The organism is Gracilibacillus sp. D59, assembly GCF_052246695.1.
Lineage (GTDB): Bacteria > Bacillota > Bacilli > Bacillales > Amphibacillaceae > Gracilibacillus.
In genome coordinates this window covers 1-115,343 of sequence record NZ_JBQQCK010000008.1, presented here as the reverse complement: position 1 = coordinate 115,343, position 115,343 = coordinate 1, and the positions used below count along the sequence as shown (strand labels likewise).

General features: G+C 35.7%; 96 protein-coding genes, 2 pseudogenes and 2 riboswitches (1 of these 100 running past the window's edge). Of the genes and pseudogenes, 73 read left to right on the top strand and 25 right to left on the bottom strand.

What is annotated here, in order from left to right; translation table 11 throughout:
- The 16 genes from ACTWP4_RS14530 to ACTWP4_RS14455 form a co-directional block, all read left to right on the top strand.
- Positions 1–2,125, top strand: partial view of a DUF6259 domain-containing protein gene (locus ACTWP4_RS14530; protein WP_443129501.1) — the 3' portion only. Its footprint begins 113 nt before the window's first position; the window shows 2,125 of its 2,238 coding nt (coding positions 114–2,238); its start codon lies off the left edge, out of view; the stop codon is at positions 2,123–2,125.
- A 36-nt stretch (positions 2,126–2,161) separates the two neighbouring features.
- Entirely contained in the window at positions 2,162–3,679 is a 1,518-nt protein-coding gene (locus ACTWP4_RS14525) for a sulfatase-like hydrolase/transferase (RefSeq protein WP_443129500.1), read from the top strand.
- 138 nt (positions 3,680–3,817) lie between these two features.
- On the top strand, positions 3,818–4,840 hold the full coding sequence (locus ACTWP4_RS14520; protein WP_443129499.1) for a LacI family DNA-binding transcriptional regulator: 1,023 nt from the start codon (positions 3,818–3,820) through the stop codon (positions 4,838–4,840).
- Positions 4,841–4,870: 30 nt separating this feature from the next.
- On the top strand, positions 4,871–5,461 hold the full coding sequence (locus ACTWP4_RS14515; protein WP_443129498.1) for a KpsF/GutQ family sugar-phosphate isomerase: 591 nt from the start codon (positions 4,871–4,873) through the stop codon (positions 5,459–5,461).
- 23 nt (positions 5,462–5,484) lie between these two features.
- Positions 5,485–6,582, top strand: a complete 1,098-nt coding sequence (locus tag ACTWP4_RS14510) for a glycoside hydrolase family 172 protein (RefSeq protein ID WP_443129497.1) — start codon at positions 5,485–5,487, stop codon at positions 6,580–6,582.
- Between the two features lie 177 nt (positions 6,583–6,759).
- Entirely contained in the window at positions 6,760–7,071 is a 312-nt protein-coding gene (locus ACTWP4_RS14505; protein ID WP_443129496.1) for a cupin domain-containing protein, read from the top strand.
- Between the two features lie 218 nt (positions 7,072–7,289).
- Entirely contained in the window at positions 7,290–8,306 is a 1,017-nt protein-coding gene (locus tag ACTWP4_RS14500; protein ID WP_443129495.1) for a Gfo/Idh/MocA family protein, read from the top strand.
- 10 nt (positions 8,307–8,316) lie between these two features.
- Positions 8,317–9,162 (top strand): cyclase family protein, encoded by an 846-nt coding sequence (locus tag ACTWP4_RS14495; RefSeq protein ID WP_443129494.1) that lies wholly within the window; start codon positions 8,317–8,319, stop codon positions 9,160–9,162.
- A 48-nt stretch (positions 9,163–9,210) separates the two neighbouring features.
- Positions 9,211–11,370, top strand: coding sequence for a DUF4185 domain-containing protein (locus tag ACTWP4_RS14490; RefSeq protein WP_443129493.1), 2,160 nt, complete (start codon positions 9,211–9,213; stop codon positions 11,368–11,370).
- Between the two features lie 28 nt (positions 11,371–11,398).
- Complete coding sequence (locus ACTWP4_RS14485; protein ID WP_443129492.1) at positions 11,399–13,357, top strand: hypothetical protein; 1,959 nt, start codon at positions 11,399–11,401, stop codon at positions 13,355–13,357.
- 41 nt (positions 13,358–13,398) lie between these two features.
- A complete protein-coding gene (locus tag ACTWP4_RS14480) occupies positions 13,399–14,481 on the top strand; it encodes a glycoside hydrolase family 172 protein (RefSeq protein WP_443129491.1) in 1,083 nt (360 codons plus the stop codon).
- A gap of 72 nt (positions 14,482–14,553) precedes the next feature.
- A complete protein-coding gene (locus ACTWP4_RS14475; protein ID WP_443129490.1) occupies positions 14,554–15,333 on the top strand; it encodes an SDR family NAD(P)-dependent oxidoreductase in 780 nt (259 codons plus the stop codon).
- Positions 15,334–15,363: 30 nt separating this feature from the next.
- Positions 15,364–16,530: a family 43 glycosylhydrolase gene (locus ACTWP4_RS14470; RefSeq protein WP_443129489.1), complete on the top strand. Its 1,167-nt coding sequence runs from the start codon at positions 15,364–15,366 to the stop codon at positions 16,528–16,530.
- Between the two features lie 75 nt (positions 16,531–16,605).
- Positions 16,606–17,682: a Gfo/Idh/MocA family protein gene (locus tag ACTWP4_RS14465; RefSeq protein WP_443129488.1), complete on the top strand. Its 1,077-nt coding sequence runs from the start codon at positions 16,606–16,608 to the stop codon at positions 17,680–17,682.
- A gap of 12 nt (positions 17,683–17,694) precedes the next feature.
- The gene (locus tag ACTWP4_RS14460; RefSeq protein ID WP_443129487.1) at positions 17,695–18,054 is read left to right on the top strand and encodes a cupin domain-containing protein; all 360 of its coding nucleotides are present in this window, start codon (positions 17,695–17,697) and stop codon (positions 18,052–18,054) included.
- A 38-nt stretch (positions 18,055–18,092) separates the two neighbouring features.
- A complete protein-coding gene (locus tag ACTWP4_RS14455; RefSeq protein ID WP_443129486.1) occupies positions 18,093–20,057 on the top strand; it encodes a beta-galactosidase in 1,965 nt (654 codons plus the stop codon).
- Positions 20,058–20,418: 361 nt separating this feature from the next.
- On the opposite strand, the gene ACTWP4_RS14450 is transcribed toward ACTWP4_RS14455, so the two are convergent.
- Entirely contained in the window at positions 20,419–21,276 is an 858-nt protein-coding gene (locus ACTWP4_RS14450; protein ID WP_443129485.1) for an AraC family transcriptional regulator, read from the bottom strand.
- 251 nt (positions 21,277–21,527) lie between these two features.
- Between ACTWP4_RS14450 and ACTWP4_RS14445 the strand changes: the two genes are divergently transcribed.
- From ACTWP4_RS14445 to ACTWP4_RS14430, 4 genes and pseudogenes are all read left to right on the top strand, one after another.
- Entirely contained in the window at positions 21,528–22,970 is a 1,443-nt protein-coding gene (locus tag ACTWP4_RS14445) for a sulfatase (RefSeq protein ID WP_443129484.1), read from the top strand.
- A gap of 24 nt (positions 22,971–22,994) precedes the next feature.
- The gene (locus tag ACTWP4_RS14440) at positions 22,995–24,338 is read left to right on the top strand and encodes a sulfatase family protein (protein ID WP_443129483.1); all 1,344 of its coding nucleotides are present in this window, start codon (positions 22,995–22,997) and stop codon (positions 24,336–24,338) included.
- 86 nt (positions 24,339–24,424) lie between these two features.
- A complete protein-coding gene (locus ACTWP4_RS14435) occupies positions 24,425–25,861 on the top strand; it encodes a sulfatase family protein (RefSeq protein ID WP_443129482.1) in 1,437 nt (478 codons plus the stop codon).
- 19 nt (positions 25,862–25,880) lie between these two features.
- A pseudogene (locus ACTWP4_RS14430) lies at positions 25,881–27,443 on the top strand (sulfatase family protein).
- A 223-nt stretch (positions 27,444–27,666) separates the two neighbouring features.
- Here the strand turns inward: ACTWP4_RS14430 and ACTWP4_RS14425 are convergent.
- Both ACTWP4_RS14425 and ACTWP4_RS14420 read right to left on the bottom strand, forming a co-directional pair.
- Positions 27,667–28,875 carry an ROK family transcriptional regulator gene (locus ACTWP4_RS14425; RefSeq protein WP_443129481.1) on the bottom strand — a complete coding sequence of 403 codons (1,209 nt, stop codon included), beginning with the start codon at positions 28,873–28,875 and terminating at the stop codon, positions 27,667–27,669.
- A gap of 252 nt (positions 28,876–29,127) precedes the next feature.
- Complete coding sequence (locus ACTWP4_RS14420) at positions 29,128–30,900, bottom strand: glycoside hydrolase family 2 protein (RefSeq protein ID WP_443129480.1); 1,773 nt, start codon at positions 30,898–30,900, stop codon at positions 29,128–29,130.
- Between the two features lie 475 nt (positions 30,901–31,375).
- On the opposite strand from ACTWP4_RS14420, the gene ACTWP4_RS14415 reads away from it, so the two are divergent.
- The 14 genes from ACTWP4_RS14415 (at position 31,376) to ACTWP4_RS14350 (ending at position 50,312) form a co-directional block, all read left to right on the top strand.
- Positions 31,376–32,785, top strand: coding sequence for an ABC transporter substrate-binding protein (locus ACTWP4_RS14415; protein WP_443129479.1), 1,410 nt, complete (start codon positions 31,376–31,378; stop codon positions 32,783–32,785).
- Between the two features lie 75 nt (positions 32,786–32,860).
- Positions 32,861–35,830 carry an extracellular solute-binding protein gene (locus ACTWP4_RS14410; RefSeq protein ID WP_443129478.1) on the top strand — a complete coding sequence of 990 codons (2,970 nt, stop codon included), beginning with the start codon at positions 32,861–32,863 and terminating at the stop codon, positions 35,828–35,830.
- A 2-nt stretch (positions 35,831–35,832) separates the two neighbouring features.
- Positions 35,833–36,798: a carbohydrate ABC transporter permease gene (locus ACTWP4_RS14405; protein ID WP_443129477.1), complete on the top strand. Its 966-nt coding sequence runs from the start codon at positions 35,833–35,835 to the stop codon at positions 36,796–36,798.
- Positions 36,799–36,801: 3 nt separating this feature from the next.
- Positions 36,802–37,665 carry a carbohydrate ABC transporter permease gene (locus ACTWP4_RS14400; protein ID WP_443129476.1) on the top strand — a complete coding sequence of 288 codons (864 nt, stop codon included), beginning with the start codon at positions 36,802–36,804 and terminating at the stop codon, positions 37,663–37,665.
- 12 nt (positions 37,666–37,677) lie between these two features.
- Positions 37,678–39,147 (top strand): hypothetical protein, encoded by a 1,470-nt coding sequence (locus ACTWP4_RS14395; protein ID WP_443129475.1) that lies wholly within the window; start codon positions 37,678–37,680, stop codon positions 39,145–39,147.
- Position 39,148: 1 nt separating this feature from the next.
- Complete coding sequence (locus ACTWP4_RS14390; protein ID WP_443129474.1) at positions 39,149–39,763, top strand: Yip1 family protein; 615 nt, start codon at positions 39,149–39,151, stop codon at positions 39,761–39,763.
- A gap of 15 nt (positions 39,764–39,778) precedes the next feature.
- Complete coding sequence (locus ACTWP4_RS14385) at positions 39,779–42,100, top strand: DUF5696 domain-containing protein (RefSeq protein ID WP_443129473.1); 2,322 nt, start codon at positions 39,779–39,781, stop codon at positions 42,098–42,100.
- A 2-nt stretch (positions 42,101–42,102) separates the two neighbouring features.
- The gene (locus ACTWP4_RS14380; protein ID WP_443129472.1) at positions 42,103–42,957 is read left to right on the top strand and encodes a carbohydrate ABC transporter permease; all 855 of its coding nucleotides are present in this window, start codon (positions 42,103–42,105) and stop codon (positions 42,955–42,957) included.
- An 18-nt stretch (positions 42,958–42,975) separates the two neighbouring features.
- Entirely contained in the window at positions 42,976–43,959 is a 984-nt protein-coding gene (locus ACTWP4_RS14375) for a carbohydrate ABC transporter permease (RefSeq protein WP_443129471.1), read from the top strand.
- A gap of 175 nt (positions 43,960–44,134) precedes the next feature.
- Positions 44,135–44,830 (top strand): ABC transporter ATP-binding protein, encoded by a 696-nt coding sequence (locus tag ACTWP4_RS14370; protein WP_443129470.1) that lies wholly within the window; start codon positions 44,135–44,137, stop codon positions 44,828–44,830.
- On the top strand, positions 44,799–45,845 hold the full coding sequence (locus ACTWP4_RS14365; RefSeq protein ID WP_443129469.1) for an efflux RND transporter periplasmic adaptor subunit: 1,047 nt from the start codon (positions 44,799–44,801) through the stop codon (positions 45,843–45,845). The genes ACTWP4_RS14370 and ACTWP4_RS14365 overlap by 32 nt, the downstream gene beginning before the upstream one ends.
- A 9-nt stretch (positions 45,846–45,854) precedes the next feature.
- Positions 45,855–48,716, top strand: a complete 2,862-nt coding sequence (locus ACTWP4_RS14360; protein ID WP_443129468.1) for an FtsX-like permease family protein — start codon at positions 45,855–45,857, stop codon at positions 48,714–48,716.
- The gene (locus tag ACTWP4_RS14355; RefSeq protein WP_443129467.1) at positions 48,716–49,594 is read left to right on the top strand and encodes an ABC transporter ATP-binding protein; all 879 of its coding nucleotides are present in this window, start codon (positions 48,716–48,718) and stop codon (positions 49,592–49,594) included. Before ACTWP4_RS14360 ends, ACTWP4_RS14355 begins: the two co-directional genes overlap by 1 nt.
- 82 nt (positions 49,595–49,676) lie before the next feature.
- Positions 49,677–50,312 (top strand): YesL family protein, encoded by a 636-nt coding sequence (locus ACTWP4_RS14350; RefSeq protein WP_443129466.1) that lies wholly within the window; start codon positions 49,677–49,679, stop codon positions 50,310–50,312.
- A 224-nt stretch (positions 50,313–50,536) separates the two neighbouring features.
- On the opposite strand, the gene ACTWP4_RS14345 is transcribed toward ACTWP4_RS14350, so the two are convergent.
- Positions 50,537–51,586 carry an LCP family protein gene (locus ACTWP4_RS14345; protein WP_443129465.1) on the bottom strand — a complete coding sequence of 350 codons (1,050 nt, stop codon included), beginning with the start codon at positions 51,584–51,586 and terminating at the stop codon, positions 50,537–50,539.
- Positions 51,587–52,306: 720 nt separating this feature from the next.
- Here ACTWP4_RS14345 and ACTWP4_RS14340 point away from each other — a divergent pair.
- The gene (locus ACTWP4_RS14340) at positions 52,307–52,546 is read left to right on the top strand and encodes a Parvovirus coat protein VP1-like protein (protein ID WP_443129464.1); all 240 of its coding nucleotides are present in this window, start codon (positions 52,307–52,309) and stop codon (positions 52,544–52,546) included.
- 55 nt (positions 52,547–52,601) lie between these two features.
- Here the strand turns inward: ACTWP4_RS14340 and ACTWP4_RS14335 are convergent, their stop codons facing one another.
- Positions 52,602–53,102, bottom strand: a complete 501-nt coding sequence (locus tag ACTWP4_RS14335; RefSeq protein ID WP_443129463.1) for a hypothetical protein — start codon at positions 53,100–53,102, stop codon at positions 52,602–52,604.
- Positions 53,103–53,365: 263 nt separating this feature from the next.
- On the opposite strand from ACTWP4_RS14335, the gene ACTWP4_RS14330 reads away from it, so the two are divergent.
- The 7 genes from ACTWP4_RS14330 (at position 53,366) to ACTWP4_RS14300 (ending at position 57,804) form a co-directional block, all read left to right on the top strand.
- The gene (locus ACTWP4_RS14330; RefSeq protein ID WP_443129462.1) at positions 53,366–53,869 is read left to right on the top strand and encodes a MerR family transcriptional regulator; all 504 of its coding nucleotides are present in this window, start codon (positions 53,366–53,368) and stop codon (positions 53,867–53,869) included.
- On the top strand, positions 53,866–54,312 hold the full coding sequence (locus ACTWP4_RS14325; protein ID WP_443129461.1) for an SRPBCC family protein: 447 nt from the start codon (positions 53,866–53,868) through the stop codon (positions 54,310–54,312). The genes ACTWP4_RS14330 and ACTWP4_RS14325 overlap by 4 nt, the downstream gene beginning before the upstream one ends.
- Positions 54,313–54,333: 21 nt before the next feature.
- A complete protein-coding gene (locus ACTWP4_RS14320) occupies positions 54,334–54,795 on the top strand; it encodes an SRPBCC domain-containing protein (protein WP_443129460.1) in 462 nt (153 codons plus the stop codon).
- Between the two features lie 198 nt (positions 54,796–54,993).
- Positions 54,994–55,497 (top strand): DinB family protein, encoded by a 504-nt coding sequence (locus tag ACTWP4_RS14315; protein ID WP_443129459.1) that lies wholly within the window; start codon positions 54,994–54,996, stop codon positions 55,495–55,497.
- A gap of 154 nt (positions 55,498–55,651) precedes the next feature.
- A complete protein-coding gene (locus ACTWP4_RS14310) occupies positions 55,652–56,389 on the top strand; it encodes a YqcI/YcgG family protein (RefSeq protein WP_443129458.1) in 738 nt (245 codons plus the stop codon).
- Positions 56,390–56,485: 96 nt separating this feature from the next.
- Positions 56,486–57,016 carry a DinB family protein gene (locus ACTWP4_RS14305; RefSeq protein ID WP_443129457.1) on the top strand — a complete coding sequence of 177 codons (531 nt, stop codon included), beginning with the start codon at positions 56,486–56,488 and terminating at the stop codon, positions 57,014–57,016.
- A gap of 299 nt (positions 57,017–57,315) precedes the next feature.
- Positions 57,316–57,804: a spore coat protein gene (locus tag ACTWP4_RS14300; protein WP_443129456.1), complete on the top strand. Its 489-nt coding sequence runs from the start codon at positions 57,316–57,318 to the stop codon at positions 57,802–57,804.
- 52 nt (positions 57,805–57,856) lie between these two features.
- Here ACTWP4_RS14300 and ACTWP4_RS14295 read toward each other — a convergent pair whose 3' ends face one another.
- Positions 57,857–58,039, bottom strand: a complete 183-nt coding sequence (locus ACTWP4_RS14295; RefSeq protein WP_443129455.1) for a hypothetical protein — start codon at positions 58,037–58,039, stop codon at positions 57,857–57,859.
- A gap of 29 nt (positions 58,040–58,068) precedes the next feature.
- Entirely contained in the window at positions 58,069–58,767 is a 699-nt protein-coding gene (locus ACTWP4_RS14290) for an NAD(P)H-dependent oxidoreductase (protein ID WP_443129454.1), read from the bottom strand.
- Positions 58,768–59,028: 261 nt separating this feature from the next.
- On the opposite strand from ACTWP4_RS14290, the gene ACTWP4_RS14285 reads away from it, so the two are divergent.
- Both ACTWP4_RS14285 and ACTWP4_RS14280 read left to right on the top strand, forming a co-directional pair.
- Entirely contained in the window at positions 59,029–59,886 is an 858-nt protein-coding gene (locus ACTWP4_RS14285) for a methyl-accepting chemotaxis protein (RefSeq protein WP_443129453.1), read from the top strand.
- Positions 59,887–59,897: 11 nt separating this feature from the next.
- On the top strand, positions 59,898–61,358 hold the full coding sequence (locus ACTWP4_RS14280) for an aldehyde dehydrogenase family protein (RefSeq protein ID WP_443129452.1): 1,461 nt from the start codon (positions 59,898–59,900) through the stop codon (positions 61,356–61,358).
- Positions 61,359–61,433: 75 nt separating this feature from the next.
- Here ACTWP4_RS14280 and ACTWP4_RS14275 read toward each other — a convergent pair whose 3' ends face one another.
- Complete coding sequence (locus tag ACTWP4_RS14275) at positions 61,434–61,727, bottom strand: hypothetical protein (RefSeq protein WP_443129451.1); 294 nt, start codon at positions 61,725–61,727, stop codon at positions 61,434–61,436.
- A 238-nt stretch (positions 61,728–61,965) separates the two neighbouring features.
- Here ACTWP4_RS14275 and thpD point away from each other — a divergent pair, with 238 nt between their 5' ends.
- Positions 61,966–62,898 (top strand): ectoine hydroxylase, encoded by a 933-nt coding sequence (gene thpD, locus ACTWP4_RS14270; protein ID WP_443129450.1) that lies wholly within the window; start codon positions 61,966–61,968, stop codon positions 62,896–62,898.
- Between the two features lie 164 nt (positions 62,899–63,062).
- Here the strand turns inward: thpD and ACTWP4_RS14265 are convergent, their stop codons facing one another.
- Together ACTWP4_RS14265 and ACTWP4_RS14260 are read right to left on the bottom strand one after the other, a co-directional pair.
- Complete coding sequence (locus ACTWP4_RS14265; RefSeq protein ID WP_443129449.1) at positions 63,063–65,099, bottom strand: ABC transporter ATP-binding protein; 2,037 nt, start codon at positions 65,097–65,099, stop codon at positions 63,063–63,065.
- The gene (locus tag ACTWP4_RS14260) at positions 65,099–66,841 is read right to left on the bottom strand and encodes an ABC transporter ATP-binding protein (protein ID WP_443129448.1); all 1,743 of its coding nucleotides are present in this window, start codon (positions 66,839–66,841) and stop codon (positions 65,099–65,101) included. Before ACTWP4_RS14260 ends, ACTWP4_RS14265 begins: the two co-directional genes overlap by 1 nt.
- 1,079 nt (positions 66,842–67,920) lie before the next feature.
- Between ACTWP4_RS14260 and ACTWP4_RS14255 the strand changes: the two genes are divergently transcribed.
- The 3 genes from ACTWP4_RS14255 (at position 67,921) to ACTWP4_RS14245 (ending at position 71,097) form a co-directional block, all read left to right on the top strand.
- Complete coding sequence (locus ACTWP4_RS14255; RefSeq protein ID WP_443129447.1) at positions 67,921–68,688, top strand: hypothetical protein; 768 nt, start codon at positions 67,921–67,923, stop codon at positions 68,686–68,688.
- A 308-nt stretch (positions 68,689–68,996) separates the two neighbouring features.
- Positions 68,997–69,098: riboswitch (purine riboswitch) on the top strand.
- Positions 69,099–69,208: 110 nt separating this feature from the next.
- Positions 69,209–69,799: a xanthine phosphoribosyltransferase gene (locus ACTWP4_RS14250; RefSeq protein ID WP_443129446.1), complete on the top strand. Its 591-nt coding sequence runs from the start codon at positions 69,209–69,211 to the stop codon at positions 69,797–69,799.
- Positions 69,796–71,097, top strand: coding sequence for a nucleobase:cation symporter-2 family protein (locus tag ACTWP4_RS14245; RefSeq protein WP_443129445.1), 1,302 nt, complete (start codon positions 69,796–69,798; stop codon positions 71,095–71,097). The genes ACTWP4_RS14250 and ACTWP4_RS14245 overlap by 4 nt, the downstream gene beginning before the upstream one ends.
- A gap of 139 nt (positions 71,098–71,236) precedes the next feature.
- Here the strand turns inward: ACTWP4_RS14245 and ACTWP4_RS14240 are convergent, their stop codons facing one another.
- Positions 71,237–72,049: an ATP-grasp domain-containing protein gene (locus tag ACTWP4_RS14240; RefSeq protein WP_443129444.1), complete on the bottom strand. Its 813-nt coding sequence runs from the start codon at positions 72,047–72,049 to the stop codon at positions 71,237–71,239.
- Between the two features lie 304 nt (positions 72,050–72,353).
- Here ACTWP4_RS14240 and ACTWP4_RS14235 point away from each other — a divergent pair, with 304 nt between their 5' ends.
- Positions 72,354–73,469 (top strand): PQQ-dependent sugar dehydrogenase, encoded by a 1,116-nt coding sequence (locus ACTWP4_RS14235; RefSeq protein WP_443129443.1) that lies wholly within the window; start codon positions 72,354–72,356, stop codon positions 73,467–73,469.
- 89 nt (positions 73,470–73,558) lie between these two features.
- On the opposite strand, the gene ACTWP4_RS14230 is transcribed toward ACTWP4_RS14235, so the two are convergent.
- The 3 genes from ACTWP4_RS14230 to ACTWP4_RS14220 form a co-directional block, all read right to left on the bottom strand.
- Positions 73,559–73,966: a VOC family protein gene (locus tag ACTWP4_RS14230; RefSeq protein ID WP_443129442.1), complete on the bottom strand. Its 408-nt coding sequence runs from the start codon at positions 73,964–73,966 to the stop codon at positions 73,559–73,561.
- A 132-nt stretch (positions 73,967–74,098) separates the two neighbouring features.
- Positions 74,099–76,633 (bottom strand): LamG-like jellyroll fold domain-containing protein, encoded by a 2,535-nt coding sequence (locus ACTWP4_RS14225; protein ID WP_443129441.1) that lies wholly within the window; start codon positions 76,631–76,633, stop codon positions 74,099–74,101.
- Between the two features lie 341 nt (positions 76,634–76,974).
- Positions 76,975–78,471: an alpha-L-arabinofuranosidase C-terminal domain-containing protein gene (locus tag ACTWP4_RS14220; RefSeq protein WP_443129440.1), complete on the bottom strand. Its 1,497-nt coding sequence runs from the start codon at positions 78,469–78,471 to the stop codon at positions 76,975–76,977.
- A gap of 183 nt (positions 78,472–78,654) precedes the next feature.
- Here ACTWP4_RS14220 and ACTWP4_RS14215 point away from each other — a divergent pair, with 183 nt between their 5' ends.
- The 3 genes from ACTWP4_RS14215 to ACTWP4_RS14205 all read left to right on the top strand — a co-directional run bounded on the left by ACTWP4_RS14215 (position 78,655) and on the right by ACTWP4_RS14205 (position 85,996).
- Complete coding sequence (locus tag ACTWP4_RS14215; protein WP_443129439.1) at positions 78,655–78,900, top strand: DUF3949 domain-containing protein; 246 nt, start codon at positions 78,655–78,657, stop codon at positions 78,898–78,900.
- A gap of 378 nt (positions 78,901–79,278) precedes the next feature.
- Positions 79,279–82,380: a rhamnogalacturonan lyase family protein gene (locus tag ACTWP4_RS14210; RefSeq protein WP_443129438.1), complete on the top strand. Its 3,102-nt coding sequence runs from the start codon at positions 79,279–79,281 to the stop codon at positions 82,378–82,380.
- Positions 82,381–82,894: 514 nt separating this feature from the next.
- On the top strand, positions 82,895–85,996 hold the full coding sequence (locus ACTWP4_RS14205) for a rhamnogalacturonan lyase family protein (protein ID WP_443129437.1): 3,102 nt from the start codon (positions 82,895–82,897) through the stop codon (positions 85,994–85,996).
- Positions 85,997–86,051: 55 nt separating this feature from the next.
- On the opposite strand, the gene ACTWP4_RS14200 is transcribed toward ACTWP4_RS14205, so the two are convergent.
- Positions 86,052–86,609, bottom strand: coding sequence for a TetR/AcrR family transcriptional regulator (locus tag ACTWP4_RS14200; protein ID WP_443129436.1), 558 nt, complete (start codon positions 86,607–86,609; stop codon positions 86,052–86,054).
- Positions 86,610–86,884: 275 nt separating this feature from the next.
- Here ACTWP4_RS14200 and ACTWP4_RS14195 point away from each other — a divergent pair, with 275 nt between their 5' ends.
- From ACTWP4_RS14195 to ACTWP4_RS14185, 3 genes are all read left to right on the top strand, one after another.
- On the top strand, positions 86,885–88,831 hold the full coding sequence (locus ACTWP4_RS14195) for an efflux RND transporter permease subunit (protein ID WP_443129435.1): 1,947 nt from the start codon (positions 86,885–86,887) through the stop codon (positions 88,829–88,831).
- A gap of 2 nt (positions 88,832–88,833) precedes the next feature.
- Positions 88,834–90,606 carry a YhgE/Pip domain-containing protein gene (locus tag ACTWP4_RS14190; RefSeq protein WP_443129434.1) on the top strand — a complete coding sequence of 591 codons (1,773 nt, stop codon included), beginning with the start codon at positions 88,834–88,836 and terminating at the stop codon, positions 90,604–90,606.
- A gap of 259 nt (positions 90,607–90,865) precedes the next feature.
- A complete protein-coding gene (locus ACTWP4_RS14185) occupies positions 90,866–91,861 on the top strand; it encodes an LLM class flavin-dependent oxidoreductase (RefSeq protein WP_443129433.1) in 996 nt (331 codons plus the stop codon).
- 171 nt (positions 91,862–92,032) lie between these two features.
- Here ACTWP4_RS14185 and ACTWP4_RS14180 read toward each other — a convergent pair whose 3' ends face one another.
- A complete protein-coding gene (locus ACTWP4_RS14180) occupies positions 92,033–92,554 on the bottom strand; it encodes a hypothetical protein (protein WP_443129585.1) in 522 nt (173 codons plus the stop codon).
- Positions 92,555–92,673: 119 nt separating this feature from the next.
- Between ACTWP4_RS14180 and ACTWP4_RS14175 the strand changes: the two genes are divergently transcribed.
- A complete protein-coding gene (locus ACTWP4_RS14175) occupies positions 92,674–93,591 on the top strand; it encodes a phosphatidate cytidylyltransferase (protein ID WP_443129432.1) in 918 nt (305 codons plus the stop codon).
- Between the two features lie 68 nt (positions 93,592–93,659).
- Here the strand turns inward: ACTWP4_RS14175 and ACTWP4_RS14170 are convergent, their stop codons facing one another.
- Entirely contained in the window at positions 93,660–93,941 is a 282-nt protein-coding gene (locus tag ACTWP4_RS14170) for a hypothetical protein (RefSeq protein ID WP_443129431.1), read from the bottom strand.
- A 174-nt stretch (positions 93,942–94,115) separates the two neighbouring features.
- On the opposite strand from ACTWP4_RS14170, the gene ACTWP4_RS14165 reads away from it, so the two are divergent.
- Positions 94,116–95,321 carry a Bcr/CflA family efflux MFS transporter gene (locus tag ACTWP4_RS14165; protein WP_443129584.1) on the top strand — a complete coding sequence of 402 codons (1,206 nt, stop codon included), beginning with the start codon at positions 94,116–94,118 and terminating at the stop codon, positions 95,319–95,321.
- A gap of 20 nt (positions 95,322–95,341) precedes the next feature.
- On the opposite strand, the gene ACTWP4_RS14160 is transcribed toward ACTWP4_RS14165, so the two are convergent.
- Positions 95,342–95,809, bottom strand: a complete 468-nt coding sequence (locus tag ACTWP4_RS14160; protein WP_443129430.1) for a nucleoside deaminase — start codon at positions 95,807–95,809, stop codon at positions 95,342–95,344.
- 278 nt (positions 95,810–96,087) lie between these two features.
- Here ACTWP4_RS14160 and ACTWP4_RS14155 point away from each other — a divergent pair, with 278 nt between their 5' ends.
- The gene (locus ACTWP4_RS14155) at positions 96,088–97,254 is read left to right on the top strand and encodes an HD-GYP domain-containing protein (protein WP_443129429.1); all 1,167 of its coding nucleotides are present in this window, start codon (positions 96,088–96,090) and stop codon (positions 97,252–97,254) included.
- A gap of 144 nt (positions 97,255–97,398) precedes the next feature.
- Positions 97,399–98,589 carry a PqqD family protein gene (locus tag ACTWP4_RS14150; RefSeq protein ID WP_443129428.1) on the top strand — a complete coding sequence of 397 codons (1,191 nt, stop codon included), beginning with the start codon at positions 97,399–97,401 and terminating at the stop codon, positions 98,587–98,589.
- A gap of 35 nt (positions 98,590–98,624) precedes the next feature.
- Here the strand turns inward: ACTWP4_RS14150 and ACTWP4_RS14145 are convergent, their stop codons facing one another.
- A complete protein-coding gene (locus ACTWP4_RS14145) occupies positions 98,625–99,431 on the bottom strand; it encodes a VLRF1 family aeRF1-type release factor (protein ID WP_443129427.1) in 807 nt (268 codons plus the stop codon).
- A 228-nt stretch (positions 99,432–99,659) separates the two neighbouring features.
- Here ACTWP4_RS14145 and ACTWP4_RS14140 point away from each other — a divergent pair, with 228 nt between their 5' ends.
- From ACTWP4_RS14140 to copZ, 4 genes are all read left to right on the top strand, one after another.
- Positions 99,660–100,316 carry an SOS response-associated peptidase gene (locus ACTWP4_RS14140; protein WP_443129426.1) on the top strand — a complete coding sequence of 219 codons (657 nt, stop codon included), beginning with the start codon at positions 99,660–99,662 and terminating at the stop codon, positions 100,314–100,316.
- 151 nt (positions 100,317–100,467) lie between these two features.
- On the top strand, positions 100,468–100,770 hold the full coding sequence (locus ACTWP4_RS14135; RefSeq protein ID WP_443129425.1) for a metal-sensing transcriptional repressor: 303 nt from the start codon (positions 100,468–100,470) through the stop codon (positions 100,768–100,770).
- A 16-nt stretch (positions 100,771–100,786) separates the two neighbouring features.
- Positions 100,787–103,156 (top strand): heavy metal translocating P-type ATPase, encoded by a 2,370-nt coding sequence (locus ACTWP4_RS14130; RefSeq protein ID WP_443129424.1) that lies wholly within the window; start codon positions 100,787–100,789, stop codon positions 103,154–103,156.
- A gap of 30 nt (positions 103,157–103,186) precedes the next feature.
- Complete coding sequence (copZ, locus tag ACTWP4_RS14125) at positions 103,187–103,393, top strand: copper chaperone CopZ (RefSeq protein WP_443129423.1); 207 nt, start codon at positions 103,187–103,189, stop codon at positions 103,391–103,393.
- Positions 103,394–103,508: 115 nt separating this feature from the next.
- On the opposite strand, the gene ACTWP4_RS14120 is transcribed toward copZ, so the two are convergent.
- Positions 103,509–104,057: a PilZ domain-containing protein gene (locus tag ACTWP4_RS14120; protein ID WP_443129422.1), complete on the bottom strand. Its 549-nt coding sequence runs from the start codon at positions 104,055–104,057 to the stop codon at positions 103,509–103,511.
- A 234-nt stretch (positions 104,058–104,291) separates the two neighbouring features.
- On the opposite strand from ACTWP4_RS14120, the gene ACTWP4_RS14115 reads away from it, so the two are divergent.
- Genes ACTWP4_RS14115 through ACTWP4_RS14105 form a run of 3 tightly spaced genes read left to right on the top strand, consistent with a single transcriptional unit; the run spans position 104,292 to position 106,537 of the window.
- A complete protein-coding gene (locus ACTWP4_RS14115; RefSeq protein WP_443129421.1) occupies positions 104,292–104,867 on the top strand; it encodes a TetR/AcrR family transcriptional regulator in 576 nt (191 codons plus the stop codon).
- A gap of 46 nt (positions 104,868–104,913) precedes the next feature.
- Positions 104,914–105,846 carry an SDR family NAD(P)-dependent oxidoreductase gene (locus ACTWP4_RS14110; protein WP_443129420.1) on the top strand — a complete coding sequence of 311 codons (933 nt, stop codon included), beginning with the start codon at positions 104,914–104,916 and terminating at the stop codon, positions 105,844–105,846.
- 13 nt (positions 105,847–105,859) lie between these two features.
- Positions 105,860–106,537 carry a DUF2306 domain-containing protein gene (locus ACTWP4_RS14105; RefSeq protein ID WP_443129419.1) on the top strand — a complete coding sequence of 226 codons (678 nt, stop codon included), beginning with the start codon at positions 105,860–105,862 and terminating at the stop codon, positions 106,535–106,537.
- 115 nt (positions 106,538–106,652) lie between these two features.
- Here ACTWP4_RS14105 and guaC read toward each other — a convergent pair whose 3' ends face one another.
- Positions 106,653–107,627 carry a GMP reductase gene (gene guaC / locus ACTWP4_RS14100; protein ID WP_443129418.1) on the bottom strand — a complete coding sequence of 325 codons (975 nt, stop codon included), beginning with the start codon at positions 107,625–107,627 and terminating at the stop codon, positions 106,653–106,655.
- Between the two features lie 223 nt (positions 107,628–107,850).
- Here guaC and ACTWP4_RS14095 point away from each other — a divergent pair, with 223 nt between their 5' ends.
- Entirely contained in the window at positions 107,851–108,660 is an 810-nt protein-coding gene (locus ACTWP4_RS14095) for a helix-turn-helix transcriptional regulator (protein WP_443129417.1), read from the top strand.
- A gap of 263 nt (positions 108,661–108,923) precedes the next feature.
- Here the strand turns inward: ACTWP4_RS14095 and ACTWP4_RS14090 are convergent, their stop codons facing one another.
- Together ACTWP4_RS14090 and ACTWP4_RS14085 are read right to left on the bottom strand one after the other, a co-directional pair.
- Entirely contained in the window at positions 108,924–109,505 is a 582-nt protein-coding gene (locus ACTWP4_RS14090; RefSeq protein ID WP_443129583.1) for a pectate lyase, read from the bottom strand.
- A gap of 24 nt (positions 109,506–109,529) precedes the next feature.
- Positions 109,530–110,033, bottom strand: a pseudogene (locus ACTWP4_RS14085) (RICIN domain-containing protein); the annotation flags it as partial.
- 227 nt (positions 110,034–110,260) lie between these two features.
- Positions 110,261–110,305, top strand: a riboswitch (PreQ1 riboswitch).
- Between the two features lie 78 nt (positions 110,306–110,383).
- On the opposite strand from ACTWP4_RS14085, the gene queC reads away from it, so the two are divergent.
- The 4 genes from queC to ACTWP4_RS14065 all read left to right on the top strand — a co-directional run bounded on the left by queC (position 110,384) and on the right by ACTWP4_RS14065 (position 112,907).
- Positions 110,384–111,052 carry a 7-cyano-7-deazaguanine synthase QueC gene (gene queC, locus ACTWP4_RS14080; protein WP_443129416.1) on the top strand — a complete coding sequence of 223 codons (669 nt, stop codon included), beginning with the start codon at positions 110,384–110,386 and terminating at the stop codon, positions 111,050–111,052.
- Positions 111,052–111,519 (top strand): 6-carboxytetrahydropterin synthase QueD, encoded by a 468-nt coding sequence (gene queD / locus ACTWP4_RS14075; RefSeq protein ID WP_443129415.1) that lies wholly within the window; start codon positions 111,052–111,054, stop codon positions 111,517–111,519. The genes queC and queD overlap by 1 nt, the downstream gene beginning before the upstream one ends.
- Entirely contained in the window at positions 111,512–112,240 is a 729-nt protein-coding gene (gene queE / locus ACTWP4_RS14070) for a 7-carboxy-7-deazaguanine synthase QueE (protein ID WP_443129414.1), read from the top strand. Before queD ends, queE begins: the two co-directional genes overlap by 8 nt.
- A 193-nt stretch (positions 112,241–112,433) precedes the next feature.
- Positions 112,434–112,907: a GNAT family N-acetyltransferase gene (locus ACTWP4_RS14065; protein ID WP_443129413.1), complete on the top strand. Its 474-nt coding sequence runs from the start codon at positions 112,434–112,436 to the stop codon at positions 112,905–112,907.
- Positions 112,908–113,034: 127 nt separating this feature from the next.
- Here the strand turns inward: ACTWP4_RS14065 and ACTWP4_RS14060 are convergent, their stop codons facing one another.
- Complete coding sequence (locus ACTWP4_RS14060) at positions 113,035–113,484, bottom strand: GNAT family N-acetyltransferase (protein ID WP_443129412.1); 450 nt, start codon at positions 113,482–113,484, stop codon at positions 113,035–113,037.
- Between the two features lie 238 nt (positions 113,485–113,722).
- Between ACTWP4_RS14060 and ACTWP4_RS14055 the strand changes: the two genes are divergently transcribed.
- Complete coding sequence (locus ACTWP4_RS14055) at positions 113,723–114,232, top strand: GNAT family N-acetyltransferase (protein WP_443129411.1); 510 nt, start codon at positions 113,723–113,725, stop codon at positions 114,230–114,232.
- Between the two features lie 106 nt (positions 114,233–114,338).
- Positions 114,339–115,127, top strand: a complete 789-nt coding sequence (locus ACTWP4_RS14050) for an alpha/beta hydrolase (protein ID WP_443129410.1) — start codon at positions 114,339–114,341, stop codon at positions 115,125–115,127.
- Between the two features lie 33 nt (positions 115,128–115,160).
- Here the strand turns inward: ACTWP4_RS14050 and ACTWP4_RS14045 are convergent.
- On the bottom strand, positions 115,161–115,343 hold a 183-nt coding region (locus tag ACTWP4_RS14045), incomplete at its 5' end, for a hypothetical protein (protein ID WP_443129409.1).

The window sequence follows — 115,343 nt, the reverse complement described above, 5'->3', positions numbered from 1 at the left end:
AGGATATCCATTCCGTGTTGAATATGAAAATGCCAATGTGTCAAGTGAATTCGAAAGTTTTGATTATGAATTAATAGAAGAAGAAGAGTTGATTGGCTATAAGTTTAACTGGACATTATCACCAAAAAATAAGGTGAATGCAACAGTTCATTTAATGAAAGGCTCAAATGATATCTACTTTTTCAGTAAATTTATTAATGAATTGGAACAACCCGTTATAAGTTTAGAATACCCGATTATTCCAAACTTGCTTCCGATAACAGAAAACGGAACAGAAGATTATCTTGTGCATAGTTTTGCTACTGGAGTAAAAATTCAAAATCCGCTGGAGCATTTTGGAGAGGATTCAAATGGTTTTAGGTATATGCCATATCCAGAAGGTTTCTCTGGATCAACAATGCAGTTTTTCAGTTACTATGGACGGGGCAAAGGCGGTTTATATTTTGCTACGTATGATAGTGAATCTTATTCAAAGTGGCACAGTATATACAAGAATGAAAATGATTTATTAGAGGCATCTTTTATTCATTCTTGTGAAGACATTGGTGAAAAAAAGGGGATAGAAGTGCCTTATCCAGCAGTAGTAAAGCTGTTAAATGGTTTGGATTGGTATGAGTCTGCAGATATTTATAAAGAATGGGCAACAAATCAATATTGGTGTCAGAAAGGGCCTATTGCAGAACTAAGTGATAAAGATAAGTCTAAATGGCTTATGGAGGATGTTGGTGTTTCAACCTTTGGAATTAATGCAGGACATGATAGATCGGCTTGGATCAAAGCTTTTCATGAGCAGATAAATACTCAGATGTTTCATATTTTGGGTCCTGATTGGCCACAGACAACACAGGATTTTGGCAATCATATTCCTGGCGGTTTCCAAGACTGGTTTCCAACAAAATTTAATAAAGAAACATTATCTGCAATACAAAAGTATGACGATAAATATGCACCTTTTGAATTCGATTATTTGTTCAATATAAATGGAGCAGAAGGAGACATCGGTAAAAAAGCGTTACAAGCAATTCCAAAGGATTCAATAAAAAGTATAGATAAATACAATTTTCCACTTTTATGTCCAGTTTGTGATTTTACGCAAAAACTTCATGTCCAGCGTGATAGACAATTACAGAAAGAGATGAATGTGGATGCAATCTACTATGATATATCTGCAAATAATATTATGAAGATTTGTATGGATGATTCACATGGCCATCCAAAGGGTGCAGGTAGGGCAATTACGATGGCCTATAGAGAAAATTATCAAAAAACAAAGCAGGCGATGCAGGAACAAACTTCGATGGATTATATTCCAATGGGGACAGAGATGATGAATGAAGTCTTTCTCGATACTTTGGATTATTATCAAGCACGTGCAGGGGGACAGCCTGCAGCACCACTTGAAGGATGGAATATTAAAGATCTATTAAAAACAGGAAAAGCAGAGTTAATTCCATTATTCACTTATGTGTATCATGAATTTGGTGAAGTTAGATTAGATGGTTGGGGCAAATTAGTGGAAGAAATAGGAGATCTATTCTTTTTTACTGTTGCTCGCAGTTATCTTTGGGGAGGTTTATACGAACTAAACTATGAATACAGTCCAATGGAAATGTTAAACGATGAGGAAAATACTCCTGAGGAACACTACTATCAGTTTGAGCCTAGAGGATACCAATTTTCCACTGACCGTGCACAATATATTTCTAAGTTTGCAAACTTAAGAACTGGTATTGGAAATAAATATCTATCATATGGCAAGATGTTAAAACCTATCGTTTTTGCGTGTGAGAGTGTATCACTAAATTGGTTTCATTATAATTGTGATGTTAATTTCGCGGAATACAATGATTCAGGAATACTTGATGTTTCGTCAATTGTCCATTCGGCATGGCAATATCGCCATCAAAGCATTGGTTTATTCTTTGCCAATGTCAGTGACAGAGAGCAAACCATTCACTTTAACTTGGACTTAACTCACTTTGGTATCTTTAAAGAAAAAAATAGCCAATGTAAAGTTTATTTAGATGGTGAGGCTAGTGATTATTTTGAAATGAATTCTGATGAAAATAAACAAGTCAAACTTTCTATTCCAAGCCATAGTGTAGTAATGATGGAAGTCATGTAATATAGCAAACCAATCTATTGAAAAGGAATGATAGATTTGAGTAAACCTAATACTCTAGTCATTTGTAGCGATCAACATCATCCATTAATGACTGGTTATCGTGGACATCCATCAGTGAAAACACCTAATCTAGACCAATTAGCTGATGACGGAACGTATTTTAGTCGGGCCTATTGTAATTCACCAGTTTGTACACCAAGTCGAATGAGTTTTATAACTGGAAAATATGTCTCTCAGATTGACAACTGGTTTATCGGTTGTCCATTAGACCCCAATGAAATGACATGGGCGAGAAGGTTAGATCGAGCTGATATTCCTTCCACCATGTTAGGGAAAATGGATTTTTGTGGTGATTATCAGGATGGAGGCTTCACGGAACACAAAATCTTAGAGAGAAGACCAGCCTTTGATCCATATCCTCGAAATACGCCGATGGATTCCAGGTTGAAGGGATATATTCGACCAGATAAACGAAAGCATATTGAAAATGCAGGTATTCGATCTGATGTTAAAACAGATGGAACGAATGGGCACGATGATCGTTACGGCTTCTATGACCATGACTGTATCGTAACAGATTGGGCAGTGGATTATATTAAAAATAAAGGAAACGAACAAAAAAGTGATCCATGGGCAATTTATGTAGGTTTACTTTATCCACATTGGCCGTTTACTGTTCCGAAAAAATATTTTGATATGTACTATAATGATCCGTCCCTGATCCAATATCCACATGATGCAAATTTTCCAAATGATGATCTGCATCCTGCATTAAAAAGGTTTCAGTCCTCATTAAATCTAGGGGAAATTACGGAATACCAGTTAAAGAAAGTGATTGCTTCTTACTATGGAATGATTACCGCACTAGACGAAATGATTGGGACGATTATTCAGGAATTAAAAGAGCAAGGGCTTTATGACAATACTTATATTGTTTACATGTCAGATCATGGCGAGTCGTTAGGAGAACATGGTTTATTTTACAAGCAATGCTCCTACGAAGGATCGGTTGGTGTTCCATTAATAGTTAAAGGTCCTGCACTACCAAAAGGGCAACAAGTTGATAATCCGGTAACATTGGTAGATTTATACCCTACTATTATGGATATGGCTGGTCTTGAAACAGAACCAGATCGTCCAGGAACTAGCTTAATTCCACTTATACAAAATAAGACGGATAAACATACTGAATACGCATTTTCTGAGTATCATGGCAACTTTTTTCAACAAGATTGGTATATGTTGGTTAAAGGGGAGTATAAATATACGTATTATATGAAGGAGAGACCTTCCTTATTTAATATTAAAGATGATCCGAAGGAAATGAACGATTTGGCTAGAGATCCTGTATATAATTCCGTTTTAAAAGAATTCGAAGTTTTACTAAGATCCATTGTAAATCCAGAAGAAGTATCTTATAGGTCAAAAAAAGATCTTGGTTTAATTGGTCCAGATGGTGAGGATTATACCGAAACACTTACAACAAAAGAATTAGAAGATAAAATAAAAAAAGGTATGTTTCCAGATGAACCGGGTTTTCCGGTTTGGCAATAGTAATATAGATAATCAAGTGTAGTTAAGTTGATGTAATTTTTGGAAAAATATAAAAATTTGATTGCTTATATAGTTGATAATTTACTTACGGTGTATTACAATATCTGTAATCGATTACAGATTAGGAGCCGTGATGACATGAAAAATAATGTAACAATCAAAGATATAGCAAGAGAATCGGGTGTTTCTACCGCAACAGTTTCCAGAGTATTAAGTAACAGGGGCTATGCAAGTGAAGAAATTAGAGAGAATGTTTTAGCTGTAGCTGAACGATTGAATTATCGACCTAATGGAATTGCTAAAAGTTTGAAAATGCATAAAACCAATACGATAGGTGTAATAATTCCTGACATTTCTAACCCTTATTTCATGAGAATAGCAAAGGGAATTGAGGATGTTGTTCAAGAAAGAAAATACAATTTGTTGTTTATGAGTGGGGATGAAAACCCTGATAAAGAAAAGAAGTTGTTACAAGTGTTAGTCGAAAATAGAGTAGACGCTATAATATTAGCAACTTCAGGTGGTAACGACGAATTGATTAAAACCATCCGTGAAAGTAAAACACCTGTTATTTTAATCGATAGAAAGTTAAAAAATGATAATGAAAAAATGGATTTAGTAGTGGAAAATAACTTCGATGGTGCCTACCAATTAACTAGCCATTTAGTCCAAACAGGCCATAAAAGGATTGGAATAGTAAATGGTTCCTTGGATGTTAGTACAGGTGAAGAGCGTTTCTTAGGTTTTAAGAAAGCAATGCTAGATAACTTTTTAAATCAAGAAGATGATTTGATATTTAATGGTCATTTTACAGTAGAAGATGGAAGGCGAGCAGTGGAGTATTTTCTGTCGTTAGAGAACAAACCTACTGCGATTTTATCCTTTAATAACACCATGACTGTTGGGGTAATTCTTCAATTAACAGAAATGGGGAAAAAAATTCCTGAGGATGTTTTCGTTGCTTCATATGGTGAAACCGAACTTTCACAATTAATAAATCCATCAGGAACAATATGTATCAAACAATCACCTTATAATATGGGGATTCGTGTAGGTCAAATTGCAATGGATCGATTAATTTTTAATTTAGATGGTCCAACTCAAGAAGTCTTTAATCCAATTATCGAAACACTAGAGTCGGGTGATTTGCAACAAGAGTGATTATAAATTTTATATGTAGGAGGAAGAAAAATGTCTGTTATACATTTTGTAAGGAAAGCGATGGAGATAGAAGCATCTGCTATTAATTTACTGTTAGAACAAGTAGGAGATAGTTATGTAGAAGCAATTGAATTAATTAGAAATTCTACAGGAAAAGTAATAATTACTGGTGTAGGAAAATCGGGTCATGTAGGTAAAAAAATTGCAGCCTCATTAGCAAGTACTGGTACTCCAGCATTTTTTGTCCATAGTACGGAAGGGGTACATGGTGATTTAGGTATGATCGAAGCTAACGATGTAGTCATTATGATTTCTAACAGTGGAGAGACTGCAGAAGTGTTGAATCTCTTACCATCTTTGGAACAAATAGGTGCAAAAAAAATAGCTATTACATCTAAAGAAACTTCAACTTTAGCAAAAGCGTGTGATGTTGCACTAACCTATCAATATGAAAAAGAAGCAGATCATTTAGGATTAGCTCCTACAACAAGTTCAACGATAGTGCTTGTGATTGGTGATGCATTAGCAGTAGCGCTTTGCGAACTGGATAACTTCACCAACCAAGACTTTCATATATATCATCCTGGTGGCAGTTTAGGAAAACAATTATCAAATAAATAACTTTTTTAACGGAGGCAGAAACTATGACTTTTTTAGGAACATCTATGCGTGATTTATATCGTCAAAGGGACGCTAAAAGAAAACGAGCTTCAAGCTATGATACTACTGGAGGTAATAGAGACTTTTTGAAAATATATCCTGGTGAAAAAGTGGATATTTGTGAACTAAATGGTTCTGGATGTATTTCGCACATTTGGATGACAATGGCACCATTGAATGATGATATAGAGGAATATCTCCATCGAAAAGTGGTTATTAGAATGTACTGGGATGGTGAGGAAAACCCTAGCGTGCAAGCTCCAATCGGTGATTTTTTTGGAATGGGACACGGAATTACTAAAAATTATTCATCTGCACCTTTACAAATGAGTCCTGAAGATGGGCGGGCGTTAAACTGCTTTTTCCCAATGCCGTTTGGTAAAAAGGCAAGAATTGAAATTGAAAGCAATGCGAATGAAGCTATTAAATTTTATTTCTATGTGGACTATGAACTTTACAATAAGGATATTGATAGTCCGTTAAGATTTCATGCCGTATGGAACAGAGAGTTAACTACAGGAATTGAAGATAATATTTCTAATGCTTTATATTGCTTTGGGGGTAAGAATACTACCGGAGATGGAAATTATGTACTACTAGATGCCGTTGGGAAAGGTCACTATGTAGGATGTAATCTAAATATTCATAATTTAAGATTTACACAAGAATGGAATTGGTATGGTGAAGGGGATGACATGATCTTTATTGATGGAGAACCTTGGCCACCATCTTTACATGGGACAGGTATGGAAGACTACTTTAATACAGCATGGTGTCCGCAACAAGAACAAAATACACCTTATCATGGAATCATCTTAGGTGGAGGACCGAATTGGTCTGGCAAAATTTCAGCATATCGTTACCATATTCAAGATCCTATTACATTTGATAAGTCTATCAAAGTAACGATTGAACATGGTCACAATAATCATCGAAGTGACGATTATTCAAGTACAGCCTATTGGTATCAGACAGAACCACACCAGACAATACACCCTATATTACCTGTGAAACATAGATTACCGTTACCAGATACATTGCCATTTAATGGTGAAGATTTAAAAAAATGCTTTGATTATTAAAAATATTATTACAGGTATATATTCCCCATTATAACGCTATTAACCTATGTAATGGGGGATCCGTTTTACTTTCCTTATAACAAATCTAGTTTGCCAATTTAGTTATCTGATGTTCGAACAAAAATTTTTGTTTGTGTAGTAATTTAAGGCAAAGTGGAGAAAGGAGAATTTAACACAATGCCAGTAATTCATTTAAAGGATCAAACTGACTTTCCACAATGGAGTGAAATCAACCATTATGGAATAAACAGACTTAAGAAAGGACAAGAGATAGAACTGCATTTTCATGACAGTAATGAGTATTGGATTATTATCAGTGGTAAGGGAATCTGTACGACTGAAGGAAATTCTTATGAAATTGGTGAAGGAGACTTAGTCTTAACTAAAAAAGGGGATGAACATTCCTTAATAGTAACACAAGATATGGTCGCTGTTTATATTTATGGGGTTCTGCCAAAAGGTGGTAGTGTTGGGTACTTGTATAAATAACTAATATAAGATCTTCACGATTAGCTAACAGTCAAACCTTTCTAATGCAAACGTTTACAGATAGGGAGGGTAGGCTGAATTAATACAAATAACATAATACATTCAATAAAACTATTAATTAATCACATTTATACTACTTCTCTAGTTCTATCACCAAATCACAAGACCAGATTTTAGGATATTCATAGTGTTACTAAAAATGAATAAAGGAGATTAAAATGACTCTAAAACTGATTCAAGTGGGATTAGGTAATATGGGACAGAATGTAGGAGTGAATTTTGTCCAACCTTCAAGAGATTTTCAATATGCTGGTTTAGTTGAGATTAATAATGAAAGGCTTGTGGATGCTTCAGAAAAACTCAATGTTCCTAAAGAGTCTTGTTATACGAATTACTTAAAAGCATTTCAAGAATTGTCTGCAGATGCTGTTTTAGTTTCGGCTATTTCACCTGTACACTATGAAATATGTAAGTCTGCGTTAGAACATAATTTACATGTATTAGTAGAAAAACCATTTGTGCTGAGTATGGAGGAAGCATTGGAATTAGTAAAATTAGCAGCAAAAAAGAATCTTAAATTGATGGTTAATCAAAACTATAGATTTTTCCGTACAGTCTTAACCTTGAAAAGAGAAATTCAAAAGGAACATTTAGGGAAACCACTTTTTGTACAATCTCAGTTTTTTTATTATCACCTTGGTAGGGCTTATCAACGTAAAATGAACGATTATATTCTATTAGAAATGTCTGTTCATCATATCGATATGATGAGATTTTTAACAGATAGCAATGTCAACTCAGTTCGGGGAGAAACCTGGAACCTAGAAAATACTGAATATACAGGAGATCCTAATGTTCAAGCTAAGTATAAGATGGAATCTGGTATTCCCATATTTTATCTAGGGAGTTTGGTTTCCAAAGGAATTACCACACCATGGGAAGGCGTCTGGAGAATTCAATGTGAAGAAGGCTCCATTCATCTGGAAGATTTAGGTGAAGGATACGGAGTATATCTAGTAGATTCAAATCAAGTAAAAACAAAAATAGCTTATGATCCCCCAACTCTTGAAGGAATTCATGGCATACTAGCCAATTTGGCTGCTGCGATTCGAGATAATAAAGAACCGGCAGTGTCAGGAGAAGATAATTTGCATACTTTAGCAGCTATATTTGCTACAAGTGAATCTTCAAAAACAGAAAAGCTTGTTAATGTTAGAGATTTTATTCATAGGTAAGGAAGAGGTGGTGAGTCGAATTAATAATTATGGAAAACTAACTTATCCAGTATTTTCTCCGGAACTGATAACTCTGATCAAAAAGGGGAAAATATACAGTCTGCAACACAGTTTAGAAGCTGGAATTCCGGTTATACCAGGTCACTCCCCCTTTTCTATTAGTTCTTACTTCCGACATCATGATACCGATAACACGTTTGACGGGCCTGCTGGAGCTGCAGCTGAAATGGTAATTATGGGCCAGCATACAGGTACTCATATCGATGCACTCTGTCACTTTAGTAAGAAAATCGGTGACCAGCGGTATTTCCATGGAAATAAACCTGTAGCAGGAGCTGAAAATGAAAATGGGATTCAGACATGGAGTGTTGATCAAATGCCGCCTCTTGTGAAAAGGGGTGTGTTGCTTGATATAGCAGGTTTCTTGGGAGTAGAAGTATTAGAAGACAGTTATGTGATTACGAAAAAAGATATTTATTCCTGTCTAAAGAATCAGAATATACAGCTGAAATCTGGTGACTGTGTATTACTACGGACTGGTTGTTCGATGTATTGGAAAAAAGATAACGAACGTTTTTTGACCAAACATGCTGGTGTTAATTTAGAATCTGCAAGGTATTTAGTGGAACAAGGTGCAACTGTTGTTGGGGGAGATACTCCTACTTTTGAAGTGCTACCTTCTCCAAAGCATGATGTGCATGTCTATTTACTAGTAGAACAAGGAGTACCAATTATTGAAAATGTCTGTTTGGATGAATTGGCCCAAGATAGAATTTATGAATTTGTGTTGATTGCTACACCGCTTAAGCTGAAGGGGGCTACTGCTTCTATCATTCACCCAATTGCAATTTGTTAAATATCTATCAGATTCACTAATAAAAAATTTAATTGGAGGATAGAACCTATGAAAAAATTGAAAAAAATAGCTGTTGGAATTCTAACCGTTTCTATTGTGGCATTAAGTACTCTAATGTATGTACAAAAGGATTCAGTTGTTAATGGTGAGGAAGGAACTAATGGAATTATTGCAACAAAAGCAAAAAAAGTAGCTAGAGTTACTGGTCCAACATTAGAGGGTGAAGCGATACCTAACCCAAATCAAACAGATGTCAATTATGGTTTACGAGCAACTGATTTAGGTGTTATCTGGGATGCTACAACTAACCCGGAGGATAAAAAAGTGATGGTTGCTTTTGGTGATTCATATGATGACGGCTGGGGTGGTTTCGGTGGTGGTGGAGATCGTGAAGGCTGGAGAAGCAATCTACTCGCTCTCTCAAAGGATACCGACCTCTCAGATGGACTAGAATTTTCTTCTATGATAACAGAGGAAGACAATCCGAATTATGCGAAGGAGATTATTTATTCGGAGAAAGATACATCAGGTACTGGAGATTTTACTGCTATACCAACAGCTGGTGTGACAATAGGAGATCGACACTTTATACATTATATGCAAATTAAAAATTGGGGTGCAGCCGGTAGATGGAATACCAATTTCTCTGAAATAGCTTATTCAGATGATGAAGGGCAAAATTGGACAAAATCAGGTGTGAAATGGGGAGCAGATAGTAACTTTGCTCAAGCAGCCTATGTTAAACATGATGGAAAAATATATATGTTTGGAACTCCTTCAGGAAGAATGGACAGTGCATATTTGGCTAGAGTTGAGGAGTCAACGTTTTTAAAAAAAGAAGAATATGAATACTGGAACGGAACTGAATGGATAAAGAATGACGAAGAAGCAGCTGTACCTGTTATTGAACAACCTGTCAGTGAATTGTCTGTTGTATACAATTCTTATTATGATAAATGGATTATGGTGTATTTAAATGAAAATCGTTATGCGATGGTAATGAGGAGCTCATCTAATTTAACTGATGGTTGGTCTGCAGAAACAGAGATTGCAACAGGTAAGGAATTCCCAGGTTTGTATGGTGGCTATATCCATCCATGGACAAATGATGGTAAAGACTTATACTTCCTAATGTCAGAATGGGGACCATACAATGTCGTCCTAATGAAGTCTGAGCTAAAAGAAGGAACACCGAAGCCTAATCGTATTGCTGATCCGTCCTTTGAAGGGCAAACCACATCAACTATTACAGAACCATGGGTTTTAGAAAATGGAGAAGGCGGAATTGATATTGATAGTGGCTTGTCGAGAAGTAGTAATAATAATGCCTATTTAAAAAATGATGTTGGTTGGAATGCTATTACCCAAAAAGTAACAGTAAAACCAAATACTAAATATAAGCTACAAGGATTTGTTCGAACCTCTACAAATAATAATGCAGGCTATTTTGGGGTAAGAGGTGTTGACGGCAATATTATAAAGGAGCAGAAATACGAAAGTAAAAATGCCTATTCTAAAATTAGCGTAGAATTTAATTCTGGTAATAATGATTTTGTCACCGTATTCACTGGAATGCATGCAAATGGAGAAACATGGGTACAAATCGATGATTACCTATTAGTAGAAGTAGACACAACTCCTCCTGAAATTACAGTGAATGGTGGAAGTACACTTGAAGTTCCATTAGGTGAAGATTTTACTGATCCTGGTGCTACGGCAGTTGATAATTTAGATGGTGATATCACAGAAAAAATCGAAGTATCAGGTGAGGTGAACACAGAGATTACTGGAACTTACACACTTACGTATAATGTGACTGATTCAGATGGAAACAAAGCGGAAACTGTGGAACGAATAGTGAAAGTAACTGGAGAAGATTACACGATGTCTAATGTAGGCTTTCAAGATCGAGAAGGTAATCAATTAACGAAGCTTCCGCAAAAAGGATTCATTTTAGGAACAGCAGATTTTAGAAATAACACCGCTGAAAAGATGAACGTCACATTTGTGGTCGCTTTGTACAACAAAAAAGATGAAATGGTAAATATGTCAAACGTGAGTAAAGAATTGAAGTCAGGTGAAACGGAAAGCTTTACCGGAGGGTTTATGTTACCTGGTGATCGTTCAGGTTATTATGCCAAAATTTTCTTGGCTGATACAACAACAAATCTAAATCCTATTTCAGAGTTAGTAGATATCAAACAATAAGGAATCATTAAGGAGAGGGAGTATTTTAATGAGTGATGAATTTCCCAACTGGCTATCACAATGGTTGACCTTCAATGATAGCTCATCATCTTTACATGTTACGATCAAGGAAGTACAAGACGATAAAGCAAAACATGTTGCTGTAGTAGAGGCAGAATGGCAAGGAAGTCCGGAAGAACTGACAGCAGTACAACTCAATATGCAACTTAATAATAAAAACGGGAAATGTAATTGGAAACCGCATCTTAGTCCACAAGAAAATATGGTGGTAGGTGACTTGGTTTTTCGGTCACCGGCTATTATCTTTGAAGACGATAAAGAGATGTTTGCTTTGGTTCCAGATATTGATTTTATTGACAAACAGAGAATTGCTCCACATGTGATGGATTATGTTGAACAAAACAACCAACTCTATTATGGATTAGCTCACTATGAAAAGGTGAGACATGTCTATTTTCAGCGAACCAATCAATCATTTTTCGTACCAAATAAGCAAAAATTATTTCGTTTTTATCTAGTTTCTTGGGATAAAGAACAAATGGAGAGAGATTTTTCTCCTGTTACAACCTTTATTTGGGAGCGATTTGCAAAGAAACGTATGGTTTCTGACTTGGAGTCTCAAACAGATTTTATTCATTCTATAAAAGATCTGAATACTTATGTCGAACGAACTTATGATTGGGCTTTCAATAAATGGTCGTCAATTGTATGGCAAGAATTTTCATTAAATCAACGACCAGTAGGTGGCTGTGTTTTAGTTGTTAAAGCTGCACAATCACCTAACAAAGGAAAGATGAATAATTGGAGAGAAAAGAAAAGTATATGGAATCAAGCATGGTTCTCAAGTCTTAGAAGTGCTTATGGTTATCGTATATGGGGACAGCAATGGAATGACCGAGAGATGATACAACGGTCAGAGTTAGCAAAGAATTTGGCATTATCTGCACCACAAACAAATGGCCTCTTTCCTTCTGTTTATAGTGCTGATGAACAACAAAAATGGGAAAATGGGACATGGGGACATTCAGATAGAAGACCTGAAAAACATGAAGAGTTTGGTCATCTTTTAGATATGTCTTGGACAGCTATCTGGATGCTAAAATGGTATGAAGATATTGAGCAGGATCAAAGATTGTTAGATTATGTAAAGACTTATACTGAGCGTTTACTTGAAACACAATCAACAAAAGGAAGTTTTCCTGCTTGGGTGCATATGCAAACAGGAGAGATCTCAACTTACCTAGACAATAGTCCTGAAACATCGATGCATGTCTGGTTTTTAACCAAAATGTATCAAATGACAAAAGAAAAACGTTTGTTAGAAGCAGCTAAACTGGGAATGGAATATGTTATGAACGAGATTGTCCCGAATGGTCGTTGGGAGGATTTCGAAACCTATTGGTCTTGTTCAAGGCAGTGGGAAGGAAAAAGATATGGAGAAAAAGATGTTCGAAGTGATTTACATTACCAATGTAATTTCTCCATTTATTGGACGGTAGAAGCACTGAAAGCACTTTATTCGGTAACCCAAAAACCATTGTATTTACAAAAAGGTGAACAGCTTTTAGCCGAGCTTTCGTTGTATCAAGCTGTGTGGGAACCCGATTATTTATCGATTCCAGTCTTAGGTGGTTTTGGCGTGATGAATTCAGATGATGAGTGGAACGATGCAAGGCAAAGTCTATTTGCTTCCACCTACTATGATTATTATCAAATTACTGGAAAAGAAGAATACAAATATAGAGGAATATGGGCGATGCGATCTTCTTTTTATATGATGTATTGTCCAGAGAATCCAAAAGTAAAACAGGTTTATGAAAAAACTTATCCTTATTTTAATGAGATAGATTATGGATTTGAAATGGAAAATGCTCATCACGGTGAAAACGGTTCATATAATGACATTTCACCAGGCGAGTTTACTATATTTGATTGGGGGAATGGAGCAGCTGCCTCGGCATTAGGAGAACTATTATTTAGGAAATAAAAGGAGAAGTCTATTACGAAAAGATAGAAAGGATGTTTAACATGAGTGAATTTAATGGATTAGGAATGGGATTAGGAAATTTATCAAGATTATCTAAAGCAAAAACTAGATCAATTAGTGCTGAAAATTTTGATGGTGCAAAAGGAAAAGGTGGTATGGCGACAGAAGGTACAGGAGCAGAACCTGGTCGTGACTTAGGGAAAGGGTGGAAAATTTCACCATCCATTATGATAGAAGCAAATAAATCATATACAATCGCCGAAATTGAAGGTCCTGGAGTTATCCAACACATTTGGATGACATGTTTTCCGGCTCATTGGCGAACGCTTATTATAAGAATGTATTGGGATGGGGAAGAAAATCCTTCAGTAGAAGTACCATTTGGTGACTTTTTCTGTAATGGTTGGAATGAAAGGTGTAACGTGAATTCATTACCAATTGCCGTGAATCCTGCTGGTGGTATGAACTCTTATTGGGAGATGCCATTTAGAAAATCGGCAAAAATTACAGTGGAAAATATTAGTGAAGATGAATTTCCATTATATTATCAAGTTGACTATAGCTTAACGGAAATTCCAAGTGATGTCGCTTATTTTCATGCACAATGGAGAAGAAGTAATCCATTAGATTATAAAGATGTGCATACTATTGTTGATGGCATTAAAGGCCATGGTCATTATGTAGGAACTTATATGGCGTGGCAAGTTAACAATAATGGATGGTGGGGAGAAGGAGAAATTAAGTTTTATATGGATGGTGATGAAGAATTCCCGACAATCTGTGGTACAGGAACAGAGGATTACTTTGGAGGAGCTTGGAATTTTGAACAACCGAAAGGGGAGTATGGGACTTTTTCGACTGCCTATTTAGGAATGCCACAAGTTATTAAACCAGATGGCCTATATCATGCGAATCAGCGTTTCGGTATGTACAGATGGCATATTATGGATCCTATTCGTTTTGAAGAGGATTTACGAGTTACCATTCAGGCATTAGGTTGGCGATCTGGAAGAAGGTATCTACCTTTACAGGATGACATAGCTTCTGTTGCTTATTGGTACCAAGCAGAACCTCATCAACCATTTCCTAAATTAGCTAGTAAAGATGATTTAGAAATAATTTAAACGATATCACGTGCTTCTTTTCAAGGAGTGCGTGATTATAGTTCTTCTAATAATTATTCTAGGAGGTATAACATGCATATTTTTGATAAATTTCAATTAAAGGATAAGGTATCGATTGTTACGGGTGCTGCAATGGGTTTAGGTAAAGCAATGGCAACTGCATTAGCACAAGCAGGATCCCATATTGTAATCGCAGATATTAATTACCAAGAAGCTGAAAAAACGGCAAAAGAATTATCTGAACAAGAAAGTGTTGATGCTATTGCTATCGAAATGGATGTAACAAACGAGGACCAAGTAAATGAGATGGTTAAAAAAGTAATGAATCATTTTGGAAAGATTGATGTTCTTTTTAATAATGCTGGAATTGTTATGAATGAAAAAGCAGAGAATACCTCGTTAGCTGATTGGAAAAAAGTAATCGATATTAACTTGACTGGGGTTTTTATAACATCTCAAGCAGTTGGGAAAGTAATGATAGAACAAAAAAGAGGCTCAATCGTTAATATTTCATCCATGTCAGGCATTATCGCTAATACACCGCAATGTCAAGCTTCATACAATGCTTCAAAATCAGGAGTTATTATGTTAACGAAAAGCCTTGCAATGGAATGGGCGCAGCATAATATTAGAGTAAATTCTATTGCACCAGGATATATGAAGACGGAATTAACAAAACCGTTTTTTGAAAATGGTGGAAATATGACAGATACATGGATGAATATGACACCAATGGGTAGACCTGGGCAACCAGAAGAATTAGGAGGAATTGCTCTGTTTCTTGCTTCTGAAGCTTCCTCTTTCGTAACAGGCTCTGTCTATACCGTTGACGGAGGCTATACAGCGCTTTAACGCAGTAAATATTATTGTGAGGAGAGAAGAATGCAGAAAAAATTATTGTTGATCGGTTTTGTTACATTATTACTCATATTTGTAACATGGATTGCTGTAATCTATCCAAACAAATCTGCAACAAATGATACAGAAAGTGAAAAAGAAGAGAATTCTGTCAATGTAATTAATTCAAAACCAGAAGGAGAATCATCTGGTGATCAATCTGAAAGAGAAGAAACAGATGAAATTCCAGAAGGGAAATATCAAAATCCGGTTTTTACTCCAGTTTTTGCTGATCCATCCATTTTAAGAGGAGATGATGGATACTTTTACGCATATGCAACCGAGGATGATTGGGGAGATGGCAGTGGAGGGAAGGTTGCTCCGGTGATTCGTTCAACCGACCTTGTAAATTGGGAATATCTTGGATCAGCTTTTGAAAGTAAACCAAGTTGGAAAGATGGATGGGTTTGGGCACCTGACGTTAGTGAATATAATGGCAAATACTATATGTACTATACTAAATCAATTTGGGGAGATCAAAATCCGGGCATCGGGGTAGCAATTGCGGATCAACCTGATGGTCCTTTTGAAGATCATGGAAAAATCATAGATTCAAAAGAGATGGGTGTATATGCAATTGACCCAATGCTATTTGTAGATGAAGGTACTCCATATCTGTTTTTTGGTGGAATAACGTCTGGCATCTTTGCTATTGAATTAGCACCAGATGGTTTGTCAGCAGTTGGAGAAAGAAAAGATGTAATTGGAACTGGCTACGAGGCTCCATATATTATTAAACGTGATGGATATTATTATTTCTTTGGATCAAATGGTTCATGTTGTAATGGTGCTGAAAGTTCGTATAATGTTGGAATCGGAAGGTCTGAGTCACTTTTTGGGCCATATTTAAATAAAAATGGTGACAATCTATTATATCACCGTGGAGATGTTTTATTATTTGGTAATACGCCAGTAGAAAAGGGAAAAGGACATATAGTCGGGCCTGGACATAATGCGATTGTTACGGATGATGCAGGAGTGGACTGGCTTATCTATCACGGAATCCCAGCAGATGATCCTGTATTAAGCAGTGGAGCAACCAGAAGACCATTATTCATTGATAAAATTGAATGGGTGGACGGGTGGCCAAAGCTTGAAAATTTAAATCCAAGTACAACTCCTAAGAAAAAACCAGTGATAAAAAATAATTAATTTTGCAGAAATAAGGATTTTTAAGCTTTCTTTCATTCATGTTGAGGAACTTGGAATTCTGAGGAGGATTATCGATTGATAAATTACAATTTTGAATATAAGAAGAAGGTAAAGGCTTGTTTTATAGGTGCTGGTGGACACTCGTTTCGTAATATCTATCCAGTATTTCAATATACTCCAATAGAATTAGTGGCAATTTGTGATAAAGATGTAAATCGAGCAAGGGATTATGCTAAACAATTTGGTGCTAATGCCTACTATGAAGATCACTTGGAAATGTTGGAGAAAGAACAGCCAGATGCAGTGTTTATCGTTACAGCATATACATCTGATGGTCATGTTCAAGCGACAAAACTTGCACTTGATGTTATAGAAGCAGGTGCTCATGTTTGGATGGAAAAACCAACTGCAGCTTCAGTTGACGAGATAATGGCTTTAATGGAAAAGAGTAAGGACAAAAATGTACAAGTGATGACAGGAATTAAAAAAGTATTTTTTCCAGCTGTTGAAAAAGCGAAAGAAATTATTGAAACAGAAGAGTTTGGAAAACCATCTTCAGTGTATATTCGATATCCACAGTCCATACCAGCATTAGATAACCGTATGGATTTGACGAAAATGACAGGGTTTTTAGACCACATTTTTCATCCGGCGTCAGTCTTAAATTATTTAATGGGACCGATAAAAGACATTGCATATTTTCGCGAGGATAATAATGGTGGATCGGTAACCAATATTCGTTTTCAATCAGGAGCCATAGGTACAATGCATCTAACAGCTGGTATGTCTAGTAGCAGCCCGTTAGAAAGAATAGAAGTAATTGGAGAAGGGGCGAATGTAGTCGTTGATAACGGAGTAAAAATGACTTACTACAGAAAATCAAAACCATCACATTATGGTCGAACTCCTACTTATTTCACTAATGAAACAGAAGCTCCGCTTTATTGGGAACCAGAATTTTCATTAGGTCAATTGTATAATAAAAATATTTTTTACCTTGGTTATGTACCAGAAATTCTTCACTTCTGTGAGTCTATATTGGAAAACAAGTCTCTCCAAAAAGGAACACTCGAAGATGCTTTAGAAATTGTCAAATTATTTGAAGCTTATTGTACGACAGAAGAAGGTACAGTTAAAACGATAAATGAGTAAAGGAGTTTGCGTGTGAAAACTACAATTACAAGTTTACAAGAGGAAAAGCACATTCTAGATATGGATTGGGGAAAAATTCAGTGGCTATGTGATCAAACTATCGATCCTGACGCAGAAATGACATTTGGTATGGTATATGTCAAGGCTGGAGAATCCAATACAAAACATTTCCATCCAAATTGTGAGGAATTAATTTTCGTCCTGTCAGGAGAGTGTGATCATTCACTGGGTGATGAAATGCATCATTTAAAACCAGGAATGATGTTAAGAATTCCAGCAAATGTAGTACATCAAGCTACGACAACTACTTGGGAGCCTTGCCGAATGATAATCGTATATTCTTCGTCAGATCGGCAAACGATTACAGTTTAATAGAGCGTCTAAAATGAATAATAGGGAAGGGGATAAAGATGGATCAGACAATAACAATCGGTACAAGCTATTATCCAGATCATTGGCCGAAAGAACGCTGGCAAACAGATATTCAGATGATGGTTGAAGCAGGAATAAAAACGATACGGGTTGCAGAACTTTCTTGGTCTAAGCTTGAACCGAAAGAAGGTCAATTTGACTTTAGTTGGTTAGATGACTTTATCGAATTGGCAGAGAAAGAAGGACTACAATTTATTCTCGGAACTCCTATCGAGGCATCTCCTGTATGGTTAAGAGACAAACATCCAGAGGTGGTAAGGCACGACAAATTTGGACATATCCACGCAGATAGAGGAATGCATTGTCATAACAATGAAACATTTCGCTTTTATGTGAAACGTATCGTTACAAAAATGGTAGAGCATTACAGTGATCATCCAGCTATTATCGGTTGGCAAATTGATAATGAATTAAGAAATGTTGATTGTTATTGCGATGAATGTGCTGAGAAATTTAGAGAATGGTTAAAGGATCGATACGGAACGCTTGAGAAGTTAAATGAAACATGGGGTACGCACTTTTGGAGTCAAATTTATAATGATTGGGAAGAGGTTAGGCTCCCTTCTGCTGATCAATTAACGATTTCAGTTAGTCAAAAGCTAGATTTTACTCGTTTTGGATCAGATTCTACGGTAAATCATTTAAGCGAACAAGTGGATATTATCAAGAAACAAGCAGCAGACCAATTCGTAACACATAATATGTTAGGTTGGTATCATAAGTTGAATGCTTATGATATCGGAAAGAAGTTAGACTTTATTAGTTGGGACAGTTACCCTAGTGTCGATGGTGATAATGATATTGAATGTTTCCTTCATGATCATTATCGATCGGTTAAAGAGAATAGTCACTGGGTTATGGAGCAAAAAAATGGTTACTTTAATTACAGTGATTATAACTTAGCCATTGAACCGGGATTGGTACGATTATGGACGTACCAGGATATCGCTAGAGGTGCTAATGGAGTTATGTATTATCGTTGGCGTTCAAATAGATATAGTGGAGAACAAAATCCGAATGGCTTATTAAGACACGATGGAACACCAAGACGGGCATATTTCGAGGCAAAGCAAGTAACTAACGAACTAACAGATTATAGTGAAGAAATTGCTAATACAAAAGTAGATGCACCTATTGCGATTATTTATTCCTTTGATCAAATGTGGGGATTTGATTCACATGTACAATATAAAAATTTTGATCATCGGGGCCATCTATTAACCTATTATAAGGCATTAAATCGGATGGGTTTAACAGCAGATTTAGTTGAACCAATGGCAGACTTATCTGGCTATAAGCTTGTTATTGCTCCTTCTATGGCAATGATGAATGAAGAAATATTTCAAAATTTTAAACAGTATGCCGAGAAGGGTGGTCAACTCATTATTGGTGCTAGAAGTGGCATGAAAACATGGGCCAATACAACAATAGATACACCTTGGCCAGGCCTTCTTGGTGAGCTTACAGGAATTGAAATTGATGAATTTGAAGTTTTACCTGATCGTTACAGTAATACCATTTCTTATAAAGAAAGAGAATATGATGTAAAAGTTTGGCTAGATATGCTTAAACTAAAAACTGCTGAATCACTTGCTGTTTATAAGAAGAAATTCTATGCAGGAAGAACTGCAATTTCGAAAAACAGATACAGTAAAGGAAATGTTTACTATGTTGGTGTAATGGGGAATGAACAACTTATTAGTAATCTACTGTATGATATTGTACAGGAATGTAATCTTTCCCCTACACAGTTGCCTGATGGAATATATGTTTCGAGTAGAGTAAGTGAGAATACTAGATATACCTTTTATATAAATAGAAATGACACTGCAACTTATATGAATTTACCTGAAAAAGGCTTCGATATCATAAATGGAAAGAATATATCTGGTGAAGTACAAATCAACGGATTAGACGTGCTAATTGTAAGAACAGCATTATAAAAAACTAACAAAAAGACTGCTTCTTAATAATAAAAAGAGCAGTCTTTTTAGAAAGTAAAGAATATATATTTGTGCAGATAAAACTCCGGCAGAATACTGCGCTTTTACCCAAAGGGCATAAGTCAACATCTGCTCAAGCAAGCTTTCGCAGTGTATCCTATACCGTGGGTACGGGCTTTTCGCTAACTTGGTATAGAAAAAGGTAGCTGAAGGGCAAACCCCATGGAAAGGGAAGTGGGCAGCCGGAGTGGTGGTCAAACGTCGATATATTTCATAATGGCTACTCATAGCAATCGCCACAGACCTACATACCATATAGTTATAAGGTTATGCGGTTTGCCCAGTTTTTCTTATAGCCTAACTAATGGGGGGGATTTTGTTTTTTTATGTAGTTCTTTGGAGAGATACCGTAATAATTTTTGAATGCTCTTGAAAAAGCATATAGGTCAGGATACCCGATCGAATAAGCAACTTCTGTAATGCTAATGGTTGGATCTGACATTAGTTCAGTAGACAGCTTCATTTTTAAAGATACAAGGTATTGTACAGGACTTGAACCAACTTCTTTTGAAAAGGCAGTTGTAAAATGAGAGCGATGAAATCCAACATAGTCAGCAACATCTTTTACAGTAAGACCTTCTGTAAAATGCGTCTGCATATATTGTTTACTTTTCTCAATCCAATCACTAGAAATATTGGGAGTAAGATTACTCTCTGAAGCTTGTTCGATAAGAAAGTGAAACAATTTATAAATCAGACTTAAGCGAATCAACCCTTCGTCTGCATAGTGGTGTTGAAAATAATGAAGCACTTCTTTAACAATAGTCATAATCTGAGGTGTGATAAAACTATCAATTTTAAAATCTTGCTCTTTCAATCCCAGCCGATTCAGTAAAGCTAGCGCTTGCTTGCCATTAAAAGCAAGCCAAAACAATTCCAATCTATTAGTAGGATCTGTTTGATATTGGTGAATGTGATGAGGAAATAGACAAAATATGTCTCCTTCTTTTAATTCGATAATAGAGTCATTTTGTTTAATCTGTCCTTTTCCTTTAAGTACAAAGTGAAGGCTATAAAAATCAATTTTACGAGGACCAACTTGAAAATTTGGTTTAGCTTGATTAAAACCAGAGCGGATTGGCCAAAGTCCCCCGGAACGTTCTATAGCTGAAGGGGAAAAAAAACAATGGTAGGCATATTCATGAGCATATTCTTTCATTTTATGTTCCTCCATTTCAATACATCATATCAAACAAAATGAATAGCTTGTTTTACCATTGAATATTTTTATTATACTTGTTATTACTTATTTTTAAAACATTTAATGTATGAATCTTTTATTGGGAAATAATTGAAATACAACAAATTGATAAAAGTAAGCAAACAAAATGATATTTTAATAGCAACTTGCCAATCTTATAATGAGGACATATGAATTGAGGTGAAAAAAATGAAGACGATTTAGTATTATTGGATTCAGTAAATCGAAACATGTTACAGACGTATAATCACCAAACTTGGGTCAAAACACCAAACATAGATAGACTAGCGAAAAAAAGTATGATATTTGATAATCATTGGGCAGGCTCTTTACCATGTATGCCTGCGAGAAGAGATATTCAAACAGGCAGATTGAATTTTTTAGAGCGAAAATGGGGAGGTATAGAGCCGTTTGATGTAACACTTCCTCAAATACTAAGAGACAATAATATTTTTACACACATAACAACTGACCACTATCATTATTTTTCCACAGGTGGAGAAAATTACTGTCAGCAGTTTGATACTTGGGATTTTTATCGTGGCCAGGAATCAGATCCATGGGTATCCAATGTCAATCAGCCGTCTTTACCAGATCATTATTACGGACAAGTTAGGAAACAATACGAGTTGAATCGTACAAACTTTGTCAGCGAAGAGGATTTCTCAGGTCCTAAAACAATGCAATCGGCTTGTAAGTGGTTAGATGCGAACCATCATGCTGAACAATTTTTCTTAACAGTGGAAGCGTTTGATCCACATGAACCATTTGATTGCCCGGAATACTATGTCGATCAGTATAAAGATAACTATGAAGGGCCTAGATATGAATGGCCGAAGTATGGTCCGGCGGAAGAACCTTTAGAGGCAACAGAGCATATTCAAAAGAAATATGCTGGCACATTAACGATGATTGATCATTGGTTTGGTAAGTTTCTCGACAAATTAGATCAATATGATTTGTGGGAAGATACATTGGTTATCTTTACAACCGACCACGGATTCTTGTTAGGTGAACACGAACTTTTAGGTAAAAATGTGATGAATGTTTACAATGAACTAGCTCATCTTCCACTACTGATACATCTTCCTGGCAGTAAACGAGCAGGTGAAAGAATCGACGCCATAACACAAAATATCGATTTAATGCCTACTATTCTAGATTTTTATGATATTGGCATCCCAGACAGAATAAAAGGACATTCATTAAAAGAAATGTTAGACAAAGAAAATAACAAGGTTAGAGATGTAGCTTTATATGGATACTATGGAGTTGAAGTTAATATAACAGATGGCTATTATACGTATTTTCGATCACCTAAGGATGATAATCAGCCGTTATTTTTGTATACAGCAATGCCAACAACTCATAGAGAATTTATAACCTGTGAAAATGAAAAAGAAATTGAATGCGGTAGATTTTTACCTTATACAGATTTTCCTGTATTTAAAATCCCGCAAAAAATTGGGAAAGTCAGGATTTACAAAAACCAACCATTAAGACAAACAAGGCTTTATCATATTAAGCAGGATTATTTACAACATCATCCAATTATTGATGAAACAATCGAAAAATCATTGGCCAAAAAAATGAAACAAGCAATGAAGGAAGCAGGAGCACCAGAAGAACAATTTACTAGGTTGGGATTATAAAAAAGTTTAATTAGGAGGTATTTCATGAAAGACAACATGAATGTAATTTTTATTATGACAGATCAGCAACGGGCAGATTCTATTGGTCCAAATCGCACAGCAAATGTTTATTTTCCTAATATGGAAAATTTACGTCAGGAATCTGTATCGTTTGATAATTTTTATACAGCAGCTTCACCATGTGTACCATCTCGTCACTCATATTTAACAGGAAGACAGCCATGGAAAAATGGGGTACATGGAAACCTTAAATTTGGTGAAGAAGGAGATCCTACATGGATGCAGTTACTTCGTGACCGTGGATATAAATGCGTTTCTGTAGGAAAAACACACATGGTCCATGCAGGTAGTTTTCATATTCAAGTTCCAGTAGGCAAGACATTTGGTGATAGTGGTGACTGGAATCATTTTGAGCCTGCTGCATCACCAGAAGAAGACGACTTATACTATGACATCCATGCAACTAGACGTGCGTGTGATGCATTAGATAGATTAGATGACGGCGAGGATCCATTTGCTATGTTCATAGGTTTCCATGCTCCACACGAACCATATGTTATGCCGGAAAAATATTTAGATTATTGTAAACCAGAAGATGTAACCTTACCTAAAAATCGATCTGAAGAAGAATATGAAACCAAATCAGAATCCTATCGAAGACGTGTTAATTTGTTCAAAGATAAGTTTGGAAATATTACGGATGATATGATGCGAAAAGGAATTGCTGGCCATTATTGTTTATTGAAAATGGTTGATGATTGTTTAGGAATGATTATGAATAAACTCAAGGAAAGCAAGTTACTAGAGAACACCTTGATTATTTTTGCCTCTGATCATGGAGAAATGCTGGGGGAACATGGCATTTTCAATAAAGCAGCAACATCATATGAAGCCGAAATTCGTGTTCCATTCATGGTGCGTTTCCCTGATGGATATAAAGCAGGAGAAACAGTAGAAAGTCTCGGTTCTAGCATTGATTTTGTGCCTACTCTATTTGATATGATGAACTTAACACCTGATATATCCTTACCTGGACGTTCACTAGTACCTACCTTCCAAGAAGGAAAGTCTGTTAGAGACTATGTAACCTTAGCCGATGGAAACGGAATGATGGGGATACGAACAAAGAATTATAAGCTTTGGTATAGTCCTCATTTCAAAGATGGAGAAATGTATGATCTTATGCAAGATCCACAAGAGCTAAATAATTTATATCATAATCCAGCATACCAATCATTACGCGGAGAACTTTTTGAACTAATGCTTCATGCACGAGCGATAGATGATGAGCGAGATAATGCGCCGACGAAACGTGACAAATTACGTCATAAGGAAGTAAAAGCTTCCTATGAACCAGAAGTGGTATGATGTCACCTGTTTGGTTTCAAGCCATAGAAATCTTGAAGAATAGATAGAGAGAGAAAATAACAATAAATAGAAGGAGATAACTGATTTTGAGAATAATATACATTGACATTGACTCGATGAGACCGAAACATTTTGGTATTCATGGCTACCATCGAAACACAACACCAAATATGGATAAAATTGCAAAGCAAGGTGTACGCTTTAATCGGGCATACTGCGCGACATCTCCCTGTGTGCCATCACGTGCCTCTTTTTCTAGTGGTCTATTTGGTATTCATTCAGGAGTAGTTACCCACTGGGGACCAGGTTGTGACTATCGCTATACAAATGATAAAGATCGCCCAATGTTTACACGGCTATTAAGGGAAAATGATTATAAACTAGCGACTTTTTCATCTTTTGCAGATCGTCATGATGCATTTTGGTATATGGCTGGGTGGAATGAGGTGCACACGCATACTTTAAAAGCAGGTAATGAGAATGCCGATGAGGTAATCGATGCTGTATTACCTTGGCTAAAACAAAATGGCAAGGATGATAATTACTTTCTACATTTACAATTGTGGGACCCACATCGGAATTACACGATACCGAATAAATATCAAACATTATTTCAAGATGATCCAGCACCAGCTTGGCCAGATCAGTACACGATTGAGCAGCATCAAAATAATTATGCACCATTTAGTGCGAGAATGACTTTTCCATACAGTGACAAAAGCCCGTTAGAAACTATGCCAGATCGCATTGGCAATACTACTGATTTCAAGAAATTTGTAGATAGTTATGACGGTGCTATTCGTTATATGGATGAACAACTTGGTAGACTTTTTGATACGCTCGAAGAACTTGGTGTAATGGATGACACAGCCATTATAATCAGTGGTGACCATGGTGAGGCAATGGGCGAACATGGGATTTATGGTGATCATGTATGTGCAGATGAAGCTGTTCACAATATTCCTATGATCATTAAGTGGCCAGGATTAGAACGAACAAATGTCCAATTCAATGAACTTGTTTATAACGTTGACTTACAAGCAACGATTTGTGAAATGCTCGGTATCAAGGTTCCAAGAAAATGGGACGGCAAGTCTTTTGCTAATTTATTGCGTAGGACGTCGTATACCCCGAGAGATTACCTTGTTTGGGATCACGGCTTATATAGCGTAGGTAGATCTGTTAGAACAGATGACTGGCTACTGATGCGGACATACCATCCAGGGGTGGTTCCGCTAGAACCAATAGAATTGTATCAAATGAAAGAGGACCCATTTATGATAAACAATTTAGCAGAAGAGCACCCGGAGATTGTAGAAAAGCTGGATCATTATTTACAGGAGTGGTACCAGGAGCAAGTAGGGCAACCGTTTGAAAAACCAGACCCCCTACCATTAGTTGTAGAAACGGGTCCATTCAAATATATTACCAAGGATAAATGGGCAGAACATTTAAGCAATACTGGAAGAGAAGATTTAAGAGAGCAATATTTGCGAAGGATTGGTGAAATAGACAGTATTTGATTCATAAAGAATGTGAAAAATGGACTTTATTCAAAATTATATAAGGAAGATTAATATGACAAAACAAAGACCAAATATATTATTGGTACAAACCGACCAACAATCTGCAGAAACGTTAGGATTATATGGCAACCCGATTGTTAGAACACCACATATTGAAAAATTAGCAAAAAATGGCGTGGTATTCGAGAATACCTTTTGTAATTATCCAGCTTGTTCACCATCACGCTCTTCTATGATGACGGGAAGATACGCAACCACTATTCGTAATCATGCGAATCATATGCTGATTAATCCAGAAGAAGTAACGTTGCCGCAAGTGCTGAAGGAATATGGCTACCAAACGGCACTGATTGGTAAAAATCATGCATTTATGAATGGAGATCAAAATAATTACTATGCCAAAAGTGAAGATCGAAAGGACCACCTTCACGAAGTATTTGATTTTGTTCGATTAGCTGAGCACGGTCATATTGTAGATGGATACCATGAGGATCCTGAGGTCAAAAATGCACATGCATGGGCACAAAACAATTGCTGGGAAAGTCCATTAGGTCATGGAACAAATCCTACCTCATACGAAAAATGCGGCTCCTATTTACTTGGTAGTACTGCCAATGAATACTTAAGAGAAATGCATAAATCTGATGAACCATTTTTCTTGTGGCTATCTTTTCCAGATCCACACACCCCTTACCAGGTACCAGAGCCATATGCTAGCATTTATCAACCAGAGGATGTACCGTTGGCGCCAAAGGATGAATTATCAAATAAACCAGAACGTCAAAAGGTTGCCCATGTCATGGATGCAATGGACAAAGTCGATGATGGGACGCTTCAACAGGTAAAGGCCATTCATTATGGAATGATAAATTTTATTGATGATAATATTGGGTGAATAATGAAGCAATTAGAAGATTTGGGAATGGAAGAAGATACAATCGTTATTTTCACTTCCGATCATGGTGATTCAATGGGGGCACATGGCTTAATTCAAAAACATAATGCGTTTTATGATTCGTTTACCAATGTCCCTCTTATTGTTTCGTGGAAAGGAAAGTTAGAGGCAAGTCGATGTGAACATCTTATTGAACTGATAGATATCATGCCAACCATTTTGGAATTAACCAATACTCCGATTCCCCTTGGTGTTCAAGGGAAAAGCTTTGCACAGCACTTATTTGATAAGCCGTATACACCAAGAGAATATGTTGTAATTGAAAGCGGAGAAGCTGGGGAACCTATGTCTTTTTCTGAAATAACTGTTCGACCAGCGGGTCCATTTGATGATCGTTATTTTGTCTGGTGTGCTTATCGTGAAGCATTTATGGGTAAAGGAAAAAGCATCCGGACGCATGAATGGAAATTGAATATTTATACGAATGGAGACGGTGAACTATATAATCTAGAAAAGGACCCACACGAATTGCACAATCTGTATGATCAATCGGATTATGCTTCCGTTATCTCAGCATTAGAGCACCGATTACTTTACTGGTGTATAGAAAAAGAAGATGTAACACCTGAGAACAGAACTGTAAATGTTAATTATAGAGCTAAATGTGGAAAGAAATATGAATGATTAAACTGCCTTAAATCCCAATATTTATGATCACGGCTAGATGAGGCTTTAAGATGGATTGATTATTGTAATGGCACAGAAGAAACAGAAGTTGATAGATAATACAAATATACGCTGAAGAACTAATGGTCAATTGCTTAACTGGCGTAAACTTAAGTTCTTCAGCTGTACACTATCCTTTTGGAATTCGGAAATACTACTGTGGAAAGATAATTTTCGAGAATTAATGCTGTTCAAATAATTCACGTAAAACGAGTGTGACAGCACCGACTGCCATTCCTTTTTTACCTAATTTGGATAGAACTATTTCGTTATGGTTAGTCTTTTTTAAAGAACTATTTTTCACCATGTCTTTTAATGGATTCAGAACTACATCTCCAGCGGAAAAAACCCTTCCTTCTAAAATTACTTTAGAAGGAGTAAGTAAATTATTTAGATTCGCAATGGCAATCCCGAGGTATCTTCCTGCTTCTTCCAAAGCTTCTTTTGTGATGGAGTCATCTTCTTCAGCTGCTTTTAGTACCATTTCAAATGTTAATTCATCTTCTTCATGTAACCAATCGTTTATTACAGTTGATTTTCCCAATCGAATACTTTTCTTTACTTTATTCAGGATGGCAGCTTCTGAAGCAAAAGTTTCTAAACAACCAAAGTTTCCACAACGACACTTTGATCCGTTTAGGTCAACAATAGTATGACCTATTTCTCCTGCGCCGTGAAAAAGACCACTATATATTTGATTATTGATGAATATTCCTGAACCTATTCCTAGACCGATGCTTATACACGTAAAATCAGAAACATCTTTTCCTTCTCCATACCAGCTTTCTGCAAGTGTCAGCGTTCTTACATCATTTTCAATAAAAACAGATACTGGATACACCTTTTCGATTTCTTCTTTTAAGGAAATATTCTCAAGATTAAGATGCGGAGAAAAAATAACTTTACCATTATCTGCATCAACTAGCCCGTGCATTGCTACACCGATTCCGGAGATTGCTTGTTTATCTACACTTGATTTGGCTACTACTTTTTCGATAGATTCAAGTATGATCGTAATATACTCATTTTTTGAACGAATATTTTGAATAGTTTTCATGTAAGAAGTCACTATATTTCCATCTAGAGTAGTGATAATAGCTTCGACTACTTCAGCAGCTGCATAAATACCTATCACATAGGCGGCATTAACATTAATAGAAAGCATTAAAGGCTTTCTCCCACCTTGAGTTTTGGCTTCTCCAACTTTTTCAATTACCATATGCTCTTCTATCAGTTCACTCACTATGGAACTGACAGTAGGAGGAGCTAATTCTGTTTTTTTAGCTATATCGGCTCTGGAGATAGGCCCTTCCAAACGAATCATATTTAGAATCGTTGACTTATTTATTAATTTCATTCCTTCAAAACTGCCTGTTTTTAAATTGCTCATTACATTATCCCCAATTCTAAGTAACCATTGATTGTAATTAGTATATAATAAAACGAAAAATATACAAATAAATTAGGATACACTATCTGTTCTGATAAAATTGTGCCACTGTTAAATACATTGTATATTTTAATTAAGCTTAGGCTATTTTAGTAGCAGTGTGATATAGATAGTAAACACCTTTTTTTGAAACTGCTGGGAGTCCATAGTCGGTGTTGTCCATGGAGATAACAGAATTTTATAAAATAAAGTTTATTCCACCTCACTTGAAAAGCGTTTGCTTCTAGATCCTTCGTTAATCTTTCTGATTTTTTCTAATGGAATTTTTGGTTTTCGATCATACGTAAGTAACCCGTTGATTTCTTGTTCAACATCTGTTAGTTGTGTATAGCAAAAGCCTTGTACTAATGGAGACTCTAATAGAGCTGATACAACTTGATAATATTTTTCTTCAAATTCTTCATCCGTTTTTGCCCCTGAATAACCCCATCCATTCCAATTGCTTTTCTTGTAAGCAATACCGCCAAATTCTGTCACTTGTACAGGTTCGTTGTTATATTTGTAACCAGGGATATAAATCAACCTGCTGCCTGGAGTAGAATGAAGAATATTGTCAATCGTATTGTAACGGTTTTTCAGTACGGATTTTGAATCTTCATAATCATGTATGGTGCATAAGTCTGATTCGGTATGCTCCCATCCATCGTTCGAAATGACTAGTCTAGTGTTATCTAGTGATTTTGTTAAATAGTACATAGCTAATGTATGGTACTGCTGTTTAGTTTCAGAAAGTAAATTTGGAACCCCCCAGCTTTCATTTATTGGAACCCAAGCTACAATCGAAGGATGATTATAGTCTCTTTCAATCGCTGCCTGCCATTCTTTCGTCATACGTCTGACAGCATCTTCACTATAATCGTGACAATTTGCCATTTCCCCCCAGACTAATAACCCAAGTTTATCTGCCCAATAATAGTATCTGGGATCTTCAATTTTTTGATGTTTTCGTGCTCCGTTAAAGCCCATTTGTTTGGTGAATTTAATATCATTTTTGATTGCTTCATCTGAGGGAGGTGTTAAAATTCCATCAGGATAATAACCTTGGTCTAATACAAGTTTCATATAATAAGGCTTGTTGTTTAGCATTACTTTTCCATTTTCGACGGAAATTTTCCTCATACCAAAATAACTATCCACTTGGTCAATGATTTGGCTTTCTTCTATTAATTGGAAAGTTACATCATATAATTGTGGATGTTCAGGACTCCACAATCTTCCCGTTCCATGTACATGAAAATCATTAATTCGAATTTTTCGAATATCTTCATGGTTAGTTAGCTGGAAAGTATCCTTTGCGACTAAATTACCTTCAAATGTGATAGTTATTTGAAGAGAATGAATGGGTAACCAGTTCTGAATCGTGTATTTCACGACTAACTCATCTTTATCAAGGTCAGGCGTCAGTCTTACTTTTTCTAGAAAAGAATGTTCGACTGCTTCTAACCAAACTGTTTGCCAAATCCCTGTAGTTCTGGTGTAAAAGATATTCTCCGATTCTTCTTTCCAATACTGCTTGCCGCGAGGTTGATCTAATTGATGTGAATTATCCATGGCTCTGACAACTATTTCGGCACGATTATCCAATAACTGATCAGTAATTTCTACAGAAAAAGGCACATGGCCGCCTTCATGATCCAATACATGCTGTCCATTAATCCAAATAGAAGCATAGTAGTCTATGGCACCAAAATGCAAAATAACTCTTTTATTGTTCCACTTATTCGGAATTTCCACTTCTTTTTTATACCAGACAAGATCATGGAATTCAGAAATTCCAATACCGCTTAACTCGCTTTGATAACTGAAGGGAACGGTAATTTGTTGAGAAAAATCTGGTTTGTCAAACCATTTTTTCCCTAAGCCTTCGTTGATATCATCAAACTCAAAATCCCATTGTCCATTTAGATTCAGCCACTCATTTCTGTAAAACTGAGGTCTTGGGTACTCTTTTCGTTGAACTGTCACTATTTTACGCCTTCCTTTCAATCTGATATGTTTTTATGGTTAGTAAGTTATATTAATTAACAAACTTAATATATTATAACAAACGCTCTTAACCTTTGCTACCATTAATCAAATAAAAGGTATATCACTTCTAGGTACTATGAATAGAGGTTTTTCGTCAAAAACTGATAAAATATTACTTTGGCAGAGGTAACCGTAAAAAATCTCTTGTCATTAATTTGGATTCATGTTAATATACAATAAATTAATTAATCTAACTAACCGACTTTATAATTTAGAGAAATATACATAGATAATTTTGCCGCAATCTGTAAACGATTACAGATAAATGCTTAAGTTTTCCCTTTATATTTTTGTATGAACATCTATTTCGTCATATGTAATCGCTAACATATGCGTTGAAAGGAGTGATGGCTTTGAATTTAATGTAAACGATATCATATATTGTTCTAATAAAAAAAGGAGGATCATTTAAATGAAAGAATATTTCAAATTATTACTGCTTTTTATTTTAATACTTACTTTTACAGTTGGATGTAATATCAATTCGGGAGGTGACTCTGTTGAAACAAGTTCTGAGGAGAGTACAGAGGGAACAGAAACGGAAGCAGAAACCGATACAGAAGCAGGAGGTGAAGGGGAAGAAACAAATGGAATTGATTATACCTATGATTCTAGCATTACAGGAGAGATAACTTTTTGGTCTTGGGATGAAATGTTTAAAGATGTCATTAAAGAATTTAATAAAGTATATCCCAATGTAAAAGTGGAATTAGTCAATATGGAATTAGGCGAATTACATGATAATTTACAAACTACTATAAATGCAGGTGAAGGAGCACCAGACGTTTCTCATGTAGAACAGTTCCAAATACCAAGGTTTCAATCGGAAGGATTGTTAGTAGATGTTTCTCAACCTCCATATAATGCTAGTAGATTCCGAGATCTGTTCTCTGAATATAATTGGACTCGTTGGCAGTCTATAGATGGAAAACGCCAATTAGCTTTGCCGTGGGATGTTGTGCCTGGTGTATTTTATTATAGAACCGATATTTATGAACAAATGGGGTTTCCGACAGATCCTCAAGAGTTAGGTGAATTCTTGCAGGACCCTGAAAATGTATTAACAGTAGCACAGACTTTCTCTGCAAATGGCATTTATATGTATGAATTCAGAGATTCTCCAGCTATTCAATATGGAGATGCTGTAGGTTACTTCGATAGTGAATATAACTATCTACGCAATGATGAGAGAATGGCAGAACTGTTAGATACAGTAAAGCAAGGTGTCCAATTAAATTGGGCTCCTCAAATGTCTATCTTATTTAGTGACGAAGGAAAGCAATTAGTTAACCAAGGGAAGGTAGCATCTTTTCCAGCAGGTAATAATGCAGCACGTCACCTTGCGGATATTTTTCCAGATCAATCAGGAAAATGGAGTGTTACCCGAATGCCTCTTGGAGTTAATGTAGCACTAGGTGGTTCAACATTTGTAATTCCTGAACAGAGTGAGAATAAAGAAGCGGCTTGGGCATTTATTGAATACCTCACTTTATCAGAAGAAGCATGGAAAATTTATGTAGAGAAAGCTGTGCAACCTGGAGTAAGTCATATTACTAGTCTGCCGTGGTTCCAAGAGCATACAAACGAATACTTAGGTGGAATTCAAGACTATAAATTCTATGACACCCTTGATGAAGCTATTCCTGTCCGCAAATTCACCCCGCTTGATGGAGCTGCATGGGATATTTATATCGAAAAAATAAATGAAGCAATTGACAAGAATATTGATTCCAAAACCATATTGCAACAAATTGAAGATAATACACTTAAACAGCTTGGACCTGAAATTGAAAAGCAGCTAACGGAAATGAATGGTAGTTAAAGGTAATGATTATTGTTTCACTCTGTTCAACAGAGTGAAACAATATGCTAACTAGAGATAGGTGGGAGGGTTATTGTGATCAAATTACTCCGTAAATATTTAATCAGCATTATTGTTATCGCAGTTCTTATTACATCAGTTGTTATTTGGAATAATAACAGAGGTTATGATGATACTGTAATGGCTAGTTTACCAGAATATGATGAAGTTGAGATGCAATCTATTTTAGAAGATGAAAATATTCAAAATAAACTAGAACCGTCATTTTTTGAATATTACCAAAACCATAATTTGAATGGAGCAGAGGATACGGAAGGCTTTGAGTTATCTATCCCCTCCATTGATTATTCACAAATAAGTCATAAAAACGTTCAGATTATAAAAGATGTAGGTGGGCAATCAAATGAAGTGGTGGCCTTAACGGAAGAAAATGGTTGGGTAGAATATACATTCCAAGTACCAGAGGATGGATACTATCAAATGGGGATGAGCTACTTTCCATTAGAAGGAAAACGATCCTCCGTTATAAGAAGTATCCAAATTGATGGTACATATCCATTTTTTGAAGCAAAGAAATTGACGTTCCAACGAATGTGGAAAGAAGATGGAGAAACGTGGTTAGATAATCAAGGAAATGAATTTAATCCAGCTAGAGTAGAAGTACCAGGTTGGCAATACAAAGAAATAAGAGATTCTGAATCAAAAGTAGCAGAACCTCTAAGATTTTATTTGACAAAGGGTGAGCATACAGTTCGAATCAATGCAATACGTGAACCAGCTGCTATTGGGGAATTGAAAATTTTTTCACCGATTGATCTGCCAACATATAAAGAGGTAGCAAAAGAGTATGGAAAAAAAGGTTATAAAGAAACAAAGGGCGTTCAGGTCAAAATCCAAGCGGAAGAAGCTGTACTAAGGTCTGACCCTACTCTAAAACGAGTCGAGGATCGTGAAGCAATTACGGAACCATTTAATCCTGATGCGATTACATTGAATACATTTGGTGGTCAGGGCTGGAGAAATGGTGGTCAATGGGCGGATTGGGAATTTACGGTTCCTGAAAGTGGTTTATATAATATTGGGATGCGTTATGGACAATGGTTTTTAAATGGTGTACCTACACAGCGCAAAATTACCATTGATGGGAAGCTTTTATTTAAAGAAATGAATGAGGTTACTTATCCTTATAAACAAAACTTTGCAATGAAGAAATTAGGAACAGCAGATGAAGAATACTTAATTTATTTAGAAGAAGGTACACATACGATTCGAATGGAAGTGCAGGTAGGTGCATTAGGAGAATTGCTTGACACAGTACGTTTAACAACAAATGATTTATCTCTATTAAGTCGGGAGGTAATTCGTATTACCGGAACGGAACCAGATCCTAATGTTGATTGGAATCTGGAAGATAGTATTCCGAATTTGATCCCTCGCTTACATACGATGGCGAGGAAGCTCGATAATGTTATCCAGAAGTTATATGACTTTGGTGTAGAAGAAGGTAGTTCTGATATTAACACGTTATACGAAGCGCGAGATACTTTTATAGCGATGGCAGAGGACCCATCCGGTATTCCAGGACAATTTGAAACAATCAATAATTTACAGTCAAATTTAGGGCTATGGATGAATGGTTTGAGCTCACAAAGCTTATTGCTTGATTATATTTTAATACAATCACCAGATGTTTCCTGGCCGCGTGCAGTTGCAACTTGGTATGAAAAAACAAACGTAGCTGCAAAAGATTTAGTTAGTTCGTTCACGAAAGATTATAGTGGTATTGGAAACGTCTATGAAGGTGAAGATGTACTGGAGGTTTGGGTTGCCCGCGGTCGAGATTGGGTGAATATCATTAAACAGATGATTGATGAAGAGTTTACACCTGAAACAGGAATTAAAGTTAATGTCAATACTGTACCAGCTGGACAAATGCAAGTATTACTATTGGCAAACACTGCTGGTCTTGCTCCAGATGTTGCACTAGGTGTTGAAGGAGAAATGCCGATTGATTTTGCTGTAAGAAATGCACTGATTAACTTAAATGAGTTCCCAGATTATGACGAAGTAGCTACAAGGTTTAGACCAGGTGCATTGATACCTTATAAATATAATGGTGGAGACTATGCATTACCAGAAAATCAAAATTTCAACATGCTTTTTTATCGTTTAGACATTATGGAAGAGTTAGGGATCTCAGAGGATGAAATACCAGAAACGTGGGAAGAGGTCAAGGAACTTATCCCTTTATTGCAACAAAATGGAATGGATTTCTACTATCCTCACGCACCTAACGACACAAGTCAGGCAATTAATGAGTTTGCACCATTTTTATTCCAGCATGGTGGGGACTTATATGATGAAGCAGGGATGAAATCTACTTTAGATGCACCTGAAGCATTAGAAGCAATGGAAATGTGGACTTCTTTGTTTACCAATTACAAAATCGAAAAGCAAGCTGATTTCTACAATCGATTCAGATCTGGTGAAATGCCCATCGGTGTAGCTGATTATTCTACTTATATTCTGCTATCAACCGCAGCTCCAGAATTAACTGGATGGTGGAAAATGGTTCCTATGCCGGGGATAAGGCAAGAAGATGGACAAATTAATCGTTCAACTGGTGGTCTAGGACAAACAGGGATTATTTTTGAAGATACAGATATGAAAGAAGATTCATGGGAATTTTTAAAATGGTGGACTAGTGCAGATGCACAGGAACGATTTGGTTCTGAATTAGAAGCATTGCTTGGTGTAGAAGCAAGATGGAATACAGCAAATGTAGAAGCATTAGAAAGATTACCGTGGAATCAAGAAGATTTAGAAGCTATTTTAGAGCAATGGGAATGGTTTAGAGAGCGTGAAGTAGTAATTGGCGGATACTATACAACTAGACATATAGCAAATATGTGGAATGAAATAGTACTAAACGGAAAACTACCGAGAGAAGCTATGGAAGAAGGAGTTAAAGAAATAAATAAGGAGCTTCGGAAAAAGCGTGAAGAGTTCGGATTGGAAGTTGAAGACGGAGGAGGCGTTAAATAATTATGACTACCCTTAAATCGAGAGAAGCATCGATTGTTGATGAAACACCGTTGCGATCTGTCCCAACAGGGAAATGGGCTCAACTATGGTTTGAAATAAGAAGAAATAAGGTTTCCTATTTGCTGCTTTCTCCATTCCTGCTTTTATTCACATTTTTCACGATAATTCCAATTATTGTGTCCATTACACTCAGCTTTACTTATTACAATATTGTGGAAGCACCTGAATTTATCGGTTTATCCAATTACAAACTTTTGTTTGTAGATGATGATATATTCTTACAAGCAGTTGGAATTACATTAAAATTTGCCTTTATTACTGGTCCGTTGGGTTATATTATTTCATTTTTCCTAGCATGGCTAATAAGTCAAATTCCACAAAAATACCGGTTCTTTTACACGCTATGTTTTTATACACCTTCCATCACAAGCGCAGTAGCCATGTCAGTCGTGTGGCTGTACTTTTTTGCTGGTGATCGGAAAGGTTTGCTCAACAATTGGTTAATTGAACTCGGTATATTGAAAGAGCCGTACCTTTTCTTGCAAAATGTAGAATCGATCGTTCCCGTAATTATTGTTGTATCACTATGGATGAGTATGGGTACAGGGTTTCTAGCATTTTTGGCAGGGTTGCAAAATGTACCAAAAGTATTATATGAAGCGGGTAAAATTGATGGCGTCAAATATCGTTGGCAGGAATTAATATACATTACATTACCTTCTGTGAAACCGCAATTATTGTTTGGTGCCGTTTTACAAGTAGTGTTTTCACTTCAAGTATTCGATGTAAGTATGCAGCTTGTAGGTATGCCAAGTCCGTTATATGCAGGTCATACCATACTGGCTCATTTGCATGATTATGCTTTTATACGATTCGAGATGGGATACGCTTCAGCGATTGCTGTAGTATTGTTCCTACTAATGTTAGGTTTGAACAGAATAATTTTTAAAGTGTTAGGGAGGGATTAAAACATGAGTCGTGGAGCATTGAAGAAAAGGTTTGATTGGGGCGGTTTATTTCTTTATCTATTCTTAACTGTTGGTGGATTACTAATGTTGGCACCTTTAGTTTATATGGCTTCAACCGCGGTCAAACCAATTAGTGAATTATTCTTATTTCCACCTAGGTTTTTCCCGATTAACCCTACACTTGTAAATTTTCGTGACTTACTGTTAGTTACTGGAACATCCGTTGTGCCTTTTTCACGATTTATATTTAACAGTGTAGTAGTAACAGGGTCCATTGTAGGTTTTGGAGTGATTATATCTGCTATGGCTGCTTATCCATTGGCAAAACATAATATGCCCTTCAAGAGTGCTATTTTCAGTTTAATTGTTACAGCAATTATGTTCTCTCCAATGGTGCTACAAATACCTCAATACTTAATGATAAGTAAATCAGGGATGATGAATACGTATTTTGCCATGATTTTGCCTTATCTTGCTGCACCAATAGGGATCTTTCTAATGATCCAGTTTTTGAAGCAAATACCTGATTCATTATTAGAGTCGGCAAGGATAGATGGAGCTTCAGAATTACGTATTTTGTTTACCATTATTATGCCTTTATTAAAGCCAGCATTAGCAACATTTGCTCTACTTAGCTTTATACAGGCTTGGAACGACCCATATGCATCCATGATGTATACCACACAGGAAGAATTGAAAACGCTCCCTTTAGCTATTCAGACGATTCAAGGTGGTGCAGGGGTAATTGCACGTGTAGGAACTTTTGCGGCTGCAAGCTTTCTCATGATTGTACCAACCATTATTGTTTTTGTAATCACACAGAAAATGGTACTGCAAACTATGGCACACTCAGGTCTGAAGGAATAGGAGGGAAATTAATTGAAGAATAAACTGTTTAAAAGTCTAAGTATTATGGTCTTTGCATTAATGATCCTCCTCATACCATGTCAGGCGCTGGCTGAAGCACCTTATGAGGGCTATATTTGGAATAACTCTGATAGAGATGTCGAGTCAATTAATGGCTATATGTATGAGGAGTCAATTGATGGCGCATATCTTCCCACAGGTGCGTTCAATAGTCCTGAGGATATTTTCATTACAAAGAACGACTCTATCTATATCGTAGATACAGGAAATAATCGAATTGTCCATTTGGACGAAAATTATAATGTAGTTAAAACAATTGGTGATAAGGAAGGACCTGGGGTACTCAACGGGCCTAAGGGAATTTATGTCAAAGAAGATGGTACGATTTATGTTGCCGATACAAAGAATCAGCGAATTGTAATTTTTGATAAAAACGGCAATTTCATAAAGGAATTCAAGACACCTGAAAGTCCCCTGCTAGGGAAAAATTTCAGCTATTCACCTTCAAAGCTGATCTTAGATAAAAGAGATTATTTGTTTGTTGTAAGTGAAGGAAATACAAAAGGATTAATGCAAATTGATCCAGAAGGAGAATTCAAAGGTTTTTTTGGTGCGAATGATGTAGGTTTCAGTTTGAAAAGATTAATTGTTCGATTGATCGCAACAGAGGATCAGGAGGCAAAGCTGGAATCTGTTCAACCTCTTGCTTTTTCAAATATTGATCTGGATAACGACGGCTTTATTTATACAACTACACTAGGAACAAACGAAAATCAAATTAAAAGATTATCACCAGTTGGAGTAGACACTTTAAATAATGAAGTGAATAAATATGGTGACTTGGAGAATTATGGAGCTTATATTGAAAATTCTGCTTTCATCGATTTATCTGTAAATGATCATGGATTAATTACATCGATAAACCTACAAACGAGCAGAATCTATCAATATGACAGATTAGGAAATTTATTATTTATATTTGGTGGTCTAGGTGACCAGAATGGATTGTTCACTACTCCATCCAGTATCGATCAAAATTCTAAGGGTGAAGTGTTTGTCGTTGATAAAGGACGTAATCGTGTCGATATCTTTCGCACTACCCCTTTTGCTGACCTGGTTCATGAAGCATCTGAGTTATATGTGCAAGGTAGGTATGAGGAGGCGAAAGAGATATGGGAGCAAGTGATTCAATTAAATGGAAACTATGATATTGCTTATCATGCTATTGGGAAAGCATTGCACAGAAATGAACAATATAAAGAAGCTATGGAGTATTTTAAACTAGCTAATTCGCGATCCGATTATTCAGTGGCGTTTAGGGAGTACAGAGTTGAATTTACTAGAAATAACTTTGCAGCTATCTTTTTTGGTATCATTTTATTATTTGTTTTCTTTAGATATGGTATTCCGTTAATAAAAAAGATTAAAACAAGGAAAAAAGAAACAAAGAATTCAAAATTAATAGAAGAGGAGGGAAACTAAGTTGAATTCTTTACAGATGATACAACAGATTCTCATCCATCCGATAGATTTCTTTAGGGATTTACAGAGACCTGAACGTGTACGGTGGTCAGATGGTTTTTTATTGTTGTTATTAGCTTATATTGTGAGAATGGCCTCCCTTCTATTAATCGGCTATCACTTTGAATTGAGAGAACCTTATGAAATTTCATATCTACATGAATTTATTTGGATCTTCGTTCCATGGATAACATGGTGTGTTTCTAATTGGAGTGTAAGTACTATTCTTGATGGAGAAGGGAAATTCAAGGAAATACTAGTGGGAACGTCCTATTGTCTAGTACCATATATCATTTTTAGCATTCCCATTACATTAATGACTAACTTGATTGCGTTGAATGAAAGCTTTTTGTACGTATCAACGACTAATTTAATTTTTATATGGGTAGGCTGGCTAATTCTCTGTAAGATGAAGATACTTCACGATTTTGAACTAGGTAAATTAGTATGGATCACATTTATTTCAATACTTGGTGTGTTGATTATCTGGTTTATTGGTATTCTTCTTTTTGGTTTAATGAGCCAATTTATCAGCTTTTTCTTGGATATATGGAAAGAATTGAAATTTCGAGTGTAGGGGGTGGCTAAGAAAATGAAATTACTTCACAAGCATTTAATAAAGTTTTTAATTATCATTCTAATGTTCAGTGTTATACCACTAAACAGCTCTGCAGAAGAAGCATCAGAAAAAACTGGGAATGTAAAAGAACAATCGGATGAAGCTACAAATAATGTAACTGAAAACTCCGAGTTAGGTAAAGAGACAATGGAAGCTGCTACACCACAGATTAAGGAAAGTGGTGAGTTATTTCCAATCACAGCAACAAAAAAAGTTGCTGAAAATGACGTATTTGAATTATATGTCGATGAAAGTAATGGCAATTTAAGAATAAAAAACAAAAAGACTGAGGAAGAATGGCTTGGTTCTCCCCAAGTAGATAAAAATACTTTGCCAAATAATAAAAGTTACATAGACTCACCAGTTCATATAACTTATACAGATGGCTCAAGTATTTCCAGCACATACACACTAAAAGATGCAAACAATAAACAAACCTTTGAAGTTATTGAAAATGGAATAAAAGTCACTTTTGATATTGCTGAATTACAGATGACGTTTGATCTCGAATATCGTCTGACTGAGGATGGCATAGAAATAAGTGTTCCATTTGACTCTATTAAAGAGGAAGGTTCTGTAAGGCTAATAAGTTTGGCGGTACTGCCATATTTCCATGCAGCAAAAGAATCAGATAATGGTGCCGTATTTATTCCAGATGGTTCAGGGGCATTAATGACATTTAAAGAAAAACATCCTGTTTATTTTAGTGGTTATTCCCAACCTGTCTATGGACCTGATCATGCATTTGCTGATGAGTTAGGAGGAGTACTGGCAGGCGATTGGAGACATGCAGATGCTCCAAAGGAGAAAATAGCTCTTCCTGTGTTTGGATTATACAAAAATGATTCTGCATTTTTAGGAATTATAACCGAAGGAGCAGAAGCTGCAAGAATTAATGCTACTCCTTCAGGTATTCGTAATATACCTCTTTATAATACAGGTGTTGAATTTATGTACCGAAAACAGGACATTACTTTTATTGGATCGTCTGGTCAGATTCCACTATTTCAAGCCAATAAAATTAATGGTGATCGAAAAGTAAGATACATCCTGTTGGAGGATGAAAAAGCGGAATATGTTGGGATGGCACAAGCCTATCGAGATTATTTAATTAAAAACGTTGGACTTCAAGAAAAAGGAACAGATAGCATCCCATTAAGCATAGATATACTTGGTGGGATTAAGAGAGATGAAATTTTGGGATCCACATTTATTGAGATGACAACCTTTGAACAAATAAGAGAAATGATAGATAAATATGCAAACAAAGGAATCCAAAATATTGAATTTAACTTAAAAGGTTGGGGAGAAGATGGTCTTTATGGAAACCAACCGAAACATTTTCCTATAGAAAGGAAAATCGGTGGAAAAAAAGAATTGAAAGAGTTGCTTGACTATGCAAATAAAAAAGGAGTATCAATATATTTACAGACTAACTATGTAAGGCCTTTCCAAAAGAGTGATGGAATGAAAGAGCGAACAGATACGATTAGAGGAATTAATCGTGAAGTCATGACAAGTCCAAACTGGTTTGTTTCAAGTAGGTATAGTAACACAGACGAAACGTTCTTCTTGTTAAAACCTGATAAAGCTTTGGAATATATGAAAGAAGAAATAGATGACTTTAGTAACTTGGATATAGCCGGAATTCATTTTGAACATATTGGAAATATGCTTTATTCAGATCAAGATCCGAATCATCCTAGTACTCGGGCGCAAGCTGCTGATACATGGCGGGAAAGCTTAGAATTGTATGACCAGAAAGTTAAAAATATCAGTATAGATTATGGTTTTGCGTATACGTTAGGAATAGCAGACAGGATTAAGAACATACCAATGGATTCCAGCCACTTTGTATATATTGATAAAACAATACCATTCTATCAAATTGTATTACATGGGTTAATACCTTATACGTCCCAACCATCAAATTTGCGTGATGATCAAAGATTTGAATTACTTAGAGCTATTGAGTATGGTGCATTGCCGAATTTCGAATTAACATATGCTCCTGCAAGTAATTTGCAAAGAACGATAGAAGACCGTTTATTTAGCTCAGAATTTGATTATTGGTTTGAAGAATCTATTGAAGAATATGAGAAATTTGTTGGTATTTTCAATGATATTCAAAATCAGACAATTGTAGATCATGAAGAGCTAGACTCGAAGGTTTTTAGAACGACTTATGCTAATGGAATGCAGGTTATTGTAAACTACAATCGTAAGCAAGTGAGCGTAGGTGGTCAAGTGATAGCGGGTTATGATTACGCTGTAGTAGAAGGGGAGATGAGTTAAGTATGAAGTTGTCAATGAGAACCAGGAATATACTTGAAGGATACTCATTTGTATCTGTATGGATTATTGGTTTCTTCCTTTTTATGGCGGTACCATTAGGACGTTCACTTTTTTATTCTTTTAGCGAGTTGAAACCATCGAAAGAGGGGCTTCAAGCAACCTTTATAGGACTGACTAATTTTCGAGAAGCTTTCACAACGGATATCCATTTTTTACCTTTATTACTGGAAACAATGACAAATATGGTAACACAGGTGCCGTTGATATTAATATTTGCAATGGTAAGTGCACTACTATTAAATCGCGATATGGTAGGAAGGACATTCTTTCGAGGTGTTTTCTTTCTCCCTGTAATTATTGCTTCTGGTGCTGCTCTTAGAAAGTTGCTAGAGCAAGGAGCAGCCAATTTACCTATTTTTTATGACTTTGATTTATATCGAATACTGAACAATTTTATTCCAGGTGACGTGTTGGATGTATTGTTAGAATATGCAGATTCCTTAACACTAGTCATGTGGGATTCAGGGGTACAGATTCTCATATTTCTTGCGGGATTACAAACAATATCTCGATCGTTATATGAAGCAGCTACCATTGATGGTGCAACTAAATGGGAGCTTTTTTGGAAAATTACCTTTCCCATGTTAATTCCTATGATACTAGTCAATACATTATATAGTATCGTGAATTCGTTTACAAAACCGGATAATGTTCTAATGAACCATCTGTTACATGTAGTCTTTGTTTCTAATGACTATGGATATGGATCAGCCATTGGTTGGTTGTATTTTATTATTATTTTCTTAGTGTTAGGAATTGTATTACTCATTTTCAGAAAATCATTTTCAGAAAAATAAGAAGGGAGGAATTTTTAAATGTCTTTATCCATAATTCAAACAATTCAAAAGCAAAAAAAGAAACTTACTGATCATAGTGCTAGTTATATTGCTAGACGTGTGAAAGTTATGGCAGCAAATGTGTTTCACTATACGATGTTACTCAGCTTATCCTTTGTGTTCATCTATCCATTGTTATACATGATTTCAGAATCATTAATGCGATCTCAAGATGTAGCGGATGCAACCGTTCAGTGGATACCGAAAGTTTTAACACTTGAAAATTATGTTACCGCATTTAATGCCATAAACTATTGGAATGGCCTCTTAAACAGTGTATTGATTGCGTTCGGTAGTGCACTATTACAAATCATTAGTTGCTCCTTTATTGGATACGGATTTGCTAGGTATAATTTTCCTGGAAAAGCGCTTTGGATGGGGTTGTTAATTTTTACGTTTTTAGTGCCACCACAAACTATTGTTGTACCGTTATATATCTTTTTTAGTGATTTAGGATGGATCAATACATTATTCCCTTTTATTTTTCCTTCTTTATTTGGGTTTGGATTAAAAGGAGCACTATTTGTGTTAATTTTCATTCAATTTTACCGTGGATTACCAAATGTGCTGGAAGAAGCAGCCAGAATTGATGGAGCAGGTCCATACAGAACTTACTGGAAGATTATGTTTCCACTTGCCAAACCAGCAATGTTAGTCGTATTTCTTTTCTCTGTTGTTTGGAATTGGAATGATGTATTCCAGCCAAATATGTATTTACTGGTACCCGACTTTTTCAATCTGGCACAAAATCTTGCAACATTTAATGGTAGTGCAAACGCAGAAGGTCTTTCACAAGTCACCAACCAAATTTCTGCTAGTGATGCGTTAGGTTTGGCACCAACAAAAATAAATCAAATTATGGCAGCTGTAATGTTATCGATCCTGCCAATTGTCATCCTTTATCTATTTGTTCAACGTTCCTTTGTAGAAAGTATTGAACGTTCTGGTATTACAGGAGAGTAATATTCATTATTAGTAACCTAAAAGAATGGATTTTTTAAAGGAGAGTTTAAAGAAACTTATCGGGGGGTTAGCGTCTGTTTCCCCAAACTTATCCTTGTATTACTTGAAGCTTGAGTTGGGAGGCTTACAGACGATTAGCACCGTGATAAAATTTGCCATGAAAAGGGGGGAGTATATGCAACCAATTGTCGAAGTGAGGAATATAGATAAATCATTTCAAAATAGTCAAAACAATGTAGAAATTTTAAATAGCGTCCATTTATCTATTCCGACACATAGTTTAACCGTTTTAAGAGGAAGGTCGGGATCAGGTAAAACGACTCTGCTTAATTTAATAGGTGCATTAGATCAACCTTCTAATGGTGAAATTATTATTGATGGTGAAGTAATAAATAAATTTTCAGAAAAACAAAAAGCGGCGCTAAGAAGAATGAAAATGAGCTATATTTTTCAATCTTATGGTTTAATGCCATTAATGACAGTGGAGGAAAATGTAGAATTTGGGCTTAGAATTGCAGGAACATCACGGAAACAATGGAAGCAAAGCATCAAAGAATCTATTGATCTTGTTGGTTTAACGAAAAGAGCAAAGCATAAGCCTTTTGAATTGTCTGGTGGTGAACAACAGAGAGTGGCAATAGCTCGGGCAATCGCGATAAAACCAAAACTAATTTTAGCTGATGAACCAACAGCTGAGTTAGATAGTAAGATGGCTTTTCGTATCATTGACGTATTTAAAACACTTGTAAAAAATAAGACCACTACTATAATTATGACCACTCATGATCCGGGTATTATGGAGATAGTAGATCACGTCTATACATTGGAGGATCGTAAAATTGTGTATCAGAAAGAAAAAACAATTCATTAATTACATTCAGTTGTCACCTTACGTTGTCCTACTTTTAGTAGCCATTTTTTTAACAGGATGTTCGTTTTTTCCAAAAGAAGAACCTGTGTTAGCACCACCTTTGGTAGAACCATCACAAGTTGAATACAATACTGCTAAAGTTAAAAAAGGAGATTTGATAAAAAGAGTAGACGGAACGGGAACTTTCATTGCGAAGGAGAGTCACGACCTTTCTTATTCAAAAGACGGTGGTCGATTAAAAGAATTATTAGTGTCAGAAGGTGATGTAGTTGAACAAGGTCAAACATTAGCTGAAATAGATACTGGTAATCTTTTATTTGAAATTGATCAATTACAAATTGAATTAGAGAAGGCAAATTTAAAATTAGACCAGTTAAAAAAACAGAAAGCAGATAAATATGAAATAGAAATAGCAAAGTTAGATATAGAAGGAATTGAGCTAAGGCTTTATCAATTAAATAAACAATATGCAGAATCGAAAATTGTCTCACCGATTAACGGGGTGATCACTTTTGTTAGTGAGTTAAAGCAAGGTCAAACAGTTCCAGCTTATGAATCGGTTGTACAAGTAGCAGAGACTTCGAATTTACAATTACAATATCAAGCAATCAATCAACAACGTTTAAACGAGGTTACGGTTGGAATGAAAGTAAGCATAACCTATAATAACGAAACGTTTAGTGGAGAGGTGGTACAAACGCCAAATACAGTTCCATTGGATGTTCTTGAGACAAATCCAGATCAATATAGCAGTAGTTTACTAATCAGCTTAGATAGTTTACCTGAGGATGTTGAAGCGGGTGGGATGGCAGATATTGAGATTATTACGAACACAAGTGAAGATACACTAATAATACCAGTAAATGGTTTAAGAACTTCTCAGGGCAGAAATTATGTTCAAATAAGTGACGGTAATACAAAGAGAGAGGTGGATGTAGAAGTCGGCATCACATCTTCAACAGAGGTAGAAATTAGAAGTGGTTTGGAAGAAGGAGACGAAATTATTTTAAAGTAGGGGATAAGCATGACACTAATGAAAGTAATATTCCGAAAGATGCTAAATAATCGCTGGTTAACAGGAAGCTTATTCCTTGGGTTAATTATAACTGTGTCACTCGTATCAAGCATTCCAACTTATTCTTCAAGTATTATGCAAAAGTTGTTGATCAAAGAGCTAGAAGATTACCAGAAACAACAAAACGAATACCCAGGGGCATATGTTTTTTCCGATACTTTTTCAAAAACAAATGTAAAGAATCCTGATGATGCACTTGAGAAGGTTGAAGAAATAAATGCAAATCTTATCAAAAGTACAGGATTACCTATTGAAGCAGAAGTAAACGTTATTGGGACAAACCCATTAAAACTTCAATATGAAGACGAAAGTAGAAGAGAAACTTCTTTACAACCGGGAAAACTGATGATGGTTTCTAAATTGGAAGAACATATTACGATAAAAGATGGTCGGCTTCCTAATACTGAGGCTGTCGATGGAGTGATAGAAGTATTAGTTTCTGAAGATGCACTTCAAAAGAGAGAGATGGTGCTAAACACCGGCTTTATAATAGGCGAAAAAAATCATCAATTTACAATTAATCCTGTCGGAACGTTTCAACCTAAAAATTTGCAAGACCCTTATTGGCAGCTAATTAGATCAAATTTTAGTGAAGATTTTATTATGCTTAAGGAACAGTTTAAACAGAAAATTGTAAAAAATCATGAGGGTTTACTTGGTATCGGGCGATTCAGTGCGGCATTTGATTATCATGAAATAAACGAAGACAAAATCCCTCAACTATTGAACCTAAATCAAAAATTACAATCAGAAATATCTGCTGTAAAAAATTCATCTTTATTGTTTGAATTTCCCGTCGAGAATATTTTGCAAGGGTATGTAAAAAAAAGTGAGCAGTTAACCATTATGCTCTGGTCTTTAAATGCACCAGTATTGGTTATGCTAGCTATTTATTTATTCATGGTTTCTCGATTAATTATTGGGCGTCAACTAAATGAAATCGCTATTTTTTCAAGTAGAGGTGCGAGTCCAACTAAAATTATAGTGATATATTTTGTGGAAATATTGATTTTGGGGTCTATAGCATTTTTACTCGGTCCGTATATAGGCGTGTTGATTGTAAAATTATTAGGTGCATCGAATGGATTTCTGGAATTTGTACAAAGATCAGCTTTACCTATACAAATAGGTCCAAAATCATTTGGTTATGCTTTGGTTGCCATATTATTGTCAATTGTAATGATAATGATTCCAGTATATCAGGCATCCAAGCAAAGTATAGTTATTCATAAACTGAATCAAACAAAAACAGCTGGAACCACGAAATGGTATATGATCTTTATCGATTTATCGTTATTAACAATCTCGATATACGGATTGTTAAATTTCCATCAAAGACAAATTCCTACTTCAAATAACGGAGATATGTATGTAGATCCTATTATGTTTTTTATCCCCGCCATTTTCATTATTGGATTAGGACTTTTCATCTTAAGAATCTATCCTTTTCTGTTAAAAGCAATATACAAACTTGGAGAGAGATTCTGGCCTGTGTCTATCTATACATCTTTTATACAAGTAAGTAGATCATCGAAGCAATATCAATTTTTAATGCTTTTCTTAATTATGACAATTGGAATAGGAGTATTTAGTGCAAGTGCAGCTAGAACGATAAACAATAATATAGAAGAACAAATTCTCTATGAAAATGGAGTAGATGTTCAAGTAAGTGTGCAATGGGACAGTACGAGACCAGCACCTGTACCTTTTTACAGTAGTCCCAGTGTACAAGCATCTGAAGAACCAGAACAGACAGAAAAGGAGCCATCTACTGAAGTAGTAGAAACTATCTATTCTGAACCACCTTTTGACCCTTTTACAAAATTAAAAGGTGTAAAGCAGGCGACAAAAGTATTTACAAAAGAACAAGTAATCTTGTCAGGAAACGGAAATACTAGTCAAAATGCTAGCCTTATGGCAATAGAACCAAAAAAGTTTGGTGAAACAGCATGGTTTAAAGAATCTCTACTTCCTTATCACTGGTATAATTATTTAAATTTATTAGCTATTGAACCAAGTTCTGTATTAGTATCTCAATCTGTAGCAAATTCATTAGGAGTGAAACCAGGTGATTATGTCACCATGAATTGGCCAAATTCAGACAAAAGTGAATTTGTTATCTATGGAATTATCGAATATTGGCCAACTTTCAATCCTCTTGAAGAAAAAGATTACATCGATGGTAAACCTGGGTTGGTGGTAGCCAATTTGCCATATGTACAAAATAATCTTGGTCTGGAGCCTTATGATGTATGGATGAAGTTAAAACAAGATACAAGAAGAGAAAGTTTCTATAACAATATTAACGAACTTGCAATACCTGTAACGAAGATGGATGATGTTTATCCCAAATTAATAGAACATAAAAACAGCTCTATTATATTAGGAATAAACGGTACGATGAGTTTAGGTTTTATCATTGCCATTATGGTTTCATTTATTGGCTTTCTTCTATATTGGATATTAACAATAAAATCTCGCACATTACAGTATGGGATCTATCGAGCAATGGGGATTCCGATATCTAAACTAATAAGTATTTTAGTATGGGAGCAGATTATGACTTCAGGTCTTGCGTGTCTTTTAGGAATTATGTTAGGTGGATTAACTAGTCGACTATTTGTTCCGCTATTTAAGCTATCTTTAGATCCAGAACAATTAGTTCCTCCGTTTTCAGTCATTTTTGATAGTAGTGACAAAATAAAAATTTACTTATTTGTTTCGTTTATGTTACTAATCGGAATCATTGTACTAATTATCTTTTTAAGAAAAATTAAAATCCATCAAGCGATAAAGTTGGGTGAAGATTAATGATAGAATGCCAAAATATAGTAAAGATATATAAAATCGATGATGAACATGAAGTAATGGCATTACAAGGCCTGGATCTATCTATTGAAAAAGGCGAAATAATGGGCATTGTTGGGAATAGTGGTAGTGGGAAATCCACATTATTAAATATGTTAGGAGGACTTGATCGTCCAACAGGAGGAAAATTAATCGTAGATGGAAAGGAATTATTAAGGTTAACAGACAAGGATCTAATACAATACAAGTTAGAAACAGTCGGATTTATTTGGCAAAACAATGCTAGGAATTTTATACCTTATCTGACTGCTGTTGAAAACGTGGAACTTCCGATGCTCTTAAAAGGAAAATATAGACGTGAACGAGCGAAAGAGCTTCTTGAAATGGTTGGTATGAGCCATCGATTAAATAGTAAACTCGATAGGTTATCTGGAGGAGAGCAACAAAGAGTAGCGATTGCAATTTCATTAGCAAATAATCCGAGTTTATTATTAGCAGACGAACCAACAGGAAGTGTCGATACGAAAACAGCTGATATAATTTTAGATGTATTTCGTCATTTAAATCAACAGTTAGGTGTAACAATTGTGATTGTCACACATGATCAAGAATTAACGAAAAAAATGGACAGAGTGGTAGCGATTCGTGATGGCAAGACATCTAGTGAAATCCTACGCCGCTCTTCTTATTTTGAAAATGAAGCAGAAGTAGTAATAGAGCAGAATGAAGAAACACATGTTGAACTAGCTCTAATAGATAATGCTGGTCGTGTTCAAGTTCCAAATGAATATCTTGAATCAATAGGATTGAATGGTTCCAATAAATTAAAGGTGGAACTAGAGAATGGGAAAATATTACTTCAAAATCCAAATAGTAAATAGAGCCTCTAGCTACTTCTGGTTAATTAATGAAGAGATATTGACAGTGTAAAACGAAAAATACAAGGAAGAATTAGGTGAATCTATGAAGATAGTAAATAGTCAATGGTATAGAGTTTTAGAACTGCTTTCCAATTTGTTAATTTTAAATTTTCTTTGGTTAATTACTTGTCTCCCTGTTATAACTATTTTTCCAGCAACTTCTGCAATGTTTAGCGTTATTAGGCGGTGGAAGCGAAATGGAGAATCAAATGTTCTATCTTTATACTTTTATTATCTAAAACACCATTTCAAACAAAGTTTTTTTATAGGGATTTTATGGGTGATATTCTTTGTAGTTCTCTACTTAGATTTTCAATTATTTGTACAAATTGAATCAAATATGGTGGTATTATTGTTAATTCCAATGTTATTTATTGGTCTTATCTTTTTGTTTACTACATTATTTTTGTTCCCTATGATGTCACATTACAGAATGAGCTGGAAAGCTACAATTAAAAATTCGTTTATATTGTCATTTGCTTATTTTCCAATTTCATTGCTAAACCTAATCATAGTGATCATCCTTTCTATTATTTTGATCTATTTACCGATCACGATTGTTTTAGTATTTGGGATTGGTTCATATTTAAATTTTCACCTTTGTTATCGGGTCTTTGTAAAGGTGGATCAATTACAGAATACATTATCGGGGAGTTCACTAAAGGAGCTTAAGCCCTAAGCATATTGACTTCTTTGGATTGGAGATGAAAAACACTCCTTCTTCACACTGAGTGCAATCCTTTCACATGGTATATATACCATGTTTGATGGAAGATATGATAACCAGCGTTCGAAATTCGGTCGAGAACAAACGAAAAATAAAATTAAAACGATAAAAAAGAATACCGATTAATTTCAAATTAGAAAAAGCGAGCTATTTTTCAAGCTCGCTTTTTTCATTATTTATTCAGTCACAGTATTCTGATCCTCATTAACAGCATTATTATTCAACCCTAGTTCTTGCTTCAATAGTTCGGTAGTATTGTTTATTCCATTTTCTGTTGGTATAAAATAGGAAATACCATTTAACATTTGATTGGACCCATCTATTTCAAAAGTTTTGATATTGGAAGTATTCATCGAAAAATATGCTTGTTGTAAATTAAAAATTTCAGTTGCACTCAAACTTGTAGTCACGTTTTCACCTAAAATATCTGTGATTTCTCCTACTTTAAAGAGAGTTTGTGCTGAAATGGCTTCTTTAATAGCGGCCTGGATAAATTGGCGCTGCCTTTCATCACGAGAATAGATGGCATTCACATCACGCTTTCTCATTCGAACAAATGCTAAGGCTTCTTCACCATTTAATTTGCTCTCTCCCTTTTCAAAATAAACGCGTTCTCCACCTTGATAGATATTTTTTTCCCAGAAAGCCTCTTTAATATCAACAGTGACACCACCTAGTGAGTCTACAATGTCTCTAAATCCATCAAAATTAACTGTGATATATTCGTCAATTGGGACATCAAGCAGTTGTTCTACTTTTTCTACTGTTAGCTTATTTGCACCATAGTCGAAAATGGAGCCATAGGTGTAAGATGCATTAATTTTATGGAAACCAGCATATTGACCGGCTTCTTCCGCTGAAAATTCCATTCTAGTATCTCGAGGAATGGTTGTCATTGTCAATTGACTTGTATCTGGGTTTAATGTCACTACAATTTGTGTATCTGCACGGCCATTTTTACCATCTGTTTCGTAATCTTCTACACCAATTAATAAAATCGATATAGGGTCATCACCAATCGTAACTTCGTTTTCTCTCAGCTCTGACTTACCATCTGGCCGATCTATCTCCACATGGGATTCTTTCGACGCATTATAAACGTTCATAAATAAGTAAGTACCGTACGCAATGACGGAGATAAGCAATAACAAAATAATCCATAATATTCGCTTTTTCCATTTGTTTGATTTTTTTCTATTCTTTCTGTCTGTTCTAAGTTCACTCAAAGTAAATACCTCACCTTATTGTCTATTATTCTATTAGAATTTTTGATATTTTTCGATAAAAAGTCTTCCATTATAATTTGACGAATTTCCTATTAAAAAGTTACAGGTATTTCTTCATCAAGTCAAATAATAACAAATTATTTTGATTTTCTTTAGTTGCGAATGCGAATAAATAAAATATCTATTTGGAAAACCTATAAATTAAGCAAAAGTTTGAGCCGTGTATATCTTTTTAAAGAAATGTACTTTCAATTGTCCCGAATAATGCTTTGGTTCATAAGAATAACTCCAAAAATCCTGGTTACCATAAGATTAGCTTATTTATTATGAAATTGTTGTTAAAGTAGTATTTGGAATCTGATCTAACATTTTCTAAAAAAACGTCCATGGAGGGATTAACATGTCTAGACAACGTAAAAAAGAAAAACCTAATTATGCTCCTACAAATCCAGATAAGAAAATACCTGATGAACAAAAAAGAGGAAAAGGCAAATCACCATCACGAGGCAACCCTTTGTAGGGAAGGGGATATAAAATCTTCTCCATTTAGATAGAGGAAGGGGAAGTCCATCCCCTTTCACGCTAATGATTTAATAATTAACGAGCAAGCACTAAGAAATCCACTTTTCCCCTAAGATATCTGCTCTATCTGTCCATTCCTTTTTGAACATATAATATTATATAATTTAATGTTTTCGAAAGAATGGAGGGGAGTATACAATGCCATGTTTACCTGGTTATCGATATTGTGGTCCAGGATGTAGCGGACCAGGTGCCCCATTAAATCCATTAGATGTACTGTGCATGCAACATGACAATTGTTACCGAAGACATGGATCACATAAGTACTGTGATGAATTATTCATGAAGAGGTTGGAACCATATATCCATCGAAGAGATAATATCGGTAGGGATGCATCTCTCATGTATCGCGTTATTGCATTAAAAAGAGGGCTGTAGTTTGTAAAAAAACACATTAGTAAAATTTTTACTAATGTGTTTTTTAATGATTATCTTATTTTCTTATTGAAATTGTATAATCCATATAATACTTCATAAAACCAATAAACATTAAGATAGACCCAATAATATTGTAGGCTACGCGGAACCCGTGAATAATTAAGAATTCTCGAGCGGTTTGTACAAGGAAGTTAACAGAATGAACCGCTTTTCCTTGTATGAACATGATTTCGTTACGAGGCCATTCAAAGATCATCGAAGTTGCCCCTTCCAAAACAATCATTAGCATACTTAACAATATCCAATAACGAGCTGGTTTGCATTTCCATGAAAAGATGACAGCTAATATGCCTGTGGTAATACTAGCCATTCCTAAAGGTGGAAAATAAGTGTGCGGACTTGCTACAGCCATAAACTCCATACTTAATTCCAATGATTCCGGAATGTTATGAAAGATATTCGGATAGACCATGAATGTATCCAGTAAGATACTCCCCAGCATGACCCATTGTAGCCATAAGTGTGAGAGTACAGCTATAAATGCAATCTTTCTCATCAAATTAAAAACTCCTTCCTCCATATAAAATAGTTTTTAGTATCAATTGTATCTTGATGCTGAATCAATTATATTTAGTGCATCTTAATTTCCTATTAGGTAATTCTTAACTAATTATTAAATGTTTTTAAGTGATCAAATTTTCTATTACATACTAATAACACAATAATTACTAAATTCTAGTAGAAAGTTCTTGAGAGTTACGCGACGTCATGGTTTATAATAGCATTACCGGTAAAAATTGATTCTAAAGTGGGGAGATCATGATCGCTCAAAAGTATTGGAAAGTTGGAGACTTAGCAGGTTTAACTGGACTTACTATTCGTACGCTAAGGTACTATGATCAAATTGGATTGTTAAACCCGTCTGAATACTCAGGTGCAGGCTACAGGTTATATAGTGAAGATGACATCAAAAGACTACAACAGATCTTAGCATTGAAGGAACTTGACACTTCATTAGAAGAGATTAAACGTATTCTTGAAAATGATGCCTATAATCCACTTGATGTCTTGCTTATCCAAATTGATCGATTAAAAGAGAACATTCGCTCAGAGCAAGTATTACTGAAGGAATTGCATAATGTTGCAAGACTTATGCAGGGAAATAAAGATTTAACTGTTGAAAATTTCACCAAATTATTAAGCATGATGAGGAAAAATCATGAAAATTATTATGCTAATCATCAGCGGAAATTGGAACAAACCTTTGATAAACTAGACGACTTACTTTCTAATCAAAAAATGGACAAGGAGGATACACAATGAAAGAACACTCTGTTTTGCACGAAACCTTTATCATTGAAAGGGAATTTGCTTTACCTCCAGAACAGGTATTTGCAGCATGGTCAGATTCCGAACTCAAGTCACAATGGTTTTCAAAACCTGATCGTTTTGAATTTAAAGTTGGCGGAAGAGAAAAAAACAAAGGTGGGCCGCCAGATGGTCCAATATTTCATTTTGAGGCAGTTTATCAAGAAATCGTAGCTAATCAACGAATTATATACACATACACAATGGATCAAGGTGAAACTCGTATTTCTGTATCCAATGTGACAGTTGAATTTCATTCAAGTGAAAAGGGTACACAACTGATTTATACGGAACAAGGGGCATTTATTGATGGGTATGATAAACCTAGTATTCGTGAGCATGGAACAGGAGTTATGCTCAATAATTTAGTCGAAGTATTAGCTAAAAAAAATACTTAATTATATAAAGGAGGTCATAGTATGTCTTTGGATGATGCTGTTAATACCTTTGTTAAGCGTGAGGTTGTAAACTCACGTATTATCAATACTTCACGAGGAAAAGTCTACAAAGCTCTAAGTGAACCAGATTTACTAAAGCAATGGTGGGGGCCTAACGGTTTTAAGAATACATTTCATGTTTTCCAGTTTCAAAAAGGCGGTCTATGGGAGTATACGATGCACGGTCCTGATGGTGTTGCTCATAAAAACAAAAGTGAGTTTTTGGAAATCGATCCAGAAACGCGTATTCTTCTTCGACACCTTGAACCCGATCATGTCTTTTTATTAGAAATTACATTACAAGCTATCGGTAATGATACTAAAATTAATTGGCGCATGATATTTGAGTCAATAGAAGAGTATGAAGAAGCTAAACAATTTGTAAAAGAAATGAATGAGCAAAATTTAGATCGATTGGAAGCTTTAGTTAATGAAATGAATTAAATTAGAGGTTATTAAGGTAGTAAATTTACATTAAGTTGCAAATAATTCATCTCTTTGGTTAATCATGACCGAAGGGGTGTTTTTTTTATGCTTAATTGGAGTGGATTTCAGAAAGAAACATGATATAACAGAACAAATGTTCTATCATGTACTTATGATATCTTTTCTCTATCAAAATATGGATTATGGAGGTATAACATGTATGTAACAATTGTGGACTTTATTAAAGAATGGGAACGGGAAGCAATGCTTACTCAAAAAGTTTTGGAAGGATTGACCGATGAATCACTAAAACAACAAGTTTATCCAGAAGGTCGTACATTAGGAAGGATTGCATGGCACTTTACAATTACTATTCCAGATTATTTAGCTGATTTCGGGTTAGAGATAGACAAAATAGAAAATGCAGAAAGTGTCCCGAATTCGGCAAATGAAATAGTTGAAACTTTCCAAAGTGTAAGTGCTTATGCATCTCAAGTTATCGAACAACAATGGACAGACGAGTCTTTGGAGAAAGTGCAAAATGCATTTGGAAGAGAAGAAACAAATGCTCAAATTCTAATGGGACTAATCAAACACATTGTACATCATCGTGGGCAAGTAACAGTTCTTATGCGTCAAGCAGGAATAAAGCCGTTTGGGGTATATGGACCACCGAAAGAAGATTGGATTCATTTAGGCGTGAAAAATCCACCACTTTAATAATGCGCTAAGTCGTTTATTTTCGAGGAAAATATTGCTTTCTCTTTAATTTTATTTACATTAACATAGTTAGTAATCACCTCCGCATATGCCCATTTTACTTAGACTTTAACCCAAAATTTGTTTTGGTGAATAGGATGTAAGAGGGCGTGAGGTGATTATTTTGAATAAATTGTACGACAAAGACATAGCGAAGTGTAAACGGCTCGACCCGTGGAAAAAAACAGTCCTCGAACAATTTAATGAAAAAATGTCAAATAAAGACCATCCATTTCCTTGCATACCAGCAACGATTGGTTATGCTCTAAATCATTTACGCTTTGGGTTTGTAGGTGACCCAACAGAAGAAAAGACAATTCAAGAGCTAGCTGAATTTTTAAGTATTTACTCGAATGACTCAAGGGAATTCGGTAAGTACACTTCACTGATCATTTTTTATAAAATCTCAGAGGAAATGAAGAAAACATATACAGTTGAACAATATGAACAATTGTTTTGGGAGCATTTAAGTAATCTAAAGACTTACGATAATGAGGGATGGCCAAGGGAAATTCCTTCAGATCCACATCATCACATGTGGGAGTTTAGTTTTCAAGGAGAAAGGTACTTTATGTATTGTGCAACACCATCCCATCATAAAAGAAACAGTAGATCTTTTTCTACATTTATATTAGCCATTACTCCGAGGTGGGTATTTCAAAATTTTAACGAATCTAGACACGCAGAAAAAATAAAACAGCAGGTGAGGCAAAGAATAGAAAATTATGATTCGGTTCCAATTCACCCAGAATTAAAACCATATGGGTCAGATGATAATTTTGAATGGAAGCAATACTTTTTGCGGGATGATAATCAGACTTTATCTAAATGTCCATTTCATTTTAGAGAGTAAATGCTTAGAATGAACCTTCGCATTTACTTTTTTTGTTGATAAGATTATGATGGAAAATATAGTATAAAATCCATATCAGAAAGTGAGGAATATTAAATGAACAGACCAGAAAAAAAGGAATACGCTGACTTTTATGCAAATTACGTAGTGATCGTTCCAGAAGGCAAAATTATAGATATTTTAGAAATGCAAAGAGAAGATGTGTTAAAACGATTTCGAAAATTAACAGAAGCGCAGGCTGATTTTCGTTATGCACCTGGAAAATGGAGTATGAAAGAAGTTATAGGACATTTAGCTGACACAGAACGTTATATGACCTATCGCCTTTTTTGTATAGCTCGTGGGGAAAAAGCACAGTTACCAGGTCACGATCAAGATGAATTTGTCAAAGAAGCAATGTTTGATAGTTACCCCATTACAACGCTCGTAGAAGATTACATATCAGTTCGAAACGCAACTATAAAATTATTAAAAAACCTACGAAATGATGTTTGGTCAAATTGGGGAAATGCGAACGGTTTCCCAGTAACTGTCCGAGCCCTAGCATTTATCATTGCAGGTCATGAACTTCATCATATGAAAATTCTAACTGATCGCTATTTTCAAGATAAAGATTTTCCAGCTTAAAATGTGGTGGACATATCAACAAAGAATAAAGTATAAAAACTCTCCATTCTTAAATAAAATGGAGAGTTTTTACTATATTAAAGCAGGAATCTTTATTTTAAGAAGAAATTGCTATCAGCACAACACTTGACAACGCCATGAAGAATTTGGGTTTCCCAGATCTTCTTAGGTTATCCAATTGATCAAAAATGCTGAACTAGCATGAGTTTTTATGAAAAAGAGTATATAGGAAAAGTACCTAAATCTATTTCTTCACATACACTAGGTAGGAATATTTATTACAAAAGGAGCGATATATAATGGATAACTCTTACCACCAGCAATCACTTGCATGGCACGAAACATTAGAAATTCATGAGTTAGTTGCATTACAATCAGTTGGTTTAATGAAATTAAAAATGGGAATATATCATATTCAGGATCCTACATTGAAAAATATTTATCTGCAAACGATAAAAGAGCTGGAAATGAATTTAAATGAATTGCTACAATTTTATCCTTATGCACCACACCCAGGTTCGTCCGATGAATACCGTGTTTCAGACAGTTTCTATGCAGGGGATTTGTTAGCTTTTGCCAAAACAGCTGTAAGAAGTTACGGAGTTGCCATTACAGAAACAGCTACACCAGCGTTAAGAGCCGTGTTAAAGAAACAAATGAATCTAGCTGTTACCTGTCATGAACGTATCTATACCTATATGTATCAAAACGGACTCTATCCTTCTTATGATTTAGCAAAACTGTTACAACATGATATGACACTTGCAAAAAAAGCATTGTCAATGTAAGACTAAGGAATAAAAAGGTTTAGACGTTTGGTTTTTGCCAAGCGTTTTATTTTCATTCATTCCATTTTCTTGGACTCCAAATCGTTCCTTCCATTTCGCCTTCCATTTGGTCCATTCGCTTGGATTGCTCTTTTATGATATTCTGAGCAGCTTTCATCAGAGTTCGTTGATTGTAATGGTCGCTTTTGTCCAATACATGTTGTAATTGTTGAAGGATCCATTCATTTTCTTCCATTCCTTTTTCTCCTCCTTTTTATAGAATGTTTAATCAAGAAACATATCGTCTAACACCATTTTTAGTTCGTCTATTTTAAATCGGTTTTCTTGAATGCGTTCAATCGCAAACATAATAACTTCTCTATCAGCAGCTTCGAGGTTAGGTTTGGCAATTTGCTGTAGTTGCTCTATTAGCCAATTTTCCCTGTTAGCTAAAGTAATATCGTTATCCATTGTGAGCATCTGCCAATATCTAATTAAGGTGTTCATTTTTTCTTCCTCTTCCATATAAAAAAATTGAAATACGGGTAATGGTCTAAGATAATTCATCCCAAGTTTGTTAGCCATTGCCTGAAATGGCTTAGTGAGTTCACTAATAGTAAATAATTCCTCTCCACCAGCTTGGTATTCTCGTTCGGCTACACCAATCATCAAAATTAAACCAAAATCCTTTCCTGCTAGTGGCTTCTTTCTTGTTCCATACGCAAAACCTTCACCCAAAACCTCATCTTGCCATTTCTTTATAAGAGGTGTTGCACTATACCAATAAAAAGGAAACTGAAAAATAATCCGATCGTGTTGTCTTAATAAATTCTGTTCTTTCGCTACATTAATAGTTCCATTGGGGTATTGATTTTCTAAATGATGAACCGTTATTTCTTCGCGATCTTTTAGGGAACTTAAAAAATACTGTTGACTGCCGGATTCGATAATGTCGGGATGAGATACGATTAATAATGTTGTCACTTTTACTCTCCTTTCTGTTACCTCCATCTACTTTACTTATGTATTCCTTTTATCACGGTGCTAACCGTCTGTAGACCCCCACTTCAAGTAACACAAGAAAGCTCTAAGTGTGGGATAACAGACGCTAACACCTTGATAAGTTTCGCTAATGATCAGTGGGCCACTGATCATAGTCTCACTTTATTATCCAAAAACATTCATTTACTTAATTATTTACAATATTATCCGATATAATAGTGTAGAAGTTAAAGGAGGAATAAAATGGAAGTCAACGTAGAACAGTATCATCCGATATTACAAGCATTTATAAGAGTAGGTCCTTTTCTGCAAACACTCATAAATGACGATATAACTATTGGGATTTATGACGCAGAAAAGTTAATAATTAATTATCCTGCTCAAAATTTTTCTCTTAATGTTCAACCAGGTGATCCGTTAATGGATGGTGACATTGTGACACAAGCAATTAGAGAAAATAAAAATCAAGCAGCTACTGTTCCACCTGAGTTATTTGGTGTTCATTTAATTGCTAGGGCAATCCCCCTACATGATGAAGAAGGTAACGTCATTGGCGGAATCGGAGTTGGACAAAGTATTGCGGATGCACAAAAATTAAATGAAACATCAAGCAATCTTTCAACAGTGATGGATGAGGTGACAAATACAGTGGAAGATATGGCAGCTGCAATTAATACACTTTCCACTGATATTCATCAGGTTTCCGACAGAGCAAATACTGTAAGTAATAGTGCAGAAACGATTGAAAAGATGTCCAATGTTGTGAAAGAAATTGCCGAGCAAAGTAACTTATTAGGACTTAATGCCGCTATAGAGTCTGCTCGTGCTGGTGAGCATGGTAAAGGCTTTGCCGTGGTGGCAGATGAAATTAGAAAAATGGCAAATAACTCAAAAGAACAAGTGAATGAAATTCAATCGATTACGAATGAGATAAAAGATGCTATAGGTAATCTTAATGAACGTATTCAAAATGTGAATTCGCAATCTGACTCACAAGCAGCATCTATTCAAGAATTAACAGCAACAATGGAGGAAGTTAACTCCAATGTTCAAGTGTTAGCAGACCTTGCAGAGAAAAACGTAGCATTAAAGGAAAATTAGGAGGTTTTGTGATGGTAGATCTTAAAACTTTACATAGTCAATATATTGATGGTATTTGGAGAGAAGGAAAGAGTAGCCTTCAAATGGAAAATAAAAACCCTTATAATGGTGAGATATTAGCAATCTATCAAGCAGCAAATAGAGAAGACGTTGATATAGCTTATCAAACAGCTAAGAGAATTCAAAAAGATTGGGAAGCAGTGAATCCAGCTGTCAAACGTGAAATTTTTGAGAAAGCTGTTCTTGTCATAGAAGAAAAACATGAATCTATCGCTCAAATCATTACCAAAGAAATTGGTGGTACTCGGTTAAAGGCTGAATTTGAAATTGGCCTTGTGAAAAATATGTTGAAGGAAGCGGCGACTTTTCCTTTTCGGATGGAAGGAAAAATTCTACCTTCTGTTACGGATGGTAAGGAAAATAGGGTATATCGTGTACCGGTAGGTGTCGTAGGTGTGATCAGCCCGTTTAATTTTCCATTCTTTTTGTCGATGAAATCTGTTGCTCCAGCTTTAGCAGCTGGAAATGGAGTGGTGTTAAAGCCACATGAACATACTGTAATTACTGGTGGAACCATGATTGCGAAAATTTTCGAAGAAGCAGGTTTACCAAAAGGGTTATTAAATGTGGTAACAACGGAGATATCTGAAATCGGCGATGCGTTTGTGGAGCATCCTATTCCGAAATCAATCTCGTTTACGGGATCTACTCAAGTTGGTCGTCATATCGGTAGTGTTGCCGGTAAACATTTAAAAGAAGTACATTTGGAATTAGGAGGCAATAGTGGTTTAATCGTACTTGATGACGCAGATATCGATTTAGCGGTAAGTGCTGCTGTGTTTAGCCGCTTTACACATCAAGGACAAATTTGTATGTCTGCCAATCGTATTATTATTCATGAAGCAGTCTATGATAATTTTGTTGAGAAGTACTTGGCGAAAGTTTCTGAGTTAACTTGTGGAGATCCTAGTGATGAGAAAACAATTATCGGTCCACTTATCAATGAAAAGCAGGTAGCAGCTACTTCCAAACTTATTGAAGCAGGTATTAAAGAAGGTGCAAAGCCTCTAATTAAAGGGGAGATTCGAGGCAATATCGTTGAACCAGTTGTTTTCGGTAATGTTACAAAAGAGATGGAAATTGCTAAGGAAGAAATTTTTGCACCAGTTGTTAGTTTGATTAAAGCTAGTAATGATCAAGAAATAATTGAAATCGTTAATGACACGTCATATGGATTGAGTGGTGCTGTCCACACAGAAAATATCGAAAGAGGAACACAGCTTGCCAAACAAATGGAAACGGGAATGATTCACATTAATGATGGTACCATTAATGATGAACCAAACGTTGCTTTTGGAGGCATGAAAAATTCTGGTGTAGGACGTTTAAACGGGGAATGGAGTTTAGACGCCTTTACAACGACAAAGTGGATTTCGATTCAACATAATCGAAAACAGTTTCCGTATTCCTAGAAGCAAGTATTCTATAACTAGGTATAATACATGGAAAGGAAATATCTGAGATTTAGATGTTTCCTTTCTTTTTTACTAGTTTTCAGGTTTAAGAATAGTCCTTTGCAATGGTACCCCGCCCATACTAATATTTCTTTCAATGAACATATAGTTTTTTCCATCGATAGAAAATATTCCATCCCCTAAGTATGTGACAACTCTACCTTCATTTTCTAGCTTTTTTTGAATAGCTGCGACATATTCACCGTAATCGATGTAACGGTCATCCAAATCAATAATGATGTTTCCTTTTTCATACCCCATTAACCAATTAAATAAGCCGAAAGCTCCTGTAAACAAAATGATTACTAAAACAAAATGAAAGAACATAAATCTTCCTCCTTATTAAAGAGTACGAAGATTTCATTGTATTCGTTTCAAAATGAGGAATAACTATGATAAAAGCTATAAAAAATGGCAAAATATCGTAAGAAGGATGTATTTGAGATGGATTGGTTTTCAGTGCCACACATCCTTTTACAGAGATTATTATCAGAGTTGTTTAGCGAGTGCTAAAAGATTATACTGTAAGCGTAAAATCTAATATCTGACAAGGAGTGATTGAATCATGAAAGATTTATATCCTTCTAGAATCAAAGGTATGCCTTCTATTTTGGAAAGAAAAGATCCGATTATTCACAACTCTACCGAAGCAGACGGTCCTTTAAATCGAAAAGAATTAGATTTTTACGAAGAGAATGGTTATCTATTTATACAAAACTTTTTCTCAGAAGAGGAAGTAAAGGTTCTCCAGCAAGAACTAAACCGAAATATGAATGACAATAAGTCATCCGAAGAACCGTATGTGGTTAGAGAATCAAGTGGGGACGAGATTCGTTCAGTATTTGATGTTCATAACAATGATGAATTTTTCCACAATGTATCTTCATATGATCGTATTGTTGAAATTGCTCAACAATTATTGGGAAGCCAGGTTTACATAAACCAATCTCGAATTAATTTTAAACCTGGCTTTAAAGGAAAAGACTTTTATTGGCATTCTGATTTTGAAACTTGGCATATGGAAGATGGAATGCCAAATATGCGAGCGGTAAGTTGCAGCATTATTTTAACCGACAACTATTCTTACAATGGTCCACTTTTATTAATTCCTGGTTCTCATCGTTATTACGTACAATGTGTTGGAGAAACACCTGATAACCATTTTGAACAGTCCTTGAAAATGCAAAACATTGGTGTACCAGATCATGATAGTATTAATTGGTTATTACAAAAAGGCGGAAGAATAGATAGTGCGACAGGACCTGCGGGATCTGTTTTATTTTTTGAATCTAACACGATGCATGGTTCCAATAGTAATATTTCACCAATGCCACGTAGTAATGTATTCTTTGTCTTTAACAGTATCGAAAATAAATTAGTTGAACCATTTGCTAATATCTCACCAAGACCTGAATTTATCGCGAACCGTACGAACATCAAACCTATTGAGCCTACACATTTTGATATTACGAAGAAGAAAGTGTTATTGCATCAATAATGGATATCTATAAAATAGCCCCGCTAATACGAAACGTGTAGCGGGGCTTACTTCTGGAAATATAATGAATCTTTTAGCGAGATATCTCACTAACTGTACGAAATAGCTCGTGGATAATCCTGTAACATTTTTTAATCATGGTGTGCTAATCAGCCACTTCCTTATTATACTGCTGGAACTTTGTTGCTAGCTCCTTGCTGCATCTTATACATTTGATGATAGCTACCATATTGTTGCAGCAGTTCTTGGTGTGTTCCTTTTTCAATGATTTGTCCTCGTTCTAGCACAATGATCTGATTTGCATGTTGAATAGTAGATAATCGGTGTGCGATTACTAGCATTGTTCGACCTTTTGCTAGCACTTTCATTGCCTCTTGGATCAGACCTTCTGTTTCGGTGTCGATATTAGCAGTAGCTTCATCTAAAATTAAAATCGCAGGATCAAAAGCTAATGCTCGAGCAAACGACAGTAGCTGACGTTGTCCGGTAGAAAATTGACTGCCATTTTCCCCGACAGGCTCATCATATTGTTTTGGTAACTTTTCAATAAATTTATCAGCTCCTACTGCTTTTAGTGAGGCAATTGCCTTTTCCCTCGAAATAGCAGGATCATTCAACGTAATATTGGATAGTACTGTTCCTGTAAAAATAAATGGATCTTGAAGTACAATTCCGATATGGTGGCGAACCTGTTGGCGAGTAAGAGTTGATGTATCGATTCCATCTATTTTGATCGTACCTTTCTGGGGGTCATAGAATCGAAATAATAAATTCATAATGGAACTTTTACCTGAACCGGTATGACCGACAAATGCCGCGGTTTGCCCTGGTTTTACGTGAAAGTTGACATCTTTCAAAATATAGTCATCTTTTTCATAAGCAAAGCTTACATTGTCAAAAAGCACATCACCTTGGATTCGTTTCATCTCTAGTTTTTCGATTTTTTCACCTTTCTCTTCTAACAATTCAAAAACTCTGGCACCAGCCACTCTTGCCTGTTCTAGTTGTGGTAGCTGGTTTACGATTTGCGTCACAGGTTCAAACAAGCGGGTGAGATAATCTACGAATGCATATAAAACACCAGCCGTTATGATACTTTCCCCTGATAAAGCATTAGAACCAAAAAACCAGATAAAACCGACGAAAGCAACTCCACGTAGTGCATTAACTAAATTGAAAGAAGTTAAAGCGGATAGAACGATCATTTTCTTCTGAAATATATAATGACGCGTATTTAATTGTTCAAATTCACCCTGTGTTTCCTTTGTTCTGCGAAACGCTTGAATAATTGGCATTCCCTGGATCGATTCGTTGATCGAGGCATTAATCTCACTATTGGTGGAGCGAATAACTCGATTATATTTTCCAGCGTATCTCTTAAAAAACTTCATCCATACAAACAAAAGCGGTACCAGAATTAAACAGACAGCTGCTAATGTCGTGTTCAGTAAGAAGAGGGCGATGAAGATACCTGTCATATATATAAATCCATTTACAAAGGTTTCTAACACCTTTACATATAATTCTTTGATCGCTTCTGTGTCATTGGTAACTCTTGCTACGATCTTTCCAGCAGGTCTTTTAACAAAATAATTCATCGGCAGTTCTTCCACTCGCTCGAATACGTCATTTCGCATTCGTTGAATTATTTTATTGGCAGATACCTGTAATAAATATGTTTTCAAATATTGAAAGACAGAAGCAATTAAAATCAGTCCTAAATATAACCCAAGCAATAAGACGATTGGATGTATTTCAGGTTGGAAGAAGACATAAAGGTCACCAACTTTTAATTTCTCACCATTTACTTGCTCGGTCGTATTGTTATAACTGATCGTGATGGAATCACCATTTACAGATTGGACCGAACTATTGGGCGGAACTTCCCTATCAATTAAATAATAATTTTTTTCGGATTGTAAAAGGGTACGATGATCAATAATGTGATCTTCTTCTGTCAGGCGATCAGCTCTTTTTAGAAAGGATCCGTTTAATTCAACAGTATCTGCGTCATTTTTCTCCTCCACTTGGACCCAATTAGTTTGAATACCGACAATATGATTATCAATTATCTTTTTGGCAATAAAAGGTCCGGTAAGTTCTAATCCAACTGCAACGATCAAACAAAGCAGTCCGATTATAATAAACTTTTTACTTGTTAGCGCATATTGAAATAATCTCTTTTCTGTAGAAGGATTCATTATTTCACCTCGCTTTCCATTTGTTGAATATTGAATTGGTCTTTATACCATCCATCATGTTGCATTAATTCCTCATGTGTACCACGCTCCACTATCTGTCCATCTTCTAAAACAATAATTTGATCAGCGTGTTTAACTGCAGAAAGTCTGTGCGCAGCTATTAAGGTTGTTTTACCTTGGCGTTCTTTTCTTAGATGTGAAATGATATTTGCCTCCGTTTTACCGTCTACAGCGGACAAGGAGTCATCTAAAATTAGAATTTCAGGATCCATAAGTAACGCTCTAGCTAATGATACTCTTTGTTTTTGACCACCAGATAAAGTAACACCGCTTTCGCCAACTAGTGTATTTAATCCTCCTGGGAGCGCCTCAATATCTTCTTTTAAAGATGCAGAATCCAAGATGTGATTGATTTCTTCAATGGATTTCTCCCCACATCCAAATAAAAGGTTCTCTTTTACTGTTTTAGAGAAAAGCACATGCTCTTGTGGAACATAGCCGATCCAGCTTCGTGTGGTATCCAATCTAAAACGATCGATCGGAACATCATTAATGGTGAGCTTTCCTTTTGGTGGCACATACTCTCTTAGTAATTGTTTAAAAAGTGTAGTCTTTCCCGCACCTGTCTTGCCGACAATTCCGATTGTTTCCCCTCTGTGTATCACAAGATCAATGGCATTTAATTGCTTTCCAACAGCTTCAGGGTACGAGAATTCTACACTTTGGAAATGAATGACCTCGGGCACTTTAACGGATACAGGTTTTGGTGGATCTTGAACATCTGATTGCTGTGTAAGTACAGTATCTACACGATCGATCGATGCATTACCACGCTGCATCACATTAATTAATTCCCCAATTGCAAACATGGGCCAGATCAGCATCCCTAAATACACATTAAAAGCTACAAGGTCCCCAAGTGAAATCTGGTTTTCAAACACCATTAAAGCCCCATAACCTAACCCAATCGTATAGGAAATTCCCACTAACACTTTGATGGTAGGTTCAAAGAAAGCCTCCATTTTGGCAACTGCTTTATTTTTTTGAAACACATCTTCTGTCATCGAAGAAAATCGCTCTAAATCGTATTTTTCTTGGACAAAAGCCCGAGTTACTCGGACACCACGTACCGACTCTAGAGTATAATTGTTTAGATCACTAAATGCAGATTGTGCACCAGTAAAACGCGCATGAATGATTTTTCCATACTTATGAACGATAAAAGCCATAATTGGCATGGGAATTAAGGCGGCAAGAGTCAACTGCCAGCTAATCGTAAAGCCCATCATCAGGATAATGAATAACATAAATACGGTAGAATCAACTAAAGTGAGAATACCGAAACCGGCAGTCATCATAATCGCCTTTAAATCATTGGTAGAACGTGCCATTAAGTCTCCAGTTCGATTGTTACTATAAAATCTTGGACTCATCTTGAGAAAATGGCTCATTAAATTGGTACGCATTTTTCTTTCCAACAATAAGGAACCTCCAAATAGGTTGTAATCCCAAAGAAACATAATCGCATAACTGATGATAATTAAACTAATGAAAATAACGATGATCTCAGTTAATCGGGCTGCAGTCAGCTCATTGTATTGAATGGCATCAATCGTCATCCCTACTAGTTTGGGAGGGATTAAGTCGATAAAACTAACGATTATTAATGCAGTAATCGCAATCGTATATCGCATCCATTGTTCTTTAAAAAACCAAGATAACTTGTTAAAAACGGAAAACATTTTTTCTATCTCCTTTCTGCTGTAAACATCTCTTGTTTAGGTGCTGCTATCCGCCGTCCATCCTTTTTATTTCGTTTGCTAATAGGTGAAACTCGATTTGTAGCATCTTTTTTCCTCCTTTTTCTTACTAATTTTGCATTGATTACAAATAAAAAAGCGTATACGTTCATGACGTATACGCTGAAAAAGAATACACTTTTAGCGATTTATGCTGCTATTTTAAAATGGCAACAAAAAAGAATCACGAACGAATCCGTGATTCTCCCATTATTATTATCGCATTCTGGCAATAAATATTACATGCTAGTAGTATTTGATTCGAAGGAAGTCACGGCATTATCAATATTAAATTGTTGTGAAATAACAAGGTTAAAGTTCATATGTCTAGTATTCATTTTTGCCGCACCTCCTTTTGTTTTATTTTTTCAATGCTCAATAATTATATATTCAAAAAATTTAGACGTCAATAGAATTTACGAAATATTTTCCATTTTAAGAAAAAAACTAAAAATAATCTTCAAATAATCCGCCTCGACAAAAAAATTCTCAATTGTATTGACTGAATTGATTTTTATTGATCTTATATTTGGTATTAATCCAACTTTTGTTGCAAACTTTTTTCTTGATTACAAGGAGGGAATGGTTTGTTTGTCGGTTACTTTTGCAGTTGAATTGAATCCTATTATGATAAGCCATACTGCCATGACCATTTCGCACAGCAAGTGGCATCATAAAAATCGAAAATGTTGGTCCGAACAGGGCAAAAACACCTGTCATTAAGTATATTATGTCTGCAATAAAACCCCAGCCCGATAGCCATTTTGGTGTAATTGATAATAGAGCATTAGGGCACCTACGCTAAATATAATCGGTGAAATGGATTGAATCTGTTCACCTGAATCTAATAAAATATTACTCATGCTCTGAAAGCTGATATCGTCGAGAGAAGCTACATTTACATATTAGGAGTGATAGGCTTTTTATAGTTATTAGATTGTCTAGCTTTATTCGTCAGTATGCTAGTAATGGAGTATAATTGTAATAAAGTGCGGGAGCGTTATCATTAAAGTGGAAAGTAGGTGAATCGAAGGATGCAAGCTCCTGATAATATTCTGCGTATTTGGCGCGAATTTGACCGTTTCCCCATGGAAACCTTTACGAAAATGTGGTATTTTCACCAAGATACTGAAAAGAAGCAGCGAGATGTTGCTCAGATGAAGGAGCACTATCAACAATACGGAATTACAGGAAATTGTTTTGATCTTGCGATATGGTTAATAGATGTATTAAAAAAAGAGGGAATTATTGCATATCCGATTGGTCATGGTTTGCATAGTGAAGAGGCACATGCTGCGGTTATTGCATTAGATGAAAAAGGGAATAGATATTTGTGTGATTTAGGTGATCAATGGATTCAGCCAGTATTAATTGAAACACAACATGAAGACTATACGACTGAATGGTTAACTGGTTTTTTTCCGGCTGCTAATGTCCAGGTCTGTTCCTCAGAAAAGCAAATTAAAATCAGATATCTAAGACCAAACGGGAAAATTTCGTGTCAACTCTATGATCCTCAACCAGTTAACATGGAGGAATTTTTACATGCTGCTGAATTATCACAAACAACGATCGACCCAAAGCCTTTATTTGAATGCAGAGTTCCCTATAAAACTGAGATAGCTCACTGGGAATTTAATGATTGGGAAGCATTTCTAAGTGCAAGTGATGGGTTATTTAGCGAACCATCTTATAACAGTATAGAACAGTGGGCCACTAGAATTAATGAAGTTTCAGGGTATGATCAACAGTTTTTGCTAACTACACTAAAATGGTACCAAAAGTATTAAAAAAGCAAAACGAAAAGAGATGTAAGTATTGGGTAGCAGATCTGGCAACATCGTTAACGGAGTATGGACTTGACGATGAGTATCACCTTATCGTTAATCCAGTGGCTTTGGCTGATGGTAAGAGGCTATAAACAATTCTGTAACATATACGCCTCTAAGTGTTCCAATCAGGCAACATGTTGCTATGTTATCAAAATAGTTGAATCACGAATATTATCAGTGAAATAATGAAAATAATTCGTTATTTGATCAAGAAATCCAAAAAACATCTTGAAAACAAGCTATAACGTGTTACAATATAGAAACAACATTTTTATATAATATTCACTCGTATAATCGTAGGGATATGGCCTACAAGTTTCTACCGGATTACCGTAAATGATCCGACTATGAGTGAGCGATGAACGTTATGGCTTATTGAAAAATATCCCAATAACGAACAATACCCAAAGATCATTGCTCATCTCATATGGTGAGTATCGATCTTTGGGTTTTTTATTTTTCAAAAGGGGTGACGATCATGGAAAAACTACAACAGACCATAATCGAAGAAGGGGTTGCACTTTCAGATACGGTGTTAAAAGTGGATAAATTTCTTAATCATCAAATTGATCCACAACTAATGCATGAGATTGGTAAAGAATTTGTGGAACGATTTGAAAATAAAAAGATAACCAAAATCGTTACACTAGAATCATCCGGTATAGCTCCTGCTGTTATGGCGGGATTAATCCTAGATGTTCCTGTTGTTTTTGCCCGCAAGAAAAAATCTCTAACTTTAAAGGACGGATTGATCACTTCTACGGTTTATTCTTATACCAAACAGGAAACAAACGACATATCGATTGCAGAAAAATTTCTAAGCGAAGAAGATCATGTATTAATCATTGATGATTTTCTTGCCAATGGACAAGCGGCATTAGCTTTAATTGATATCGTAGAAAAAACAAATGCACAGGTAGCAGGTATTGGAATTGTGATTGAAAAGGCATTTCAAGACGGTGGAGATATACTACGCAACAAAGGTTATCAGATAGAGTCGTTAGCACGCATAAAATCTCTGGAAAATGAAACGATTAAATTTATCAACGAGAAGGAGTATGCACAATGAAATTAACAAAAAGTAAAATAGCATCATTAGGTTTACAGCATGTGTTAGCAATGTATGCAGGCGCAGTAATTGTCCCACTGATCGTAGGAGCGAGCATCGGTCTTACAAATGAGCAGCTCACTTACTTGATTTCAATTGATATTTTAATGTGTGGGGTAGCTAGTATTCTACAAGTATGGAAAAATAAATTTACAGGGATTGGCTTACCTGTTGTTTTAGGTTGTACGTTTACAGCAGTTGGTCCAATCATTGCCATTGGGAATCAATATGGCATTACGTCTATTTATGGATCGATTCTCGTATCAGGTTTAGTAGTCGTATTGATTGCGAAATTCTTTAGTAAGTTGATTAAGTTCTTCCCGCCAGTTGTGACCGGCTCTGTGGTTACGATTATCGGGATTACGTTGATTCCAGTAGCCATGAATGATTTGGCTGGGGGACAGGGAAGTGCAGATTTTGGCAGTTACACGAATTTAGGATTAGGTTTTGGAACGCTACTTGTCATTTTGTTAATTTTCCGTTTTGGTAAAGGCTTTGTTCAAGCAATTGCTATCTTACTTGGTATTTTACTAGGAACAGTAACGGCCTACTTTATGGGGATGGTTGATTTAAGTCCCGTAGCGGAAAGTACATGGGTGCATTTGCCAACTCCGTTCCATTTTGGAACACCGGAGTTTCATTTGACACCTATTTTGACGATGACGTTAGTAGCAATTGTCAGTCTGGTAGAATCAACAGGAGTATATTTTGCCTTAGGTGATATTTGTGATAAAAAAATTGAAGATAAAGATCTGGAAAAAGGTTATCGAGCAGAGGGGATAGCAATTATATTAGGTGGTATTTTTAACTCTTTCCCGTATACCACCTTTTCTCAAAATGTCGGCTTGATTCAACTATCCGGGGTACGAACGAATAATGTTATTTACACGGCTGGAGTTATGTTAGTTTTATTAGGTCTTGTACCCAAAATTGGAGCATTAACGTTGATTATTCCGAGCGCAGTATTAGGTGGAGCAATGGTTGCGATGTTTGGAATGGTAATTGCTTACGGGATTAAAATGTTAAGTAATGTTGACTTCTCATCACAAGAAAATTTATTAATTGTAGCATGTTCGGTGGGAATGGGATTAGGTGTAACGGTTGTGCCAGAAGTCTTTGCAGGACTGCCAGCAAGTTTAAAGATATTAACGGAAAGTGGAATTGTAATTGGAAGTTTAACAGCGATTTGTTTAAATGTTATCTTTAATTTTAGAAAGAAAGATCAATCGAAGATGACAGATTCAGAAAAAGCAGCTTAATAAAAAAGCCAGCATACAAGTAAGGGTATGCTGGCTTTTTACTGTAGTGCTGTTTTTTAGTAAAGATAATAAATTTATAAGTGATTAAGATCTAGATAAACAACAAATCAATGGAGGATGTGCTTTATCAGCCTTTTCTCTAAGAAATAACTTTTCCTGGTAAAGGGGAAGTGGGATGTGGCGGAACAAAATCTTTGGTTATATAATGGTATATTTCTTGTGCAATTGTCTTATTTTGCTTCTTGAGCCCTTGATTACCAAATAACACATTAAACTCCAAAATATAATATTTCCCATCACTTACTAGAATATCAAACCCGGCATGATTAATATTTAATAGATTAGCAATCTTTGAAACTAAGTCCAATGCTTCTTTCGGTATAAATTGATGGCTAACCTCTCCACCTTTAGCTACATTATGGAGAAATTCTCCTTCTAATCCAATACGCCAATACGCATCATAAATTTGATCACCGACAACACAAACACGCAAGTCCTTCCCGTCATTTGGTAAATATTCTTGTACATAAAGTACATCATTATTACGGGCATAATCTATAAACTGTCCATCATTTTCGATAAGATAGACACCTTTGCCCATTGAATTTTTTGCTTCTTTTGCAACAAAAGGGAAAGGGAAGGTTTCTAACACCTTTCTAATGTTGCTATCAGTACTAGCTAAAATTTCTGTATACGGAACATAGCCTTTCGCAACCGACCATAATGCACGTGTCATTTCAATTTTATTGGCACCGATTTGCATCGTTTCAATGCTCGGAAAAATTTGTTTTTTTAAACCATAAACAAGTGTTGACACTTGCCATGTTTCGGGAAACAGTATAAGATCTGCTTCCTTGATAATATCGATCTCATTAAACATAAGCTCTGGCTTAATATAGCGTACTCCCGGTATTCCAATCGTTCGAAAAGCGTTAAAAGATACTAATTTCATTTTTCATTTCCCCATATTTAGTTTTTCATTTTAATATTAGCATGATTTTAAAAAAAAGCTAGACTTTTTTTTGTAAGGAAAGAAAGTATATAATCCGCGGTATCAAAGTATTTTGTCATCCAAGTGTTTATTTTGAAATAAAGTATATGAATCCAGCGCTCCGGCTTACCGTTCCGCTTTACGGGGCGCGTGCTCCTAGCTAACTTGCCAAAGAATCCCGCTTTTCTTACTCTCAGATCTTGGCATTAAAAGAGGGGAAGAGTTATCATGAAATTAAAGTACTCTAGTATAGGAGTGAATAATGATGGATAGAGGACTAGTACTGCGTGTTTCGTTACTTATTCTATTTTTCGTTACTGCCTGCTCAGCTGAAGAACCACAATCAATTGACGAACAGCCAAACAATTCTAGTGAATTAGAGAATAAAGACCAATCAGTAATAACTGAAACATCTGATGAGCTGGAAGTGATCGCAGAAAAACTCAACGTTCCCTGGTCAATTGAAAAATTAAATGACACTTTTTATCTGACAGAAAGACCAGGAAATATTGTGAAGATTGAAAATGGAGAAGTCGAAAGACAACACGTTGAACTAAAAAAAGAGCTAGCCACCACTTCCGAAGCGGGGTTATTAGGTTTTGTACTTGATAAAAATTTTTCTGAATCCAATCTGGCATACGCTTATTACACTTATCAGGACGATACAGGTCAATTTAATCGGATTGTGACACTTCGTTTAGAAGGTAATACATGGATGGAGGAAAAGCTACTTCTTGATAAAATCCCGAGTGGTTCTTATCATCATGGAGGAAGGTTAAAGGTAGGTCCTGATAATAAGCTTTATGCTACGACTGGGGATGCAACTGAGGCTAGTATTGCACAGGAAAATCAATCGTTAGGAGGAAAAATCCTTAGAATGAACCTTGATGGTTCGATTCCTGACGATAATCCTTTTGAAGATTCTTACGTTTATAGTCTTGGACACCGTAATCCTCAAGGCATAACCTGGGATACTGAAGGGACATTATATGAAAGTGAACATGGCAACAGTGCGAATGATGAAGTCAATCAAATTGAGGCTGGTCAGAACTATGGTTGGCCGATCATCGAAGGTAATCAAGAGCAAGAAGGTATGATCATACCATTATTTACCTCTGGAGATGACACAACGTGGGCTCCATCTGGTATCGATTATCACGATGGAAAAATATATGTAGCTGCTTTGCGTGGAACAGCGGTCATGGCATTTGACCTTGAAACCGGGGATCAGAGCGAAGTTATTACAAACATTGGTAGAGTACGTGATGTTTTAATCGAAGATGATCATTTATATGTTATTACGAATAATACCGATGGACGCGGAAATCCAGAAGAAGCAGATGACATCCTTTTTAAAATTCCGCTTTCGGACATAAAGTGAGTGCGGATTTTACCCCCGTTTAGAATCGTGATAAACTGAATAAAGAGATGAAAAAGCGCTATTGAAGAGGTTCAATAGCGCTTTAGTTATTATTCGGAACTTAATTGCCAATGGATTCCATACTTGTCCGTTAATTTTGCATAATTTTCCGACCAGAACGTTTTCTGCATTTCCATTTCAACGTTTCCGTTTTCCTGTAAGAACTCATAGGCATGTTTAATCAACTCGATATTGTCGGTTACAACAGTAAGGTTAACATTATTTCCTTCATGGTATTCCATGCTTGGCGGCACATCGGAAAACATAATCGGTGTTCCGTCAATTTCAATTCTGCCATGAACAACTAGAGATTTCATTTCTTCTGACAATTCATTATCTTCTCCTGGCATGTCCCCATAAGTCATGATTTCGGTAGGTTCAGTCTGAAAAGCTTTTTCATAAAATTCGATTACTTCACGAGCATTTCCGTTAAGCATTAAGTAAGGATTGACTGGCATTAGTATTACCTCCAATTTTAATTATTTCTTGTTTTTACTTTACCATAAACTTTCTAGAAAGGTGGAAAAATTTCCTTCCTATTTTTTTTAAAAAAAGCTCTTTTCCGAGTATGGAAAAGAGCTTTTTCTGCATTAATTAGCTGATAATTTATTTATTTGTTCTGGTGATAGTTCTCCATCAAAAATTTGCAAATTATCAATATAGCCTTTAAATGGTGTATCCCAATGGTTTACTCCAAGACTGAAATCAGCGTTAGCATTGGTAAATACGTCTGGAAAATTGGATCCTACAAATTCTTCCTCACCATTCAAGTATAATTTTACTGTTCCATTATTGACCGAAAATGCTACATGTGTCCATTCATTCGTATTAATCGTGTAGCTACTCGGAGCGTCATACCATGCTTCACCTGACCATAACATAGTTCTGTTACTTGCAGGTCCTTGTGGCAACATACTAATCCAACTGCTGAATTCTCCTCCGAAGAAAGTAGTTGTGTATGTTGACAGTTCTTCTGGGTTTACCCAGAAAGAGACAGAATATTGATGGTCTGTAATCAGATTATCTGGTAATAATACACCAGATTCTCCATCAAAATAAAGCGCTTGTCCACTTACGCCATCTGCATAAGAAATAGAACCGCCAGTATTTGTAATTCGATCTCCAGTTATAGTACCAGCTCCGAAATCACCATGCTGATCTGATAGATTACCATCGAAAGGAAAATGACTAGTCAGTTCGGCATTCTGATACGGCAACACCGTAATCTCAAACGATTTTGTAGCTGTTTCGTCACCTTGTGTAATGGTAGCTGTTAATGTTGCTTGTAAAGAGCCTACTTCTTCTGATGGACGGGTGATTTCACCTGTATTTGTGATAACAGATTCATCAGAAGTTTCCCAGCTAACTGTGGCTCCATTTGCACCTGTAGTCGGTAACTCCAAATCACTCACTACTTCTTCTGTGTTTCCTAAATCAAGCTCTTCTTCAATAGCCTGTACTACTTCGGCATCCGATCTGTTTTCTTGTTTACTTCCCCAAATAGCTATACCTTCATCTGACATTGCAGTAAATGTCATCACATATTGTTCGGATGTTTGATCCCATTGCGGTACAAATACGCCTTTAAATGTTTCTCCATCAATTGTGATTTCCGCCTTGTTGTGACCTGTCTTTTTCCATTCACCTTCTACAGCACCAGAAATTTTGTTGTTTTTCTCTAAAGTAATATACTCAGAAGTCTCAATTTCAGCAGAGTATTCTTTTCCATGATTAATATATTTATATAAACCAACAAGATCTTGACTGTTTACTTTCTCTAATTCTTTTCCTGTATAACGATGAGGGGAAACAACTGGCCAATCATCTTCATTCATAAAAATAGAATGAACTCTCATTTCATGTACTTCACCTTGATTTGGAAAACGAGTATGGAAGACTAAGAATTGTTCTCCGGTTTCTTCATCCTGATAAACAGAGTTGTGACCAGGAGATACATAACCATATCCATCTCCAGTACCAGGTTCGCCGACTTTTCTGTCGAACATAAAGTTCCCCATTATTTTATTACCATACGTATGGTTTGATACATTACCAGGGAGTACTGCATCTTGACCTTGTGCATCAAGATAAGGTCCTTCTGGATCAGTTGCACGGAAGACTCTCATATTATAACCACCGTCTGCACCTAACCAGCCATAAGTCATATATAAATAATAGTAGCCGGTTTTTTCATTGTACACGACATATGGACCTTCACCTGATTTCGTATAACCACCGGCAATTTTCGTACCAAAGTAGCGATCAATCATTCTACCATCTTCAGTTTCGCCGTCTTCTTCTGGATGAATAACCTGTCCAGTCTCTTTATCTACTTCTAGTAAGAATATACCACCAGACCAGGAACCGTAAGTCATCCAAAGCTTGCCATTCTCATCATAGAATAGGTTGGCATCAATTGCATTTGGATACATCGCATTATTAAATGATCCACCGTTATTGAACCAATTTTGATTTTCTTTCGTTAAAGTACCCTCGTCAATTAACGTAGAAATATTTGTGTTTTCCCATTGTTTATTAACTGTACTGTTATTATCATAAGCTTCCTCTTTGGTGAAGCCTGAATAAATTTCAGTATCCACGTATTCATAAGGTCCTTCTATATTTTGCGAAACGGCATAGCCAATTGCTGAACGAATATATGTTGAAGATGCACTGTAATAGATCATATAGGCACCTTTTGACCCATCTTCATTGACATAATGTTTATTATAAAAAATTTCAGGAGCCCATACGGCAAAACCGCCAGTACTATCAGCATCGTTTTCGCCAGCCCATTCAAATGAGCCTGCTAAATTTTCAGATAGATCACCATATAGTTCGTTACCAGGTGTTGTATAACCATTGGTGAACCGTTCCCAACTTATAAGGTCCTTAGATTTCGCTGCTTCAATATGTGTACCAAAAGCATAGAATGTATCACCATCTTTAATAATGGAAGGATCGTGTACAGATACATTTTCAAAATTAGGAACAGGACCTTCCAAGGGTTGTCCAGGTTTATTACTGTTGTCAGATTGCTGTGAATTTTTTGTCGCCCCTACTGTCACTGGAATTAACATACATACGAGGAATAATAAAATCGATTTTCCAATAATAGATTTCATGTAAATGCTCCCTTCTAAATTTTTATTAAAATCACTTATGAATTTCCCATCGCATTCCTCCCTTCAAAATATATGGATGGTTTGAACGCGCTTTCATTTTTATTTGAATAATAAAAAAGTTAATCGGAAATATAATATGTCTAGGAAGTGACATTTTTATTTTCTAAATTATTAATTAAATGCAAAACATACAAAAAGGATATATGTATTTATTAACAAAAGAATACAATAAAATTATTTAATTTTCAATGTTGTAATATAAATGTAATGTAAGAGGTTTACTTGAGGGGGAGTTTTTTTTAAAAAAAAACCCTGTTAATTTGAACAGGGTTTGGATTTGTTTATTCTAAAACTAATATATTAACAGAATGTGGCTCCACTTCCACAGCCGCTTCATGTGTGTTCACTTTTACTGCGTGCTGAATAGTTTTACAGTTGTCAGGCTGGTCAATGTCATTATAAGCATCTTTTGAGGAACCTACAATAGAATAAAGGGTCCCATTTTCAAAGTGGATGTTAGTATTAATGTTAACGATTCTTTTTTGATCGGGATGCCTATTAACAATCGAGATACGTAAATTCTCGGAACCATCTTTTGTTGTGGCAATCACATCTATTGATGGTACTTGATATGTTTTTCCATTGTGATTCACTTCAAAGAAATCGTTTTGTGAAGTCCAAGTATCGATAGTCTTATCTCCCATATATTTCGTATATAACTCAAATACATAGTAAGTGGAACGTAAAACAACACCATCTGCATGTGTGAAAATGGCACCACGAGTGTTAACCACAGGAGCGAAATTTGCCATTCCGATCACATCGCTGTGTTTTAAACAAATATTTAAGAAACATGCATTGAACACCGCATCTGCCATTGTGTAGGTGGAATTAATATCGTTTCGATCTCTTGATGCAATAATATCCTCGGCCAACCAATCCCCTCTATGAACATTAGGATGGTGCCAGCCTCGTAAATTCCATTCGTCAAAAGCAATCTTTATTTTGTTAAGATATCCAAGTGAACCAAGAATATATTTTGTTTTTAATATTTGTTCTTCTATTTCCAACGTATAGATCATGCAAGTTTCGTATGGGGAAGGGTTGTCTACTTCATGAAGGCGGTCCCAATAACCGTGAATGGAAATCCAATCGAGAAAGTCCCCTGCTTCTTTTAGAAGATTGATATTCCAATCCAGATCAGAAATACTAGCCGCAAGTAATTCAATTGTGGGATCGACCCGTTTCATCATTTTAGCGGATTCTAATACTAATCGCCCCCATTCTTTTTGGTCTTTTGCTCCTATTTCCCAATTGCCATAGTTTTCATTACCGATACTCCAATATTTCACGTTAAATGGCTCTTCATGTCCATTTTTTTGTCTCATTTTTGCGTATTTTCCTTCATCTTTGAGATTACAATATTCTACCCAATTACTCATTTCTTCTGCAGTTCCTGTTCCAGCATTTGTACAAATATAAGGCTCTGCACCGATTGAACGGCAGAAGGCAACAAATTCATCTGTTCCGAACAGGTTTGGTTCTTCTACTCTCCAGGCTTTATCAAAAAAAGGTTCTCGTTTTCCAACGCCATCTTCCCAATGATAATTGGAAACAAAGCAACCACCTGGCCATCTGACAATCGGAGTGCCAATGTTTTTTAACGCATTTAGTACGTCTTTTCGAAATCCTTGCTCATTTGAAAGAGGGGAAGTAGGATCGAATATCCCTCCATAAATTTGCCGATGAAAATGTTCGATAAAGTGACCATAAAGCATCGAGTTACCACTGCTTAAAACACGTCTCGCATTTACTTCAATCTTTGTTTCTTTTGTCATACTCTCCACCTCATTTTTCTGAAAATAAATACTAAGTTAACGTAATACTTTTACTATACATGTATAACACCATTTTATAAAGCGTTTACATAAAATTCAGAAAACGATACTAGTTATGAAACCAATGACTATATTGATTCGTACAAAATACTAGAAAAGAATTTTGTATTGGGGTTTTTTACTATGATAGGAAACATTATTATGATCATGTTAGGTGTATATATATTGATATCATTAGTCCTCGTACCCGTTCAATATCGATACTTGGCTGGGTTAGAAGCAGAACAGAAGCGGAATGGTCAGAATCAATCAGAATACTATCAAAGTAAGGGTGTTGCTGAACAGGTCCTGCATGCAAATGCTCAAGGAAATCCTTTATTTATACTTGCTAACGTCACTGCATATAATATTTACAAAATAACGCATTAAAAAAAATAAATAAATATATGATTTAATAGTCTTATGTGTACAGTGGATACTAATACTTTTTGATCAATTTATCTGTTGATGGAGTAGAAAATAAGTACTAGTATTTTTTTGTTGTATCTAAACTAGCAAATACAAAAAAAGTATTATATAGTTTAAAATGCTATTGAAATCAATAAGTTAGCACATTGCAAAAATATGATATAGTCGGGAATCATAAAGGTTTGCTAGGCTAGATGAAGAGATTCTTTTTATTCACATAAAAATGTATCCGCTTTCTTTGTTGCGGAAATAAGAAAAAGAGGAGGGGGGTTACTTAAAAAGTGTGAAGAAAAAATCTCCTGTTGTACGTACTTTTTTAAATAAAGGAGTGAAGGTATATTGCCTAGTAAAAGTATTATGAAAAAACAATTTTTACTTATTACGATTGGAATTCTCATTCTATCATCTTTTTCTATTGTACCGACTGCCTTTGCAAATGATGATTATCAAACTGTTTATTCAACAGATTTTGGTGATGCAGAGCCATTAGAAATCGAAAATTGGGGTTTCTCTACTTATGCTGCAACGGTGTCTATTAATGAAGAAGACATTGCAGGAAATGATACCGCGAAACTAGATTTTAGTATCGTTGATCAATCTGGTGGACGTGTTGCCACAAAAGATTTTGATAGTGCAGTGAAAGGTGCCCAAATTCAAATCAAGTTGGACTGGTACCCTGGTAAAAATAATGATAAAGGTGGCAATGCAAACGAAAATGCCGGGGAACTTCGAATCGAAGATGAAGCGGGAAATCAGGTGTTTGCGATCAATAATACTAATAATGCACCTTTAACTTTCTTTGCTGGTAACCAAGAACCGGTGGAAACAGGAATTACGAATCCGGAAGCATGGTATGAAGTCAACATTACCTTCGATCTTATTGAAAATGTTATCCATTTTTCAATTGGTGGTCAAAGTTATACGTCATCATTAGAAGGTGTTGCATTTGACGGGTCCATTGATAAGTTAAAGTTAGTAGGGATTCGAACATCAGGAAATAATCATACTTGGACGACGTATTTAGATAATATTGAAATCAATCAAGTACCTGTTCAGGAGAATGCAATTACCGGTATTAATGAATTACCATATCAACGTGTTTATGTTGGTGAAACTACTTCCGACATAGATTCGATAGGATTGCCAGATACGGTGCCGGTAACATTAGCAAATGGTAGTACAACTGATGCACCTATTGCAAACTGGCAAGTTGTAGGGAAGGACTGGCATCCAGATCAATCGGGCGTATACAAGTTTGAAGGAGTATTGGCAGAATCAGAAGAAATCGATAATCCTTTTAAACGAACTGCAACCATGTATGTTTATAATCGGTTAACACCACCTGAAACAAACCGTAATACGGAATGGCTGGATCGTGGTGTGATTGCTCTTCAGTCAGAGGATGGTATTTTTGTATCTTGGCGTCTATTAGCGGACGAATATGATCAAGATGTCAGCTTCAATATATTCCGCAATGGTGAAAAATTAAATGATCAGCCGCTGGATGTAACCAATTATTTGGATCAAGATGGTAACAGTGGTGATAAGTATCGTATAGAAACAATCGTAAATGGTAAAGTAACGGAAACGAATGAAGTAGATAGTTTAAGTGAAGACTATTTATCCATCCCGTTACAAAAACCAGCAGGTGGTACAACAGCAACAGGAGATTACACATATACGGCAAATGATGCAAGTGTTGGGGACCTTGATGGTGATGGAGAATACGAGGTTATCGTGAAATGGTATCCAACAAACGCGATTGACAGTTCGCAAACCGGTATGACAGGTCCGACCATTTTTGATGCCTATAAAATGGATGGCACATTAATGTGGCGTATTAATATGGGGCATAACTTAACATCTGGTGCTCATTACAATCAATTTGTTGTTGCTGATTTGAATGGTAATGGAAAAAGTGAGTTTTTAATTAAAACTGCAGATGCAACAACTTCTTATGGTACGACAGATGGAAAATATGATCCAAATAAAGTGTTAAGTGTAATTGGAAATGCTGAAGATGATGGGAAATGGGTAAACGAAAGTGGCCATGTCTACGGTGGTCCCGAGTACATGTCTGTTTTTGATGGTGAAACGGGTGAAGTTATCGATACAATTGACTATGCATTCCCTGTAGAAAAAGAAGAAGGCGATAATGGCTCTTCTTGGGGTGACACTTGGTATAACCGTTCTGACCGCTTCTTATCTGGATTGGCGTATTTGGATGGTCAAACTCCAAGTGCGATCTACGGTCGTGGTTATTATGAGCGAACTACTTTTGTTGCCTATAATGTAGAAGATGGGGAACTTACCGAAGAATGGACATTTGATTCAGATGAAGCAGGGCGAGGCAGTAGTTTAGGTTTTCACAGTTTAGCAACTGGTGATGTGGACAACGATGGATTTGATGAAATTATCGCTGGATCCTTAACACTGGATCAGGATGGTACAATTCTGTATGCAATGGATGGAGAAATGGGGCGCGATCAAGGCTCTCATGGGGATGCTTTACATGTTGGTGCTTTTGACCCAGCGCGTGAAGGTTTACATGTTTTTGCTGTTCATGAAGTGCCAGCAGTAGCTTCTGTTGAGTTACATGACGGTGCAACTGGAGAGACCTTAATGTCTTATTTTGCAAACAGAGATACAGGTCGCGGTCTTGCAGCAAATATCACTTCCAACCCTGGATATGAGTTCTGGGGAACAGGCGGTGGTGATGCTGAAACTGGCGGAGGTATTTATAATGTGCAAGGAAATGTACATGCTGATAGTTTTAGAGATGCTGGGTTATCAGTTAACTTTGCATTATATTGGGATGGAGATTTACTTCATGAACTATTAGATGATACAGCCATTACTAAGTATCAGGAAGATAGTGGACAAGCTGAGATTGTAAAAGATTTTGAAGGTGTTGTAAGTAATAATGGAACAAAAGCGACACCATCATTACAGGCAGACGTTCTTGGAGATTGGCGTGAGGAAGTAATACTGCCAACAACTGACAGTAATGAATTACGAATCTTTAGTACAACGATTCCAACAGACTATCGTTTGCCAACATTAATGCATGACTCGGTTTACCGCATGGGTATCGCATGGCAAAACTCTGCGTATAACCAGCCTCCACATATTGGCTATTATTTAGGTGAGGATATTCGTAATCAAGTATTAGCAGGAGAATTAGAATTCCCAGCTGTTGATTATACAACATCATTTGGGGCATTGAAGCATCGCGTAAATCTAGAAGTAACAGAAGCAAATGACCAAGTTTTATTAAACACATTAAAACAAGCAGAACATCATTTTGAAAAAGGTTATTCAAAACAAGCGGTGAAACTGTTAGAAGACTTCAAGAAACATCTTAATCGAAGTAACCTGACAGATGATGTGAAGGCAGCATTATTACAAGAGGCTGAAACAGTATTAAATAGCTGGTCATAAACACGAAAATTCCGGAGAGCTTTTTAGTTCTTCGGAATTTTTTTAAAGAAAAAAGAACGGAATACTACCTCAGAAGTAACGAATGTATATAATTGTACACATAAAACATAAATTACGCAGCAACTATTATGTTCCTTCCATCCTTTTGGAGATGAGTGCAAGTCCAACGCTGCGCCGGGCCGCTTTGCACTTTTCCTTTTCAACTAGTACTCTTTGATCATAGTTTCAGTTGATAGAATAGAAAAGAAGTACTAGAAAATTATTGTCTCATTTTTACAATGACATACAAAAAAGTATTATATTGCTTAAAATGTTAGTAATATCAAAAGGTCAGTGTTTTGCAAAAATATGATATAGCCAGGAATAATAAAGGTTGCTAGGCTTGAAGTAGAGATTATGTTTCTCACACAACAATGTATGCGCTTTCTTAGTGACGGGAAGGAGGGAAGGATAAGCATTGAGGTGTGCAGGCAATCTCCTATTACGATAACTTTTTAAAGGAGCTGAAGTAATAGTGCTAGCTAAAAGTCGACTCAAAACACAGTTTATTTTGATGACGATTGTAATCTTGATTTTATCTTCTTTTTCTATTGTTCCAACTGCGTTTGCAAATGATGATTATCAAACAGTTTATTCGACAGACTTTGGTGATGCCGAGCCATTAGAAGTAGAAAACTGGGGATTCTCTACTTTTGCAGCAACTGTATCAATTAATGAAGAGAACATTGCCGGAAATGATACAGCTAAGCTAGATTTTAGTGTTGTCGATCAATCTGGTGGACGTGTCGCTACGAAGGATTTTGACAGTGCAGTCAATGGTGCCCAGATTCAAGTTAAATTAGATTGGTATCCTGGTAAAAATAATGATAAAGGAGTCCGCCCTAATGAGAATGGTGGAGAGCTTCGTATTGAAGATGAGACAGGCAATACGGTATTTACCATCAATAATACGAATAATGCTCCTTTAACTTTCTTTGCCGGTAATCAAGAACCGATCGAGACAAACATTACAAATCCTGAAGCATGGTATCAAGTAGAAATTAACTTTAACTTGATAGACAATGAAATTCTGTTCTCAATAGGGGATGAAAGTCATACCGTGTCTCTAGATGGTGTTCAGTTTGATGGTTCGGTTGATAAGTTGAAATTAGTCGGTATAAGGACATCAGGAAATAATCATACATGGACAACATATGCGGATAATATTGAATTGAATCATATTCCTATTCAAGACAATGTAATCACTGCTGTTGAAAAATTACCTTACAAAAGAGTTTATGTCGGAGATGCAACATCAGATATTAATTCCATTGGTTTACCTGACACTGTTCCAGTAACGTTAGCAAATGATACAACAGTTGATGTTGCTGTTGAGAGCTGGCAGGAGGTTGGAGAACCATGGAATCCAGACGAAACTGGTGTATACACGTTTCAAGGGACTTTGGCAACATCTGATGAAGTAGAAAATCCATTCGAACGTATTGCAACGATTTATGTCTATAACCGATTAACACCGCCTGAAACAAATCGAGATACGGAATGGCTCGATCGAGGTGTGATTGCGTTACCATCAGAAGAAGGTATATTTGTATCATGGCGCTTATTGGCGGATGAATATGATCAAGCTGTTACCTTTAATGTATTACGTAATGGAGAAAAATTAAATGAGCAACCACTAGAAGTAACGAACTTCTTAGACGAAAATGGAAATAATGGGGATACTTATCAGGTTGAAACAATTGTACATGGTGAGGTGACGGAAACAAATAAAGTCGACAGCTTAGATAAAAACTATTTATCGATTCCGCTTCAAAAACCAGAAGGTGGAACAACAGCAACAGGAGATTACACTTATTCTGCGAATGATGCTAGTGTTGGAGATCTTGATGGTGATGGGGAATTTGAGGTTATTGTAAAATGGCGTCCATCCAATGCGATGACTGCTCTTCAAGATGTTATTACTGGTCCTACTATTTTTGATGCGTATAAGCTAGATGGGACACCGTTATGGCGTATGAATATGGGCATGAATTTAACATCGGGTCCAGCATATCATCAGTTTGTTGTCGGAGATATGAGCGGAAATGGAAAATCAGAATTTTTGATTAAAACAGCAGATGCTACAACTGTTTATGGTGTAACCGATGGTGTTTTTGATGAGGATAAAGTCATTAGTGTGATTGGCAATCCAGAAGATGATGGTAAATGGATTAATGAAGGTGGACATGTTGTAACAGGTCCTGAATATGTATCGGTTTTCGATGGAGAGACAGGAGAAGTAATTGATACGATTGATTATGCTTTCCCAGTTGAAAAAGAAGAAGGAGATCAGGGTGCTTCATGGGGAGATAATTTCTATAACCGTTCTGACCGTTTCTTGTCTGGATTAGCATATGTTAATGGTAAAACACCAAGTGCCATTTATGGTCGCGGTTATTATGAAAGAACCACCTTTGTATCCTACAGCTTACAGGATGGAACTCTTGTAGAAGATTGGACATTTGATACAGATGAAGCAGGACGCGGTGAAGGCTTAGGTAACCATAATTTAGCTACAGGTGATGTAGATAATGATGGATATGATGAAATTATCGCAGGTTCTTTAACACTTGATCATGATGGTTCGATATTATACGCAATGGACGGGGAAATGGGACGAGAGCAAGGTTCACATGGGGATGCACTTCATGTCGGTGCTTTTGATCCTGATCGTGAAGGTCTTCATGTTTTCGGTGTGCGTGAGGCGCCTGAAGTTGCTTCATTAGAATATCATGATGGGGCTACTGGAGAAACATTACAATCGTTCTTTGCATATAAAGATGCAGGTCGTGGTGTAGCAGCTAATATTACATCGAATCCAGGATATGAGTTCTGGGGTACCGGAGGAGCAACTGTAGAAGATGGCGGTGGCGTCTATAATGTGCAAGGAGAAGTAATAGCGAATAGTTTCCGTGATATTGGACTTCCGGTTAACTTTGTCACCTATTGGGATGGTGATTTATTACATGAGTTACTTGACCATACATCCATCACCAAATATGATGAAGCGACTGGAGAAGCGAATGTGATAGAGGAATTTGAAAATGTAGTAAGCAATAATGGTACAAAAGCAAATCCAAGTTTACAGGCAGATATTTTAGGTGATTGGCGAGAAGAAGTTATTTTCCCAACAGAAGATAGTTCTGAATTAAGATTATTTAGTACAACAATACCTACAGATTATCGTTTGCCGACTTTAATGCATGATTCCGTTTATCGGATGGGTATCGCCTGGCAAAATACAACCTATAACCAACCACCACATATCGGCTATTATTTAGGTGAGGACATTCGTGACCAAGTGTTAGCAGAAGAATTAGATTTCCCTTCTGTTGATTACACACCATCTTTAGCTGCTTTGAAGCATCAAGTAAATCTGGCGGTAACAGCAGAAGATGATCAAGTTTTAGTAAACAAATTAAAACAAGCAGAACATCATTTAGAAAACGATCAAACAAAACAAGCAGGAAAGCAACTTGAAGATTTCCTAAAACATCTAAACCGAAGTGACTTGGAAGATGATATCAAGGAAAGACTAATAAACGACGCTGAAACAGTGCTGAATAGCTGGTCATAATGAAACCAAACCCGGAGAACACTTTCATTCTCCGGGTTTTTGGTTTGCGCTTTTCTTAATTCATCGATCCTAGTCCTTTGTTGGTAAACTGGCTTATCAGTTCGGCCATATGTTTAGGCGATTGTTTATGATCGTTGAGTAGCCAGTCTTTGATCACATTGATGGCTCCTGAGACCATAAATGTGCTTAAGTAGGAAGCTTCATCAATGTTAGCTGTCAGGGCTCTATTCATTAAAAAATGTCTCGCTATATCCATCACTCTTTTTTCGAAGCTTGTCCCCGTATTATTTTCCAGTAATGCTTCAAAAATCTCTTTTCTTTCCTTAATATATTCCAATAATTTCTCCGTCATCTGAATTGACTCTTCCTCTTTGGCAAAATTAAATGCATTTAATGATTTATTCATTTCTTCAATAATTTCTGCTTCTATTGAGTAAAGTAAATCGAGAACATCGGTAAAATGTGTGTAAAAGGTAGAACGGTTAATATCCGCACGTGAACAAACTTCTTTTACGGTAATCGATGAAAAAGTTTTCTCATTCATTAATTGGATCAGGCTGTCTTTTAAGACCATACGAGTATATTTCTTGCGGCGGTCTAATTTATCACTCAATGAAAACACTCCTTACTTTGTGAACTTTTTGTTAATTTCCAACAAAAAAATATAATATGTTGGAAAACAAACGTAATATCCAAAACTGTTCGTTGAATATCCAACACGGTGTCTATATAATATTAAAGTGGATTGAGAAATTATGCAAGAGAGGATGAACAACGATTGACCTTTCAACAAAAATAATTAAACATAAAAAATCAATTGTAATCACTTTTATCGTAATTTCCCTAATTAGTGTTATTACGCAATTTGCCGTGTCAGTTAATTATAATATGGTAGATTACTTGCCAGACGACGCGCCTTCCATTAATGCCATGGATACGATGGAGGATGAATTTGAAGCATCAGTCGCAAATTCGCGTGTAATGATTCATGATGTAACCGTACAGGAAGCGTTAGAGTATAAAGAACAAATCTCAGCAATTGATGGTGTTAGTGATGTAACATGGTTAGATGATGCGATTGATATCAAAACACCGATTGAACTTGCTGATAAGGATACTGTTGAAACGTACTATAAAGATCATAATGCTCTATTTTCGTTCCATATTCGTGAGGGCAATGAAGTAGAAGTTACTGATCAAATTTATGAATTGATTGGTGAGGAAAATGCACTTTCTGGAGAAGCGGTAGACACCGCATCATCCCAGAAAATGGCTGGTTCAGAATCAGCTTATGCGGCATTATTGTTAGTTCCGATTATTATTATTATTTTGGTACTTTCGACGAATTCCTGGATGGAGCCGGTTTTCTTCCTAAGTGCGATCGGGGTATCGGTGCTGATCAACCTTGGTACCAATATATTTTTGGGAGAAGTATCCTTTGTCACTCAGTCGGTTGCACCAATACTACAGTTAGCAGTGTCACTTGACTATGCGATCTTTTTGTTACATAGCTTTTCTGACTTTCGTAACAAAGGGGAAGATCCTACCAATGCAATGCGTCTAGCAATGAAACGATCATTCCCGGCTATCGCAGCAAGTGCATCAACGACCTTTTTTGGATTCATGGCACTTACGTTTATGAACTTTGAAATTGGGGCTGACTTGGGACTTAATTTAGTAAAAGGGATCCTGCTTAGCTTTGTCAGTGTAATGGTCTTTTTACCAGCATTAACGCTTACCTTTTACAAATGGATTGATAAAACAAAGCATAAACAACTGGTACCGAACTTTAAAAATATAGGTAAGCGTGTTGTGAAACTGAAAATCCCAAGCTTGATACTTGTATTGTTAATGATCGTACCTGCTTTCTTAGCGCAAAGTAATACAGACTTTATTTATGGTGTTGGAGAGCATCCAGATTCTACTCGAATTGGTGTGGATGAACAAACGATTGAAGATGCTTTTGGTAAATATACGCCAATGGTTTTACTTGTACCAAAAGGAGATATCGCAAAAGAAGAAGAACTGGTGCAAGATTTAGAACAACTTGATCATGTGTCCAGTGTGTTAGCTTATGTGAACACAGTCAGTGCAGCGATTCCTCCTGAGTATTTAGATGAATCTGTAACAGAACAATTTTACTCGGAAAATTATTCGCGTATTATTTTGCATACAAATGCCAATGCAGAGGGTGATGCTGCTTTTGACTTAATTGATGAAGCGCAAGAAATGGCAGAAAGTTATTATGGTGAAGACATTCATGCTTTAGGTGAAAGTGTAACACTTTACGATATCAAAAAAACGGTGGAAAAAGATAATATAGTAGTCAACATACTAACTGTTGTTACGATTGCGATCGTGTTATTAATCACTTTCCGTTCGATTTCCATGCCGATTGTGTTGCTTTTAACGATACAAGCAGCAGTGTGGCTAAACTTATCTGTACCATACTTTACGGATTCATCCCTTGTGTATGTAGGTTATCTGATTATAAGTACGGTTCAGTTAGCAGCAACGGTGGATTATGCAATTCTCTTATCGGAAGCGTACCACCTCAACCGCAAAGAGATGCCTGCACTAAAAGCGATAAAGAAAACTATTGATGAGAAACTCTTTTCCATTCTAATATCCGCTTCGATTTTATCAAGTGTTGGGTTTATATTATGGATGACTTCTACGAACCCAATTGTAGGATCGATCGGTTTGTTACTTGGAAGGGGAGCATTACTGGCATTTATACTGGTTGTGTTTTTCTTGCCAGCAATGCTGTTAGTGTTTGATAAAGTGATTGAAAAGACAACATGGAAAGCAAATTTTTATAAGGGGAAAGGTTGATTATGAGAATAAAACGATTTTTATTATTAATGATAGTAAGTTTACTCGTATTCTCTCCAATGAACGTAGCGGCAGCTAGTACTGCTGCTCCAAAGGATGAGGTGATATATTCAACATTACAACCAAATGGTAAAGAGCTGGATATGTATGTGGTAAACAGCTTCGAAGTAGAAGAACCAGGTAAATTAGTCGATTACGGTGATTATACGAATGTTAAAAATCTAACAGATCTATCTAAGATTACAAAAGATGGAGATAAAATTTCATTCACGGCTTCAGAGGGTTCCTTTTATTATCAAGGTGATTTGGAGAAAAAGCCGTTACCATGGAATTTTGACATCAGTTACCAGCTTGATGGTGAAGCAATGAACCCTGATAAAATGCTGGGTCAAGATGGTCATCTTCAGATTAAAGTGGAAACTTCAGCAAACGAAGAGGTTAATCCCATCTTTTTTGAAAATTATTTATTACAAATATCGCTTACTTTAGATGGTGAACGATATCAGGAAATTACGGCGGATGAAGGAACAATAGCAAACGCCGGTAAAAATAAACAAGTGACATTTACAGTGATGCCGGAGCAAGAGGGAAATTTTCTGGTGGAAGCAGATGTGACCGATTTTGAAATGGAAGGAATCGAAATAAGTGCTGTTCCATCCTCCATGTCCATTGATTCACCAGAAATTGATGAAATGACAGAGGAATTCAAAACATTATCAGATGCTACAGCAGAAATCGATAATGGGGTAGGCGAATTAGCGAATGGAATTTCAGAGCTAAATAGTGGAGTATCAAGCCTAAAGAACGGTTCCAGTGATTTTCAAGATGGAATCGCAAAAGTAAGTAAGGGATCAACCGATCTAATCAGTGGTAGTGAATCCATTGATCAAGCATTGGTAACGATGAAAAATTCAACGGATCAAAACGTTGAAGCTGGTGATTTTGGCGCAATGCAAGATGGTCTAATGCAAATTGCTGAGGGCTTGAGAGAAGCTGGAAAAGGATTAACGACATTGAAGGAAAATTACTCAAAGGCCTATGAAGCGTTGGATGAATCGATGAAGACCATTCCAGCTCATAATATTTCGAAGGATGAGATTCAAAAGTTATATCAAAGTGGAGCCAATCAAGAAGTAGTAGAGAAATTAGTTGAAACTTATAAAGCAGCTCGTACAGCAAAAGGTACCTATGAAAAAGTCAGCAAAGCTTTTGCAGCAGTTACCCCAACTCTTGACGAGGTAAGTAGTTCACAAAATAATATGGCGTCTTCACTGGAAACCATGGCTGAACAAATCAAAGCAGCAAGTGAAGGGATGGATATACAGGAAAGTTTAGCTGAATTACAAAATGGATTAGCTACACTTTCAGATAAGTATAAAGAATTTCATTCCGGACTTGTTAAATATACAAACGGGGTTAGCGAGTTATCCAATAGTTATCAGGAACTTCATAATGGGATAGTTGAATTGGAAGATGGTACTGATTCATTGGAAAATGGTGCAACGGAATTACATGATGGAACAACCGAATTGGCTGATTCAACTAGTGATTTACCTGATCAAATGCAAGATGAAGTAGATAAGATGATCAATGAATATGATAAGTCAGATTTTAATGCTGAATCATTTGTTTCAGACAAAAACAAAAATGTGCAATCCGTTCAATTTGTAATTAAAACGGAAAGTATTAAAAAAGATGATGAAGAAGATGATAAGCAAGAAGAAACAAAAGAGAAGAAAAACTTTTGGGATCGCTTATTAGATCTATTTAGATAAAGAAAAACTTTGATGGCATACCAGTCTGTTTGGTATGCTATCTTTGTTGTACGGACCAAGCATGAAAGGACATTTATTCCGTTATTATAGCTAAAAATGATGTTTTTAATATGTTAGCGGACATCTGTTCCGTTATTAACTCAAAATCATGTCATATTTTTAGTCAAATGTCTAAATAACGGAATAGATGTCCATTAACAATAGAAAAAGAGTATTATTCAACAAAATAAGGGATTAAATGTCCGGAAAGGAGTGAAGCATGATGAAATTGAGTGTGTTGGATCAAGCACCGATTGCAAGAGGAGATACACCGGAACAAACACTGGAAAATACATTAGAACTTGCCAAATGGACAGAAAAACTAGGTTACCATCGTTATTGGGTAGCAGAGCATCATAATACTAATGGTCTGGCAAGCTCATCTCCAGAAATTATGATGACGAGAATAGCTTCTGTGACTAACAAAATTCGAGTTGGATCAGGTGGTGTCTTATTACCACAGTATAGCCCATATAAAATAGCAGAAGACTTTAAAACATTAGCTGCTTTCTTTCCTGAGCGAATTGATTTAGGTGTCGGCCGTTCTCCAGGAGGCTCCCAATTAACTAGATCTGCATTGACAGATAATCAAAACAAAAGCTTACGTGAATTTCCTCGTCAACTCGCTGATTTACAAGGTTTTTTACATAATTCGTTACCTAAAGACCATGAATTCCGTTTGGTGAAAGCAGGTCCACGAATTGAAAGAGTACCACCGATCTGGGTATTGGGATTGTCAGAGCGTGGAGCAACAAATGCAGCAGAGATCGGAGTAGGATTTGTTTTTGGTCATTTTATTAATCCTGCTAATGGTGAGAAAGTAATACAGACATATCATAAAAAATTTCAGTCTTCTGTGTCCATGGATCAGCCTAAAACGATCGTTTGTATATTTGTAATCTGTGCTGAAACAGAAGACGAAGCAGAAAAGTTAGCATTAACACAAGATAAATGGCTACTTAGCGTAGGAAAAGGTGCAGATACGAAAGTGCCATCCATTGAAGAAGTCCAAAGAAAATCTTTTACACAAGAAGAACTGGATATTATCAAGAAAAATAGAGAGCGTTGTATGATCGGAACACCGGCCAAAATAAAACAAAAGCTAATTTATCTGCAAGATGTCTATCAAACAGATGAATTTATGCTTATTACCAATATTCACGACTTTGAAGCGAAGAAGAAATCGTATCAGCTCATAGCAGAAGCAATGCTCTAATGAAAAAGAGAAAGTGGTTTAATTTTACCACCTTCTCTTTTATTATGAAGAAAATCAGGATCTTCATAGCTCGGGTTAGGATATTTGTAGAAACCTTCACCAGTAGCTGTTCCTTTATCCCTGTCCGCCGACATCATTCTACAAATTCATTCGATTATTAGGTATTAATGGTTAATGTTGCTTAACAGGGGCATAATCAAATAATTTCCCTTCATATATTAATTCCATCTGATCATTCTTTCTGAAATCTTCAGGTGTCACCATGGCGGGGAGTTTATCCGATAATTTAATACCAGATCGATAAAGAATATCTGCTACAAATTGCGAACAAAAATATGAATTACTGAATTCAACTGGTTCCTTTAATGAGACTCCAATCACGCCAAGGATATTGTAGAGAAACTTATTATTATTTTTTATAAATACTTCCAATATTCGTTTCATTTTCTCGATTTCACGTTCGGTTACTTGTAGACGGTAGATGACACAAGTAGTATTACGATATTTACTATACGTACCAGTCAAAATATCCTCTTTTACAAATCCACCGTTTAAAGGGTTTTTGGGATTTTTTCTTCCAAAACTGTACATTTCTTTCAACTCCGCATCAAAAGCAAGAGAAGCATGGTTATAAGGTGCCTTTGTATATGTTTTGATAACGTTCGTAAATAATGTACCTGTATCAGATAACATAATATAAACATATTTCTCTTCACTCAAAATCATCACCAACCAGAAATAAGTATGCTCTTTTCATTATAACGCATTTACTGTAAAATGAATGCAGTTTTTAAAAAGATTGGGTGAGAATCATGCGGGAAACGATTTGGACTTTATCTATAATTTTTGCTATTTTATTGATCGTATCAATAGTTTTTAAGATTATTATTACAAAGATACAACCTGGAAAAGATTTTTCCACGATTCAACTTCGAGTGAAAACATGGTGGGGGATGTTCGTCATCTTCAGTTTTGCAACGTTATTTAATACGATCGTTTCATTACTCGCTATCATGATATTATGTTTTTTTGCATTAAGAGAATATTTCTCAATGATGAAAACAAGGAAGTCAGATAGACGAATTTTCTTATGGTCTTATTTGATGATTCCCCTTCAATTTTACTGGATCTACATCGGTTGGTACGGCATGTTCATAGTATTTATTCCTGTCTATGTTTTTTTGTTTTTACCACTTCCACGCATTATTGGCAAAGGTACTGTTGGCTTTTTACGATCAGTTAGCTTTACCCACTGGGGGTTAATGCTGATGGTATTCGGTTTAAGTCACTTGGCATACTTCCCAGTTGCTACTCCGGAATTTGGGGCAAACCTTGTTTTGTATTTGATTATTCTGACTCAAATCAATGATGTCACTCAATATTTGATTTCTCTTTATCTAGGCAAAAGAAAAGTTGCTCCAACAGCTAATCCATATATTACGTGGGAAGGATTTATTGGAGCACTCTTAGTGACAACTTTAATATCCTATTTCATTTATCCTTTATTGACACCTTTAGATGTAACATTTGGTATCGCCTCAGGAATTTTGATTAGTGTTGCAGGATACTTTGGAAGTTTGACGATATCCGTGTTGAAGCGTGATCTTTTAATAGGAAATAAAGAAGCAATGGAGAGGTTGAAGGATCGTTATCTTAACCGAATTGATAGTTTAACTTATACTGCACCAGTCTTTTTTCATGTGATTCGTTACTTTTTTGATTTTATGTAAAAATAATTATGATGAAGTAAACCCTGGAGAAGTGATCTTCCTCAGGGTTTATCGGGTTTAAGTACTGATCAATTAGCAATAATATATACTTCTTGTTGAAGACATTTTGTTAGTTCCTCCAATGTTACTTGAGCATTTTCTCCTTCCACAATTAACTTGATTTTACATTTAGGACTCATTGTTAATGAAAAAGAAACTAGATTTGCCAGGTTTTCAAGAGTAATCGTTTCATGATTAATAAGTAGGTATACCTTCACACGGTAATTTTTTTGATATGTGTGTAAAGCTAATAGCTGATTAATTGTTAATCTTTTATCCAGATGAAAATCTTTTGATAGAAATTCCTTCATGCTGCATCCTCCTTTTTAAAACTTATTTATCTATAACACGTATAACATCAAATGAAACGATTTCTTGTATTAAAAGTTCATGACAAATGTTACAAATGATTAATGTTAGATGAATGCCAATTACTATAACTTCTACATAACTTCTTATATAATAAGTGGAAGGGAGGGTTTATCATCGAACAGAAATTACATAATCCAACTGGAAAACAACGAATCGGCTTAGCATTTTTGCTTGCCATGCTAGCGATGTTAGGACCGTTTAATATTGATATGTATTTACCAAGTTTCCCACAAATAGCAAATGACTTAGATGCACGTGCTTCGCTTGTTCAATTAAGTTTAACTGCCTGTTTATTAGGTTTAGCTTTTGGGCAATTAGTAATTGGATCAATCAGCGATGCAATTGGAAGAAGAAAACCGATTTTAGTCTTCATTTCGCTATTTGCGATCTTTTCATTGGTTTGTGCATTAGCACCTAATATCATTATTTTAGTTTTTGCTAGATTTTTACAAGGGTTTACTGCTTCGGCTGGTGTTGTGTTATCTCGAGCGGTAGTACGAGATGTCTTTGACGGAAAAGCATTAACCAAATTTTTTGCGTTATTAATGGTCATTAATGCAACAGCACCAATGATTGCTCCGATATCAGGTGGTGCTGTATTATTATTGCCTTTTGCAACATGGCATACTATCTTTATCTTTTTATTCATATTAGGAATAGTGATGGTGACAATTAGTGCGTTTAAATTGCCTGAAACATTACCAGAAAATGAACGTAGACCAAGTTCCATTACCAATTCTTTAAAAACAATGGCTTCTTTATTGAGAGACCGGTCATTTATTGGTTATGCGATTGTGGTTTGTTTTGTACAAGGTGGAACATTTGCTTATGTAGCAGGAACGCCATTTGTATATCAAGATTTATATCATGTTTCGCCACAAGTTTTTAGTATTCTGTTTGGAATTAATGGCTTGGCAATTATTTTTGGTAGTTTTCTGGTCGGTAGATTGAGTAGCTATTTTTCGGAAAGAAGTCTGCTGAGAACAGGTGTCATGATGTCTTTGACGGCTAACACCATATTATTATTAGCGACGATTTTTCATTGGCCACTGTATATGTTAGTTGTTCCATTATTTATTCATCTAAATGCAGTCGGGATTATATTAACTAGCAGTTTCTCGCTTGCGATGGAGAAACAAAAAGAACGTGCAGGAACAGCAAGTGCACTTCTTGGTATGCTGCCTTTAATAATGGGGGCAATTGTTGCGCCAATTGTAGGATTGGATGAAACTACAGCTGTGCCAATGGGGGCAGTACTATTTACCAACTCTTTCATCGGTGCGATTATTTTCTTTACATTCACCAAACAAAAAGGATGAGTTCGACTCATCCTTTTTTTCTAGTATTCTACTTTATCAGTTGTCATCTCCCATAATTGGAAGGGTAATTTATTACTATTAATATTCATTTGCCTCATATATAAATTTCTTTCTTCGGCATTTAGGGCGATTTGATCATATATGTATTGGTCATCAAATCCAATCTTTGCTGCTTCTTCTCTAGTATTGAAATAATACACCGCTTTAGGACGTGCCCAATAAATCGCCCCAAGGCACATCGGACATGGTTCACAACTTGTATATATTTCGCAATTTGTTAATTGATAATCATTAAGATTTTTGCAAGCATCTCGAATTGCACTGATTTCAGCATGTGCAGATGGATCATTAGTTGTTGTGACGACATTTGTCCCTTTACCCACGACTTTATTGTCTTGAACAACCACAGCACCAAAGGGGCCACCATTTTTATTTTCTATATTCTCGTAAGCAATTTGTAAAGCAAATTTCATAAATTCTTCCTTCATTTTGACTTCCTCCTTATCCTTTATTAAACATATTATACTAGTAAGTGCCAAAACATGATGTGTTTGTGATATTATATGCCACATAAATTAACGAATAGTCCTCTATAGCATTACTATAGTAGTATGAATAAATGCTTAATTAATAATAGATTGATTTACAAGTCTCGACATTTATCTTATACTTTAAACAGAATAAATAAATTTTTATATAAAAACATAGGAAAATTGTAGAAATGTTGTTCTTTATATAGTATAATTTGTTTAGAAAGGATTTATAAATGAAAAATACACATAGGTACTCAAATCTATTAAATGAAGAAAAAAGAACAACGGTAATGTTTTTATGGTTGATTTATGTTATTTATTTTACTTACGAAATAATTTATTATGTTATAGTTCCATTAGTACCTTGGCTGGAGCCAGATATTCAGAAAGATGCTCTTTCCTACATAAAGTATTTTGTCATTTTTGGACTTCTGCCTATTGCTTATTATTATTTAAAGAAAGAAAACCCTTCTCCCATTAAATATATCTTATTTCTTGCAGTAACATTTTCAGATATTCTTATAGATGCTCTTATATATTATGGAAGTGAACAATCATATGCAAGTGGAAATATTATTGAGCTTGTAATAATTATATTTTCACCAATATTTGTGAGTAAACGATTCTTTTACTTAGTCTTGTTAGGAACAGCTTTTAAATATTTAGTATTAGGATTAATTTTGTTAGATGCAGTTGTTACTCTACCCTTGTTTTTAATTCTAATGTTTTCAGTTGTCTCTTGCATTGTTTTATTTCGTTTTCTCGGTTATGTCAGAGCTATACAATGTTCTTATGAGAAACAAATGGAAGGAATTGTTAAAGGGGTTATTACAACAATAGAATTAAAGGATCCATATACTCGAGGCCATAGTGAAAGAGTTGCAGAATATGCCGTAACATTAGCTAAGGCTACTGGAGAATTTGATGATGAAGAGTTAAAAACTTTCTATTATTCTTGTTTATTACATGATGTAGGGAAAGTACATATACCAGATTCCATTTTAAGCAAACCAGGTAAATTAACAGAAGAAGAATTTGACATAATTAAAACACATCCTACAGTTGGTGCACAAGCAATCGCAGAAGTTGAAGGCATTGCTGAAAACATTAATGTGATAAAGCATCACCATGAAAGATGGGATGGTAAGGGTTATCCTGATGGATTAAAAGGGAATCAAATTGATTATTTGGCAAGAGTAGTATCAATCGCAGACGCATTTGATGCAATGACATCTTCAAGATCATATCGTGCTGCATTACCTATAGAAAAGGCTTATGAAAATATACTTAATGGAAGTGGAACCCAATTTGATCCTGATTTAATTACCATTTTCCAAAAAATCTATCCTAAATGGGTTGATTACCATAACAGCTACCATGAATTATCAAATAAATCATGATTACATTGAAAGGAGATAAACACATGAAGGTGAAAAAATTAAAAAAACTTACTCTTCCTTGTTGGTGGTGTATTTTCGGTCCATAGGATGCTATTTTAAATAGCGTCCTTTTTTCTTTTAGAACTAAATACAGGAGGTGAAATAATGGAACTGGACCTTAAGTCTAAAGTGATTTTACAATCTCTAAAAGTCAGAAAAGACAAAAAACATTATATCGTCGAAAAAAATGAAACTGGTGAATTTTTTGAAATGCCTGAAATTTGCATAGAGGCAATCGAAAGTATTAATAATAATGAATCATTAGCTATCATTGAAAAAAAATTAACGGATAAATACAAAGAGGAAGAGGTTGATTTATTAGATTTTCTACAGCAGTTAATCGATTTAGGGCTTGTAAAAGAGGTCGACGGTAAGGAAATCATCGCTCATACAAAGGATCAGTCAACAAAAGGCTTTACTAGTATTTCACCTACTTTCGCCGCATTACTTTTTAATCGGTTAACCATCCCTTTATTCATTATATTTATTATTGCCAATGTCGGTATCTTTTCTTTCTACACTGATTTTTTACCTGCTTATACAGACTTATTTATATTTGATTCCATGGTGTTAAACATCTTGACTTATATGCTACTATCATTAATTTTAATCATTTTGCATGAGTTTGGTCATATTTTAGCTATAAGATCCTTCGATTTACCGGCAAATGTTCAAATAGGAAATCGCTTGTTTTTGGTGGTTGCCGAAACAGACTTAACTGCTGCTTGGAAACTTCCATCCAAACAAAGGAATCGTTTGTTTTTAGGTGGTATGTTCATTGACCAACTTATTCTAATTACCATACTAATAGTGAAAATGACAGTATCTATTGATCATTATCTTATTAACGGAATATTATCTTTAGTAGTTCTTGATATATTTATCAAAACAATTTATCAATGCTGTTTTTATATGAAGACCGACCTATATTATCTAGTAGAAAATATAACAGGTTGCTATAATTTAATGGAAAACGGAAAAAATTATATGGCTAATTGGGTGCCATTTCTACACAAAGATGACACCACTACCACCTTTGAAGGTGAGGAAAAAGTAGTTAAATTATATGGTGTATTCTCATTTGTTGGGGTTTTATTAACAATGAGTTTATTTGTAGTTTATTTTATTCCGCAAATGGTTTATTTAATGACCAATACATTACCACATTTAATGAATCCATTAGGTAATCCATTCTTCTGGGATGCCCTAGTAATTGTTGCTCAATTCATTCTAATGATAAGTTTATTGATTTATTCCATTAGAAAAAAGAGAAAATCTGCTTTAACTGAAGATTGACAAGATATAAAAATCGAGCTGTCTCAGCTCGATTTTTAGCTGAGAACAGCCTCGTTGATTACTTTCATTTTTTCATGCTCTAACATATTCTTAGGAACTACTTTAGCTATTTCTTTATTCATATTATTGGATAGATCTTCCGCTTCTTCTTTATGACCTACTATAATAATCTTCATCCAATCCTTATCTTTAGCTAATTTATCAAGTGTAGAAGCGATATTTTTATACCAACGGTAACGATTGGCTTCAAAACGTGCTTCAAATTGTTCTTGTTTTGTATTTTTTCCACCAGATCCCATAGATGGCTGGGCTCGGTGTGGGCCTGTATGTTCACGCCAATCCTCTGTATCGAGGTCTAATTCATAAAATCTAGTATCTTTTATTGATCCGAGTTCCGTATCCAATATTTTTATAGCTTCTTTCTGAGTCAGAATGATACCTGTTTTCGGGAACTGATTAAACATATTTTTAATCTGATCTAGTTTTGGTGTTTCTTCCCAACTAAACTCGGTTTCAACAGGCATTTGAAATTTTCTAGCAAACCAAACTGATTGATCACCTGTAGCAAAAATCACAACACTTTTTGCTAAGTTATGCTCATTATCATGCATATACTTTTCAACCATTTCTTTCACTACCCAATAATTTCGCTTTTCATCGCTGTCTCCATCTCTTTGTAAATAATTTTCAAAGCTTTTTAAACCATTTTTCAAGTGTAGTTTCCATTCTCCACCTGGTTGTACAGGATCGGATGGATCTGTGTTTAAATACATACTAAATACGCGTTGAGGTTTTTCAAAATAAACATTTTCCAACTTTTTAATTTCTTTACTGATATCCATAAAATATTGCACGCTCCTTTTTTAGTATGATCATTACTACTTATTCTCTAACCGTTTTGAGTATGATTAAACTTATATCATGCTATTTGATTATTAATACCTAGAAGAGAAGCGCTAATAAAGATCAATAAAAGATAGTATACTAATTGTATGAGTATTTCCCGGGAAATGCCAAAAAATAAACGAAAACAGGATGAATGACCCATTTTCTAAAAAGAGGTGATCAATATGTGTGGAAGGTTTACATTGGACACATCGATAGAAGTACTGGAAAGTGAGTTGGGTATTGAACTAACAGAATTTCAACCAAGTTATAATATTGCACCAACGCAACAAGTGCTTTCTATTGTAGGAAGTAATGAAGGAAGAAAAGCTGGATATTTACAATGGGGACTAGTTCCAAGTTGGGCTAAGGATCCCAAAATAGGAAGTAGGATGATAAATGCGAGAAGTGAAACTGTTGATGAAAAAACTTCCTTCAAACGATTATTAAAAAGCAGACGATGTTTAGTTGTTGCTGATAGCTTTTATGAATGGAAAAGAGAAAAAGAAGATAAGCAACCATATCGAATTACAGTTAACGATGGGCGTTTATTCACTTTTGCGGGATTATGGGATCGCTGGAAGCGGGAAGATAAGGAAATTGTCACATGTACGATTTTAACTACAAAACCAAATAGCCTTATGGAATCGATACATGACCGGATGCCAGTGATATTACAAGATCGTGACCAGGATAGTTGGATAGATCCAACCATTCAAGATAAGTCATTCTTGAAAAGTCTACTGACACCGTTGGATTCTTCTATGATGAGAGCATATCCTGTTTCCAAACAAGTAAATAATCCGAGTAATAATGATAAATCATTAATAGAACCTGTGTAGAATGTTATGAAAAACTATTTAAAATGGAGTAAATTGACAAAGCTAACACATTTCCCCCTGTGATAAGCCAATTATTTAAAACAATATAGTTGACTTTTTATACCTAAGGGGGGTATAGTATATATAAAGATATGGAAAGGATGTGTTAAATGTGAAAGATTCCCTGCACCAACATCCAAGTAAACCACGATCGAAAGATGAAATTCAAGCTACTGTTAATCGTTTAAAACGAATCGAAGGCCAGGTTCGGGGTATACAAAAAATGATCGAAGAAGATCGTTATTGTGTAGACGTCCTTGTGCAAATTAGTGCAATTAATGCAGCACTTAAAAAGGTAGGCTATTCCATCACCGAAAGACATATCAAGCATTGTGTCAGTGATGCTATCCTGTCAGGGAATGGTGATGAAACGATTGAAGAGCTGATGGATGTAATGAAACAATTCTCCAAGTAGAGGGGGTATCCTATAAATGAGTGACGACAGAAAAGTAACTTTAGGTATAACAGGAATGACATGTGCTGCCTGTTCGAATCGTATTGAAAAAGTGCTGAACAAAATGGACGGTGTCAATGCACAAGTTAATTTAACAACGGAAAAAGCAAGTGTTTCTTTTGATCCGGAAAATGTCCAATTGGAGGACGTTCAAGCAAAAATTGAAAAGTTAGGTTATGGGGTTCAGACAGAACGGATCGATTTGGATGTATATGGTATGACATGTGCTGCTTGTTCGAATCGCATTGAAAAAGTATTAAACAAACAAGATGGGATTCAGAAGGCAACGGTTAATCTGGCGACGGAGAGTGCATCTGTTGAATACAATCCTTCTTTTATTGAAGAAACAGACATGATCAGTCGTATTCAGAAACTTGGCTATGATGCAAAACGAAAAGCTGACAATCGAGATCAAGTTTCACAAAAAGAAAAACAGCTTCAACAAATGAAGAAAAAACTGACTATTTCAGTAATATTGACATTACCCCTTTTCGTAACAATGCTCGTACATTTATTTAATGTAAGTATACCTGAAATATTTATGAATCCTTGGTTTCAGTTTGCTTTAGCGACTCCTGTCCAATTTATCATTGGTTGGCAGTTCTACCTGGGCGCATATAAAAACTTGCGAAACAAAACAGCGAACATGGATGTATTAGTTGCACTTGGCACTAGTGCTGCTTACTTTTACAGTGTTTATGAAATGATTGTGAGCAGTACACCTCATCTTTATTTTGAAACAAGTGCAGTCATTATTACACTAATTCTTTTTGGTAAATATTTAGAAATTGCTGCGAAAAGTAAAACAACTATGGCGATTTCGAAATTACTTCATCTACAAGCGAAAGAAGCAAGAGTGATTCGTGACAACCAAGAAGTAATGATCCCAATCGAACAAGTAGAGGTTGGTGATCAATTAATCGTAAAACCAGGGGAAAAAATACCTGTCGATGGTATTGTTACTGATGGTCAAACTGCAGTAGATGAATCCATGATAACAGGGGAGTCAATCCCAATTGAAAAAACAAGTGAAGATATGGTTATCGGTTCCACCATGAATAAGAATGGATCCATAACAATGAAAGCAACCAAAGTAGGTAAAGATACTGCGTTAGCTTCGATTATTAAAGTCGTAGAGGATGCACAAGGCTCAAAAGCACCAATCCAACGTCTGGCAGATGTGATTTCAGGTTATTTCGTGCAGATTGTAGTTGGTATTGCAATCATCACTTTTCTGATCTGGATCACACTGGTATCACCAGGAAATATAGAGGTATCATTAGTGGCCACAATAGCGGTATTAGTAATTGCTTGTCCGTGTGCATTAGGACTTGCTACACCGACTTCAATCATGGTTGGAACAGGTAAAGCAGCAGAATCAGGTATTCTATTTAAAGGTGGAGAACACCTTGAAAAAACACATCAACTGGATGCAATTATCTTTGATAAAACAGGTACATTGACAAAAGGTAAACCGGAAGTAACTGATTTTGACGGTAATGAGGAAACGTTGCAATTGTTAGCCAGTGCAGAAAAGGGTTCTGAGCATCCATTAGCAGAAGCTATTGTCACATACGCAGAAGAGAATGAACTACAAGTAGATAAAGCAGCATCATTTAAAGCAATACCTGGGCATGGTATAGAAGCGGAAGTGAACGGGAGAACCATTATTGTTGGGAATCGAAAGTTACTCCAAGATAACGGTATCGAAACGAAAGAAAAGGAAGAAACATTAAAAGGTTATGAAGAGAATGGAAAAACCGCAATGCTAATTGCCGTTGATGGTAAACTTAGCGGTGTAATTGCTGTTGCAGACACAATAAAACCGTCTGCTATTGAAGCTATCCAACAATTAAAAGCGCAAGACTTAGAAGTAATCATGTTAACTGGTGATAATAAAACTACTGCTCAAGCAATTGCAAAACAGGTTGGTATCGATCAAGTTTTTGCAGAGGTATTGCCTGAGCAAAAAGCGGAAAAAGTAAAAGAAGTACAGTTACAAGGTAGAATCGTCGCAATGGTAGGTGACGGTATAAATGATGCACCTGCATTAGCGATTTCAGATATAGGGATCGCGATAGGAACTGGTACTGAAGTGGCAATAGAAGCAGCTGATGTCACCATTTTAGGTGGGGAATTACTGTTGATTCCAAAAGCTATTAAATTAAGTCATGCAACGATTCGTAATATTCGCCAAAACTTATTTTGGGCACTTGCTTATAACAGTGCTGGTATTCCAATTGCAGCTGCTGGATTATTAGCACCATGGATAGCGGGTGCGGCAATGGCATTTAGTTCTGTAAGTGTTGTTACAAACTCACTTCGATTGAAACGAGTGAAAATATAAACAGTAAAAAAACAAAAAGGAGAGATATAAATGGAACAAACTACATTAAAAGTACAAGGGATGACATGTGGTCATTGTAAAGCGTCTGTAGAGGGAGCATTAAAAGAATTAGCTGGTGTATCCAACGCAGAAGTGAATTTAGAAGAAGGTACAGTGAATGTATCATATAATGAAGCAGACGTTACGATTGAAGCAATGGAAGAAGCAGTAGAGGAACAAGGATACGATATTGCATAAGAAGAAAAGAGTTACCAGATAAAAATGGTAACTCTTTTTTTATCGCGGTGCTAATCGTCCATAAAAGTCCCTTGATGGAAGTCTTACTTTATGTCTCTCATTATACACTTCTTTTTTAACGTGCTTTATACATTTTTGCCTTTTTCTCTTTTTCCACCATTACTTCATTTAACGCTTTAGTGATCCGCATTCTTTCTTTCTCGGTCAATTTATAAAATTTGACTCCATATGCTATTTGATTACTTAGCTTATGTTCCTCTTTTCGGATAATTTCGCCTTTTAAAATGAAATGGTATGATTTGATTGCTACATTTAGTTTGATCAAAACACGCTCTTTTACCGGAAAGTTAAAATGGCATAAAAACTTTAAACCACTAGTGCTGATATTTTCAATATAGCCATAAAATTGTTTGTTTTTTAATTGTTTCAGATGGGAATTTTCTAGTTGTATGAGAGTAATCAGACATGGTTGTTGGTATAGAGTGATTCGGAAATTATGGCGGGTATTTTCTTCAAGTATGTTAGTATCATTCGAAGTATGGGATTCATTCTTGTGTTTTTTTATTTTTGTATTCTTGTAATAAAAGACAAAGGTGACAACGAGAGCAATTATGGATATTAAAATTTGAGAAATAACGATTAATTCAATGAGAAATCCCTCCAAAATCAATTAAGATACTATGTGTGATCCAAAAATACTATATGAATCATTACAATTTGCTTATATATTTATAATTCGCCATCTAACCAGTAATTTCCTCCCTGTATTTTTGTTAAAAAATAGGTAAATAAAACTATTGAAAATAGGTTTTAAAAATATATGAGTATTATATTGACAATCAATACCATTTTTTATATTATTTAATTGAACAGTGGTTAAAAAAAGGGGTTAAAAGATATGGCACCGCGAAAAGCAGTAGCTCAAGAACTTTCAAGAGAAGCAATTATTGATGTTGCACACCAGCTCTTTGTGGATCAAGGATACCAAGCTGTTTCGATGAGAATGATAGCCAGGGAACTAGGGTATAGTCATGGAGCTATTTATTATCATTTTAAAAACAAAGCTGATTTATTTTATGCAATGATAGATCAAGACTTTGCCATGATCAACAAGGAATTAGACAGCTTAGAAAAATTAGAGCTTACACAAGAAGAGAAGCTAAAAGAACTTTTAATTGGATTCATCCGATTTGGATTGACTTATCCTAATCATTATGAAGTGATGTTTATTATGAAAGACAAAGAATTGCAACACTACATGACCAATGCACCTGAGCAGAGTTATCAGCAGTTTGCACAGGCAGTTGCAACATTAACAAACAAGCAAATAGAAATTAAGAAAATCTGGTCTGTTTTTTTAATGTTACATGGTTTTGTTGCCCACTATTGTAGAATTGGTCATTCTTTTCAAGAAGTAGAAGACTTAGCAGCATCACATGTCGATATGATTTTAGCGATGATATCCAACGACTAATTTTTTTAATTATTAATTGAACGATAGTTAATTAAAGGAGGATATGATGAAAAAGGTAATGGTTATAGGAGCTAGCGGAGGTATGGGGCAAGCGATTGTGTCGGAATTATTAAGTAGAAATATAGAAGTAGTAGCATTTGCACGTAATAAAGCAAAGTTAGAAGCACTCTTCGGACATGACAATCGAGTAGAGATCCTTTCGGGTGATGCACAGCAAAAAACGGACATTGAAAAAGGTATAGAGGGAGTAGATATTATCTTCCATGCACTGAATGTTCCTTATTCACAGTGGGAAGAAAAGCTTGAGCCGATCATGAAAAATGTTACTGAGTTGGCACAAAAATATGGTTCAAAGTTGGCGGTTGTTGATAACATCTATGCTTATGGGAACGGACATGGAAAGAAGATAAGGGAAGACTATCCGAAGCAACCACATACCAAAAAAGGAAAAATGAGATTACGACTTGAAGAGATTCTTCATAATGCTGGAGTTCCTGTACTAATTGTTCATTTTCCTGATTTTTATGGTCCTGGTGCTGACAATACGATGCTCCAATTTTTATTTGCATCTGTGAGTAAAAATAATTCGGCAATGTTTATTGGAGATCAAAAGGTAAAACGTGAATATATTTATACACCAGATGGTGCTAAGGCCATTGTTACATTAGCACAGAATCCTGAAGCTTATGGACAGAACTGGAACGTTCCTGCTACTGATATTATTTCAGGAGAAGAAATTATAGAAATCGTAAGAGAAGAAGCGGCATTTAAGAAAAAGGTCTTTACAGTAAAAAAAGGTCTCATCTTCCTTCTTGGGTTATTTAATAAAGATATGAAAGAAGTAGTAGAAATGCTTTATTTAACCGAAAAGCCTGTTGTATTAAGTGGAGAAAAATATGAGCAACATATCGGAGCTTTGCCGCGCACTTCTTATCAAGAAGGAATTAAACAAACATTAGCTTATTTAAAAAAGAATTGATGGGGGGAAAACGATGATATTTGATCTGTTTCGCATTTCTCATATTATTGCAGGCTTTTTGGCATTGCTCGTATTCTGGATTCCAATCGTAGTACGTAAAGGAGGAAAAATACACCGAAAAGTCGGATGGGTATATACTTATTCTATGGCTATTGTGGCTGTGTCAGCATTTTATATGGGTTTTTACCGGATTTTTTATGATCCTCTAGGAGATAAAGCTTTTTCATGGTTTCTTGTCTACATTGCGATACTAAGTGCAGCAACAGCTTGGTATGGTATCCGAGTATTAAAATTTAAAAAAAGAAAATACGCTCATCGACAGATTGGAGATCTTGCATTTTCATTTAGTCTAGTCCTCAGTTCAGTCTTCATCAGTGTATATGGAATTTATATTGGTAGTCCATTATTAAGTTATTTCCCTGGTGTTGGTTTATTTGTAGGCGGAAGTCAGCTATATTATTGGCTCCGTAAGCCTAAAATAAATGGACATTGGTATATCGAACATCTAATTGGCATGTTAGCTTGTTCTATTTCGACAATTACAGCATTTATTGTCTTTGGAGCACCAAGACTAATGAATATAGAATCCGTCAGTATTTTCTTATGGTTTGCACCAACTATTGTGATTACACCAGTGATCATAGGGTTCAGTGTATATTATGGAAGGAAGTTCAAACAGAAAATTAAATAATACACAAGAAGTCTCCGTATAAACGTGGGTATAACCTTACAAATTTCAACCTATTCTGATAGACAACACAATATGAACAAAAAAGCACACCTTAACTTACAGGTGTGCTGAATGATTAATCCCCATTAAATATAGAATTTTTAACTACAACATAATCGACAGTGCGGATAGCATTTAGCGTTTGTCCACCTGCGTATGAAATAGACGATTGCAAGTCTTGTTCCATTTCAGTCAATGTATCTTGAAGTGCTCCTTTATGTTCAACATACATTTTTTTACCTTCGACATTTTTCTTTTCACCTTTTTGATATTCAGATGCAGAACCAAAGTATTCTTTGTACAGTTTACCGTCTTGTTCTACCGTCGTACCAGGTGATTCTTCATGGCCGGCAAAAAGGGAACCGATCATTACCATGGATGCGCCAAAACGGATCGACTTGGCAATGTCACCATGTGTACGAATACCACCATCTGCAATGATTGGTTTCGTTGCTGCCTTCGCACACCATCTTAATGCCGCAAGTTGCCATCCACCAGTACCAAATCCTGTTTTAACTTTAGTTATACAAACTTTTCCAGGACCAATCCCTACTTTGGTAGCATCTGCACCGGCATTTTCCAATTCACGAACAGCTTCTGGCGTACCGACATTTCCTGCAATTACAAATGTATCAGGTAAATGTTTTTTTATATGCTTAATCATATCAATCACTGCATTGGAATGTCCATGTGCAATGTCAATTGTTATATAGTCTGGTACAAGTGCTTGATCAGCAAGTTCTTCGATAAAATGATATTCCTCATCTTTCACACCAACACTAATGGAAGCGATTAAGTTATTTTCCTTCATTGATATAATAAAATCTTTTCTTGTTTCTGGTTCAAAGCGGTGCATCACATAAAAATAATTACGTTCTGCTAAAAAAGTAGCAATTTTCTCATCAATAATTGTCTGCATATTAGCAGGAACAACCGGAATGCGGAATGTGTGCTTTCCAAACTGAATGGATGTATCACATTCACTTCGGCTATTTACGATACATTTTGCAGGAATTAATTGAATATCTTCATAATCAAATACATTTTCCATTTATATCACTCCTAAAGACGAACGTTTTATATGTGTTATTCAGAAATATTCGCCTTAGGTAATATAATATATATACTGTAAATTGTCAATGGTTATCTCACTTAAACATATTTTTTACAAGTACATATATCTTTTCAGCTATCGAACCGAAAGAATGATAGTTAGACTAGCTTCATCCATGTAAGTTTAGTAAAATGGTAGAAAATAGTCATGAGGTGTTTTTATGGTTCATAACTCTCCTGAAATAGAAGCAGCTATAAAATACATCAAGTCGAATTTACATGAAGAAATCACACTCCAGCAAGTAGCAGAACATGTTGCCTATAGTCCCTATCATTTCTCTAGAAAGTTTAAAGATCAAATCGGTCTGCCACCACACTATTATTTATCTGCTCTCCGATTACAGAAGGCGAAAGAATTACTGATTTATACAAATTTAACAATAAGGGATATAGGAATGGAGATCGGTCAACAGAGTCTTGGAACCTTTACTACTCGTTTTACGCAAAAGGTAGGAGTATCACCCTCCGTTTTTCGTCAGTCCGAAACTTTTGTCACGAAACATCTGCAACAAATTCAATTAAAAAATGAGGTACCTTTGGAAGCTTTTAATAGAAAAAACTTGCAAACTGTTCGAGGCAAGATTATCTCACCTACGCCGGTTAATGGCATTATACTAGTAGGTTTATTTTCTAAGCCTATCCCAGAAGGTTTACCTTTGTATGGGACAATACTCGAATCAGCAGGAGAATTTGTGTTTGAAAATGTAAGTGAAGGGACATATTATTTACTTTCTACTACTGTTAATACTGGGATGAAGAGTTCCGAAATTTTATTAACAGAATCCACACTTAGAGCGAAACTGGAACAGCCTATCAATGTCCAGCCACATCGAGAAATTCCACAACTTAACGTCACATTGCGTCCGCCACGAATAGGTGATCCGCCAGTTCTTATTTCAACAGGTGTATTGATGCAGCAATATTTATCATCCCACATAGAAGATGCCAATTTAGAAGAAATTTCAGAATAAATAATGGAATATAATAGGAGGACAATAACGAGAGTTACAGAGTGTAAGTAGTGAAAGTGTTATGGAGTCATCTATATCAAGCGGAGTAAAAAGAGAGCCTTTTAACTTAAAGAGTGCGTTTAACTAGTAAAAATACTAGTTAAACGCACTCTATTTAAAATGGAGATGTCTATGCTGCCGAAAAAACTTCTAACGTTCTAAGATAAAGAAGACTACCTGATTGGTGATAATCAGAGGCTTAGTCGCCCATATTTTCTTCTTATTTAAAATTCGTAGTTATTATTTTCAGAGACATTTTGGACGTTGTACCACTTTGTGCCAACATTAGAATATCTAGTATTGGACATCGTAACTTCACTTGAACTACTGTCTGTTCTGAAAATTGCTTCATCCATATCGGTAATGACACTGCTTTCAATAATGATACTTGTTTTAAAGGTTGTACCACCATTTTGGCGAATCATCTTACCAGCATTTGTTGCAGTGAAGTTAATTATTTCAAAAGTGGAAGGTGCATTAACTTGAAACATTTTGTCATCTGAATTTTGGGCAAAACCACCCTTTAGGGTAACATGTCCTTCATCTTTGATGGTTAAAGCATCTTCACCAATGTCTTCCCAAACTACATTTTCTACTAAGACATCACCATACGTATGGACGCCATCTGCAGCAGGATGCCCCAATACAACATTTTTAAGAGTAGCACCGTCCTCCAATCTGAAGACTGATTGTTGATTTTCCGATTGGCTTCCATCACCCAATGTATCTGGATTGGCTACATATCTTCTACCTTGCCCATCAAAAGTTTCGCCTGCTGACACGACAATTGTTTCATTCACTGTAATAGTGTCAGTTGGTGGAACCTCAATAATTTGCCATTGTTGGTGTTCTCCACCATTATCATCCCACTGGACAATGTTTGCGCCATTCTCATTGGACCGCTCAAATACTTCCAATGCCTTGCCACTATATCTGTTTAATATTTTATAGTAGCCATTGCCAAGATCTACAATATCCCATTGTTGACTTGTTCCATTCCAATCAGACCATTGAGCTACGTTAGCACCATTACTTGTAGACCAATCGTATACTTCAAGTGCCTTTCCACTATGAATGTTAATGATTTTTTGATAACCTTCTCCTACATCAATAATTCTCCACTGTTGATTCATTCCTCCGAGGTCATCATATTGCACCACATTGCCACCGTCCGAAGTAGACCATTCGTAAACTTCTAACGCTTTACCACTCAACCTATTAATAATCTTGTAACTTTTACTAGCGTCCAGACTGGCAGCTTCGACATTTTCTACAAAAAAAGCACCTGTGACAAGAAAAGTAAGCGCTAACAAAAATAAAAATTTGTTTTTCATTTTTTACATCCTTTCATCCATTTTTAGAATGCGTTGAAAAAGCTACTCTAGATGGTACTGATTGTAATAATTGGCCAATATATTACATATACTATTATATAGCTTGAAATATAGTTTTCAAGAAAAAACTGTAAATTATTTGAAGAGATATTTGACTTCCTTTTATATAGGTGAATATGCTATACTACAAATTGTGCTTAAAAATTACATACAAGTCTGCTAATAAAGCAGGAGAGGTTCTAGCTACACCCTCTATAAAAAACTAAGGATAATCATACCGAGCCTTAGGTATGTTTTTTTGTTTTGGGTGTATAGAATTCTCTTTTTCAATGTGAAAGGGGAATTTTTTTATGGATAAAAATAAACGAGCAGTAGTCGTATTTAGTGGTGGTCAAGATAGTACCACATGCCTTTTTTGGGCGTTAGAAAAATTTGATCATGTGGAATTAGTGACATTTGATTATAACCAGCGTCATCAGCAGGAAATTGGGGTAGCAAAAGAGATTGCAGCAGAACAAGGTTTAAAACATCATATTTTGGATATGTCATTGTTAAATCAATTAGCACCAAATGCCTTAACAAGAGATGATATTGAGGTAGCTGATGGAGAAGACGGAGAACTTCCCAATACATTCGTTCCTGGCAGAAATCTATTATTCTTATCGTTTGCAACTATTCTAGCAAAACAAATCGATGCCAAACATATTATCACAGGTGTTTGTGAAACAGATTTTAGTGGTTATCCGGATTGCCGTGATATTTTTATTAAATCTTTAAATGTTACGTTAAATTTATCAATGGATGATGATTTTGTCGTGCATACACCGTTAATGTGGTTGGATAAAGCAGAAACATGGGAACTGGCAGATCAATTAGGTGCTTTTCATTATATCCGTGAGAAAACATTGACCTGTTACAACGGTGTCCGAGGAACTGGTTGTGGTGAATGTCCAGCATGTCACCTAAGACAAAAGGGGTTAGACACCTATTTTGCAAAACGTAATGGAGTGAATAATTAATGTACGGCTTTCGAATTGTCGAGAATTTACAAAAAATAGATCAGGATATTAAACGAGAACAATTAAAATATCATCAAAAACGTGTGATGGTAAGTAAGGAATTTACTTTTGATGCAGCACATCATCTTCATTGTTATGAAGGGAAATGTAAAAACCTGCACGGACACACTTATAAAGTAGTTTTCGGTATTAGTGGATTTGTTAATGAAATTGGGATTGTAATCGATTTTGGTGATATTAAAAAGATTTGGAAAGAAGAAATTGAAGTCCATCTCGACCATCGATATTTAAACGAAACATTGCCAAAGATGAATACAACGGCTGAGAATATGGTCGTGTGGATTTTTGAAAAAATGGAAGAGTCATTAAGTGATTTTCCGAATGCATGTCGAGTGGAATTTGTTCGTCTGTTTGAAACACCAACAAGCTACGCAGAAGCCAGACGGGAGTGGATGATCAGTGAATAAGCTCCCCGTTTTGGAAATATTCGGCCCAACTATTCAAGGGGAAGGCATGGTAATTGGGCGTAAGACGATGTTTGTACGCACTGCTGGCTGTGATTACAGCTGTGCATGGTGCGATTCTTCATTTACTTGGGATGGCAGTGCGAAAGAAGATATTGTAAAAATGACAAGTGTAGACATTTTTGAGCGATTAAAAGAAATCGGTGGTGACAAATTTGACCATGTGACGATCTCTGGTGGTAACCCAGCACTTCTCAAACATATGGGTGAGTTAATAGAAATATTGCATTCAAATAATATGGAGGTAGCCCTAGAAACGCAAGGAAGTCGTTGGCAAGACTGGTTTTTAGAAGTGGATGATTTAACGATATCCCCTAAACCACCAAGCTCCAAGATGAAAACAAATTGGTCGATGCTTGATGATATCGTTGCACAATTAGAGAAGAACGATCGTCTCACACAAACAAGTATGAAAGTCGTAATTTTTGATGACAATGACTTGGATTATGCTAAAGATGTACACAAAAGTTATCCGGGAGTTCCTTTTTTTATACAAGTAGGTAATGATAATTTGGAAGAAGTAGCACCAAACGAATTAGCTAGCCATTTATTAACGAAATATGAATGGTTAATTGATCAGGTGATGAACTCAAGTGCTCTAAACGATGTACGTGTGCTTCCGCAGATTCATACATTGGTGTGGGGAAATAAGAGAGGCGTGTGAAACGATCGGTTATTTTCGAGAAATTGAAATATCTTACTCAGTTTAGACCAAATCGATAGAAGATTTGGTCTTTGATGTTTACAACATGATAAAAACTGAAAAAATAAAGGATTTTACCTCCTTCATTTTTTTGTATGGTGAGTTAAGTTTTTTTTATGGTAAAATTGACCAAACGAGTAAGGGGGGGATAGGAGTGAAAATACGTAATGTGACAAGTTCTGATTATAATGTGATATCTCCTTTGATAGACGAATGGTGGGGACGTAGGCAAATGTCAGATAAGTTACCTAAGTTATTCTTTGATCATTTTAATAATACAAGTTACATTGCTGAAAAAGATGGTGAAATTGTTGGTTTTTTAATTGGCTTTTTGTCTCAATCTGATTTGGATGTCGGATACATACATTTTGTCGGTGTTCACCCCAATTACCGTAAACATCATATAGGCAAACGTCTTTATAAAGAATTTTTCAATGTGGTTAAAAAGAATAATAGAAACGTAGTACGTGCTGTCACTTCACCAATTAATAAGGTTTCTATCGCTTATCATACTAAGATGGGATTTAGTATCGAAAATGGTGACAAAGAAGTTGACGGCGTTTCTGTGTTTTCTAATTATGATGGCAAACATCATGATAGGGTATTGTTTACTAAAGTGATTGATTAGAATCTAATCGATTGTAGAATGATTCTAATTACGTTAAGAAGCAAGTTGGTTTTTTACCCAAATCACAATGTTCATTAAAAAGACGTGCTATGGTTTGCACGTCTTTGTTGTCTTGTAGTAATAAGCATTATTTCTCCAATTGCCATTTCAACATATTATTTTCTATATCTATTCTTTTGAAATCTAACTTTTCTAATACTCTGGTAGATGGAAGATTATCAACCTGACATTCGGCAATAACTTTATTTATATTTCTAAATGAAAACGCCCATTGTATAATTTTCTTTACTGCTTCAGTGGCATAGCCTTTGCCTTGTACGGAAGGCACTATTCCATATCCTACTTCTATGATGCTACCTGAATTCGGCTTTCCTTTAAATCCAATATCACCAATAACAGTGTCATTTTCTTTATCGATAACAAACCATACACCCCAACCTAAAAGGGAGGCATCTTCCTTTAGCGCCTCTAAATACATTGGTATATGAGAGCCAAATTCATATTCCTCTGAAGTTGAAATAAATAATAATGATTCTTCTGTACATGGGATGATTTTTAATCTTTGCGTTAATTCCATTATTTCTCTCCTAATTTATATTTGTTTTATCACCTTGGTATAAGTTAACAAAATGTTTGATTCAATCATATTCAATTCTCCTTTCAGTTCATCTTGTTATATTTTACAATGAAATAGAGTGTTGAAGTGGAAAAATTTTCATTACTCGTTTGATGAGTTTTTGTGAAGAAATGTAATTTAAAATGAATAGATATTGTGTTAATGAAGCCAAGATTGTTTCAGAGAGAGGATGAAATTCATGAAAATAATGGAAACGGAAAGACTGTATTTGAGAGAATTGAACATGGACGATACTCAAAAGTTATCAAATGTTCTTTCAGATTCAGAATCAATGCAATACTATCCTGAGCCGTTTACTTTGGAGAAGGTGGAAGAGTGGATTAAATGGAATATTAATAATTATAAGAAATATAATCATGGGTTATGGGCAGTAGTTTTAAAAGATGAAGATAGATTCATTGGAGATTGTGGGATTACAATGCAAGAAATTGAAAAAGAAACAGTACCAGAAATCGGCTTTCACATTATAAAGGACTACTGGAATAAAGGATACGCTACAGAGGCTGCAATGGCTTGTATGGAACATGCATTTGATGTTTTACATTATCCCAAAGTATATTCATACACCACCATTCAAAATCTACCTTCGCAAAAAGTAGCGGAGAAAATAGGGATGCAGAAATATAAAGTATTTGAGAAAAATGGAGAAAAACAACTAGTTCAAGTAGCAATGAATGAAAAAGTATAGTTTGTCATTTTCGCCATGTATTCGCTAAAGAAGGATTATCCGAAATGAGTAGAGAATTAAATAATAAGTTTTAAAAATGAATTTTTTATGTTAAGGGGGTTTTCCGTTGAATAAAATCAAATTTGATTTCCCGGTAGCTGAAAGAACGTTTAAAGTGGTACAGGATAGAAATTTAGTATTGTACATATTTGAACCGAAAACACACCAAGAAAACAGACCAGCTATTTTATTTTTTAATGGAGGTAGTTTTAAAAAGGATTCCAAGACCCCAGCACAGTTTCAACATCAAGCAAATTATTTTTCTTCTAAGGGCATGGTGGCAGTTTGTGTTGATTATCGAAATGGATCTGATGAAGGCTTCTTACCACCCCAAGCAATATGTGATGTTAAATCCGCTGTCCGATGGGTAAGAAGAAATTCCTCTGAGTTAGGAGTAGATCCTAATAAAATAGTAGTATGTGGTTCATCATCAGGCGGATATATTACTGTTTCTTCGATTATGTTTAAGGAAATAAATGACGATGAGGAATATGATAATGAAAGTACCGACCATATCCCCAATTTATTGATTGTTTTTGCTGCGGGGATGGATGGGATTGACATTATGAGAAGGCGATACCCTCAAGTACTCGAAGAAGCTACTCGGCTTTCGCCAATTCATAACGTTAAAAAATGCTTGCCCACTACATTATGGCTTTGTGGAACAACTGACGACCTGTATGAACAAAATAACCAATTTATTAAACAGATGATAGAAAAGGGAAATGATATAACTTTTAAAACAGTTGAAGGTATGGCACATGGCTATTTTAACTATGGCAGACATAATAATGAGTATTATCATAAAACAAGATATGAAATGGAACAGTATCTACTCTCGTTGGAATTAATTTAGTAGAATAGTTTATTCATTGAATCAACTCCATGTTTAACTAATAGTCAACAAGGCGATCATCATAGATCGTCTTTTTTTTTTTTTTTTTTTTTTTTTTGTTCGCCCGGCATGGGCGAACTCTAACGGGTGAAAGTCCTGAGTGCGACCTAGTAGCGGTAAGCACATAGCCAAAAGCAACGGTGTCCACGGTGACGTGGAATCGGAAGGAAGCTCAAG

Excerpts from the sequence above, each read along its gene's own strand:
- ACTWP4_RS14505 (WP_443129496.1), top strand. The coding sequence starts at position 6,760 with ATGCCAGTAATTCATTTAAAGGATCAAACTGACTTTCCACAATGGAGT.
- ACTWP4_RS14300 (WP_443129456.1), top strand. The coding sequence starts at position 57,316 with ATGGATAACTCTTACCACCAGCAATCACTTGCATGGCACGAAACATTA.
- ACTWP4_RS14510 (WP_443129497.1), top strand. The coding sequence starts at position 5,485 with ATGACTTTTTTAGGAACATCTATGCGTGATTTATATCGTCAAAGGGAC.
- ACTWP4_RS14470 (WP_443129489.1), top strand. The coding sequence starts at position 15,364 with ATGCAGAAAAAATTATTGTTGATCGGTTTTGTTACATTATTACTCATA.
- ACTWP4_RS14425 (WP_443129481.1), bottom strand. The coding sequence starts at position 28,875 with ATGAGCAATTTAAAAACAGGCAGTTTTGAAGGAATGAAATTAATAAAT.
- ACTWP4_RS14180 (WP_443129585.1), bottom strand. The coding sequence starts at position 92,554 with ATGTTATCTGATACAGGTACATTATTTACGAACGTTATCAAAACATAT.
- ACTWP4_RS14260 (WP_443129448.1), bottom strand. The coding sequence starts at position 66,841 with ATGTTTTCCGTTTTTAACAAGTTATCTTGGTTTTTTAAAGAACAATGG.
- ACTWP4_RS14360 (WP_443129468.1), top strand. The coding sequence starts at position 45,855 with ATGACACTAATGAAAGTAATATTCCGAAAGATGCTAAATAATCGCTGG.
- ACTWP4_RS14225 (WP_443129441.1), bottom strand. The coding sequence starts at position 76,633 with ATGAAATCTATTATTGGAAAATCGATTTTATTATTCCTCGTATGTATG.
- ACTWP4_RS14475 (WP_443129490.1), top strand. The coding sequence starts at position 14,554 with ATGCATATTTTTGATAAATTTCAATTAAAGGATAAGGTATCGATTGTT.
- ACTWP4_RS14265 (WP_443129449.1), bottom strand. The coding sequence starts at position 65,099 with ATGAATCCTTCTACAGAAAAGAGATTATTTCAATATGCGCTAACAAGT.
- copZ (WP_443129423.1), top strand. The coding sequence starts at position 103,187 with ATGGAACAAACTACATTAAAAGTACAAGGGATGACATGTGGTCATTGT.
- ACTWP4_RS14480 (WP_443129491.1), top strand. The coding sequence starts at position 13,399 with ATGAGTGAATTTAATGGATTAGGAATGGGATTAGGAAATTTATCAAGA.
- ACTWP4_RS14440 (WP_443129483.1), top strand. The coding sequence starts at position 22,995 with ATGAAAGACAACATGAATGTAATTTTTATTATGACAGATCAGCAACGG.
- ACTWP4_RS14110 (WP_443129420.1), top strand. The coding sequence starts at position 104,914 with ATGAAAAAGGTAATGGTTATAGGAGCTAGCGGAGGTATGGGGCAAGCG.
- ACTWP4_RS14280 (WP_443129452.1), top strand. The coding sequence starts at position 59,898 with ATGGTAGATCTTAAAACTTTACATAGTCAATATATTGATGGTATTTGG.
- ACTWP4_RS14500 (WP_443129495.1), top strand. The coding sequence starts at position 7,290 with ATGACTCTAAAACTGATTCAAGTGGGATTAGGTAATATGGGACAGAAT.
- ACTWP4_RS14275 (WP_443129451.1), bottom strand. The coding sequence starts at position 61,727 with ATGTTCTTTCATTTTGTTTTAGTAATCATTTTGTTTACAGGAGCTTTC.
- ACTWP4_RS14215 (WP_443129439.1), top strand. The coding sequence starts at position 78,655 with ATGATAGGAAACATTATTATGATCATGTTAGGTGTATATATATTGATA.
- ACTWP4_RS14055 (WP_443129411.1), top strand. The coding sequence starts at position 113,723 with ATGAAAATAATGGAAACGGAAAGACTGTATTTGAGAGAATTGAACATG.
- ACTWP4_RS14190 (WP_443129434.1), top strand. The coding sequence starts at position 88,834 with ATGAGAATAAAACGATTTTTATTATTAATGATAGTAAGTTTACTCGTA.
- ACTWP4_RS14295 (WP_443129455.1), bottom strand. The coding sequence starts at position 58,039 with ATGGAAGAAAATGAATGGATCCTTCAACAATTACAACATGTATTGGAC.
- ACTWP4_RS14305 (WP_443129457.1), top strand. The coding sequence starts at position 56,486 with ATGAACAGACCAGAAAAAAAGGAATACGCTGACTTTTATGCAAATTAC.
- queD (WP_443129415.1), top strand. The coding sequence starts at position 111,052 with ATGTACGGCTTTCGAATTGTCGAGAATTTACAAAAAATAGATCAGGAT.
- ACTWP4_RS14130 (WP_443129424.1), top strand. The coding sequence starts at position 100,787 with ATGAGTGACGACAGAAAAGTAACTTTAGGTATAACAGGAATGACATGT.
- ACTWP4_RS14155 (WP_443129429.1), top strand. The coding sequence starts at position 96,088 with ATGAAAAATACACATAGGTACTCAAATCTATTAAATGAAGAAAAAAGA.
- ACTWP4_RS14150 (WP_443129428.1), top strand. The coding sequence starts at position 97,399 with ATGGAACTGGACCTTAAGTCTAAAGTGATTTTACAATCTCTAAAAGTC.
- ACTWP4_RS14235 (WP_443129443.1), top strand. The coding sequence starts at position 72,354 with ATGGATAGAGGACTAGTACTGCGTGTTTCGTTACTTATTCTATTTTTC.
- ACTWP4_RS14340 (WP_443129464.1), top strand. The coding sequence starts at position 52,307 with ATGCCATGTTTACCTGGTTATCGATATTGTGGTCCAGGATGTAGCGGA.
- ACTWP4_RS14415 (WP_443129479.1), top strand. The coding sequence starts at position 31,376 with ATGAAAGAATATTTCAAATTATTACTGCTTTTTATTTTAATACTTACT.
- ACTWP4_RS14140 (WP_443129426.1), top strand. The coding sequence starts at position 99,660 with ATGTGTGGAAGGTTTACATTGGACACATCGATAGAAGTACTGGAAAGT.
- ACTWP4_RS14115 (WP_443129421.1), top strand. The coding sequence starts at position 104,292 with ATGGCACCGCGAAAAGCAGTAGCTCAAGAACTTTCAAGAGAAGCAATT.
- ACTWP4_RS14330 (WP_443129462.1), top strand. The coding sequence starts at position 53,366 with ATGATCGCTCAAAAGTATTGGAAAGTTGGAGACTTAGCAGGTTTAACT.
- ACTWP4_RS14320 (WP_443129460.1), top strand. The coding sequence starts at position 54,334 with ATGTCTTTGGATGATGCTGTTAATACCTTTGTTAAGCGTGAGGTTGTA.
- ACTWP4_RS14105 (WP_443129419.1), top strand. The coding sequence starts at position 105,860 with ATGATATTTGATCTGTTTCGCATTTCTCATATTATTGCAGGCTTTTTG.
- ACTWP4_RS14220 (WP_443129440.1), bottom strand. The coding sequence starts at position 78,471 with ATGACAAAAGAAACAAAGATTGAAGTAAATGCGAGACGTGTTTTAAGC.
- ACTWP4_RS14370 (WP_443129470.1), top strand. The coding sequence starts at position 44,135 with ATGCAACCAATTGTCGAAGTGAGGAATATAGATAAATCATTTCAAAAT.
- ACTWP4_RS14515 (WP_443129498.1), top strand. The coding sequence starts at position 4,871 with ATGTCTGTTATACATTTTGTAAGGAAAGCGATGGAGATAGAAGCATCT.
- ACTWP4_RS14195 (WP_443129435.1), top strand. The coding sequence starts at position 86,885 with ATGGTAGATTACTTGCCAGACGACGCGCCTTCCATTAATGCCATGGAT.
- ACTWP4_RS14060 (WP_443129412.1), bottom strand. The coding sequence starts at position 113,484 with ATGGAATTAACGCAAAGATTAAAAATCATCCCATGTACAGAAGAATCA.
- ACTWP4_RS14095 (WP_443129417.1), top strand. The coding sequence starts at position 107,851 with ATGGTTCATAACTCTCCTGAAATAGAAGCAGCTATAAAATACATCAAG.
- ACTWP4_RS14335 (WP_443129463.1), bottom strand. The coding sequence starts at position 53,102 with ATGAGAAAGATTGCATTTATAGCTGTACTCTCACACTTATGGCTACAA.
- ACTWP4_RS14315 (WP_443129459.1), top strand. The coding sequence starts at position 54,994 with ATGTATGTAACAATTGTGGACTTTATTAAAGAATGGGAACGGGAAGCA.
- ACTWP4_RS14245 (WP_443129445.1), top strand. The coding sequence starts at position 69,796 with ATGAAATTAACAAAAAGTAAAATAGCATCATTAGGTTTACAGCATGTG.
- ACTWP4_RS14485 (WP_443129492.1), top strand. The coding sequence starts at position 11,399 with ATGAGTGATGAATTTCCCAACTGGCTATCACAATGGTTGACCTTCAAT.
- guaC (WP_443129418.1), bottom strand. The coding sequence starts at position 107,627 with ATGGAAAATGTATTTGATTATGAAGATATTCAATTAATTCCTGCAAAA.
- ACTWP4_RS14450 (WP_443129485.1), bottom strand. The coding sequence starts at position 21,276 with ATGAAAGAATATGCTCATGAATATGCCTACCATTGTTTTTTTTCCCCT.
- ACTWP4_RS14240 (WP_443129444.1), bottom strand. The coding sequence starts at position 72,049 with ATGAAATTAGTATCTTTTAACGCTTTTCGAACGATTGGAATACCGGGA.
- ACTWP4_RS14145 (WP_443129427.1), bottom strand. The coding sequence starts at position 99,431 with ATGGATATCAGTAAAGAAATTAAAAAGTTGGAAAATGTTTATTTTGAA.
- ACTWP4_RS14385 (WP_443129473.1), top strand. The coding sequence starts at position 39,779 with ATGAAATTACTTCACAAGCATTTAATAAAGTTTTTAATTATCATTCTA.
- thpD (WP_443129450.1), top strand. The coding sequence starts at position 61,966 with ATGAAAGATTTATATCCTTCTAGAATCAAAGGTATGCCTTCTATTTTG.
- ACTWP4_RS14490 (WP_443129493.1), top strand. The coding sequence starts at position 9,211 with ATGAAAAAATTGAAAAAAATAGCTGTTGGAATTCTAACCGTTTCTATT.
- ACTWP4_RS14325 (WP_443129461.1), top strand. The coding sequence starts at position 53,866 with ATGAAAGAACACTCTGTTTTGCACGAAACCTTTATCATTGAAAGGGAA.
- ACTWP4_RS14405 (WP_443129477.1), top strand. The coding sequence starts at position 35,833 with ATGACTACCCTTAAATCGAGAGAAGCATCGATTGTTGATGAAACACCG.
- ACTWP4_RS14455 (WP_443129486.1), top strand. The coding sequence starts at position 18,093 with ATGGATCAGACAATAACAATCGGTACAAGCTATTATCCAGATCATTGG.
- ACTWP4_RS14285 (WP_443129453.1), top strand. The coding sequence starts at position 59,029 with ATGGAAGTCAACGTAGAACAGTATCATCCGATATTACAAGCATTTATA.
- ACTWP4_RS14520 (WP_443129499.1), top strand. The coding sequence starts at position 3,818 with ATGAAAAATAATGTAACAATCAAAGATATAGCAAGAGAATCGGGTGTT.
- ACTWP4_RS14185 (WP_443129433.1), top strand. The coding sequence starts at position 90,866 with ATGATGAAATTGAGTGTGTTGGATCAAGCACCGATTGCAAGAGGAGAT.
- ACTWP4_RS14230 (WP_443129442.1), bottom strand. The coding sequence starts at position 73,966 with ATGCCAGTCAATCCTTACTTAATGCTTAACGGAAATGCTCGTGAAGTA.
- ACTWP4_RS14355 (WP_443129467.1), top strand. The coding sequence starts at position 48,716 with ATGATAGAATGCCAAAATATAGTAAAGATATATAAAATCGATGATGAA.
- ACTWP4_RS14160 (WP_443129430.1), bottom strand. The coding sequence starts at position 95,809 with ATGAAGGAAGAATTTATGAAATTTGCTTTACAAATTGCTTACGAGAAT.
- ACTWP4_RS14350 (WP_443129466.1), top strand. The coding sequence starts at position 49,677 with ATGAAGATAGTAAATAGTCAATGGTATAGAGTTTTAGAACTGCTTTCC.
- ACTWP4_RS14170 (WP_443129431.1), bottom strand. The coding sequence starts at position 93,941 with ATGAAGGAATTTCTATCAAAAGATTTTCATCTGGATAAAAGATTAACA.
- ACTWP4_RS14250 (WP_443129446.1), top strand. The coding sequence starts at position 69,209 with ATGGAAAAACTACAACAGACCATAATCGAAGAAGGGGTTGCACTTTCA.
- ACTWP4_RS14400 (WP_443129476.1), top strand. The coding sequence starts at position 36,802 with ATGAGTCGTGGAGCATTGAAGAAAAGGTTTGATTGGGGCGGTTTATTT.
- ACTWP4_RS14175 (WP_443129432.1), top strand. The coding sequence starts at position 92,674 with ATGCGGGAAACGATTTGGACTTTATCTATAATTTTTGCTATTTTATTG.
- ACTWP4_RS14375 (WP_443129471.1), top strand. The coding sequence starts at position 42,976 with ATGTCTTTATCCATAATTCAAACAATTCAAAAGCAAAAAAAGAAACTT.
- ACTWP4_RS14380 (WP_443129472.1), top strand. The coding sequence starts at position 42,103 with ATGAAGTTGTCAATGAGAACCAGGAATATACTTGAAGGATACTCATTT.
- queC (WP_443129416.1), top strand. The coding sequence starts at position 110,384 with ATGGATAAAAATAAACGAGCAGTAGTCGTATTTAGTGGTGGTCAAGAT.